At 55.5% G+C, this 110,839-nt stretch carries 118 protein-coding genes, 2 tRNA genes and 1 other RNA gene (2 of these 121 only partly in view); 58 read left to right on the top strand and 63 right to left on the bottom strand.

Features of this window, described 5'->3' with window-relative positions; genetic code table 11:
• Positions 1 to 524 carry the 5' end (the start) of a phosphoribosylamine--glycine ligase gene (gene purD, locus CLV88_RS03900; RefSeq protein WP_106607014.1) on the bottom strand. The gene continues 739 nt to the left of window position 1, outside the view, so only the first 524 of its 1,263 coding nucleotides appear in the window; the start codon lies at positions 522 to 524; its stop codon lies off the left edge, out of view.
• 75 nt (positions 525 to 599) lie between these two features.
• Here purD and xseA point away from each other — a divergent pair, with 75 nt between their 5' ends.
• The gene (gene xseA / locus CLV88_RS03895; protein WP_106607013.1) at positions 600 to 2,096 is read left to right on the top strand and encodes an exodeoxyribonuclease VII large subunit; all 1,497 of its coding nucleotides are present in this window, start codon (positions 600 to 602) and stop codon (positions 2,094 to 2,096) included.
• Here the strand turns inward: xseA and CLV88_RS03890 are convergent.
• Complete coding sequence (locus CLV88_RS03890) at positions 2,093 to 2,485, bottom strand: hypothetical protein (protein ID WP_106607098.1); 393 nt, start codon at positions 2,483 to 2,485, stop codon at positions 2,093 to 2,095. The genes xseA and CLV88_RS03890 overlap by 4 nt on opposite strands.
• Before the next feature lie 38 nt (positions 2,486 to 2,523).
• The gene (locus tag CLV88_RS03885) at positions 2,524 to 3,432 is read right to left on the bottom strand and encodes an alkane 1-monooxygenase (RefSeq protein WP_243403557.1); all 909 of its coding nucleotides are present in this window, start codon (positions 3,430 to 3,432) and stop codon (positions 2,524 to 2,526) included.
• A gap of 335 nt (positions 3,433 to 3,767) precedes the next feature.
• Here CLV88_RS03885 and rpmG point away from each other — a divergent pair, with 335 nt between their 5' ends.
• Positions 3,768 to 3,935 (top strand): 50S ribosomal protein L33, encoded by a 168-nt coding sequence (gene rpmG / locus CLV88_RS03880; protein ID WP_106607011.1) that lies wholly within the window; start codon positions 3,768 to 3,770, stop codon positions 3,933 to 3,935.
• A 106-nt stretch (positions 3,936 to 4,041) separates the two neighbouring features.
• A complete protein-coding gene (locus tag CLV88_RS03875) occupies positions 4,042 to 4,554 on the top strand; it encodes a GNAT family N-acetyltransferase (RefSeq protein ID WP_106607010.1) in 513 nt (170 codons plus the stop codon).
• On the opposite strand, the gene CLV88_RS03870 is transcribed toward CLV88_RS03875, so the two are convergent.
• From CLV88_RS03870 to CLV88_RS03860, 3 genes are all read right to left on the bottom strand, one after another.
• Entirely contained in the window at positions 4,555 to 4,941 is a 387-nt protein-coding gene (locus tag CLV88_RS03870) for a hypothetical protein (RefSeq protein ID WP_106607009.1), read from the bottom strand.
• Positions 4,942 to 5,109: 168 nt separating this feature from the next.
• Entirely contained in the window at positions 5,110 to 5,847 is a 738-nt protein-coding gene (locus CLV88_RS03865; protein WP_106607008.1) for a Bax inhibitor-1/YccA family protein, read from the bottom strand.
• 143 nt (positions 5,848 to 5,990) lie between these two features.
• On the bottom strand, positions 5,991 to 6,212 hold the full coding sequence (locus CLV88_RS03860; RefSeq protein WP_106607007.1) for a DUF1127 domain-containing protein: 222 nt from the start codon (positions 6,210 to 6,212) through the stop codon (positions 5,991 to 5,993).
• A gap of 126 nt (positions 6,213 to 6,338) precedes the next feature.
• Between CLV88_RS03860 and CLV88_RS03855 the strand changes: the two genes are divergently transcribed.
• Positions 6,339 to 7,232: a LysR family transcriptional regulator gene (locus CLV88_RS03855; RefSeq protein ID WP_106607097.1), complete on the top strand. Its 894-nt coding sequence runs from the start codon at positions 6,339 to 6,341 to the stop codon at positions 7,230 to 7,232.
• A 19-nt stretch (positions 7,233 to 7,251) separates the two neighbouring features.
• On the opposite strand, the gene CLV88_RS03850 is transcribed toward CLV88_RS03855, so the two are convergent.
• Positions 7,252 to 8,214, bottom strand: coding sequence for an NADPH:quinone oxidoreductase family protein (locus CLV88_RS03850; RefSeq protein WP_106607006.1), 963 nt, complete (start codon positions 8,212 to 8,214; stop codon positions 7,252 to 7,254).
• A 294-nt stretch (positions 8,215 to 8,508) separates the two neighbouring features.
• Between CLV88_RS03850 and CLV88_RS03845 the strand changes: the two genes are divergently transcribed.
• The 3 genes from CLV88_RS03845 to CLV88_RS03835 all read left to right on the top strand — a co-directional run bounded on the left by CLV88_RS03845 (position 8,509) and on the right by CLV88_RS03835 (position 11,178).
• Positions 8,509 to 8,874 carry a helix-turn-helix domain-containing protein gene (locus CLV88_RS03845; protein ID WP_106607005.1) on the top strand — a complete coding sequence of 122 codons (366 nt, stop codon included), beginning with the start codon at positions 8,509 to 8,511 and terminating at the stop codon, positions 8,872 to 8,874.
• Positions 8,875 to 8,931: 57 nt separating this feature from the next.
• On the top strand, positions 8,932 to 9,726 hold the full coding sequence (gene hisN / locus CLV88_RS03840; RefSeq protein WP_279338344.1) for a histidinol-phosphatase: 795 nt from the start codon (positions 8,932 to 8,934) through the stop codon (positions 9,724 to 9,726).
• Between the two features lie 111 nt (positions 9,727 to 9,837).
• Positions 9,838 to 11,178 carry an 8-oxoguanine deaminase gene (locus CLV88_RS03835; protein ID WP_423827721.1) on the top strand — a complete coding sequence of 447 codons (1,341 nt, stop codon included), beginning with the start codon at positions 9,838 to 9,840 and terminating at the stop codon, positions 11,176 to 11,178.
• A 46-nt stretch (positions 11,179 to 11,224) separates the two neighbouring features.
• Here CLV88_RS03835 and CLV88_RS03830 read toward each other — a convergent pair.
• Both CLV88_RS03830 and CLV88_RS03825 read right to left on the bottom strand, forming a co-directional pair.
• A tRNA-Gly gene (locus CLV88_RS03830) sits at positions 11,225 to 11,299 on the bottom strand.
• Positions 11,300 to 11,460: 161 nt separating this feature from the next.
• Positions 11,461 to 11,535, bottom strand: a tRNA-Gly gene (locus tag CLV88_RS03825).
• Positions 11,536 to 11,951: 416 nt separating this feature from the next.
• On the opposite strand from CLV88_RS03825, the gene CLV88_RS03820 reads away from it, so the two are divergent.
• Together CLV88_RS03820 and CLV88_RS22825 are read left to right on the top strand one after the other, a co-directional pair.
• Positions 11,952 to 12,812 (top strand): glycosyltransferase family A protein, encoded by an 861-nt coding sequence (locus tag CLV88_RS03820; RefSeq protein WP_106607004.1) that lies wholly within the window; start codon positions 11,952 to 11,954, stop codon positions 12,810 to 12,812.
• A gap of 104 nt (positions 12,813 to 12,916) precedes the next feature.
• On the top strand, positions 12,917 to 13,684 hold the full coding sequence (locus tag CLV88_RS22825) for a hypothetical protein (RefSeq protein ID WP_133169906.1): 768 nt from the start codon (positions 12,917 to 12,919) through the stop codon (positions 13,682 to 13,684).
• Positions 13,685 to 13,715: 31 nt separating this feature from the next.
• Here the strand turns inward: CLV88_RS22825 and CLV88_RS03810 are convergent, their stop codons facing one another.
• A complete protein-coding gene (locus CLV88_RS03810; RefSeq protein WP_106607002.1) occupies positions 13,716 to 17,156 on the bottom strand; it encodes a pyruvate carboxylase in 3,441 nt (1,146 codons plus the stop codon).
• A gap of 312 nt (positions 17,157 to 17,468) precedes the next feature.
• Between CLV88_RS03810 and CLV88_RS03805 the strand changes: the two genes are divergently transcribed.
• Positions 17,469 to 17,852, top strand: a complete 384-nt coding sequence (locus tag CLV88_RS03805; RefSeq protein WP_165798796.1) for a rhodanese-like domain-containing protein — start codon at positions 17,469 to 17,471, stop codon at positions 17,850 to 17,852.
• Here CLV88_RS03805 and CLV88_RS03800 read toward each other — a convergent pair.
• Together CLV88_RS03800 and CLV88_RS03795 are read right to left on the bottom strand one after the other, a co-directional pair.
• Complete coding sequence (locus CLV88_RS03800) at positions 17,849 to 18,982, bottom strand: alpha-hydroxy acid oxidase (RefSeq protein WP_106607000.1); 1,134 nt, start codon at positions 18,980 to 18,982, stop codon at positions 17,849 to 17,851. The two genes, CLV88_RS03805 and CLV88_RS03800, sit on opposite strands and share 4 nt — an antisense overlap.
• A 109-nt stretch (positions 18,983 to 19,091) precedes the next feature.
• Positions 19,092 to 20,924: a sensor domain-containing diguanylate cyclase gene (locus tag CLV88_RS03795; protein WP_106606999.1), complete on the bottom strand. Its 1,833-nt coding sequence runs from the start codon at positions 20,922 to 20,924 to the stop codon at positions 19,092 to 19,094.
• 222 nt (positions 20,925 to 21,146) lie between these two features.
• On the opposite strand from CLV88_RS03795, the gene CLV88_RS03790 reads away from it, so the two are divergent.
• Entirely contained in the window at positions 21,147 to 23,585 is a 2,439-nt protein-coding gene (locus CLV88_RS03790; RefSeq protein WP_106606998.1) for an ATP-dependent helicase, read from the top strand.
• Between the two features lie 59 nt (positions 23,586 to 23,644).
• Complete coding sequence (locus CLV88_RS03785) at positions 23,645 to 24,271, top strand: glutathione S-transferase family protein (protein WP_106606997.1); 627 nt, start codon at positions 23,645 to 23,647, stop codon at positions 24,269 to 24,271.
• A 537-nt stretch (positions 24,272 to 24,808) separates the two neighbouring features.
• Here the strand turns inward: CLV88_RS03785 and CLV88_RS03780 are convergent.
• On the bottom strand, positions 24,809 to 25,024 hold the full coding sequence (locus CLV88_RS03780) for a DUF1127 domain-containing protein (RefSeq protein ID WP_106606996.1): 216 nt from the start codon (positions 25,022 to 25,024) through the stop codon (positions 24,809 to 24,811).
• Between the two features lie 241 nt (positions 25,025 to 25,265).
• On the opposite strand from CLV88_RS03780, the gene CLV88_RS03775 reads away from it, so the two are divergent.
• Positions 25,266 to 26,339 (top strand): Mrp/NBP35 family ATP-binding protein, encoded by a 1,074-nt coding sequence (locus CLV88_RS03775; protein WP_106607094.1) that lies wholly within the window; start codon positions 25,266 to 25,268, stop codon positions 26,337 to 26,339.
• Between the two features lie 60 nt (positions 26,340 to 26,399).
• On the opposite strand, the gene CLV88_RS03770 is transcribed toward CLV88_RS03775, so the two are convergent.
• From CLV88_RS03770 to CLV88_RS03760, 3 genes are all read right to left on the bottom strand, one after another.
• Positions 26,400 to 26,708, bottom strand: a complete 309-nt coding sequence (locus tag CLV88_RS03770; RefSeq protein WP_106606995.1) for an EthD family reductase — start codon at positions 26,706 to 26,708, stop codon at positions 26,400 to 26,402.
• A gap of 307 nt (positions 26,709 to 27,015) precedes the next feature.
• On the bottom strand, positions 27,016 to 27,696 hold the full coding sequence (locus CLV88_RS03765; RefSeq protein ID WP_279338343.1) for an NYN domain-containing protein: 681 nt from the start codon (positions 27,694 to 27,696) through the stop codon (positions 27,016 to 27,018).
• Positions 27,697 to 27,810: 114 nt separating this feature from the next.
• Positions 27,811 to 28,947, bottom strand: a complete 1,137-nt coding sequence (locus CLV88_RS03760) for an S-(hydroxymethyl)glutathione dehydrogenase/class III alcohol dehydrogenase (protein ID WP_106606993.1) — start codon at positions 28,945 to 28,947, stop codon at positions 27,811 to 27,813.
• A 140-nt stretch (positions 28,948 to 29,087) separates the two neighbouring features.
• On the opposite strand from CLV88_RS03760, the gene CLV88_RS03755 reads away from it, so the two are divergent.
• The gene (locus CLV88_RS03755) at positions 29,088 to 29,390 is read left to right on the top strand and encodes an I78 family peptidase inhibitor (RefSeq protein ID WP_165798795.1); all 303 of its coding nucleotides are present in this window, start codon (positions 29,088 to 29,090) and stop codon (positions 29,388 to 29,390) included.
• A gap of 32 nt (positions 29,391 to 29,422) precedes the next feature.
• Here the strand turns inward: CLV88_RS03755 and CLV88_RS03750 are convergent, their stop codons facing one another.
• The gene (locus CLV88_RS03750) at positions 29,423 to 29,863 is read right to left on the bottom strand and encodes a c-type cytochrome (protein WP_106606991.1); all 441 of its coding nucleotides are present in this window, start codon (positions 29,861 to 29,863) and stop codon (positions 29,423 to 29,425) included.
• Between the two features lie 111 nt (positions 29,864 to 29,974).
• Complete coding sequence (locus CLV88_RS03745) at positions 29,975 to 30,484, bottom strand: fasciclin domain-containing protein (RefSeq protein WP_106606990.1); 510 nt, start codon at positions 30,482 to 30,484, stop codon at positions 29,975 to 29,977.
• A gap of 282 nt (positions 30,485 to 30,766) precedes the next feature.
• Here CLV88_RS03745 and CLV88_RS03740 point away from each other — a divergent pair, with 282 nt between their 5' ends.
• Complete coding sequence (locus CLV88_RS03740; protein ID WP_106606989.1) at positions 30,767 to 32,431, top strand: Y-family DNA polymerase; 1,665 nt, start codon at positions 30,767 to 30,769, stop codon at positions 32,429 to 32,431.
• A gap of 274 nt (positions 32,432 to 32,705) precedes the next feature.
• Positions 32,706 to 33,053, top strand: a complete 348-nt coding sequence (locus CLV88_RS03735) for a DUF2794 domain-containing protein (RefSeq protein ID WP_106606988.1) — start codon at positions 32,706 to 32,708, stop codon at positions 33,051 to 33,053.
• A 125-nt stretch (positions 33,054 to 33,178) separates the two neighbouring features.
• On the opposite strand, the gene speB is transcribed toward CLV88_RS03735, so the two are convergent.
• The 4 genes from speB to CLV88_RS03715 form a co-directional block, all read right to left on the bottom strand.
• The gene (gene speB / locus CLV88_RS03730; protein ID WP_106606987.1) at positions 33,179 to 34,144 is read right to left on the bottom strand and encodes an agmatinase; all 966 of its coding nucleotides are present in this window, start codon (positions 34,142 to 34,144) and stop codon (positions 33,179 to 33,181) included.
• Entirely contained in the window at positions 34,141 to 35,019 is an 879-nt protein-coding gene (locus tag CLV88_RS03725) for a C40 family peptidase (protein WP_106606986.1), read from the bottom strand. The genes speB and CLV88_RS03725 overlap by 4 nt, the downstream gene beginning before the upstream one ends.
• Positions 35,019 to 36,407, bottom strand: a complete 1,389-nt coding sequence (locus tag CLV88_RS03720; RefSeq protein WP_106606985.1) for a leucyl aminopeptidase family protein — start codon at positions 36,405 to 36,407, stop codon at positions 35,019 to 35,021. Before CLV88_RS03720 ends, CLV88_RS03725 begins: the two co-directional genes overlap by 1 nt.
• A 70-nt stretch (positions 36,408 to 36,477) precedes the next feature.
• Entirely contained in the window at positions 36,478 to 36,852 is a 375-nt protein-coding gene (locus CLV88_RS03715; RefSeq protein ID WP_106606984.1) for a hypothetical protein, read from the bottom strand.
• A 149-nt stretch (positions 36,853 to 37,001) separates the two neighbouring features.
• Here CLV88_RS03715 and CLV88_RS03710 point away from each other — a divergent pair, with 149 nt between their 5' ends.
• Complete coding sequence (locus CLV88_RS03710) at positions 37,002 to 37,652, top strand: carbonic anhydrase (protein WP_106606983.1); 651 nt, start codon at positions 37,002 to 37,004, stop codon at positions 37,650 to 37,652.
• A gap of 75 nt (positions 37,653 to 37,727) precedes the next feature.
• On the opposite strand, the gene CLV88_RS22935 is transcribed toward CLV88_RS03710, so the two are convergent.
• Positions 37,728 to 37,865, bottom strand: coding sequence for a hypothetical protein (locus CLV88_RS22935; protein ID WP_165798794.1), 138 nt, complete (start codon positions 37,863 to 37,865; stop codon positions 37,728 to 37,730).
• A 505-nt stretch (positions 37,866 to 38,370) separates the two neighbouring features.
• Here CLV88_RS22935 and CLV88_RS03705 point away from each other — a divergent pair.
• Complete coding sequence (locus CLV88_RS03705) at positions 38,371 to 38,745, top strand: relaxase family protein (RefSeq protein ID WP_243403555.1); 375 nt, start codon at positions 38,371 to 38,373, stop codon at positions 38,743 to 38,745.
• Positions 38,746 to 38,794: 49 nt separating this feature from the next.
• Here the strand turns inward: CLV88_RS03705 and CLV88_RS03700 are convergent, their stop codons facing one another.
• Both CLV88_RS03700 and CLV88_RS03695 read right to left on the bottom strand, forming a co-directional pair.
• Complete coding sequence (locus CLV88_RS03700) at positions 38,795 to 39,817, bottom strand: aspartate-semialdehyde dehydrogenase (protein WP_106606982.1); 1,023 nt, start codon at positions 39,815 to 39,817, stop codon at positions 38,795 to 38,797.
• A gap of 152 nt (positions 39,818 to 39,969) precedes the next feature.
• Positions 39,970 to 41,142, bottom strand: coding sequence for an MFS transporter (locus CLV88_RS03695; protein ID WP_106606981.1), 1,173 nt, complete (start codon positions 41,140 to 41,142; stop codon positions 39,970 to 39,972).
• 192 nt (positions 41,143 to 41,334) lie between these two features.
• On the opposite strand from CLV88_RS03695, the gene CLV88_RS03690 reads away from it, so the two are divergent.
• A complete protein-coding gene (locus CLV88_RS03690; RefSeq protein WP_106606980.1) occupies positions 41,335 to 42,486 on the top strand; it encodes a DUF3095 domain-containing protein in 1,152 nt (383 codons plus the stop codon).
• A 17-nt stretch (positions 42,487 to 42,503) separates the two neighbouring features.
• On the opposite strand, the gene CLV88_RS03685 is transcribed toward CLV88_RS03690, so the two are convergent.
• Positions 42,504 to 43,916 (bottom strand): pyridoxal phosphate-dependent decarboxylase family protein, encoded by a 1,413-nt coding sequence (locus CLV88_RS03685; protein WP_106606979.1) that lies wholly within the window; start codon positions 43,914 to 43,916, stop codon positions 42,504 to 42,506.
• Positions 43,917 to 44,014: 98 nt separating this feature from the next.
• Here CLV88_RS03685 and hpaR point away from each other — a divergent pair, with 98 nt between their 5' ends.
• The gene (gene hpaR, locus CLV88_RS03680) at positions 44,015 to 44,455 is read left to right on the top strand and encodes a homoprotocatechuate degradation operon regulator HpaR (RefSeq protein WP_106606978.1); all 441 of its coding nucleotides are present in this window, start codon (positions 44,015 to 44,017) and stop codon (positions 44,453 to 44,455) included.
• Positions 44,456 to 44,458: 3 nt separating this feature from the next.
• Here the strand turns inward: hpaR and maiA are convergent, their stop codons facing one another.
• The 7 genes from maiA to hmgA form a co-directional block, all read right to left on the bottom strand.
• Positions 44,459 to 45,097: a maleylacetoacetate isomerase gene (maiA, locus tag CLV88_RS03675; protein WP_106606977.1), complete on the bottom strand. Its 639-nt coding sequence runs from the start codon at positions 45,095 to 45,097 to the stop codon at positions 44,459 to 44,461.
• Positions 45,098 to 45,206: 109 nt separating this feature from the next.
• Positions 45,207 to 45,752 (bottom strand): VOC family protein, encoded by a 546-nt coding sequence (locus CLV88_RS03670; RefSeq protein WP_106606976.1) that lies wholly within the window; start codon positions 45,750 to 45,752, stop codon positions 45,207 to 45,209.
• 5 nt (positions 45,753 to 45,757) lie between these two features.
• Positions 45,758 to 45,958, bottom strand: a complete 201-nt coding sequence (locus CLV88_RS03665; protein ID WP_106606975.1) for a DUF2783 domain-containing protein — start codon at positions 45,956 to 45,958, stop codon at positions 45,758 to 45,760.
• A 4-nt stretch (positions 45,959 to 45,962) separates the two neighbouring features.
• A complete protein-coding gene (locus tag CLV88_RS03660) occupies positions 45,963 to 47,573 on the bottom strand; it encodes an FAD-dependent oxidoreductase (RefSeq protein ID WP_106606974.1) in 1,611 nt (536 codons plus the stop codon).
• A 201-nt stretch (positions 47,574 to 47,774) separates the two neighbouring features.
• Positions 47,775 to 48,725 carry an MBL fold metallo-hydrolase gene (locus CLV88_RS03655; protein ID WP_106606973.1) on the bottom strand — a complete coding sequence of 317 codons (951 nt, stop codon included), beginning with the start codon at positions 48,723 to 48,725 and terminating at the stop codon, positions 47,775 to 47,777.
• Positions 48,726 to 48,802: 77 nt separating this feature from the next.
• Positions 48,803 to 50,059, bottom strand: coding sequence for a fumarylacetoacetase (gene fahA / locus CLV88_RS03650; RefSeq protein ID WP_106606972.1), 1,257 nt, complete (start codon positions 50,057 to 50,059; stop codon positions 48,803 to 48,805).
• Between the two features lie 74 nt (positions 50,060 to 50,133).
• Positions 50,134 to 51,489, bottom strand: coding sequence for a homogentisate 1,2-dioxygenase (hmgA, locus tag CLV88_RS03645; RefSeq protein ID WP_106606971.1), 1,356 nt, complete (start codon positions 51,487 to 51,489; stop codon positions 50,134 to 50,136).
• 78 nt (positions 51,490 to 51,567) lie between these two features.
• On the opposite strand from hmgA, the gene CLV88_RS03640 reads away from it, so the two are divergent.
• Entirely contained in the window at positions 51,568 to 52,008 is a 441-nt protein-coding gene (locus CLV88_RS03640) for a MarR family winged helix-turn-helix transcriptional regulator (RefSeq protein WP_106606970.1), read from the top strand.
• Between the two features lie 45 nt (positions 52,009 to 52,053).
• Positions 52,054 to 53,277, top strand: coding sequence for an adenylate/guanylate cyclase domain-containing protein (locus tag CLV88_RS03635; protein WP_106606969.1), 1,224 nt, complete (start codon positions 52,054 to 52,056; stop codon positions 53,275 to 53,277).
• Positions 53,278 to 53,306: 29 nt separating this feature from the next.
• Here the strand turns inward: CLV88_RS03635 and CLV88_RS03630 are convergent, their stop codons facing one another.
• Positions 53,307 to 54,116: a division plane positioning ATPase MipZ gene (locus tag CLV88_RS03630; RefSeq protein ID WP_106607093.1), complete on the bottom strand. Its 810-nt coding sequence runs from the start codon at positions 54,114 to 54,116 to the stop codon at positions 53,307 to 53,309.
• Positions 54,117 to 54,258: 142 nt separating this feature from the next.
• Complete coding sequence (locus CLV88_RS03625) at positions 54,259 to 54,807, bottom strand: pseudouridine synthase (RefSeq protein WP_106606968.1); 549 nt, start codon at positions 54,805 to 54,807, stop codon at positions 54,259 to 54,261.
• Positions 54,808 to 54,906: 99 nt separating this feature from the next.
• Between CLV88_RS03625 and CLV88_RS03620 the strand changes: the two genes are divergently transcribed.
• From CLV88_RS03620 to CLV88_RS03610, 3 genes are all read left to right on the top strand, one after another.
• A complete protein-coding gene (locus CLV88_RS03620) occupies positions 54,907 to 56,049 on the top strand; it encodes a trans-sulfuration enzyme family protein (RefSeq protein ID WP_106606967.1) in 1,143 nt (380 codons plus the stop codon).
• Between the two features lie 86 nt (positions 56,050 to 56,135).
• The gene (locus tag CLV88_RS03615) at positions 56,136 to 57,368 is read left to right on the top strand and encodes an MFS transporter (RefSeq protein WP_106606966.1); all 1,233 of its coding nucleotides are present in this window, start codon (positions 56,136 to 56,138) and stop codon (positions 57,366 to 57,368) included.
• Positions 57,369 to 57,482: 114 nt separating this feature from the next.
• Positions 57,483 to 58,232, top strand: a complete 750-nt coding sequence (locus CLV88_RS03610) for a hypothetical protein (RefSeq protein ID WP_106606965.1) — start codon at positions 57,483 to 57,485, stop codon at positions 58,230 to 58,232.
• Between the two features lie 107 nt (positions 58,233 to 58,339).
• Here the strand turns inward: CLV88_RS03610 and rpmE are convergent, their stop codons facing one another.
• Together rpmE and rplS are read right to left on the bottom strand one after the other, a co-directional pair.
• Complete coding sequence (gene rpmE, locus CLV88_RS03605) at positions 58,340 to 58,561, bottom strand: 50S ribosomal protein L31 (RefSeq protein WP_106606964.1); 222 nt, start codon at positions 58,559 to 58,561, stop codon at positions 58,340 to 58,342.
• An 11-nt stretch (positions 58,562 to 58,572) separates the two neighbouring features.
• On the bottom strand, positions 58,573 to 58,947 hold the full coding sequence (gene rplS, locus CLV88_RS03600) for a 50S ribosomal protein L19 (protein WP_106606963.1): 375 nt from the start codon (positions 58,945 to 58,947) through the stop codon (positions 58,573 to 58,575).
• A gap of 418 nt (positions 58,948 to 59,365) precedes the next feature.
• Here rplS and CLV88_RS03595 point away from each other — a divergent pair, with 418 nt between their 5' ends.
• Together CLV88_RS03595 and CLV88_RS03590 are read left to right on the top strand one after the other, a co-directional pair.
• Positions 59,366 to 60,178, top strand: a complete 813-nt coding sequence (locus tag CLV88_RS03595) for a glycoside hydrolase family 25 protein (protein WP_106606962.1) — start codon at positions 59,366 to 59,368, stop codon at positions 60,176 to 60,178.
• Between the two features lie 68 nt (positions 60,179 to 60,246).
• Positions 60,247 to 61,542 (top strand): FAD-dependent oxidoreductase, encoded by a 1,296-nt coding sequence (locus CLV88_RS03590; protein WP_106606961.1) that lies wholly within the window; start codon positions 60,247 to 60,249, stop codon positions 61,540 to 61,542.
• A 24-nt stretch (positions 61,543 to 61,566) separates the two neighbouring features.
• Here the strand turns inward: CLV88_RS03590 and CLV88_RS03585 are convergent, their stop codons facing one another.
• The 14 genes from CLV88_RS03585 to CLV88_RS03520 all read right to left on the bottom strand — a co-directional run bounded on the left by CLV88_RS03585 (position 61,567) and on the right by CLV88_RS03520 (position 72,004).
• Complete coding sequence (locus CLV88_RS03585; RefSeq protein ID WP_106606960.1) at positions 61,567 to 62,322, bottom strand: TylF/MycF/NovP-related O-methyltransferase; 756 nt, start codon at positions 62,320 to 62,322, stop codon at positions 61,567 to 61,569.
• An 85-nt stretch (positions 62,323 to 62,407) separates the two neighbouring features.
• Positions 62,408 to 63,208 (bottom strand): tRNA (guanosine(37)-N1)-methyltransferase TrmD, encoded by an 801-nt coding sequence (trmD, locus tag CLV88_RS03580; protein ID WP_106606959.1) that lies wholly within the window; start codon positions 63,206 to 63,208, stop codon positions 62,408 to 62,410.
• 40 nt (positions 63,209 to 63,248) lie between these two features.
• Entirely contained in the window at positions 63,249 to 63,980 is a 732-nt protein-coding gene (locus tag CLV88_RS03575; protein WP_165798793.1) for a hypothetical protein, read from the bottom strand.
• A 263-nt stretch (positions 63,981 to 64,243) separates the two neighbouring features.
• Entirely contained in the window at positions 64,244 to 64,774 is a 531-nt protein-coding gene (gene rimM, locus CLV88_RS03570) for a ribosome maturation factor RimM (protein WP_106606957.1), read from the bottom strand.
• A gap of 106 nt (positions 64,775 to 64,880) precedes the next feature.
• A complete protein-coding gene (bluB, locus tag CLV88_RS03565) occupies positions 64,881 to 65,510 on the bottom strand; it encodes a 5,6-dimethylbenzimidazole synthase (protein ID WP_106606956.1) in 630 nt (209 codons plus the stop codon).
• 17 nt (positions 65,511 to 65,527) lie between these two features.
• Positions 65,528 to 65,893 (bottom strand): 30S ribosomal protein S16, encoded by a 366-nt coding sequence (gene rpsP, locus CLV88_RS03560; RefSeq protein WP_106606955.1) that lies wholly within the window; start codon positions 65,891 to 65,893, stop codon positions 65,528 to 65,530.
• A gap of 61 nt (positions 65,894 to 65,954) precedes the next feature.
• A complete protein-coding gene (locus tag CLV88_RS03555; RefSeq protein WP_106606954.1) occupies positions 65,955 to 66,251 on the bottom strand; it encodes a chorismate mutase in 297 nt (98 codons plus the stop codon).
• A complete protein-coding gene (locus tag CLV88_RS03550) occupies positions 66,244 to 66,849 on the bottom strand; it encodes a GNAT family N-acetyltransferase (RefSeq protein WP_106606953.1) in 606 nt (201 codons plus the stop codon). Before CLV88_RS03550 ends, CLV88_RS03555 begins: the two co-directional genes overlap by 8 nt.
• Positions 66,849 to 67,397, bottom strand: coding sequence for a GNAT family N-acetyltransferase (locus CLV88_RS03545; protein ID WP_106606952.1), 549 nt, complete (start codon positions 67,395 to 67,397; stop codon positions 66,849 to 66,851). The genes CLV88_RS03550 and CLV88_RS03545 overlap by 1 nt, the downstream gene beginning before the upstream one ends.
• On the bottom strand, positions 67,394 to 67,924 hold the full coding sequence (locus CLV88_RS03540) for a GNAT family N-acetyltransferase (protein ID WP_106606951.1): 531 nt from the start codon (positions 67,922 to 67,924) through the stop codon (positions 67,394 to 67,396). Before CLV88_RS03540 ends, CLV88_RS03545 begins: the two co-directional genes overlap by 4 nt.
• Positions 67,921 to 68,460: a GNAT family N-acetyltransferase gene (locus CLV88_RS03535; protein WP_106606950.1), complete on the bottom strand. Its 540-nt coding sequence runs from the start codon at positions 68,458 to 68,460 to the stop codon at positions 67,921 to 67,923. The genes CLV88_RS03540 and CLV88_RS03535 overlap by 4 nt, the downstream gene beginning before the upstream one ends.
• Positions 68,457 to 68,981, bottom strand: coding sequence for a GNAT family N-acetyltransferase (locus CLV88_RS03530; RefSeq protein ID WP_106606949.1), 525 nt, complete (start codon positions 68,979 to 68,981; stop codon positions 68,457 to 68,459). Before CLV88_RS03530 ends, CLV88_RS03535 begins: the two co-directional genes overlap by 4 nt.
• Entirely contained in the window at positions 68,982 to 70,514 is a 1,533-nt protein-coding gene (gene ffh / locus CLV88_RS03525) for a signal recognition particle protein (RefSeq protein WP_106606948.1), read from the bottom strand.
• A gap of 185 nt (positions 70,515 to 70,699) precedes the next feature.
• Positions 70,700 to 72,004 carry an NADH:flavin oxidoreductase/NADH oxidase family protein gene (locus tag CLV88_RS03520; protein WP_106606947.1) on the bottom strand — a complete coding sequence of 435 codons (1,305 nt, stop codon included), beginning with the start codon at positions 72,002 to 72,004 and terminating at the stop codon, positions 70,700 to 70,702.
• Between the two features lie 113 nt (positions 72,005 to 72,117).
• Here CLV88_RS03520 and CLV88_RS03515 point away from each other — a divergent pair, with 113 nt between their 5' ends.
• A complete protein-coding gene (locus CLV88_RS03515; RefSeq protein ID WP_106606946.1) occupies positions 72,118 to 72,654 on the top strand; it encodes a prolyl-tRNA synthetase associated domain-containing protein in 537 nt (178 codons plus the stop codon).
• Positions 72,644 to 73,435, top strand: coding sequence for a phytanoyl-CoA dioxygenase family protein (locus CLV88_RS03510; RefSeq protein ID WP_279338342.1), 792 nt, complete (start codon positions 72,644 to 72,646; stop codon positions 73,433 to 73,435). The genes CLV88_RS03515 and CLV88_RS03510 overlap by 11 nt, the downstream gene beginning before the upstream one ends.
• A gap of 37 nt (positions 73,436 to 73,472) precedes the next feature.
• Here CLV88_RS03510 and CLV88_RS03505 read toward each other — a convergent pair whose 3' ends face one another.
• On the bottom strand, positions 73,473 to 73,820 hold the full coding sequence (locus tag CLV88_RS03505; RefSeq protein ID WP_106606944.1) for a DoxX family protein: 348 nt from the start codon (positions 73,818 to 73,820) through the stop codon (positions 73,473 to 73,475).
• Between the two features lie 21 nt (positions 73,821 to 73,841).
• Positions 73,842 to 74,381, bottom strand: coding sequence for an FMN-dependent NADH-azoreductase (locus CLV88_RS03500; protein WP_106606943.1), 540 nt, complete (start codon positions 74,379 to 74,381; stop codon positions 73,842 to 73,844).
• Positions 74,382 to 74,495: 114 nt separating this feature from the next.
• Between CLV88_RS03500 and CLV88_RS03495 the strand changes: the two genes are divergently transcribed.
• Positions 74,496 to 75,377: a LysR family transcriptional regulator gene (locus CLV88_RS03495; RefSeq protein ID WP_106606942.1), complete on the top strand. Its 882-nt coding sequence runs from the start codon at positions 74,496 to 74,498 to the stop codon at positions 75,375 to 75,377.
• Positions 75,374 to 76,255, top strand: a complete 882-nt coding sequence (locus CLV88_RS03490) for a DMT family transporter (RefSeq protein ID WP_106606941.1) — start codon at positions 75,374 to 75,376, stop codon at positions 76,253 to 76,255. Before CLV88_RS03495 ends, CLV88_RS03490 begins: the two co-directional genes overlap by 4 nt.
• Before the next feature lie 52 nt (positions 76,256 to 76,307).
• Here CLV88_RS03490 and CLV88_RS03485 read toward each other — a convergent pair whose 3' ends face one another.
• Positions 76,308 to 76,643: an ArsR/SmtB family transcription factor gene (locus tag CLV88_RS03485; protein WP_106606940.1), complete on the bottom strand. Its 336-nt coding sequence runs from the start codon at positions 76,641 to 76,643 to the stop codon at positions 76,308 to 76,310.
• A gap of 388 nt (positions 76,644 to 77,031) precedes the next feature.
• Between CLV88_RS03485 and CLV88_RS03480 the strand changes: the two genes are divergently transcribed.
• The 7 genes from CLV88_RS03480 to CLV88_RS03450 all read left to right on the top strand — a co-directional run bounded on the left by CLV88_RS03480 (position 77,032) and on the right by CLV88_RS03450 (position 81,249).
• Positions 77,032 to 77,952, top strand: coding sequence for a LysR family transcriptional regulator (locus CLV88_RS03480; RefSeq protein ID WP_106606939.1), 921 nt, complete (start codon positions 77,032 to 77,034; stop codon positions 77,950 to 77,952).
• Positions 77,953 to 78,137: 185 nt separating this feature from the next.
• Positions 78,138 to 78,467, top strand: a complete 330-nt coding sequence (locus CLV88_RS03475) for an AtpZ/AtpI family protein (RefSeq protein WP_106606938.1) — start codon at positions 78,138 to 78,140, stop codon at positions 78,465 to 78,467.
• A 2-nt stretch (positions 78,468 to 78,469) separates the two neighbouring features.
• A complete protein-coding gene (locus tag CLV88_RS03470) occupies positions 78,470 to 79,228 on the top strand; it encodes a F0F1 ATP synthase subunit A (RefSeq protein ID WP_106607092.1) in 759 nt (252 codons plus the stop codon).
• A gap of 52 nt (positions 79,229 to 79,280) precedes the next feature.
• Positions 79,281 to 79,505 (top strand): F0F1 ATP synthase subunit C, encoded by a 225-nt coding sequence (locus CLV88_RS03465; RefSeq protein WP_022572950.1) that lies wholly within the window; start codon positions 79,281 to 79,283, stop codon positions 79,503 to 79,505.
• A gap of 82 nt (positions 79,506 to 79,587) precedes the next feature.
• Positions 79,588 to 80,115 carry a F0F1 ATP synthase subunit B' gene (locus tag CLV88_RS03460; protein ID WP_106606937.1) on the top strand — a complete coding sequence of 176 codons (528 nt, stop codon included), beginning with the start codon at positions 79,588 to 79,590 and terminating at the stop codon, positions 80,113 to 80,115.
• A gap of 4 nt (positions 80,116 to 80,119) precedes the next feature.
• The gene (locus tag CLV88_RS03455) at positions 80,120 to 80,677 is read left to right on the top strand and encodes a F0F1 ATP synthase subunit B (RefSeq protein ID WP_106606936.1); all 558 of its coding nucleotides are present in this window, start codon (positions 80,120 to 80,122) and stop codon (positions 80,675 to 80,677) included.
• Between the two features lie 188 nt (positions 80,678 to 80,865).
• A complete protein-coding gene (locus CLV88_RS03450) occupies positions 80,866 to 81,249 on the top strand; it encodes a hypothetical protein (RefSeq protein ID WP_106606935.1) in 384 nt (127 codons plus the stop codon).
• On the opposite strand, the gene CLV88_RS03445 is transcribed toward CLV88_RS03450, so the two are convergent.
• Positions 81,246 to 81,884, bottom strand: coding sequence for a ribonuclease T2 family protein (locus CLV88_RS03445; RefSeq protein ID WP_106606934.1), 639 nt, complete (start codon positions 81,882 to 81,884; stop codon positions 81,246 to 81,248). The genes CLV88_RS03450 and CLV88_RS03445 overlap by 4 nt on opposite strands.
• 134 nt (positions 81,885 to 82,018) lie before the next feature.
• On the opposite strand from CLV88_RS03445, the gene CLV88_RS03440 reads away from it, so the two are divergent.
• Positions 82,019 to 82,765, top strand: coding sequence for a DUF1013 domain-containing protein (locus tag CLV88_RS03440; protein WP_106606933.1), 747 nt, complete (start codon positions 82,019 to 82,021; stop codon positions 82,763 to 82,765).
• A gap of 210 nt (positions 82,766 to 82,975) precedes the next feature.
• On the opposite strand, the gene recR is transcribed toward CLV88_RS03440, so the two are convergent.
• Complete coding sequence (recR, locus tag CLV88_RS03435) at positions 82,976 to 83,566, bottom strand: recombination mediator RecR (RefSeq protein WP_106606932.1); 591 nt, start codon at positions 83,564 to 83,566, stop codon at positions 82,976 to 82,978.
• A gap of 111 nt (positions 83,567 to 83,677) precedes the next feature.
• Positions 83,678 to 84,022: a YbaB/EbfC family nucleoid-associated protein gene (locus tag CLV88_RS03430; RefSeq protein WP_106606931.1), complete on the bottom strand. Its 345-nt coding sequence runs from the start codon at positions 84,020 to 84,022 to the stop codon at positions 83,678 to 83,680.
• 148 nt (positions 84,023 to 84,170) lie between these two features.
• Here CLV88_RS03430 and CLV88_RS03425 point away from each other — a divergent pair, with 148 nt between their 5' ends.
• The gene (locus CLV88_RS03425) at positions 84,171 to 85,292 is read left to right on the top strand and encodes an aminotransferase (RefSeq protein ID WP_106607091.1); all 1,122 of its coding nucleotides are present in this window, start codon (positions 84,171 to 84,173) and stop codon (positions 85,290 to 85,292) included.
• On the opposite strand, the gene CLV88_RS03420 is transcribed toward CLV88_RS03425, so the two are convergent.
• Positions 85,289 to 87,040 (bottom strand): DNA polymerase III subunit gamma/tau, encoded by a 1,752-nt coding sequence (locus tag CLV88_RS03420; RefSeq protein ID WP_106606930.1) that lies wholly within the window; start codon positions 87,038 to 87,040, stop codon positions 85,289 to 85,291. The genes CLV88_RS03425 and CLV88_RS03420 overlap by 4 nt on opposite strands.
• Positions 87,041 to 87,139: 99 nt before the next feature.
• On the opposite strand from CLV88_RS03420, the gene CLV88_RS03415 reads away from it, so the two are divergent.
• Entirely contained in the window at positions 87,140 to 87,622 is a 483-nt protein-coding gene (locus CLV88_RS03415) for a protein-tyrosine phosphatase family protein (RefSeq protein WP_243403553.1), read from the top strand.
• A 55-nt stretch (positions 87,623 to 87,677) separates the two neighbouring features.
• On the opposite strand, the gene CLV88_RS03410 is transcribed toward CLV88_RS03415, so the two are convergent.
• The gene (locus CLV88_RS03410) at positions 87,678 to 88,211 is read right to left on the bottom strand and encodes a c-type cytochrome (protein ID WP_106606929.1); all 534 of its coding nucleotides are present in this window, start codon (positions 88,209 to 88,211) and stop codon (positions 87,678 to 87,680) included.
• Positions 88,212 to 88,330: 119 nt separating this feature from the next.
• On the opposite strand from CLV88_RS03410, the gene CLV88_RS03405 reads away from it, so the two are divergent.
• A complete protein-coding gene (locus tag CLV88_RS03405) occupies positions 88,331 to 89,170 on the top strand; it encodes a prephenate dehydratase (RefSeq protein ID WP_106606928.1) in 840 nt (279 codons plus the stop codon).
• Positions 89,171 to 89,250: 80 nt separating this feature from the next.
• On the opposite strand, the gene CLV88_RS03400 is transcribed toward CLV88_RS03405, so the two are convergent.
• Both CLV88_RS03400 and nudC read right to left on the bottom strand, forming a co-directional pair.
• The gene (locus tag CLV88_RS03400; protein ID WP_106606927.1) at positions 89,251 to 89,718 is read right to left on the bottom strand and encodes an SRPBCC family protein; all 468 of its coding nucleotides are present in this window, start codon (positions 89,716 to 89,718) and stop codon (positions 89,251 to 89,253) included.
• Between the two features lie 49 nt (positions 89,719 to 89,767).
• Positions 89,768 to 90,736 carry an NAD(+) diphosphatase gene (gene nudC / locus CLV88_RS03395; protein WP_106606926.1) on the bottom strand — a complete coding sequence of 323 codons (969 nt, stop codon included), beginning with the start codon at positions 90,734 to 90,736 and terminating at the stop codon, positions 89,768 to 89,770.
• A 350-nt stretch (positions 90,737 to 91,086) separates the two neighbouring features.
• Here nudC and CLV88_RS03390 point away from each other — a divergent pair, with 350 nt between their 5' ends.
• The 6 genes from CLV88_RS03390 (at position 91,087) to CLV88_RS03365 (ending at position 99,001) form a co-directional block, all read left to right on the top strand.
• Positions 91,087 to 92,946: a 5'-nucleotidase C-terminal domain-containing protein gene (locus CLV88_RS03390; RefSeq protein ID WP_106606925.1), complete on the top strand. Its 1,860-nt coding sequence runs from the start codon at positions 91,087 to 91,089 to the stop codon at positions 92,944 to 92,946.
• Between the two features lie 44 nt (positions 92,947 to 92,990).
• Positions 92,991 to 93,089: signal recognition particle sRNA small type (gene ffs / locus CLV88_RS03385), an RNA gene on the top strand.
• A gap of 177 nt (positions 93,090 to 93,266) precedes the next feature.
• Positions 93,267 to 95,204: an extracellular solute-binding protein gene (locus CLV88_RS03380; RefSeq protein WP_243403552.1), complete on the top strand. Its 1,938-nt coding sequence runs from the start codon at positions 93,267 to 93,269 to the stop codon at positions 95,202 to 95,204.
• A gap of 7 nt (positions 95,205 to 95,211) precedes the next feature.
• Entirely contained in the window at positions 95,212 to 96,300 is a 1,089-nt protein-coding gene (locus CLV88_RS03375; protein ID WP_106606924.1) for a microcin C ABC transporter permease YejB, read from the top strand.
• On the top strand, positions 96,300 to 97,406 hold the full coding sequence (locus CLV88_RS03370; protein ID WP_106606923.1) for an ABC transporter permease: 1,107 nt from the start codon (positions 96,300 to 96,302) through the stop codon (positions 97,404 to 97,406). The genes CLV88_RS03375 and CLV88_RS03370 overlap by 1 nt, the downstream gene beginning before the upstream one ends.
• Positions 97,403 to 99,001 carry an ABC transporter ATP-binding protein gene (locus CLV88_RS03365; RefSeq protein WP_106606922.1) on the top strand — a complete coding sequence of 533 codons (1,599 nt, stop codon included), beginning with the start codon at positions 97,403 to 97,405 and terminating at the stop codon, positions 98,999 to 99,001. The genes CLV88_RS03370 and CLV88_RS03365 overlap by 4 nt, the downstream gene beginning before the upstream one ends.
• A 112-nt stretch (positions 99,002 to 99,113) precedes the next feature.
• Here the strand turns inward: CLV88_RS03365 and hemN are convergent, their stop codons facing one another.
• Complete coding sequence (gene hemN / locus CLV88_RS03360; protein ID WP_106607088.1) at positions 99,114 to 100,469, bottom strand: oxygen-independent coproporphyrinogen III oxidase; 1,356 nt, start codon at positions 100,467 to 100,469, stop codon at positions 99,114 to 99,116.
• A 58-nt stretch (positions 100,470 to 100,527) separates the two neighbouring features.
• Here hemN and fnrL point away from each other — a divergent pair, with 58 nt between their 5' ends.
• Positions 100,528 to 101,280, top strand: coding sequence for a transcriptional regulator FnrL (gene fnrL, locus CLV88_RS03355; protein ID WP_106606921.1), 753 nt, complete (start codon positions 100,528 to 100,530; stop codon positions 101,278 to 101,280).
• 26 nt (positions 101,281 to 101,306) lie between these two features.
• Here the strand turns inward: fnrL and CLV88_RS03350 are convergent, their stop codons facing one another.
• Complete coding sequence (locus CLV88_RS03350) at positions 101,307 to 102,146, bottom strand: universal stress protein (RefSeq protein WP_106606920.1); 840 nt, start codon at positions 102,144 to 102,146, stop codon at positions 101,307 to 101,309.
• 219 nt (positions 102,147 to 102,365) lie between these two features.
• Here CLV88_RS03350 and ccoN point away from each other — a divergent pair, with 219 nt between their 5' ends.
• The 9 genes from ccoN to CLV88_RS03305 form a co-directional block, all read left to right on the top strand.
• The gene (gene ccoN, locus CLV88_RS03345; RefSeq protein ID WP_106607087.1) at positions 102,366 to 103,967 is read left to right on the top strand and encodes a cytochrome-c oxidase, cbb3-type subunit I; all 1,602 of its coding nucleotides are present in this window, start codon (positions 102,366 to 102,368) and stop codon (positions 103,965 to 103,967) included.
• A gap of 15 nt (positions 103,968 to 103,982) precedes the next feature.
• Positions 103,983 to 104,711, top strand: a complete 729-nt coding sequence (gene ccoO, locus CLV88_RS03340; RefSeq protein WP_106606919.1) for a cytochrome-c oxidase, cbb3-type subunit II — start codon at positions 103,983 to 103,985, stop codon at positions 104,709 to 104,711.
• A gap of 12 nt (positions 104,712 to 104,723) precedes the next feature.
• Complete coding sequence (locus tag CLV88_RS03335; RefSeq protein WP_106606918.1) at positions 104,724 to 104,909, top strand: cbb3-type cytochrome c oxidase subunit 3; 186 nt, start codon at positions 104,724 to 104,726, stop codon at positions 104,907 to 104,909.
• Complete coding sequence (ccoP, locus tag CLV88_RS03330) at positions 104,906 to 105,778, top strand: cytochrome-c oxidase, cbb3-type subunit III (protein WP_106606917.1); 873 nt, start codon at positions 104,906 to 104,908, stop codon at positions 105,776 to 105,778. The genes CLV88_RS03335 and ccoP overlap by 4 nt, the downstream gene beginning before the upstream one ends.
• A 332-nt stretch (positions 105,779 to 106,110) precedes the next feature.
• Positions 106,111 to 106,986 carry a LysR family transcriptional regulator gene (locus CLV88_RS03325; protein ID WP_106606916.1) on the top strand — a complete coding sequence of 292 codons (876 nt, stop codon included), beginning with the start codon at positions 106,111 to 106,113 and terminating at the stop codon, positions 106,984 to 106,986.
• A 362-nt stretch (positions 106,987 to 107,348) separates the two neighbouring features.
• Complete coding sequence (locus CLV88_RS03320; RefSeq protein ID WP_106606915.1) at positions 107,349 to 108,341, top strand: AraC family transcriptional regulator; 993 nt, start codon at positions 107,349 to 107,351, stop codon at positions 108,339 to 108,341.
• A gap of 98 nt (positions 108,342 to 108,439) precedes the next feature.
• Positions 108,440 to 109,894 carry a cytochrome c oxidase accessory protein CcoG gene (ccoG, locus tag CLV88_RS03315; RefSeq protein ID WP_106607086.1) on the top strand — a complete coding sequence of 485 codons (1,455 nt, stop codon included), beginning with the start codon at positions 108,440 to 108,442 and terminating at the stop codon, positions 109,892 to 109,894.
• Positions 109,894 to 110,355, top strand: a complete 462-nt coding sequence (locus CLV88_RS03310) for a FixH family protein (protein ID WP_106606914.1) — start codon at positions 109,894 to 109,896, stop codon at positions 110,353 to 110,355. The genes ccoG and CLV88_RS03310 overlap by 1 nt, the downstream gene beginning before the upstream one ends.
• Positions 110,356 to 110,358: 3 nt before the next feature.
• On the top strand, positions 110,359 to 110,839 hold the start of the coding sequence (locus CLV88_RS03305; RefSeq protein WP_106606913.1) for a heavy metal translocating P-type ATPase. It continues 1,706 nt past the right edge of the window; only the first 481 of its 2,187 coding nucleotides appear in the window; the start codon lies at positions 110,359 to 110,361; the stop codon falls past the right edge of the window.

Below are 110,839 nucleotides of genomic sequence, written 5' to 3'. Positions count from 1 at the left end.
CCAAAGGCGCCGCCAAACATGTCGTCGATTGCATCAAGTGCAGTTTGCTCATCCATAGCAACGATCACGCCCTTGCCAGCGGCCAATCCATCGGCCTTGACGACAATTGGCGCGCCTTGCTCGCGGATGTATGCCTTGGCGGCGCCCGCATCGGTGAAATGCCCATAGGCTGCGGTTGGCGCATTGGCAGCGTCGCAGATTTCCTTAGTGAAGCTTTTTGATGCCTCGAGCTTTGCTGCTGCTGCTGAAGGGCCAAAAACGAGAATGCCCGCTTCGCGCAGGCGATCAGCGACACCAACGGCCAACGGTGCTTCCGGGCCGACGATCACAAAATCAATCGCGTTTTCTCCGGCAAAACTGACCACGGAACCACCGTCTTCGATGTCGATGCTCGCGCAATCGGCAATTTGGGCGATTCCTGCATTGCCCGGCGCCACAATCAGCTTGTCACATTTTGGGTTTTGCAACACAGCCCAAGCCAACGCGTGTTCGCGTCCACCGCTGCCGAGAATGAGAATGTTCATGGGGGTCGCCCTTCTGCTTGGCCTTAGTTGCTGCGCGTTCTAAGCTGTGGGGCGACGTCTGACAAGCGAGGCCTCATGTCCGATCTTATTGATTCCCCTGCCGAGGGCGAAAACGCCCCGGAATTCAGCGTGTCCGAAATTTCGGGCGCACTAAAACGCACGATCGAAGGGGCGTTTGGCCGGGTGCGGGTGCGTGGTGAGGTCGGACGCGTGATGCTGGCGCGATCCGGGCATTTGTATTTCGACGTCAAGGATGACCGGTCGGTCATTGCCGCCGTGAGTTGGAAAGGGCAGGTGAGCCGCCTTTCGATGATGCCCGAGGAAGGCATGGAGGTAGTGGTGACGGGCAAACTAACGACCTTTGGCAGCCAATCCAAGTATCAGATCAACGTCGATGATGTGTCGGTAGCCGGCGAAGGCGCGCTGATGGCGATGTTAGAGAAACGCAAAAAGTTGCTTGCCGCTGAGGGGTTGTTTGCAGAAGAGCGCAAAAAAGCACTGCCATACCTGCCTGAAGTCATCGGGGTTGTGACCTCTCTTTCGGGTGCAGTCATTCGCGATATTCTACATCGATTGCGGGATCGGTTCCCGCGAAAGGTGCTAATCTGGCCTGTCGCAGTGCAACGTGAGCAGTGTGCGCCGCAAGTGGCGCGGGCGATAGAAGGTTTCAACCAGATGACGCCCGGAGGAGCTATGCCGAGGCCCGATCTGCTGATTGTTGCCCGCGGCGGAGGAAGTGTTGAGGATTTGTGGGGGTTCAACGAGGAGGTTGTGGCGCGCGCAGCGGCGGCTTCCGAGATAGCGTTGATATCTGCTGTCGGTCACGAGACGGACACAACCTTGATCGACTTTGTCTCGGACAAGCGCGCGCCGACGCCAACCGCCGCAGCTGAATTGGCGGTGCCAGTGCGGTTGGAGTTGTTGGTGTGGGTAGACGAGCAAGACGCACGACTGACACGCGCCGTGGGCAATTCGGTGGGTCAGCGCGGACAACGGCTGCGCGATCTGTCACGGGCATTGCCACGAGCAGAGACATTGCTGCAATCCCCCCGCCAGCGACTGGACGAAGCATCAGACCGATTGCCTCGTGCGCTGGAGGCGGGCGTACAGCGGCGTCGGGTTAAACTTTCTGAGGCAAGTGGGTCATTGCGTGCCAGCACTCTGATGAGGATGATCGATACCAAACGGCAGGCTTTGGGGCGAAGGGCGGACCGGTTGCGCCCGGATGTTCTTTTGCGTGAAACCGCACGTCGCAGTGAGCGCTTGGAAGGGTTGGCGCGTCGACTGGAAGACGCCGGACAACGACGGATCGACAACTCCCGAGAGCGAGTGGACACGTTGGAAAGGATGCGTCAGACGCTTGGATACACTGAAACCCTGGCGCGCGGATACGCTGTTGTGCGTGGGGACGGTGATTTGATCACAACGGTAAAGGGCGCCAAAAAGGCGGGTCAAATCGAGATTGAGTTTGCTGATGGCAAGGTCGATGTCGGTGTTGGGAATGAAGCCAAAAAGACGGTGAAGCCTGCTGTGATATCGAAAGACATTCCGGACCAAGGCAGCTTGTTCTAAACGCCAATTTCAGGGCCAAGACACATCATGTCTTCGCCTCCTGATTCGACTTCGTACAAAACACGACCATCTGTTTCGTTCTCAAACTTGGCGCTCAAACCCTGTGAGGTTTGGGAAAATGTCCAACACTGAGGTGATGGGTTGTCTTCGTATATGAAACAAATCTGGTTGGCCTCTTCGTACCAATAGCCATCCTTGCACTGTCCATCCAGAAATGACCATTGGACCCGGCGATTTGATAGGTATTTCTCCACGCCATATCGCCGTCCATCTGCTGCAAAATAGAGAGTCTTTCCCTCAACATATGATTCAAATTCGGAGCCGGACATCGGCGATTGTGCTGCGGCGGTCGTTGCCGCCAAGCATGCAGTCAACAGAACGTGTTTCATGACCGTATGCTGCCAAATTAAGCGAACGCGATCCAGTATCATTCTCGTGATGGGCAATGCGCCGCAACCCTTCCATCCATGAGGCGTCGCCATAAGGGGGGAACAAGTGCGTAAACCCCCATTACGGGAAGTGAACGAGGCAGAATCGGCATGAAACTGCGATCAAGCTGAAGTGCCGGATAGGGCCTCCTTGGATTCATATGGTGATCTGAGTGGCGGGGCGCGTTCATCATCATGGCAGAGGTGCAGAATTGTGAAGAGTTCCAACTGTGTGCTTGAGATACTGGCTCGAACTTGCCGTTCGCGGATGTCGTGCGCCGAAGCCCATAATGTTGAACATAATCCGAAACCAACAATTGCATTTGGGCATAGATCGCTAACAAAGAACAGGCCAGCACACCTGGCCATCCAAATGCAAGGGCTACCACCGCGAGACAGAGCACTGCGCCTATAACATATGCAAAATACGGGTGTTTTATGAACGGATCGGGTGAATTAGATCGTTCACGCAACGCGTTTTCAGCATGCCATCCTGCCACAAAAGACCCCCCCCACGCTCTGGGCCAGAAATTATAGAAACTCTGTCCAAGTTTTGCGCTGTTTGGGTCTCTCTCCGTTGCGACCCAGACGTGGTGAACGAGTTTGTGCGCGGACGCATGATGACCAAAAAGCAGGCTAATATATATCATCGTGCCCAGTCTGCGAGGCCAACGAGCGGTGCTGTGTATCAGTTCGTGTGCATTGGCATTGCTAATCTGGCCAAAGAATACCCCTGCCGCGAGAAATGCCAAAGCGCGCTCTAGCACCGTATGATCACCGGCGCCCGAGACAGTGTAGACTGCTCCGACAAGGAGCGGGAAATGAGCCAAGCCGAGGATATGTGCCAGTGTATCACCTGCCGGAAATTCCCCACTTTTGCCAACGCGAACTGCTGCGGTCTGAAACATTCGGTCAAGCGAATAAGCCAGCGCGGTCAGATAAAAAACCGCAAGCCAAGACCACAATCCGCCAAAGGCGAAAGTGCCCAGCAGCAGCCCAACGGGCGTGAGTGTGGCAAGTGTGAACCAAAGCATTCAAAAACCGGTATCTGGCCAAGTTTGTTGATAATAGCTCATAAGAACTTTGACGAAACTATACCATGGCGCATTTTCTGTCGGTAAATGCACGATCCGACAAAGTTTCTCTGGGATTCCCATTGACTCGAGAGCGGGCATCATTAAAAGGCAGGCTTCATGAGAATTTCACGAGGCGCGACTATGCGCCTTGGCGCAGGAGAAGACAAATGGCGAAGCCGACGACAATCAAGATCCGTCTGAACTCGACCGCGGGCACGGGCCATTTTTACGTGACCAAGAAAAACGCACGCACCATGACCGAAAAAATGGTCGTACGAAAGTACGACCCGGTGCTGCGTAAGCATGTCGAATATAAAGAAGGCAAGATCAAGTAAGATCCCCCTCTTAGACACATGCAAGAGCCGCGCCACACCTTGGCGCGGCTTTTGCTATTTTGACATATGCCGCGCCTGAATCTCTCAAGACTTTCAGGATGTTATTATGTCTCGTTTTTACTCCATACGCCCAGCAGTTTCACAAGATGAACTGCCGCTGACCCAGCTCTTTAGGCGGTCTTACCCAGCGTTATTGCGCGCAGATTACGAGGCGCATTTATTGGACAGAGTGTTACCGATGTTTACCGTCGCCCAAGCGGCTTTGCTAAACTGTGGGACGTACTTTGTGGCCGAATGTAAGGATACTGGCAGGCTGGTTGGGGCTGGGGGCTGGACCGACGTTAGCCCTGCTCGCGGTGTATTCCAGCAGGGACAAGGGCACGTGCGCCACGTGGCGACAGACCCGGATTGGTTGCGTTTGGGAATCGCGCGCGCCTTGATGGGGCGCAGCTTTGAGACTGCGCGCGACTATGGAATAAATAGTTTTAACTGCATGAGCACACGCACTGCGCGCAGTTTCTATGAGGCCATAGGTTTCTGCGAGCGTGGCGAGATTGAGCTGGAGATTACACCAGGACTCTATTTTCCCGTTATACAGATGGTTAACAGCGACGTCTGATTACTGAATAATCTTGCCGCGTGCTTCTCGCCCTTCAAGGTTTATCAGACGCGCACCACCGGTTCCTGTGTCAAACAGAAGCTCAGCTTTGCCGGATCTAAACTTGCGCTGGTTACCGTTCCAATTAACGCGCGGTAGGATCAATGCCCCCGCCGCTTCAATATTCCACGAAGGTAAGGTGTTCAGCCACGCGTAGCAGCCGACACCGCCTCTGTTCGAGCCAAAACGGAATGCCAAAACAGGGCGGTTTTTATTGTCGACCCAGACACCCTCGAGCGTTTCTTCGAAACCGGTGCACAACTGGTCTGTGCCCGCATCAGGCTTGATCTCTGCAAAAGCGGGACTGGTTAGGAAAAGGACTGAAATGACAAAATAAAGGTTTCGCATGAAAATCTCCCGCGGGACGAATAGTGGCTACGCGCAGTTGCAGGATAACACGTCGCGCTGTGTATGCGAGCGCTAAAGACCTGCTTTTGGGTTCTGCCTTTAGAGCGACATAAAACGAAAAAGGCCCACCGAAATGGCGGGCCTTTGAACTGTGTGCTTTCTGATGAACTACTCGCGATTGCCCAAAATGCTGAGCAGGAACATGAACATGTTGATAAAGTCGAGATAGAGGTTCAATGCCCCCATGATTGCTGCTTTGCCCAACCATTCGCTGTCGCCAGCGTGTGCATATTGCAAATAAGTGTTTTTGATTTTCTGGGTATCATAAGCCGTTAGGCCCGCAAAAATCAGGACGCCGAGGATGGAGATCGCAAAATGGATCGCTGGGCTACCCAAAAAGATGTTGATGATCGACGCCACCAAAATGCCGATCACACCCATGATCAGGAACGAGCCCCAGCCAGAGATATCTTTCTTGGTTGTATAACCCCACAGAGAAAGACCCGCAAACGCGATCGACGTCACTAGGAAAACCTGTGCGATTGAGAAGCCGGTAAAGGCCACAAAGATCCAAGAGAGCGACAAGCCCATGACAGCTGCGAACGCATAAAAGAACAATTGCGCGCCAGCAGCAGATAGGCGGTTGATTGCTGCACCGAACGCAAAAACCATGCCAAGTGGTGCAAACATGACGATCCACCCGAGGATATTAGGGCTCAAAGTCACTGGATCGCGGAACATCCCAAGCAGAGATGGTGAAGTTCCGATTGCCCACGCCACAGCAAAGGTGATCAACATACCTACGGACATCGTGCCGTAGACTTTATTCATATGGGCACGTAGCCCTGCGTCAATCTCGGACGCGCGTGCGCCGACGCCGCTCCGGATTGTGTCAAATTCAGCCATTCAAGCCTCCGATATTGAACTATTGGGCTGCCGGAATACTCCGGCAGCCGTCATGTTAGAATATCGGTGAGATGGTCGCCTTTTTCAAGGATTTCGCGTCAATTGTGCGCGAAATTCGACAAGGTCTGAAAATGGCTGATTTCTTAACCGCGCCAGTTGCTCGGAACATCCCAAACAGGGCGCTTTAGCTCGGCGTTCACATCCGCACGTGTCAAACCCATGTCCAACAGTGCAGCATCGTCCAATTTGGCAAGTGCGCGCCGCTGGCGGCTGACAGCTGCAAATTTCGCGATCGCAGATAGTCCAATCGCCGAGGCGCCGTGTGTGGCCGGAAAGATTCGGGTGAAGGTGCTAAAGAGTGTCATGGTCTATCCTTTCTAATTTGGTGATGGATGTCAGTTTTTTCATCAATTCTCTTGATACATATGTCAGTTCGTGGTCTATTTGAAAAACGAATTGTTGTGACGTTGTGCATCAAGGAATGTGATGAAATGCGAAATCTCGATGTAACGACCCTTCGAAGCTTTGTGGCTGTGGCCGATCTAGGTGGCGTCACTAAGGCCGCGGGCTTTTTGCATTTGACGCAATCCGCTGTCTCGATGCAGCTCAAGCGGCTTGAGGAACTCATTGGAGTTCCTCTCTTGGATAGGACAGGGCGCGGCGTGGCGCTTACCCCTTCAGGCGAACAGATGCTTGGTTACGCGCGACGCATGGTTACTTTGAATGACGAGGTGATGCGGCGTTTGACCGATGACGCGTTTGAAGGGGAGGTGTCTCTGGGGGTTCCTCATGACATTGTTTACCCCGCAATTCCTAGAGTGCTTCAGCAATTCAATGCCGCGTTTCCGCGCGTCAAGGTGCATCTTGTGTCTTCGTTCACACGCGGACTGAAAGAACAATTTGAGAAAGGAAAAATCGATCTCATTTTGACAACAGAGGCTGAAAAACCTGAGAATGCCGAAGGGTTGTGTCGCCTGCCTTTGGTCTGGATTGGCGCACCTGGTGGTGCGAGTTGGCGGCGTCGGCCGCTGCAATTTGCTTCCGGGCGTCAATGTGTTTTCAGGGCTCGTGCCATTTCGGAGCTGAACAGCGACGGCATTGAGTGGGAATCTGCGTTGGAAACAGAGTCAGATCGCACCGTCGAAGCGACAATTGCAGCGGACCTAGGGGTTGGGGCTATGATTGAAGGAACGGAGCCATCTCAACTCGAAGTGATCGAGCACGGCGGAGCACTGCCGGACCTCGGCGAACAGCATATTAACATGTACGGCGCCGATCCTTCGAAAGGCGATGTAATCGCACACTTGGCGGAATTAGTAAGAAAGGGGTTTCGCCCAATGCACAGCCGGCGAAACGCGTCAGTGCGTTTAGGGGTCGTGGTTTAGCTTGGTAGGTGCTCAAGAATTAATCGATGGTTACGACCACTTTTCCTGTTGATTTTCTCGTGCGCAACAGTTCGCAAGCTTCATCCGCGCGGTCCAACGGTAGCGTGTTGCTCACATGCGGCTTTAGCTTGCCGTGATCGTACCAAGAAAACAATGTTTGCATACTGTTAGTGGTTACTGTCGGGGCGAAGGCCAAGTATCCGCCCCAATAGAGCCCCATTACAGTTAGGTTTTTTACTAACAGATGGTTGGCCGGGATTGAAGGAATGTCACCTGAAGCGAATCCAATTGGTAGAATGCGAGCCTCGGGTCGACAGGCTCTAAATGCAGCTTTGAATTGCTCGCCGCCAACTGGATCATAGACTACGTCAGCTCCACCTAAGTTTTTGACAGCAATGCGAATATCTTCTTCTTGGGCATCAATTAGGTGATCAGCCCCCGCCCTTCTCGCAACTTCAAGTTTCTCCTTGCCGCGCGCGCAGGCGATAACGTTCGCTCCCATGAGTTTTCCTATCTCAACGGCTGTCAATCCCACGCCTCCTGCTGCGCCTAGGACCAGTAGATTTTCACCTTCACGCAAAGCAGCGCGGTAATCGAGAGCGACGTGACTGGTTCCGTAAGCCACCGGAAAAGCCGCGGCGTGTTCAAAACTCATTGATGCAGGCAATGCTACCGCGCGTTCGGCTGGAAAGCACCCAAACTCTGCTAGCCCCCCTTGACCTCCAAAGACAACGACACGTGTGCCGATTGCAGGTCCGGTTGTGTTTGGGCCTAGCGCTTCCACATAGCCGGCGATTTCCATTCCGAGAACAAATGGCAGCGCCGGTGTGTCTTGATACGTGCCCTTCATCATCAGCAAGTCGGCAAAGTTGAGAGCACATGCCTTGATCGCAATCAGTACTTCACCCTCTGTTGGAACCGGTTTTGCTATATCTGAAATGGTTGGCGATGAGTCGTGTGATGTAACGAGGAAGGCGCGCATTTTTGAATGTCTCACGTTGCTGATTCAAGTTGGATACACGCGAACTAGTGAAGGTGTCAAAACGACACCCAAATCGTTAACCAATGTGAATACAGTAACGATTCTGAAACAAGTTTTGATTGTATGCACTCGCAATTGGTTAACCGCTAGCTTGTATCATATTTCTTGATTGTAAGGTCAAAGCTGTTAAAGTGAAGCATCGCTGTAGGGATGCGCGGCGACGGAAAAACATATGCTATGCGCCGGGTCGGGAGCTGGCGCGAGCCTGTCTTGAAAATGAAGAGGAGTCGTGTAATGACGCACCCTGTGGACGTACACGTAGGAAAACGTATTCGCCAGCGTCGCTGGCTGACCGGAATGACGCAACAACAACTTGCCGGGCAGGTCGGCATAAAGTTTCAGCAGATCCAAAAATATGAAACAGGTGCGAACCGCGTAAGTGCTTCTAGGCTTTGGGATATCGCAGATGCGCTTGATGTGCCCGTCAGTTTCTTTTTTGAAGGCCTTGAGGCTGAAGAAGGTGAGTTGGCGGCTAAAGTTCCTGCGGATTTGATGGGGGACAAGGAAGCGCTGGATCTGATTCGATCTTATTATGCGATCCCTGAAAACCAGCGTCGCCGCCTGTTTGAACTTGCACGGGTTTTAAGCGACGTAGCTTGAGTTTTTTGCCTCCTTGGGCTAGCGCTGGAAAAGCACCAGGAGGCGAGAGAAATTCAAGTGAAACGTTCGGACGCTGACACAATTATTCGGGTGGCGCATGCAATGGCAGACGCCGCCAGAGCTGCTATTCTGCCTCATTTTCGTATGAATGACCTTGCTGCTGAAAATAAGCTGATCGATGGGTTCGATCCGGTAACCATAGCGGACCGCGCAGCAGAGCTGGCAATGCGAGACATATTGGCCAAAGAACGCCCCTACGATGGAATATTGGGTGAAGAATTTGGAGCTACTCAAGGATCCAGCGGCTTGACATGGGTTCTAGATCCGATTGATGGAACTCGAGGGTTTATTAGTGGAACACCGACTTGGGGAGTGTTGATCGCAGTGTCGGATGAAAACGGTCCCATTTTCGGCATCGTGGACCAACCCTATGTTGGTGAACGATTTGTGGGTGGTCTTGGTGTTGCACAAATGGTCAGTCGCCATGGAGAGCGCCAACTAACTTCGCGGAAGAACAAAAGTCTAAAAGAAGCGGTGCTATTTACGACATTCCCAGAGGTGGGCAGTGCTGAAGAGCGCAGTTCATTTGAGAGAGTTGCGGCCGAAGTCAAGTTAACGCGTTATGGCATGGATTGTTACGCCTACGCCTTGATTGCTTGCGGGCAAGTTGATCTAGTAATTGAAGCAGGTTTGAACTCTTATGACATTCAAGCTCCGATTGCAGTTGTTGAGGCAGCGGGTGGAATGGTTACCGATTGGTCAGGTGATCGTGCCCATGAAGGGGGGCGCGTTTTGGCCGCTTCAAATCAGAGGATTCACCAAGCTGCTCTGGAACTGCTCCAGAATGCTTGATTCTGCGCACTAAAGTTAGTTAAGGTCACTTAGCGTCGAGTCCTTTGCCTTTCTTCTGTCGGCGCGATTACACACTTCAACCGAAATGGGCCAAGCATGGAGTGTGATCGTATGGCTTTGCCCGATTTTCTTATCAAATCTTGTGACACTATCCTGACGATGGATGACGGTCGCCGCGAGTTGAGCAACTGCGACATTCGTATTTCGAATGGCATAATTGTCGAGTTGGGTCAGGACCTAGAGAGCGGCGGTGATATCCTTTCGGCTAAAGGCTGCGTAGTGACGCCCGGTCTCGTTAATACGCACCATCACCTCTACCAATCGTTGACCAAGGCAGTCCCCGGTGGTCAAAATGCGCTTCTCTTTGGGTGGCTAAAGACGCTGTATCCAATTTGGTCCCGCTTTGGCCCGGAAGAAATGTTCGTTTCCGCACAAATTGGGTTGGCAGAGTTGGCGTTGTCAGGCTGCACGCTGACATCGGACCATCTGTATCTCTTTCCAAATGGCGCCAGATTAGACGACACGATTGCGGCTGCTTGTGAAGTCGGGTTGCGGTTTCATCCAACACGCGGCGCGATGAGTATCGGTGAAAGTTCCGGTGGTTTACCACCGGATAGTCTCGTTGAGACTGAGAGTGCAATATTAGAGGATTGTATTCGGGTCATCGATACACATCACGATGCGACCGAGGGGGCGATGTTACGTGTGGGTGTTGCGCCATGCTCGCCGTTTTCGGTCAGCCGAGAGCTGATGCGAGATGCCGCACTTTTAGCGCGCGACAAGGGTGTCATGTTGCATACGCACTTGGCCGAGAACGAAGAGGATATCGCGTACTCAATAGCGAACTTCGGATGTCGTCCGGGGCAATATGCTGAGGAGCTCGGATGGACAGGGGAGGACGTATGGCATGCACATTGCGTTAAGCTAGATACGACTGAGATTGACCTGTTTAAGCGAACGGGCACTGGAGTAGCTCATTGCCCGTGCTCCAATTGTCGTCTGGGGAGCGGTATTGCCCCCGTTCGTTCTATGCGTGATCAGGGTTTACGGGTTGGTCTTGGTGTTGACGGATCAGCCAGCAATGATTCGGGAAACCTGATATTAGAGGCCCGCACTGCAATGTTGCTACAACGTGTGGCGAACGGCGCGGATGCAATGAGCGCGCGCGAAGCGCTGGAGATTGCGACGCGTGGCGGCGCGGATGTCCTTGGGCGACCTGATTGCGGTCGAATCGCGGTCGGCAAACGTGCAGATATTGCAATTTGGGATGTTAGTGGCATTGAAAGTGCCGGTAGCTGGGATCCCGCCGCATTGCTACTGGCTGGACCAAACAGGGTACGTGATTTGTTCGTAGATGGGAGACAAATCGTGCGCGACAGCAATGTTGCAACTATCGATCTGCCACGTGTGATTGAGCATCAGAATATACTAGCGCGTAACTTGGCGAGTTGAATGCGAAAGGGCGCAAGCCGAAACTTGCGCCCTTTTCGAAACCACCTGGAGCGGGCGATGAGATTCGAACTCACGACCCTAACCTTGGCAAGGTTATGCTCTACCCCTGAGCTACGCCCGCATCCGTCTGGTGAGGCGTGGGATAGCCCCGTCAGAGGCTAACTGCAAGAGCAATATCGCAAAATATTCGAGGTTTTTGTTGCTGATTTCGAGATGCGAAAAGTGAAAAGGCGCACGAGAAATCGTGCGCCTTTTTCATTTTTTTCTGCATACACAGAATTTTGGAGCGGGCGAGGCGATTCGAACGCCCGACCCTAACCTTGGCAAGGTTATGCTCTACCCCTGAGCTACGCCCGCTTCCTTGGGTGAGGCGTGGAATATAAAGAGTCGGACAGCACTGCAAGAGGAAAATGTGGTTCACTTAAAAAAACAACTCGATGCGGGACGGAAAAAGTGCTGTCCAGCGTATTACTCCTTGCAAGCAAGGTGCGAAGGCGCGCCTGAACGATAAAATGTAAGGAGCGATGCCCGTGAGGCACAACCAACAAGATCTCAAGATAATTACATTGTTGTTTGCAATAGTTTTGGGGTTTGCGAGCAAAAGTACCGCGTTAGCCAGTACTGAGTGCCTAAGTGTCCAAATTGAGTTTTCGCGAGACCTAACGCCGTTCGAATAAATAATTTTTTTGCCAAATTTCAATTCCGTCGGGTTTGCCCCGTTCCAGACACATGTTAATCATCGCGCGATATCAATTTGCCTGGACCAATGACGCGTGCAACAAAATTACATTATCTCGCTGACATCCACACCTGCGCGATTTGAATTTATCGAGCCAGCTTTGAAAAGCTTGCTTGCGCAAACAATCAAACCGGAACGGGTCATTCTTTACATCAATCGACACTATGCGCGCTATCCCGATTGGGATGGGACATTGCCGGATGTGCCGGAAGGTGTCGAGGTAAAGATAGTTGATGAGGACTACGGGCCCGCGACCAAGCTGCTGCCGGCCTTGAAGGAGTATTGGGGGCAGGATAAAGAAATTTTGTTTTTGGACGATGATCAGGTTTACAAACCCTTCTTGGCTGAGCGTTTTTTTCGCGCACGTGAAAAGCACCCCGATGCGTGTATCAGTACAAGCGGTATGGATGATTATGATACACCGGATAATGCTCCACGGGCATTTTATCCCAGGCCTCGTAGTCTAAGAAATTGGCGTATCACAGACGTAGGTTTCCAGATCAAAATGCTTTGGCGGGACGTAAAGTCCATATTTGCCGACAAAGCGATTCCAGAGCCCACGCGGCGGCTTGTTCTTAGGCCCGGTTATGCAGATGGTTTTGAAGGGTTCGGTGGCGTTCTGGTGCGACCAACATTCTTTGCCGAAGAAGTGTTTGACATTCCAGAGTTTGCGAAGCCCGTCGACGATGTCTGGCTTTCGGGGCATGCAATGCGAAAAGGGCATCCAGCCTGGATCATAGGTGGGTACCTTGAGCCAGTATTGGAAGCGCAAATGCTAGAAACACATAAGAACGAAAATGCTTTGCATAGGTCTGTTTTCAACAACAAAGACCGTGATGTTTCAAATTCCGAAGTGGTTCGGTATTTTCAAGAGAAATATCAGATCTGGCTCTGAAGCAATTTGTTTGTGCCCCCAAGGAGGGGAGGATGCAACCTTACGTAATTTCTCTGTCCTCTATTCCCAGCCGATTTGATTTGCTGTGTCAAACACTCGAACGGTTGGCGCGCCAGTCGGTTCAAGCTGAAAAAATTTCTGTCTATATTCCAAAATCATACAAAAGATTCCCAGATTGGGACGGAACCTTGCCGTCAGTGCGCGGAGGTGTTGATATTGTCAGGTGCGACGAAGATTTTGGCCCGGCCACCAAGCTTTTACCTGCGCTGATAGACCATTCAGGCCAGGACATTGATATATTGTTTTGCGATGATGACATGGATTATCCAAAAAACTGGGCTAGTTGGTTTCTACGTCAGCGGTCGCGTCAACCACAGGCTTGTATCGCTTTGGTAGGTGAAAATGCTATTGGAGTGCCTGGTCAGCAAAGGCAGAGACCTCCAATGCCCAGGCCGCTTTTGCTTTGGGCTTCAACAAACCCTGAATATTGGGGGCGCCGTTGGGGTGAGGCTCTTAGATGCCGATGGTTAGGAGCGCCACGCCGATACTTGGGACGGAGGTGTTACCTCACTGGTGGGTTTCAGGACATGTTTCAGGGGTTCGGTGGTGTATTGGTCAAGCCAAGCTTTTTTGACGACACTGTTTTTGATATTCCTGCAGACCTATGGTCGGTTGATGACTACTGGTTATCGGGGTGCGCGGTCAAAAATGGGCACGCTGTTTGGGTTATTCCAATGCGGCGCGAGCCCGATTCCTTTCCGTTTGCGGCTCAAGACGCGTTGACCGATGCAGTTATCGGCGGCTTTGACCGCGATGCTGCAAATACTCATGCAGAGCGGTATCTGCGCGAGCGCTTTGACATCTGGAACTAGTAGGCCCTGCAAGTGCAGGGCCTACTTAGCTTTATTCGAACTCGACCAACAGGTCTTTGGCGTCGATTTGACCGCCGGCCTGAATGTGTACGACCTTGACGACCGCATCGCGCTCGGCGTGGATGCCCGTTTCCATCTTCATGGCCTCAATCGTCAAAAGCAGATCGCCCTCTTTGACTTCTTGACCAGCTTGCACTCCGATGCTGGCAACCACACCCGGCATTGGCGCGCCAATATGGTTGGGATCGCCTTCTACAGCTTTGGCGCGAACCTGAGTAGATGAGGCAACCAAACGGTTGGGAACGCGGATCGTACGTGGCTGGCCGTTGAGTTCAAAGAACACTTTGACTTCGCCGTTTTCGTCCGTGTCCCCTAATGCTTGCAAACGGATTTCCAAGATTTTTCCGGGATCGATTTCGGCCGTGATCTCTTCGCCAGGCTCCATGCCGTAGAAGAACGTCAGTGTGGGCAGGGTGCGAACCGGTCCGTACTGTTTGTGGCGCGCAGAATAGTCGCTAAAGACCTTGGGGTACATCAAGTAGCCATTTAGGTCTTCATTGTCCAACTCTATTCCAAGCTCTTCTTTGGCTTTGCTACGAACGCCCTCTAGATCGACTGGGGGCAGATGCTTACCTGGACGTTCGATGTTAGGTGCGTCACCCTTGAGAACCTTTTTGACGATGCTCTCAGGGAACCCACCCGGAGGCTGGCCCAAGTTTCCACGCATCATGTCGATCACGCTGTCGGGGAATGCCACATCAATCTTGGGGTCTTCTACTTGCCCACGTGTCAAGTTTTGACTGACCATCATGAGCGCCATGTCACCAACAACTTTGGATGACGGTGTTACTTTGACGATATCACCAAACATCATATTAACATCAGAATACGCTTGGGCAACTTCATGCCAGCGCTCTTCCAATCCCAGCGAACGGGCCTGCGCCTTAAGGTTAGTAAACTGCCCGCCAGGCATCTCGTGCAGGTAGACTTCGGATGCAGGTGCTTGAAGCCCGCTTTCGAATGCAGCGTACTGGCCGCGTACGGCTTCCCAGTAGTTGGATACTTCACGGACGGCGCCGATATCGAGCCCGCTTTCGCGGTCTGTATAGCGCAATGCTTCGAGGACCGAACCAATTGTTGGCTGGGAAGTATTGCCCGAGAAGGCGTCCATGGCCGCATCAACACAATCTACACCTGCTCGCGCAGCGGCCAGAACGGTTGCGATTGCCGCGCCTGACGTGTCGTGCGTGTGGAAGTGCACGGGAATGTCGACCGCATCTTTGAGAGCTGGGAATAGCACCTCCGCGGTTGGCACCTTCATCAGACCGGCCATGTCTTTGATTCCAAGAACGTGGGCGCCTGCCGCCTCCATCTGCTTGGCCATTTCGACGTAGTATTTAATGTCATACTTCGAACGGTTAGGATCGAGCGCGTCGCCGGTATAGCAAACAGTCCCTTCGCATATTTTGCCATTCTCTTGCACCGCGTCCATAGCTACGCGCATGTTTTCCACCCAATTGAGGCTGTCAAATACGCGGAACACGTCAACACCGGTATCTGCTGCCTGCCGCACAAACTCCTGAACCACGTTGTCAGGGTAATTGGTGTAGCCGACGCCGTTCGACGCACGCAGAAGCATCTGAGTAAGAACGTTAGGCATCGCAGCACGGATGTCACGCAGACGCTGCCATGGGCATTCCTGCAAGAAACGATAGGCGACATCAAAAGTTGCGCCGCCCCAGCATTCAACCGAGAACAATTGGCTCAAGTTGGCGGCATAGGCTGGTGCCACCTTGATCATGTCAACCGAGCGCATCCGAGTTGCCAATAGTGATTGGTGTCCGTCACGCATGGTCGTATCGGTGAACAAAAGTTGATCTTGCGCCTTCATCCAGTCGGCAACAGCCTTTGGTCCTTTAGTATCAAGCAGTGTGCGTGTGCCTGCAGGTGGAGTGATCTCACGCAGCTTTGGGCAACGCGCCGGCTTGAGGTCATCAGAGGGCATTGGGCGCCCTTGTACCTCTGGGTGGCCGTTGACCGTGATGTCGGCAATGTAAGTCAGAACCTTAGTGCCGCGATCCCGGCGTTTTGTGAATTCAAATAGTTCAGGCGTCTCATCGATGAATTTGGTAGAATACTGGTTCGTCGTAAACGTCGGGTGTTTGAGCAGGTTCTCGACGAAAGCGATGTTCGTGCTGACTCCGCGTATACGAAACTCCCTCAGAGCGCGATCCATACGGGCAATGGCTTTTTCTGGTGTCTGGGCCCAAGCAGTCACTTTGGTCAGCAAAGAATCATAGTAGCGTGTAATCACGCCACCAGCATATGCTGTGCCGCCATCAAGCCGGATGCCCATGCCGGTCGCTGACCTATAAGCCGTAATACGGCCATAGTCGGGAATAAAATTATTCTGTGGATCTTCGGTTGTTACGCGCGTTTGCAAGGCATGGCCGTTCAAACGGATATCATATTGGCTTGCTTTGCCCGTAGCCTCGGATAGCGATTTGCCTTCGGCAATCAGGATTTGCGCCTGTACGATGTCTATGCCGGTGACCTCTTCCGTCACAGTGTGTTCCACCTGCACACGCGGGTTTACTTCAATGAAGTAAAACTTGCCGGTTTCCATATCCATCAGGAATTCGACTGTACCGGCGCATTCATAATTCACATGTGCACAGATTTTGCGGCCGAGTTCGCAGATCTCTTCGCGTTGTGCCTCGCTAAGATAGGGTGCGGGCGCGCGTTCGACCACCTTTTGGTTGCGGCGTTGGACCGAACAATCTCGCTCGTAAAGGTGGTAAATGTTGCCGTGGGTGTCCCCAAGGATCTGTACTTCAACGTGGCGGGCACGGGTAATCATCTTTTCAAGATACCCTTCGCCATTCCCAAAGGCGGCTTCGGCTTCGCGGCGTCCTTCGAGAACTTTTTCTTCTACTTCTTCAGGACCAAAGATTGGTCGCATTCCACGTCCGCCGCCACCCCAAGAGGCTTTGAGCATGAGTGGGTAACCGACCTCGGCCGCTTCGGCCTTGATCGCTTCCATATCGTCGCCTAATACTTCGGTTGCCGGTATTACCGGGACGCCAGCTTCGACCGCAACTTTTCGAGCGCTGGCTTTGTCGCCCAGAGCGCGCATGGTTTCTGCCTTTGGGCCGATAAAAGTGATGCCATTGGCGGCGCAGGCGTCGACAAAATCGGGGTTCTCGGATAAGAGCCCGTATCCCGGGTGAATAGCGTCGGCACCGCAATCGCGGGCAACGCGGATGATTTCGTCGATCGAAAGGTAGGCCGCGACAGGTCCCATGCCTTCGCCAATACGATAAGCTTCGTCTGCTTTGAAACGGTGTAGCGACAGTTTGTCTTCTTCGGCAAAGACGGCAACTGTCTTCTTGCCCATTTCGTTGGCGGCGCGCATTACTCGAATGGCAATCTCGCCACGATTGGCAATCAGGATCTTTTGAAAGTCGGGCATGGGCAGGCTTTCTTGATTATTGGTGTCTGTCCGGGTTGATGGTGCGCGAACCTAAGGGCATGCCGCAGTGCAGAGCAATACCCTGAAATACGCAGTGTGTAGCATTTCCGTAACTTTTTGTTCTGTTTCTGGTCCGATATACGATACCACTCACAACTTTGTGCATTATAGTGCGTTGCGAACATGCGTAGCCAATGTAGGGTGTCTTCACCTATTCAAAAAGAATGTGCGTGAACAATGAACAGACGGGCGATTCTCTCAGGGTTTCTAGCTTTCTTAGCTGTGTCCAAGCCGGTTTTCGCAGAAGGGGGCGTGCTGACCGCAAAGGAGGCGGCACAAGCCATTGACGCAGGGGATTTGATATTGATCGACATCCGCACGCCGCAAGAGTGGCAGGAAACCGGGGTAGCAACGGGTGCGTGGCCCTTGGACATGCGCGATCAGAAGTTTGGTCAACGGTTAATGGCAACCTTGCAGCGCAATCCGGACAAGCAGGTTGCCGTAATCTGCCGTACGGGTCGTCGTTCGGCCTACATAGTCGATGTGTTGGCTCAAAACGGTGTGCGCAAGGTGTACGACGTAAGTGAGGGTATGGTTGGAGGTCGAAATGGTGAGGGTTGGATTGCTGCCGGTTTGCCGACAATCACAGCCAAATCAGCAATGAGTAATCTGCCCTCGGATTTGCGGAAGCCTTAGACGATCAGCTTTTCGGACAAGTCATCGAAATTGCGCGCGCCCAGTTGTCCCATGTTGGCGATCAGGTCCATTCGCAATATCTCGACAAGATGATCTGGCCCTGCGCCACCTAATGCTGCGACCGCATAGTGAAAGGCGCGTCCCAGCATAACCAAATCTGCGCCCAAGGCGAGGGCGCGCAAAATGTCCAAACCAGTTTCGAAACCGCTATCTATAATTATTGGCAAATTAGTTTGTGCACGAATGAGAGGAAGTACTTCAATCGAAGCTGCCGCTGCATCAAACTGTCGGCCCGCGTGATTGGACACCCAAATAGCATCAACCCCCGCCTTCTCCAGGGCGCTTACATCCAATGGGTTCATGATCCCTTTCACAACCAATGGGCCTTTCCAATGCTCGCGCAACCAATGCAAGTAAGCCAAGTCGGGAGATGTCCTAAGCGAATATCCCGCGTGCGAAACAGAGGATTTGCTAGTTTTGTCCTCGGCGTATTCCTCGATGAGGCGCATCCGGGGGATGCCTCTATACGCGGTGCCCAAGGCCCACGCTGGCCTAGACGCTATCTGCGCCATCAGGCGTGGTGTTAGGCGAGGTGGCATGGTGACACCTGACCGAACCTGACGTTCCCGGCGACTGGCAACTGGAACATCTGCTGTAAGTACCAACGTGGAAAATCCCGCGTCTCTTGCTCTTTTTAGAGTGTCCAGACGAACTTCGACGACGCGGGGAGGATACAATTGGAACCACCCCATTTCCCCCACAGATGGCTCGATCATTTCGGGAGTCTGCGACGCAACAGTCGAGAGAGCATAGGGAATAGCCCAGCGCTCGGCTGTCCGCGCCAGAAGTGATTCCGCATTTGGCCAGATCAGTCCAGACATTCCAACGGGAGCGATTCCTATAGGAAGGGCAAACTTTTGATTTAAGAGAGTGACTGACAACTTCGGCGAAAATTCACCGTGCAGGATGGAAGGTGTAAACAGAATCTTGTCAAGCTCGGCGCGATTCCGTGCTTTGGTTTTTTCTTCACCCGTTGCGCTGTCTAGGTATTCCCAAACAAATTTGGGCAATCGCCGCCGCGCCCGCGCGCGCAAATCCGCCAGCGCAGGATATGTATCGTGCAAACTCATACTCTCTTTGTTGGCGCGCGCTGTTCAGATGTCCAGAGTTTCTCAAATTTTTGGTCTCACTGGCGCACTACTCAATAATGTTACTCTCGATCACTGATCCTTCAATATGTTACGCAGCTTGTGAGGGAGAAACAGAAGAAGGCTTACTTTCGCCTGGTCGCTTGGTCTCAGCTCCGTTGCTTTGCTCTGGTTGCGGACCCAACCTACGAGCACCGTCGTCCATTGGTGCGTTATCGGCTTCGCAGACCTGATTGCGACCCTTCGCTTTCGCATCATACAAGGCATCATCTGCGGCTCTCATTAGGTCTTGCGGCATTGTTCCATGTGCCGGATAGAACGCAATTCCGAGCGAAATTGTAACACTCGGCAAAGTCTTTTCACCGTATCGTACCGAAATAGCTTCGACGGCTTGGCGAAGGTGTTCCGCGCGCATCAGCGTGTCTTCTTGGCTAGTCTCTGGCAATATAATTGTAAATTCCTCGCCCCCTGGGCGGCAAGCGATTTCGTCACGGTCGCAAGTTTGCTGAAGAACAGAGCCGACTGCGCGCAGCACCATGTCGCCAGCATCATGTCCATAATTGTCATTGAATTTCTTGAAGTGATCGACGTCGATTGCAATCAAGCTCAGTGTGGTACCGGTGTTCTGGCAGCGTGTGATGCTTTTGCGGAGATAATCCGTCATGTGGCGTCGATTGAACAAGCCGGTCAGCGAATCTCGGACAGATTGCTCATGCAACTGGTCACGCATGCGCACATTTGCAATCGCCATGCTGATTTGTTCGGCGCACATCTGGGCCAGTTTTTTGCTCTTGTGAAACCCTTCACAGTTTTCGTTGATTGCGCGCAAATGCATCAACCCAACGGTTTCGCCATGGGCCAAAATAGGAAAACAGAAATATGCGCGCCCGTCATGCGGTTCAGCGTGCTCGCAGACAAAGTCGATTTCAGATGATCCAAACTCGTAGGTTCGCCCGCGCCTCAATCCCCAGCACCCATCTGGATAAATGTGGTCCTTGTGTTCACCGCCGTTCCAGCTAGCCGAGCCGTCCAGCACGTCCCGGCTGTTTGAGTACACATACACACTCCCTTCTGCCTCCGGCAGAATATGGGTCATGAAACGGGCAACCATGTCGAACAACTCGTCTAATGAACGGCTTGATTGCAGCCATTCGTTGAGCTCGCCAAGCAACTGAACTTCGCGCGCGAGGCGTAGTTGATCATCAAGAATCTTGCGCTCTTGATCCGTGCGCCCGCGTAATGCTTCATACTGGGCACGATTGGCGCGCATAAGCAAAATATTGATAAGCAGCATCGTGATTACTGCCAATGCACACAGCACCGCCAACGTCGTCTGCACACGGGCAATCATCGTGTCTCGGATATCGGTTAAGTCGGTGTAGAACTCGATCGCTCCCAGAAAACGCCCATTTTCCATGATTGGACGATAAACTTCCGCCACCTCGTGAATGGCTTCCTGAGACGTATTACTGGCATGCAGTGCCAGTCCGTCAATCTCTGACGCGGGCTTGGCTTCTTGTACATAAAACGCTTCCCCGCGCGCGATTTTGGTCCGAAAATATGGATCGGAGTTCACGGAGCCAATGTCGTTCGGCCGGGTTGACCAAAATACGGTTCCGTCGGAACTGAAGAGCTTGAACCGATAAACATCTGATGCCTCTGGCAAAAGTTGGAGGTAGGCAATGTCCGCCTCAGTTACGGTCCCATTCCTGAAGGTCCCATGAGCGTTTTCCAGATGCATAACAACGCGACGCTTCCAGAGTTCGGATTGTGCAATGCTATCCTGCTTTAGAATAGTGTCGACCACGGGCGCTGGCGCTTTGATGACACCCCAAACTGCTAAGGCTAACGTCATCAAAATGGCGCAAGGCCAAAGCACAACATTCCACCCGTATTTTTGGATTAGATCTCTATGTGTTTTCATTGTCCACACCGCTCCAGTCGCAAAGTCTCCCAGAGTGACAATGCACGACAGACGGTTGCCGGGCCGTTAAAATGGTCAGTCTGAAGGCGCTGTTCTCAGAGATATGTGAATTGAATTCGAAGCGAATTGCACCAAGCGAGGTCGACTATTCTGTGTCCGGTATCTCGGAACAAGACGGGAACATGACTTTCCCTTGGATCGAAATTGTCATAAGCTGCGCGCATGAGCAGTTTTGACGAATTCGACGCCTTTGAAGGTGCCTCGTTGTCGGCGCGGGCCATGGCGGCGCGCCCGGCACCCTATCTTGATGAGCTGAACCCTGCGCAGCGCGAAGCGGTGGAGCAGTTGGACGGCCCTGTGCTAATGCTTGCGGGGGCCGGAACGGGCAAAACCAAGGCGTTGACCGCGCGGATCGTGCATTTGTTGAACACGGGGCGGGCCCAGTCGAATGAAATTCTGGCGGTAACATTCACCAACAAAGCCGCCCGAGAGATGAAGAACCGTGTCGGCAATATGCTTGGCCACTCGATCGAAGGTATGCCGTGGTTAGGAACCTTCCACTCGGTTTGTGTTAAACTGCTGCGGCGGCATGCTGAACTTGTAGGTCTTAAATCGAATTTCACCATCCTTGATACGGATGACCAACTTCGTTTGCTCAAGCAATTGGTGCAGGCGGCAAATATTGACGACAAACGGTGGCCCGCTCGGCAATTGGCGCACCTGATCGACGGATGGAAAAACCGCGCGTTGACGCCGGACAATTTGCCCGCGGCGGATCATGGGGCCTACAATAACCGGGGCGGCGAGCTGTACGCGCAATATCAGATCCGCCTAAAAGAACTGAATGCCGTGGACTTTGGCGATCTGCTGCTGCATGTCGTGACCATTTTTCAGAAGCATTCGGATATTCTGGCGCAATATCAACGATGGTTCCGGTATGTGCTGGTGGACGAATACCAGGACACAAACATCGCTCAATACCTTTGGCTTCGACTGTTGGCCGGCGGGCACAAGAATATCTGTTGTGTCGGAGATGATGATCAGTCGATTTACGGCTGGCGCGGGGCTGAGGTAGGCAACATCCTGAGGTTTGAAAAAGACTTTCCTGGCGCGCATGTTGTACGGTTGGAGCAAAACTATCGCTCTACACCGCATATTCTGGCGGCGGCCTCGAATGTGATCAAAGGCAACGAATGTCGGTTGGGCAAGACGCTCTGGACCGATGCGGAAGGCGGCGAAAAGGTTCGTTTAATCGGCCATTGGGACGGCGAAGAAGAGGCGCGCTGGATAGGGGAAGAAATCGAATCGCTGCAGAAAGGCACGCGCGGGATGCGCGCTGTTGGGTTGGACGAAGTGGCCATTCTGGTGCGCGCCAGCCACCAAATGCGTGCGTTCGAAGATCGCTTTCTGACCATCGGTATGCCTTACCGTGTGATTGGTGGACCGCGGTTTTACGAACGCATGGAGGTTCGCGACGCCATGGCCTATTTTCGGCTGGTTGTAAGCCTGGACGATGATTTGGCATTTGAGCGTATCGTGAACACACCAAAGCGAGGCTTGGGAAATGTGGCTCAGCAAAAGATCCAGACCTGCGCACGCGACAACGGCGTAAGCCTTGTCGAAGGCGCACGGTTGCTACTTGAAGAAAAGGGCCTTGGTGGCAAGGGCGCCAAAGAACTGGCGATTTTGCTTGGTGGGCTGGATCGTTGGCGGCGACAGGGTATGGTGCGCCAGATCGAAGTGCCGCTTGATGATGATGCTGTCATTGATGATGCTGCAAATGCTCGGGTGACACGTTTTCAAGACAGCCCGCCGGAACTGTCCCATGTCGAACTTGCGCAGGTCATTCTGGACGAAAGCGGCTATACCGCGATGTGGCAGAACGACAAGACGCCGGAGGCGCCGGGAAGGCTCGAAAACCTCAAGGAGCTGGTCAAAGCCTTGGAGCAGTTTGAAAATTTCCAAGGGTTTCTCGAACATATCAGCCTTATCATGGACAACGAGAGTGATGAGGGCGAACAGAAAGTCAGCATTATGACCCTGCACGCCGCCAAAGGTCTGGAGTTCCCGGCGGTGTTCCTGCCAGGGTGGGAAGATGGCTTGTTTCCATCGCAAAGATCCATGGATGAGAGCGGGCTGAAAGGCCTCGAAGAGGAGCGGCGGCTGGCTTATGTCGGTATCACGCGGGCCGAAGAAATCTGTACCATTTCCTTTGCGGGTAACCGTTTGGTGTTTGGGCAGTGGCAATCACAAATGCCGTCACGGTTTATCGACGAGCTGCCGGAAAACCACGTAGAGGTTTTAACTCCACCGGGGCTGTATGGCGGTGGGTTTGGCGCGGCCAGTGCAGCGCGACCGGTAAAGTCAAACCTGGAGGAGCGCGCGTCGCGGGCGGACGGGTATAATTCACCCGGTTGGAAACGCATGCAAGCTCGTGCCGGGCAATACGGCACAAGTCAACCACGCGAGAGCAAAAACACAATCATCGACCTTGAAGCGGTATCCAGCTTTTCGATCGGCGACCGTGTATTTCACCAGAAATTTGGCTATGGCACTATATCTGAAATCGAGGGTGACAAGCTGAGCGTAGTTTTTGAAAAGGCGGGCGAAAAGAAGGTTGTTGCACGATTCGTAACGGCCTCGGATGATATCCCTTTCTGAACCAGTGGCATGATTGACATCATTGGTGCTCCGGTTTTTGTTTATACCAAGGAGGACGCATGAAATTCTATGATTGCAACACTGCGCCCAGCCCGCGCCGGGCACGGATGTTCATTGCCGAAAAAGGAATCGAAATTGAGACTCAGAACGTTGATCTGAGCAAGGGAGAGCAGCTGAAGCCTGCGTTCCTAGCTGTCAATCCACGCGCGACGGTACCGACACTGGTGACGGATGGCGGACAGGTGTTAATTGAAAATATTGCGATCGCAGCGTATTTGGATGAAATGTTCCCTGAGAACCCTTTGATGGGGGAGGGGGCCGAAGAAAAGGCATCAGTCCTGATGTGGAATGCCTTGAGCGAATCTCATGGACAATCTGTTGCAGAGGCGTTGCGAAATGCGCACCCGGCGATGAAGGGGCGCGTGCTTCCTGGGCCGGAAAACTACAAACAAATTCCAGAGCTTGCAGAGCGCGGACACGCGAGAGTTGGCGTATTTTTTGAGCTCTTGGATCAACGGTTGCAGGAAAGCCCATACCTCGCTTCGGGACGGTTTTCGTTCGCAGATATCACAGCATTTGTTCTGTGCGATTTCGCTCGGGTGATCCGACGCAAAATACCGGATGAGTGCGAAGCAGCACGCGATTGGTTTGAGAAAGTCGGTGAGCGGCCAAGTGCCAAGCTGTAAAGCGAAACCGTAGTGAGAAAAAGAAGCGGCGATGCCAGGGAGGGGGCATCGCCGTTCGTTTTTTCAAGACGCCCCAGGGAGGAAGAGAGGGTCATCTTGATCCCGTTTGGGACCGTTTGGCCCGATGTTCTGGAGGGAGGAGGAGAGGTGCCGCCGCTCTAGTCTCAAGACGCCCCAGGGGGGAGGAGAGGGTCGTCTTGATCCCGTTTGGACCGTTTGGCCCGAAGTTCTGGTGCGGCGACACCAGGGAGGAGGAGAGGTGCCGCCGCTCTAGTCTCAAGACGCCCCAGGGAGGAGGAGAGGGTCGTCTTGATCCCGTTTAGGCCGTCTGGCCCGATGTTCTGGTGCGACGACACCAGGGAGGAGGAGAGGTGCCGCCGCTCTAGTCTCAAGACGCCCCAGGGAGGAGGAGAGGGTCGTCTTGATCCCGTTTGGACCGTTTGGTCCGATGTTCGGCTGCGACAACACCAGGGAGGAGGAAAGGTGTCGCCGCAGAATGGAAAGCCCGAGGGAGGATTGGGCTTTCCGAGAAACGTTTTAGTGCTCGTACGCGGCCTCGTAGGCGACGCGACGGATCATCGAGCGATTTAGGCCGAGATCTGTAAGAGCCGCATCGTTTAGCGCGTTTAGTTCGCCAAGGGTCTGGCGGAATTTACGGTAGCGCTGGAGCCTTGCCGAAAATTCGTTCAAAAGAGTCGAAAGGCGGTTTGCAGATGTAGGTGCCACCGCGCCGTGATGTGCTGTATATGCCATTTCAAAACCTCGTTAAGAGCGTGTCTGTTCGTCGTTGTTGAACAACATATAGGAGGGATGCTGCGTGTGCACAATGGAAGCCATCGCAAAGCTGGTATGCGTTTTTCGAATGGGAACGTAACGTTAAGCTTTGGACTGAGTTGCCTTATTAAGTGGCGGAAAATTAAAAGTTATTACCAAAGTGCGCCTGGATGAACGTCGGAAACCGATCATTTTGCAGGTGCAGAAAAAGGAGAAGATTGTGGGCGCTAACATATCGGACATTCGAGACACGTTGAGTCGGATAAACTTGCCAGATGGAGGGGACATGATTTCGCGTGACATGATCCGTGCCCTCACCGTAGAGGGTGAAGCTGTACGTTTTGTTATTGAAGCGCCCTCTCCGGAGATTGCGCAACACATGGAGCCCTTGCGGCGGGCCGCTGAGGCCGCTGTCATGACGATGGACGGGGTTGCGTCAGTCAGGGCAATACTTACAGCACACGAGGCAAAACCAGCTCCAAAACCGGCACCAAGTTTGAAAATTGGGGGACATCCCAAGCCCCAGCAGGGGCCGATGAAGGTGGCCGGAGTGGATCGCATTCTGGCGGTGGGCTCGGGCAAGGGCGGTGTGGGCAAGTCGACTGTGTCCTCGAATTTGGCGGTCGCGCTGGCCAAGCAGGGGCGCAAGGTGGGTTTGTTGGATGCAGATATCTATGGCCCGTCGCAGCCGCGGATGATGGGAGTGAACAAGCGCCCCGCTTCGCCTGATGGCAAAACGATCCTGCCGCTGCACGCCCATGGCGTAACCATCATGTCGCTGGGCTTTATGCTAGAAGAGGACAAACCGGTTGTGTGGCGCGGCCCAATGCTCATGGGGGCCTTGCAGCAAATGTTGACGCAGGTTCAGTGGGGCGATCTGGATGTGCTGATTGTGGACTTACCACCGGGGACGGGTGACGTGCAGTTGACGCTTTGTCAGAAGACGGAACTGACGGGAGCGATTGTTGTTTCGACACCGCAGGATGTGGCTCTTTTGGATGCGCGCAAGGCGCTGGGCATGTTCGATCAACTCAAGACGCCTGTGCTGGGACTCATTGAAAACATGAGTGTTTTCCATTGCCCAAACTGCGGCCACGAGGCTCATATCTTTGGTCAAGGGGGCGTCGCGGCAGAAGCCAAAAAGTTGAATATGCCTCTGCTTGGCGCTTTGCCGATTGACCTTGAAACCCGGTTGGCAGGCGATGGAGGTACTCCGATCGCAACAGGGGACAGCGATATGGCCAAAGCCTATGCGCGGATCGCTGAAGGGTTGATCAAGGGCGGGATGGCCTGACGAAAGAACCCGAGAGTCGCGTGGCGGCTCTCGGGCGAAAAATCGTTTAACGGCAGTAGGCTAGGCAATGACCTCGCCAACTAGGATGTCGGGTTGAACATTGGTGAAATTCGGGATGTCTCCAAGCACTGGACCTGCGGCACCCATCGCAGCATCAAAGGCCGCCTGATCTGCAAATGTCATGGTGGCGATAGCGTGGTACCCAGGGGGTGTATCGGGCCCTCCTGCATGCCCGCGAGTGACCAGGGAGCTCGCGATATGGGGGCCCATATGCTCTCCAACTAGCTCAAAATGTTTGCCAAGATAATAGTCGTGGTCAAAGGTCGATCCGTCCTTAACAGGGTAAATCACTTGCAGAGAAACAGCCATTATGCGTGCCTTTGTTTAAGGTGAAGAAGGTGCGAGTGTAGCAACCTGTTCGGATTTGGGGTGATTCTTTTCGAACAGGTTAATGTGAACTTTGGCGCAAACGGCGACGTCGGTTTTGCATCGGTATTGCGTCGGTGTGGTTTTGCAGGGCAGGCGGATTAACGCAGCGCGCGCTTTGGCGTGGATTTGGGCAACTCTGACATCCCTTGCGGGCCGTTGTCGTATTGGGAACCGGTTCGAATGTTACAGCGGTGAGCCACAGGGTGAGGGTATATTAGGAAGCCAGATGCTTCGGTTTTGATCAGCTTTAGCCAACGCAGCGAACCTGAAGAGTCTCACCCAAACGGAGTGTCTGAAAATTGGGCAGGCTTTTGATCAGTGTGCTCAATTTGGCATGACCATAGGTGCGCGTGTCAAAACCCAAGTTGGCCTTGGCGAGGTTTTGCCCCAGTTGCCCCGTGGAGAGCCATTGTTGTGTTTGTGCGCCTTTTCCGATCGCCGCTCGGAGAAGCGGCACCGGGTCTCGTGACAGGTCTTTGGAAGACGGTGGTGTTTTACATGGTATGGTCACCGGGATTGCGGGCAAAGTTTCGAGCAGCACGAAGCGATTGCAGGCTGCGCGCAGGCTTGGTGGGGATTTGCTTTCGCTTACGCCAATCACGTCGCAGCCATGTTCGCGCAACCGGCTGGCCAGTGCGGTAAAATCGCTGTCTGAAGTTACCGGTACAAAGCCATGAAAATGACCGGAATGTAGGAGATCCATTGCATCGATGGCGAGGCCGATGTCAGCTGCGTTTTTGCCAGCGATATTCGCGCTATGTTGCCGAGCAACAAAGCCAAGTTCACCCGCCATCGCAAACCAGTTGCCAAGCGCCTGATTGCTCCAGTCGCCGTAAACCCGGCGCATGGTTGGATTCGCGAAAGTTTCGACGTGATTGAGAATTGCTGCCGCTGCTTTCGCGGGCACATTCTCCGCACCAATGAGCACGGCATAGAGTGGTCCGGAATTTGAAGGTATAATGGAATCAATGACAAAAAATAACGGGCACCCAATGGGTACCCGTTTGTTTTTATTGATTCTTGTGGCGCCAATATGGCGAAATTAGAATTCCACAACCGCGCGGATGGATTTGCCTTCGTGCATCAGGTCAAAGCCTTCGTTGATCTGATCCAGCGTAAGCTTGTGCGTGATCATCGAGTCAATTTCGATTTTACCGTCCATGTACCAATCAACAATGCCGGGCACGTCGGTGCGGCCCTTGGCGCCACCAAAGGCAGTGCCTTTCCAGACGCGACCTGTCACTAGCTGGAAGGGGCGGGTGGAGATTTCGGCACCTGCCGGGGCGACACCGATGATCACCGATACACCCCAGCCACGGTGCGAGCATTCCAGCGCATCACGCATAACCTGAACATTGCCAGTAGCGTCAAAGGAATAGTCGACGCCGCCAAACGGGTCTTTTTCGGTTTTAGTCATCTCTACAATAGCGTCTGTGACAGACTGGCCTTCGGCTAGTTTGGAGGGGTTCACGAAATCCGTCATGCCGAATTTCTTGGCCATCTCGGCTTTGCCATCGTTGAGATCGACACCGATGATTTTGTCAGCCCCGGCAAGGCGCAGGCCCTGGATCACGTTGAGACCAATGCCACCCAAGCCGAACACGGCGGCAGTGGAGCCAATTTCAACACCGGCGGTGTTGATCACTGCACCAATCCCGGTGGTGACGCCGCAGCCGATATAACAGATCTTGTCGAAAGGGGCGTCGTCGCGCACTTTGGCCAGAGCGATTTCAGGCAAAACCGTGTGGTTGGCGAAAGTCGAGCAGCCCATGTAGTGATAGATTGGCGTGCCATCGAGCATGGAGAAACGGGTGGTGCCATCGGGCATGAGGCCCTGACCCTGAGTGCCGCGAATCGCGGTGCAGAGGTTGGTTTTGCCAGACAGGCAAGAGTGACACTCGCGGCATTCGGGGGTGTAGAGTGGGATCACATGGTCGCCCGGCTTTAGCGTGGTTACACCTTCGCCCACTTCCATGACGATGCCAGCGCCTTCGTGCCCGAGTATCGAGGGGAAAAGCCCCTCTGGATCCGCTCCGGACCGGGTGAATTCGTCTGTGTGACAGATACCGGTGGCTTTGATTTCAACCAGAACTTCGCCAGCCTTGGGGCCTTCGAGGTTCACTTCCATGATTTCAAGGGGTTTGCCGGCTTCGAGCGCGACAGCAGCACGAGTGCGCATGATCTTTTTCCTCCAAGGGTTTTGCGCAGATCGTGATCGAAATGGGGCTCATTTTCAATAGGCCGTGCGACATGAGGTTGCGTGGAACCGACAGCGCGTTACAAACTATGTGTGATACTTATTTTTTTTCAGGAGCCGCTATGCGCCCGATCTATATTTTTGCCCTCTCAATGGGACTTGTTGCTGGATGCGGCTCGCCAGAGCCAGAAGCCGAGGCGGTGGCCACGGCAAGCGATGCGCCTTTGGTAGGCGCGTCCAGTTGCAATGAAGACGTTTTTGCGCCGCTGGTTGGACGTTCGCTGGACGTATTGGATACGATTGAAATACCGGAAAAAACGCGCGTGATTGCGCCAGGCGCGATTGTCACAACCGAGTACTTGCCGCAGCGTTTGAATGTTGAGCACAACGACAGGGGTGCCATCACCAAGGCGTGGTGTGGATAGCTATTAAGTGATGTTCAGGGAGAGTTCTGTCGTTATTTTTCAATGCGGTAATCTTTGTGGCACGCACTACAAGATGCTCCGAGATCTCGGATTGTGACGCGCAATGCCGCACGGTCGGTGAAGTCTAGCGCAAGTGCGGCTTTTTTCATCTGGTCCGCCTTTGCCGTGAAATCTGTCCAGTCGTCCCAAATGGCTGGTGCGGCCTCGGATTTTGGGTCGGTTGCCTGATTCTCGAACAGCGCGGGTACTTTGGCTGCTTGCAGGCTGATTGTGTCGCGAGCCATGCGCGCCTTGGCCTGATGCAGTGGGGTCTTGCCACGTGCCATATCGCTGAGCGTGCCGGTAGCCTTGGCAATTGCGCTCATCGCATTCATGCGCGCCATGACATCCGGATCTTTGACGCCATTATGGGCAAAGGCAGCGGTGGCGGCGCAGAATGAGGTGAATGCTAGGGCGTGGGTCAATCGAGGCATCTGTTTCTCCTTGCTTGCGAAAAGCTTAGGCGGAGTTTGGGATGTCGCCAAGGTTCAAACGCAAGGTGCACCCAAATGTGAGCGCACCTTGGTTTTTGTCTACCTGTGGCGTCAGGAGGCCGGGATCAGGACCGTGTCGATAACGTGGATTACGCCGTTCTTTGCGATGATGTCGGGCATGACGACGGTGGCGTCATTGATCATGACGCCGCTTGTGGCGTCTACGGCGATGTTGGAGCCCTGGACGGTTGCCACGTCTGCTTGCGCACCGGCGATGTCAGCGGACATCACTTTGGAGGGGACGACGTGGTAAGTCAGGATCGCGACGAGCTGGTCTTTGTTCTCGGGCTTGAGCAGGTCTTCGACGGTGCCGGCGGGCAGGGCGGCAAAGGCCTCATCCGTGGGGGCGAAGACGGTGAACGGGCCTTTGGATTTCAGTACATCGACCAGCCCGGCGGCTGAGACGGCGGCAACCAGAGTGTTGAAGGCACCGGCGTTCACCGCAGTGTCGACAATGTCCATTTTCGCCTTGGCACCGTGGTGCTCGGCAAGCGCGGCGGTGCCTGCTGTCAGGGTCAGCGCGAGGCCGCTTACGGCGGCGATAAAGGTGCGTCTTAGCATGATGGTGTTCCTCTCCATGTTTGATGCAGAGGCTACGGCGCGATTTTTTGAGTGGATGATTTTCGGGTTTGAACTTCTCTGGGATTCTGTTCGTAATTCGTTGAAATTAATTGGTTATACGATTTCGTGATAATTGTGTCAGCGTGTGATCTGCCGGGTTCTGATCGTGTGTCTCGTGTGATTTGGCTCGACTCGAGGGATGGAATCAGGGTAATCAAAAATAGAACAAAGTAAGAACATTTAAGTCTGCTCAAGTCTGCCTGCCATTTGGTGTGAGGGGTCATGCCGCATCGTCGTATTCTGTCCTTGTGGTTCCCGAGGCTGGGGGCCGAGCGTTTGATCCGTATGGAACGGGGCACGTTTGACGCGCCCTTGGCGGTGCTGCGCGATACGGGTCAGATGCAGGTGATCTCGTCGTTGAACGTACAGGCCGAGGCCGAGGGGCTGGAGCTGGGGCAGCCGTTGCGGGATGCGCAGGCGGTGTGTCCGGGGCTGATCACGCGGTTGCAGAATGTGCAGGCCGAGGCGGGATTTCTGGCGGTGCTGCGGCGCTGGGCGGGAAAGTTCAGCCCGTGGGTGGCCGAAGAAGAGCCTAGTGCGCTGGTGATTGATCTGACCGGATGTGCGCATCTGTTTGGCGGTGAAGCGGGGCTGTTGACACAGGTCGAACAGGATTGCGGGGATCTGGGGCTGACGGTGCGATTGGGGATTGCCGACACATTGGGCGCGGCCTGGGCGCTGGCGCGGTTTGCCGAGCAACCTGCGGGTGAGATGCTGCATCGCAGTGGCGATGACATCGCACAGGAGGCCCGCGCCACGCGCAGCCGGGCAGTAAAGCGGCGACATTGGACACGCGGAGGCACACCGCCACAAAAGGCCACAGCGGAGGCGCGCGCGGGGCGGATTGCACCGGTGGGCAAGACCCGCAGCGCGCTGGCAGAGCTGCCGGTGGCGGGGTTGCGGCTTGATGCGGCGACACAAGGAGAGCTGGCGCGGCTGGGGCTGCGCAAGATTGGCGATCTGACTGGTCAGCCGCGCGCGGGATTGACGCGGCGGTTTGGCAAGGGGCTGGTGCTACGGCTGGATCAGGCGCTGGGCAGCCAACCGGAGCCGGTCAGCCCGGCCGCAGATCGCCCGGTGTTTGCAGTGCGCATGACATTGCCGGAACCGATCGGGTTGGAGGCGGATGTGCTGGCGGGGGTGGAACGGTTGTTACCACCTTTGTGCGAGCGGTTGAAAGAGCGTGGGCAGGGCGCGCGGGTTGTGCGATTACAAGTGTTTCGCGCGGATCAGACCATGCAATGGGTGGATGTGGGGTTGGCGCGGGCCAGCGATGACCCGGAACGCATTCGCCCGCTGATGCGCATGAAGCTGGAGGAGATTGATGCCGGGTTTGGCATAGATATGCTGCGTATCGAGGCGGTGCGGGTTGAGCCGGTGCACACCCGTCGCGTGACGGGACATCTGGATGCGGGGCGCGCGGTGGCAGAGCGGCTGGCCGCAGGCCATGCGCTGGACGATCTGGTGGGGCGGATCGGGGCGAGAATCGGCCTTGAGCAGATCACCCGCCGCCACCCCGCATCGAGCCATATCCCGGAGAAAGGTGCGCAAACGCTGCATGCGGCATGGTCGGAGCCGTTCCGCGAGGCGTGGCCACAGGTGTCTATCCCGCGCCCGATCCTGTTGTGGCGTCCGGAAGTGGTTCAGGCCCCGGATGTGCCCCGCCTGACGGGCCCGTTTCGCTGGCGCGGGCGCGATATGGAGACGCAGGACGCGGTAGGTCCGGAGCGAATCGCGCCGGAGTGGTGGCTGGACGAGCCGGAGTGGCGCAGCGGGGTGCGCGACTATTGGCGTGTCACCTGCACCAATGGCGAGCGGCTGTGGCTTTATTATGCCCATGGCGGCGCGATGTCGTCGGGGTGGTTTTGTCAGGGGAGTTTTGCGTGACGGCCCGATTGTACGGAAAAATAGAAGCAATAACAGCATCTTGACGATGTGTGTTGGGTATGACTGGTTGTCTGGAAAGAAAAGCCCTCGGCGGCGCAGACTGGGTGGGGGCAATAACGCCGCGCCGCCGAAGGTAGCGTTCAAGTTTCGCTATGAAGACTTTTTGCCCCACGGCTTTGTCAGAAAAAGGAACGCTCGGAGGCCATTTACAGATGAATTTGCGGCAAAAGAGAGGCAGGCTTGATTTATTGCAAAAACAGCGCAACGGTGGGGTATGAATGCGCAACCTCCAATTTCGATGCGCCCGGGTGCACAGCCCCCCGAGCAAGTGGCTTTTCATCGCAGAGAGTTAAACGTGATCCTGTCGCTTTATGGGCGCATGGTGGCCGCTGGCGAATGGCGTGACTATGGCATTTCGCATCTCAGAGATGTGGCCGTGTTCTCGGTATTCCGGCGCACGGCGGAAAATCCGCTGTACCGGATCGAGAAGCGGCCCAAGCTGCGCAATAAGCAAGGGCTTTATGCGGTGATCGGCATGGACGGGCAGGTTTTGAAGCGCGGGCACGAGTTGAAAACCGTGCTGCGCGTATTGGAACGCAAGCTGATCCGGTCGGTGGAGTAGGTCGTTCCATGGAGCGCCCCGGAGGGGCACGCCGTTTGTGCCCTGCGGGCGGAATGGGGCGCTGCCCCGTTGCAGGCTAGCTGCAACCCCCCGGGGATTTTTGTGAACATTGAGAAGGTGCAGGGTCAGTAAGTGGGCTGAGTTTGTGCCATGATGCAGAGCATTTCGAACATGATCGATACGCCGAGGAAGGCGGTGGCGCCGGAGGCATCGAAGGGGGGCGAGACCTCGACCAGATCAGCACCGACGATATTGAGCCCGTCCAACGCGCGCACCACTTGCAGGGCCTGGAAGGCATTTGGGCCGCCAACTTCGGGTGTGCCGGTTCCGGGGGCAAAGGTGGGGTCCACAAAGTCGATGTCATAGGACAGGTATGTGGGCGCGGTGCCGACGATGGATCGGGCTTCGGCCATGACGTCGGGGATGCCGCGGGTGAAGAATTCTTCGATGCGGATGATACGGACGCCAACAGCGCGGGCAAAATCGGTATCTTCGTTATCGTAAGTGGTACCACGGATGCCAATTTGCACCACACGATTGGGATCGAGCAGACCTTCTTCTATGGCGCGGCGGAAGGGGGTGCCGTGGGTGTACATCGTGCCACCAAAGTAGCTGTGATAGAGATCTGTGTGGCTGTCGAAATGCACCATGCCAAGGGGCGTGTCAGCCGCGAGAGCGCGCAGGATGGGCAGTGAGGTGAGGTGATCGCCACCCGCTGTCAGGGGTGTGATATTTTGCGATTTCAATACGTTATAGAAGTTTGTGATCCGGGTCATGCTGTCGGGGATATCCGCCGGATTGGGGCCGACATCGCCCAGATCGGCGCAGTTTACATGCTCAAACGGGCGAATGCCTGTGGCGCCGTTCTGGGCGCGGATCATGGTGGAGGCGTCACGCAGCTGGCGAGGTCCGTGGCGCGGGCCGGGACGGTTGGTGGTGCCGCTGTCCCAAGGTACGCCGACGAGGCCGATATCGACTTCGGCGCGGCGTGGGTCGCCGGGTGTGATTACGGGCAGGCGCATGAAGCTGGGTACGCCGGCGAAGCGTGGCAGGTCCATCCCAGAGACGGGCTGAAAGAAGGAATCGCTCATGATTGAACCTCGTAAATTGGGCGTTTGTGACCGGTGAGATGGCCGTCGGTGGCGGCGATGCGTGTGAGGGCCTTGTCGATATTCTCAATGGCGACCGCCATGTGGTGAGCATTGGCGTGGATCATTGTTTGAGCATCTACTGCCATCGCGACGTGGCCTTTCCAGAACAAAAGATCGCCGGGTTCATAATGGCCAGTGGCATCAGGGAAGGAGGTTTGTTGTTGGTCGCTGTCACCGGGGCAGGGGATGTTGCAGGCGAGCAGGGCGGCTTGGATCAGGCCTGAGCAGTCGATACCAAAACCGGAGTTTCCAGCCCAGAGGTAAGGGGTGTTGAGGTAGCGTTCAGCTTCGGTCACGGGGTTGGTGGCAGCGAAAGAGAGGGGTGCGAGATGGAGCGCGGGCACGTAAAGCGTGGAGCCTGAAGTGTCCGAATCGGTCGCGGGCCAGTCGATCTCAGCCCAATCGCAATGATCGTGATGGATGGCGCAGACGGGCACGCGGGCACCGATGGGCAGGGGGGTGGATTCGCCGCGTGATTTAAGGCGGGGCTCAGAGCTGGCGTATGTGGGCGCGATGACGCGGTGTGTGGGGAGAAGGGCTGTGGCGGAAAGGGCGTTGGCCGCGATATAGCCGACATAGCCGTCGCGCGTGGCGCAGCCAAAAGCCCACCTGTTGTGGGTATCGAGCACGTCGAAACCTTCTCCGAAAGCCAGTTCGCGGTCACGCGCTGCGCCAGCGTTTGGCGCGGCATAGAGGGCCGTGACCGGAGTGGTGACATGGTGCAAGGTGGGCGATGCGTAACGTGGGGCACTGACCCGTCCCTTTAGTGATACATGGGCGACGCGGGTGTTAACCGGTGTGGCGCGCCGATCCATCAGAGATCAAGCAGCTTGGGAAGCGCATTCAGGATGGCACGCGCGCCCATAGCGACGCCACCCTTGGGTCGTGCGGGCGCCGGCGAAGGATTCCAGCCGTATATGTCGAAATGGGCATACCGTTGATCGGATGCAAAGCGACGCAAGAAAAGTGCGGCAGTGATAGACCCCGCCATGCCGCCGGAGGGGGCGTTGTCGAGATCAGCAATGCCGGGTTCGATCATTTTTTCATAAGGTTCCCAGAAAGGCAGGCGCCAGACCGGATCCGAGGTTTCCGTCGCAGAGGATTCAAGTGCGGCGGCAAACGCTGCGTCGTCGGTGAAATATGGTGCAAGGTCAGGGCCGACGGCGACGCGGGCGGCACCGGTCAGGGTGGCCATGGAAATCAACAGGTCAGGGGTGTCTTCAGAGGCAAGCGCAAGGGCGTCTGCAAGGACAAGGCGGCCTTCGGCGTCGGTATTGTTGATTTCGACCGTGAGACCCTTGCGCGACGTGAGGATATCGCCGGGCCGGAACGAGTCGGCGGACACTGCGTTTTCAACAGCCGGGATCAAGACGCGCAGACGCAGGGGTAGGTTCAAGGACATGATCATATGGGCGAGGCCGAGCACCGTGGCGGCACCGCCCATGTCCTTTTTCATGAGTGCCATGGAATTGCCGGGCTTGAGGTTCAGCCCGCCCGTATCAAAGCACACACCTTTGCCAACAAGAGTCAGGGCGGGGCCGGTGTTGCCCCAGCGTATATCGATCAGACGTGGTGCGCGGTGTTGGGCGGCGGCACGACCCACGGCGTGGATCATGGGGAAATTCTGTGCCAGCAAATCCTCACCGGTGGCGACCTTGATAGCTGCATCAAAGGTCTGTGCCAGCAAGCGGGCGCTTTCTTCGAGGGCGGCGGGGCCCATGTCGGAGGCCGGTGTGTTGATCAGGTCACGGGTAAGAGCCTCACCTGCGGCAAGAGATTCGATACGGATCGCGTCAACGCCTTTCGGGCAAATCAGGCGCGCGGAGCCAACTGTGCGCTTTGTGTAGCGGTCAAAAGTATAGGCCGACAAAAGCCAGCCTAGTAGTTCAGTGTCCAAGTCACCATCAGGCAACTCATTTGCTAGGGTGTAGGTGCCCTTTGGCAAGTTGGCCGCAATTGCGGCGAGTGGGAAGCGCGCGCGGGCACGGGATGCCGCGCTGCCGTATCCCCCCAAAGCCATGATTGGCGCGCCTGTGGAATCTGGCACCAGCAACGATTTGCCCGTTGTTGGCTGAAAGCCCGAAGCGGTAATCCAAGTGCGCGCGGTGGGCGGTTGGGCCCTCAACCACTCGTCAAACCCCTCCATATCCAGGACATGGAGGGGCAAGGCGTTGGCCGCAGCCGAAGCAAAAGTGAGGGACATTGTAGCCTCTTTGATAGGGATAAGTGCTTTGGCTGTAGCGTAGCCGCTGAGCCGTCACCTGCAAGCCCGATCAGATCGGCAATTGCTGAAGCTCCCAGATTTCGTGCAGAGAGCATTCTCCAATGCGGACCAGACGCGACAATGTTGCGGCGAGTGCGGCCACATCACCTGAGACACAACATGTCGAAACGTCCTGCGCAACCCGAGACAGAGTGGTCATGCCAATCGACGCGGAAATTTTGGAGATTATGCTGTTGCATGTCTGCAGATCGTCCAGATTGCCATCGGCAAAGAGATCCATCGCGCTGGGTAAACAGCGCGCCAGATCTTGAATATGTTTGGCTACGATTTCATCGGCGCTTTCCATCTGAATATAGATTCGCGCAAGTTCGTCCTGATCGACGGATACATCCTCGACCGGTTGCAGTACGGCGACTTGTGTCAATGTCTCACCCCATAGTTCCCAACTGTTCCCACACCCGTGTGCCAGACTGCGTGCAACTTCCTTCCAAAAAGTTGACGCGCCGGATCGTTTACGCTCGAATTTTTGTTAAACTATCGCTATCCCAAGCCGAAAGAATAAGGGGACAAGATATGGAACACGCGAAACCTCTGCCGTCTTATCTGGTGCAACGCTATCAGGGGTGGAAGGCCACGTCTTATGCCCAGAACGAAAGTTGGTATCGGCATTTGGGGTCCGAAGGGCAGCATCCCCGGGCGATGATTATCTCTTGTTGCGACAGCCGGGTGCATGTGACGTCGATCTTTGGCGCGGATCAGGGCGAATTTTTCATTCACCGCAATATCGCGAATTTGGTGCCACCCTACAAACCGGACGGGAATCAGCACGGTACGTCAGCGGCAGTTGAATACGCGGTGACGGCATTGAAGGTGGCGCATTTGGTGGTACTTGGGCATTCGCAATGTGGCGGGGTGCAAGGGTGCATCGACATGTGCAAGGGCAATGCGCCTGCGCTGGAGAGCAAGGATAGCTTTGTTGGCCGGTGGATGGATGTGCTGCGTCCCGGATTTGAAGCTGTGGCGGATGTGCCCGAAGGCGAAGAACAGGCGCGCGCTTTGGAAAAGAAATCAGTTTTGGTGTCTCTGGAAAACCTGATGAGCTTTCCTTTTGTGCGCGAACGCGTGGAGAGCGGCGATCTCAGCCTGCATGGGCTTTGGCACAATATCGCGGAAGGCGGGCTGGAGGCATATGACAAGACCAAGGACAGTTTTGTTCAAGTCTGAGCCCCCCTGAAACAGAGGCAGCCCGCCATGGGGCGGGCTGTATCCTGATGATGTCGTTCGTTTGGAGGCGTGTCTTCAGAGGAAGATATTTGAGTCATTCCGGTTGCTGGCCATCAGTGCACGAAGGCGGCGTTCCCGTGCTTTTTCTGCAAGCGATTTGAACTCGATGTTAGCATTTTCCATGGTGTTGTCCTTGTAGATACGCTTTGGCATGTGAGCCTCCAGATTTTCGTTATTGCCCTAGTCTTTCCGATGAATTCAATCTGCGCTTTGAATGCGGCGGAAGTGGCGCGAAATGTGGCGGAAAGGCGGTAAGTCAGGCCTTTTTGGGAAACACAGTGTTTCGGGCCCGGCAGTCGGGGACTGCAAGCCTGTGGCCTTTATTTCAATTGTCGCAGGACCACCCGAATGGCGCAGACGGATCGTCGGCGGCGTTCGGACAGGAACTGCCCCACTGCCCAGCGGAAATGGCTGGACCCTGCCTGATGCGGCGCATCCTGTGGATAAGTCGCAAAAGGCGTGGGAACGGTGATAGGGGCTGTTCATGTCTCGAATGTGGCGGCAGGCGGACAATTCGAGGGAGTGATTCGGCGGGAATTAAGGCGGTGTTAACCGTGTTCCGGGAAATTTGACGCATGGAGATGCATGATGTTCATCTGAAATTGCCTGACCCGATGCTGAGGCCGCACGGGATGCGGCGCGGCGCGAAGACATAACGGTGGGGCAGGTGGTGCGCCGTGCGCTGGATGCGGAGTTGGCGCGGCTGGGGCGACCGGCGAAGACGGCCAATCGGGCGGATGAGCAGCTCCTCGCCTCCTTGCGGAGGCTCCTCGCGGGAGATCTGGCGGCAGCAACGGGCTGGGAAGACCTCGGAGAGCGACTGGCAGGCAAAGGGTACGCTTTGCGCGAGGCGGGCGGTGGGCTGGCGCTTTTTGCTTTGAGTGACGAGCGCCGGATGTGCAAGGCATCGGAGCTGGGTTGTTCTTATGGGAGTTTGATGAAGCGGTTTGGCACACCGTTTCCGGGGCATCGGCACCAGTATCTGGTGCAGCGCCTGTTGGGGCGCGATGAGGGATGTGGGGTATTGGAATGAAAAAGGGCGCCGCAATTGGCGCCCTTTCTAGAAGTCAGTGATGTCCAGATCAGCCTTTTTTCAGCACTTCGCGACCTAGAGTTTCGGCGATCTGCACGGCGTTCAGAGCGGCACCTTTGCGCAGGTTGTCCGATACGCACCACAGGTTGAGGCCATTCTCGATAGTACTGTCCTGACGGATGCGCGAGATGAAAGTGGCAAAATCGCCGACACATTCCTTGGGCGTGACGTAGCCACCGGCCTCACGCTTGTCGATTACCATGATGCCCGGCGCTTCGCGCAGGATGTCGCGCGCTTCGTCTTCGTCGAGGAACTCTTCGAACTCGATATTGATCGCCTCTGAGTGGCCAACAAAAACGGGGACCCGCACGCAGGTGGCTGTAACCTTGATCGATGGGTCGACGATTTTCTTGGTTTCGACCACCATCTTCCACTCTTCCTTGGTCGTGCCGTCTTCCATGAAGACGTCGATCTGAGGAATGACGTTGAAGGCGATTTCCTTTTGGAACTTGTTGGGCGGCACGTCGGATGTGGGATTATAGATCGATTTGGTCTGATCCCACAATTCGTCCATGCCGTCTTTACCCGCGCCGGAAACCGACTGGTAAGTCGAGACAACAACACGTTTGATCTTGGCCCGGTCATGCAGGGGTTTCAGCGCCACAACCATCTGCGCGGTCGAGCAGTTGGGGTTGGCGATAATATTTTTCTTAGAGTAACCGTGGATCGCCTCTGCATTGCATTCGGGCACGATCAGCGGCACGTCCGGATCGTAGCGATAGAGAGAGGAGTTGTCGATCACGACACAGCCCGCCGCCGCCGCGATGGGTGCGTATTTCTTGGTGGCTTCAGAGCCGATGGCAAAAAGCGCGATATCCCAACCGGAGAAATCGAACTGGTCGATATCCTTGGTGGTCAGGGTGGTCTCGCCGAATGTCACCTCGGTTCCGAGCGAACGACGGCTGGCCAGCGCGGCAAGCTCATCCACTGGGAACTGGCGCTCGGCCAGGATGTTCAACATTTCGCGGCCCACATTGCCCGTGGCGCCTGCGATGACGACGCGATACCCCATTTCAGGTCTCCTTGGTTGGAGCGCCCCGGAAAAAGACCGGGACACTATAGGACGCGCCCTATTAGCCCCGATTCGGGCGGGACAAAAGGGGGGGAGTGTCGCAATTCTGTGAAGCGGTGTATTTTGGAACCCGATGGGTGCGCGTCCAGAGCTTAATCGGTCCTATCTTCGGAAAACAGATAGATTGCCAGCCCAGCCACAAGCAGCGCGCCAAACACGGCGAACAATGTTTGGTAAGCCAGGACCGGGTCAGAAGGTGCGATGGCGCCGTGCAGGCGGCCAGAGCCGAATTGCATGACGCCCACACCGCCAATCCCGAAGAGGTTCATCAGGGTCACGCCCCGCCCGGTGAGGTGGGGCGGAAAGAAGCTGCGTGAGTGGGCGATCACCACTGGAAAACTGGCGCCAAAGAAACCGACGGCCGACATCAGCGCGATGGATTGCCAGCCATTAGTGTCGACGCGCAGCGCAAGGGCGAGAAGTGCCAGCGCGCCAATGAGATTGCCCAGAAGGATGACCCATTTACGTGTGCCAAGTATGCGATCCGCAGGGCCATAGGCAAAAGTGCCAAATATCATGGCAACACCCATGACAAGGCTGGCGGTTCCAATACCAGAGGTGTCAAACGCAAAGACGTCTGACAGGTAGGGGCCGATCCATAGGCCACGGATGCCTGCCGCTGGCATATAGCAGACAAACATCAGCGGGATCAGGAACCACAGCGCGCGGATTTTGAGAAGGTCCAGTGCGGACCCTTTTTCAGTGTGGGCCACGCGTTCCGGATCCTGCACCTTGGCCCAGAGGCCAAAGGCGATCAGGCCGCTGATTGCCGAGAGTGCCCAGAGTGAGGCACGCCAGCCAATGGTTTCTGCTGCCCAAGCCATTGGGAAGGCGGCCACGAGATTGCCGACCGAGCCGATCCCCAGCATGAGAGCGGCCAGCGTTGCAAATTGTGCGGCAGGATAGCTGCGCGCAAAAATGTAGTAGCTGGCCATCAAAACCGGGGAACAGCCGACTCCGATCAGAGTCATCGCCGCCCAGACATGCACGGGCGTTGTGGCGACGGCAAAGAGCGCGGCACCGCCTGACCCGCCGATCAAGAGCAACAGCGCAGAGGTTCGACGCGGCCCAAAGCGGTCAAGCGCCGCACCAACGGGGATTTGCATAGCTGCAAAGACCAGGAACCAGAGACCGGAGGCAAAAGCGAGGTCTTCGGGTGTGGTGCCGATATCGGTGTTGAGCACTTTGGTCAGTACCGCGAGGAAGGCGCGGAAAAACTGGCTGAGGACATAGGCCAGACAGAGCAGGATCAGATCGACACGCATGGAGGCTCCTCGGGGTGGTTGCGGGAGACTTGATCCGAAAGGGACGGGATTGGCAAGCGGTTGACCCGACGAAGGCGCGGCACTTTGGTCGCAGTAGGTGCCTCGCGCCAGCGTCACGTTGATGTGCGTTGTAGTGATCCGGGAATGCTCTAAATCCGTAACAACACCATAAGCTTGCAAGAGGCACGTGCAATGTACCTTACTCAGTCGACCCAAGCGTTCTACGAAAACCTTCCCGTGTCGGCAGACTTTGATGTGATGGCCGATCCGGCGCGCTATATTCCGCTGCCGGATGATTGGTACGTGGGGGTGGCCGATATCGTGGGATCGACCCACGAGATCGCCCGGGGCCGCTACAAAGCGGTAAATATGGTGGGAGCGGCAGTGATCTCGGCCCAGTTGAACGCCGCGAAACAGGCGCGTTTGCCCTATGTTTTTGGCGGAGATGGTGCCGGGTTCGCGGTTTGGCCTGCGCAAAAAGGGGCTGCGGAAAAAGCATTGGACGCGGTGCGGCGCTGGGCCCGCAGCGAATTTGCAATTGAGCTTCGTGTGGCAATGGTTCCGGTGAGAGACATTCGAGCGGCGGGCCGTGATGTGCGCGTGGCGCGTTATGCCCCCACTGAAAGCGTGGATTTCGCCATGTTTTCGGGCGGTGGACTGGCATGGGCCGAGACGCTGATGAAAACGGGCAGGTTGGGTTTGCGTGAGGATGTGCATGGCGAGGAGGCGCCGGATCTGTCGGGGCTGTCGTGTCGTTGGTCGAACATGCAGGCGCGCAACGGCGCCATTCTGTCTGTTGTGCTGAAGCCATCGAACGGTGTGTCAGAAAATGATTTTGCGATCGTTGCCAGAGACGTGATTGGCGCAGCAGAGAAGACCGAGAGAGAGGGGCACCCGGTGCCGCGAAATGGTCCAGAGATTCGCTATCCGCCAGTAGGATTGGCGCTGGAGGCGCAGGCTCAGCATGGGGCGCGGCCTGTTTGGCTGCAAAAGCTGGTGCTTTTGGCGCAGAATTTGATGATCTGGGGATTGTTCCGGTCGAATACGCGGGTGGGTCGGTTTAAGCCGTCGCAGTATCGCAGCTCGATTGCGCCACATGCGGATTTTCGTAAGTTTGATGATGGGCTGAAGATGACGCTGGATTGTGATACTGCCACGCAGGGGCGCATTGAGGCTGTGTTGCGTGATGCGGCGGATAAGGGGATCATCCGGTATGGGCTGCATGCGCAGGATGAGGCGATGATGACGTGCTTTGTACCGTCGGCGGTTGATGAGGCACATATGCATTTTGTGGATGGCGCGGCGGGTGGTTATGCCCGCGCCGCGGCCAAGTTGCAGGGGTAGATTGGCGCGAGGATCTGTTAGCGTAGATCGCCGGTCAGTTGCTTGAGTACGTCCAGCGTCAGGAGAACGTCCTCGCGGGTGGCGCTGACCTGTCCCGCGGTGAAACGGATCACCAGGTCGCCGTTGACGCGGGTTTGCGTGAGGTAGATGCGCCCGTCATCGTTAATCCGGTCGACGAGCGATTGATTGAGCTTGTCGAGGTCGCCATGGCCAGCCGGGGCATAGCGGAAGGTGAACAGCGACAGTACGGGTTCGGTGATAATCTCGAAATCAGGCGTGGTGCGGATGCGTTCGCACAGCTCATGTGACCATGTGACGTGGTTTCGGATCATCCGTTGCAGGCCCTCAAGGCCGTAGATCCGCAGGACAAACCAGATTTTGAGGGCGCGAAACCGGCGACCAAGGGGCACGGACCATTCGGAATAGTTTATGATGCCGTCTTGTCCGTGGGTCTTGAGGAATTCTGGTTTGATGGCAAGCGTTCGCACCAGATCGTCGGGGTTTTTGACAAAATGCGCAGAGCAGTCGAACTGAACCCCGAGCCATTTATGCGGGTTAAAGACAATCGAGTCGGCGCGGTCGATGCCGGTCCACAGGTCGCGGTATTCCGGGCAGATCATGGCAGCACCTGCCCAAGCAGCATCGACATGTACGTAAAGGTCGTGTTTTGCGGCCACGTCGCAGACAGCGTTGATGTCATCGCATGCACCTGTACCGGTGCCGCCAGTGCAAGCGATGATGCCGGCAGGTTTAAGGCCCGCGGCGATATCGGCGGCAATGGCTGCGTCAAGAGAGGCTGGGTCCATGGCGCGGGTGGCACCTTGTGTGGGAATGCGCACGAGGTTGTCTTGACCGATACCGGCGACCCAGATGGCGCGATCTACTGAGGTGTGTACTTCGTTCGAGCAGTAAATCCGCAGTGTTGCCAGTTGAGACAGGCCCTGTTGATTGCCCTGCCAGTCCAGCGCCTTTTCGCGCATGGTCAGTGTGGCCGCGAGGGTGGCAGACGAAGCGCTGTCCTGAATGACGCCTGAAAATGTGTCGTTCAGCCCTATCGATTGGCGTAACCAGTCGATCATGCGGGTTTCCATTTCTGTGGCAGCTGGAGAGGTCTGCCAGAGCATGCATTGTGGCGCGATTACCGTCGCAAGAAACTCCGCCAACATTGAAGGTGGCGTGGCGTTGGACGGGAAATAGGCAAAGAAGCGCGGATGTTGCCAGTGGGTTATGCCAGGCATGACCGTGGTTTCAAAATCGGCAAAAACTGCTTCCATGTCGGTGCCAACAGTTGGTGGGGCGACGGGAAGCGCATTGATAATTTCGCCCGGTGCGGTTTGCGCGCGAACGGGGCGTGCGCGAATGGTCTCGTGATATGTGCGACCCCAGTCAGCGATCCGCGCGCCCCAGCGGGCAAAGTCTTGCCAATCCATGTTCAAATCTCCATGTTCATTAACAGGTTAAGTTAATCAAGGCTGATTTACAAGATAATGAATTTGCCTTTTTGTGGTGTCTTGTGCATGAAGACCACATGACACGCGACACGACTATTCCGGCCACTTCTCAATCTTTGCCTATTGCCTTGCTACGCGCGAGAGAAAAGGTGATGGGACCGATACGGTCAATGCTGGCCAATGCGGGTGTCACCGAACAACAATGGCGTGTGTTGCGTGTGTTGATGGAAGAGGGTCCATTGGACCCGACCACAATCGCGGAACGAGCAGTGTTATTATTGCCCAGCCTGACGCGCATATTGCAGAAGCTGGAAGAAAAGGGGCTGGTCACGCGGTCAAAAGACGACGCAGATCGTCGCCGTCAGGTGATCACTGTGACACAGGCTGGACATGCGCTGATTGCTGAAAACATTTCAGAAAGCCAGCGCCATGCGCAGCAGCTGCGCGATGAGCTGGGTGAAGACCGGTTCAACACTCTTTTACGGTTGTTGGGCGAATTGCACGAGCTCGAAATATAATCATCACTGTGGTTTGACCTGATCCGGGTGCGCGGCGGCGAACGCAGGGTGGTCTGCGCAGGCAGCCTCGATCGCCTGAATTTTTACACATTCTGAAAAATCAGCATTCCACCTACGTGCATTGTAGAGCTGTGGCATGAGACAGATGTCGGCAAGGCCCGGTTCATCGCCGGCACAAAATGGGGCTTGGCCGAAGTCGTTTAGCATCATTTCAAATGCGGCAAGACCCGGTGTAATGAAATGTATCATCCAATCCGGGCGCGCCGTTTCTGAGCCGGGCATGAGCGAAGCGACGTGCGCGACCACCTTGAGATTACATACCGGGTGAACGTCGACTGCAACCGAATGGGCCAGAGCGCGTACCTTTGCAGCTTGGGCCGGATCGGTGGGAAGGAGCCCGAGAGAACGCGTTTCATTGAGGTAATCGAGTATGGCAAGAGATTGCGTAAAGCGGTGTCCGTCGATATCTAATACGGGAACAAAACCTTGCGGATTGCGAGACAGGTGCTCATTGGAACACTGATCACCCGTCACCAGATCGACGGAAACAGACTGATAATCGATCCCTGCTAGGTTGAGCGCGATGCGCACGCGGTAGCTGGCTGATGAACGCCAGTAGTCAAACAAAGTGGTTTTGGTCATTTGGCATGCCTTGTTGTAGCCCGGCCCAATAGGGCCAGGTCTGCCAAGGGTAGCGCATTTTAGTTGCTGTGTTAAGAACGCAGTGAGAGGTGCGCTCTTGCCATTTTGGTCAGGCGTCCTTTTGTAATTCCTTGGCATGCAGCCAAGCGGCGTGTTGAGGTGCCTTTTTGGTCACGGACCATTCATTGAGCATGTCCCATTTGACCGCGTCCATGCGCTTGAGCAGCGCCTCTTCCTTGGGATCTGGGCAGGCCAACTCGATGCGGTGACCATTGGGGTCAAAGAAATAGATGGAGTGGAAAATGGAGTGATCAGTAACACCGAGCACTTCGACGCCGTTGGTCTCCAAATGTTCTTTGAATGCGATCAATTGTTCGCGGTCTTTGACTTTGAACGCGATGTGCTGAACCCAGATTGGTGTATTGGGGTCGCGTCCCATTTCCGGTTTGGTTGGCAATTCAAAGAAGGCCAGAACATTGCCATTCCCGGCATCTAAGAAGAGATGCATGTAGGGATCGGGTTCGTGAGTAGATGGAACGTGATCTTCGGCGATGGCGAGGATGAAATCCATGTTGAGCATCTTGCCATACCACTCGACGGTCTCTTTAGCGTCCTTGCAGCGGTAGGCGACGTGGTGAATTTGTTCGATTTTCATTATGGTTACTCCGGTTTCATGGCAGCAGCCGCGAGGGCCTGCGACAGCACGGCGCGCGTACCGATGTGGTTTGCGAGTACCAGCACGAGACGGGCGTTGAACGCGTCACTTTCTGCTTTGTTCAGGCCTTCATGGGCGGTGAGCAGGTCAGCATAAAAATCATCGGCGTCGGTGATATTCGGGGTGAGGGTTAGCGTATCGTTCATAGTGTTACTCCTTGCCCGTTGCGCGGCGCAGGGCTGCGCGGAAGTGGTGTTCGTCAAAAGCAGGACGGCGGGCGGCGACGTGCTGATCCGGGCGGATCAGATAGACGGCGCCGTCGGCCTCACCTAGGTAGCGTCGTTTGAGGTCGAGGGTGGGATCGTCCTTGACCGAAAGGGCAAGGCGGGTGACTTCAATTCCGTCTTCGTTGAAGCTGTCGGGGGCGTCCGCATCGATTGTAAGAAGGACAAACCTGTCACCCAGTTGATCGAGCAGATAGCCATCACCCAGTGTCGCATCCGGGCAGGATGAGCCGGGACGTGTGCGTTCGGGACCATCGAGCGCGTCTGCCGAGTTGAGCGAGGAACCGTCGTAAGTGCACGGCACAGAAAGGCGGCCAGAATTCACCAATGGACGCGCAAACTCGTAATGCTCCGACAGGTCAAGTACAGCGTCGCGCAGGGTGCGCGACATTTCCGATTTGGGCGTAATGAAATCTGTAGACCGAGACGAATTCAGAATGTTTTCATCCGCGCCATAGATGCGCTCTTGGTTATAGCTGTCAAGCAGGGTTTCGGGGGCGGTGCCGTCAAGAACCAGTTTGAGTTTCCATGCGAGGTTATCGGTGTCCTGCAGCCCGGAGTTGGCGCCACGTGCACCAAAGGGAGAGACCTGATGAGCAGCGTCGCCTGCGAACAGGACGCGACCATGACGGAAATCTTCCATGCGGCGGCATTGGAACGTGTAGATCGACACCCATTCGAGCTCAAATTCGACCTCGTTGCCGAGCATCTCTCTGAGGCGGGGAATGACATTTTCAGGGCGTTTTTCGCGTTCCTTGTCGATGTCCCAACCCAGTTGCAAATCAATGCGCCAGACATTGTCGGGCTGTTTGTGCAAGAGAGCGGATTGCCCTTTGTTGAAGGGCGGGTCGAACCAGAACCAACGTTCTGTGGGGAAGTCGGCTTCCATGATCACATCAGCGATAAGGAAATTGTCTTCGAACACTCGTCCCACGAAGTCGAGCCCTAACATGCGACGAGTTGGAGAGTTTGCGCCGTCACAAGCGATGAGCCAGTCCGCTTCCAGCGTGTAGGCGCCTTCGGGAGTGTCGACCTCTAGCGCAACGTGATCGGGGTGGGTACCGATAGCCTCGACTTTGTTGCGGCCCCGGATTTCAATGGGGGCACCTTCGGCCTGAAGCTCGAACACGCGACGGACGAGGTATTCTTCGAAGTAATATTGCTGAAGATTGATAAAGGCGGGGCGTTTGTGGCCATCTTCGGGAAGTAGATTGAAGTCATACACCTGGCGGTCGTCAAAGAAAACTTTGCCGACGTTCCATTGCACGCCTTTGTCGACAAACGGATCGCCGCAGCCTAGCCGGTCGAGGATTTCGAGGGGGCGTTTAGCAAAACAGATGGCGCGGCTGCCGAAGCTGACCTTGTCGTTTTCATCAAGAATGACGGCCTCGATGCCCTGTTGGGCGAGGTCGATGGCTGCGGCGAGGCCAACGGGGCCAGCGCCGATGATCACCACCTTGCGGCGGACTGGTGTAGCGGCGTCCTGATCAGGGCTGCGCGTGTAGGGATAGAGGGGGGTTTCAAAGATTTTGTTCATGGTCTTCCTCCCGTAGGTGCCCAGATGCGGGCAAAGCATATCCAAGCCCCGGCGCGGACGCTGGGGCGGTCGTATCAGTGTCTCATGGCTCCCGTCTTCGCGACACGATCTGGATCAAGTTGCGACTTTTCGGGGCGTGCTCCTTTGCCGGATTGGGCGTCTTCGCAGGGAAAGCCCGGAATGGAAGGAGGAACAGTTGAGTCAGCCTTGCAATTGCGCCCACATTTCCAGATCGCGCTTGTCAGTCCAAATCCTTGGGTGGGCGATGCCGCGTGCCTCGTCATAGGCGCGCGCGACGTTGAAGGGCAGACAGTGTTCGTAGATCGCGTAGTCAGCGAACTTGGGGTCGCATTCGGCGCGTACTGCGTCCCATGTTTCTTTGAGCGTCCCATTGCGGGCAGCGACGCGGGCGGCAGGGCGGTAGGTACTCTCGACAAAGTCCCGAGTGTTTTCGATGGCGGCGTTTACCATCTCTTTGCCCACGAGCGCATCGCCGCGCCCCGGCGCGATGGCGTCGACATCGTATGCCTTAATCGCGTCGAGTGTGTTGCCCCAATCGGCGAAGTGCCCATCGCCGCAATAGCAGGCCGAGTGGTATTCAACGATGTCGCCGGTGAACATGACGTTCTGATCGGGCACGTGAATGACGGCGTCACCAGCGGTGTGGGCGCGTCCAATCTGTTTGATGTCGACGCGGCGGTTGCCAAGAAAGACAGTCATTTGATCGCTGAATGTTGTGGTTGGCATGGTGAGGCCTGGGATGCTTTCATGTCCTTCGAACAGGCGCGGGAAGCGCTGGAATTCGCTGTCCCAGTCTTCCTGACCGCGTTCGAGCACCATGTTATAGGCGGCGCTGGACATAATCACCTGCTGTGCGTTGAAGGCGGAAGCCCCCAGCACACGCACGGCGTGGTAGTGGGTCAGCACCACATGGGTGATCGGTTTGTCGGTCACAGAGCGCACGCAGTCGATGACTTTTTGAGCGAGGCGGGGGGTGGCCTGTGCCTCGACGATCATGACGCTGTCGTCACCGATGATGACACCCGAGTTTGGATCACCTTCGGCGGTGAAGGCATAGAGACCATTGCCGATTTCATCAAAGGTGATTTTCTTTTCGATCATGTCCCCTTGGGATGCGAATGCTTTGGCCATTTTGTATTTCCTTTTGGTGGTCCACTGGTGGCGCGTTCGAGGTGCCTCTGCCGGGTGAATTTGGGAACAATAAAAAGTTAACGGGCGTATGGGTCAGTTAGGGCGGGCAGAACCGTGCCCGTGCAGTCGCCAAAGCCGATGGTATAGCCGTCACCGTGTGCGGCCCCGGTGAGGGTGAGCGTGTCGCCGTCTTCGATAAAGGTGCGTTCCTCGCCGGTGTCCAGCGTGAAGGGCTCTTTGCCGCCCCAGCTGAGTTCGAGCAACGAGCCGCGTTCGGGTTTAGAGGGGCCGGAAATGGTGCCAGAGCCCAGTAGGTCGCCGACATTCATTGGGCAGCCAGAGGTGGAATGGTGGGCGAGCTGCTGGGCGGCAGAATAGTACATTTGGTCGTAGTTGGTGCGCGCAATGGTTGTTGCGTCTTTGCCATCGGGAGCCATGGTGACGGCCAGATTTATGTCGTAGAGCATCGGGCCGACATCTTTGAGGTGGTCAAGTAAATCGAATTCACGAGCTGGTGTTTCTGTGCGGAAGGGTTCCAGCGCGGCCTTTGTCACGATCCAAGGGGAAATCGATGTTGCGGTTGCCTTGGCCTGAAATGGGCCGAGGGGCTGATACTCCCACGCTTGAATATCGCGCGCCGACCAGTCGTTCAGAAGCACGTAGCCAAAGATGTTGTCGTCAGCTTCTTGCACCGAGATCGGACCATCAGAGGCAGTGCCAACGATCGCGCCCATTTCCAGTTCGATGTCAAAGCGGCGACAGGGCAGGAAGGCCGGTACGTCGTGATCTGGGGACTTGAGTTGACCCCATGGGCGGCGGATGTCGGTGCCAGAGAGCACAACAGAAGAGGCGCGACCGTTATAGCCAATGGGGATGTGCAGCCAGTTAGGGGGCAGCGCATTTTCCGCGCCACGGAACATGGTGCCGACATTGGTGGCGTGATGGCGACCGGCATAGAAGTCGGTATATTCGCTGACCACGAGCGGCATGTGCAGTGTGGCGTCGGCCATGGGGACGAGGTGCGGCTCGGTGGCGGGTTTTTCGTCGCTGTCGTCGGACAGCAAGGAAGTGAGGCGCGCACGCAGAGCCTCCCAAGCATCGGGGCCGAGGTCCATGACGTCGTTCCAATAGGGAACATCAAAGACAGGGTCTTCGGCGAGAGTGATGAGACCGGCCTCCTCCGCGGCGGCTATGTCGAGGATCATGTCGCCAATGGCCACGCCGCAGCGTTCCTCGGTGCCGACCGTTGAGAAGACGCCGTAAGGCAGGTTATTGAGGGGGAAGGGATGGCTCGCATCGTTGGCCGACGTGACCCAGGATTTCAGTAGAGGCATGGTGTCTCCGAAGTGTTGGTTCTGCGGTGGCCGGGGGTATGAGCGCCCCGGTGACAAGGATAGTTCAAGGCAGCTTATTTCTTACCTGGTGTGCCGTCGAACTTCTTTTCGATGTCGCTCCAGCAGTCGATGTAGTCGTCCTGTAACGGCGCTTCGTTTGCGGCAAAGGAGGTGAGGTGCTGTGGGAAGCGGGTTTCGAACATAAAGGACATGGTGTTGTCGAGCTTGTCCGGGCCGAGGTTGGCGTTGGACGCGCCCTCAAAGGCATTTTTGTCGGGGCCGTGTGGTAGCATCATATTGTGCAGCGACATGCCGCCGGGGATGAAGCCCTGGGGCTTGGCATCATACTGGCCATAGATGTTGCCCATCAGCTCGGACATGATGTTTTTGTGGTACCAAGGCGGGCGGAACGTGTCTTCGGCCACCATCCAGCGTTCGCGGAAAAGCACGAAGTCGATGTTTGCGGTTCCAGGCTGGCCTGAGGGGGCAGTGAGCACGGTGAAGATCGACGGGTCGGGGTGATCAAACAGGATTGCGCCGACGGGGCAATATGTGCGCAGGTCATACTTCACCGGTGCATAATTGCCGTGCCATGCCACCACGTCCAACGGAGATTGGCCAATCTCAGTCTTGTGGAACTGTCCACACCATTTGACGGTGACGGTGGAGGGCACTTCGCGGTCCTCAAAGGCGGCGACGGGGGCCTTGAAGTCGCGAGGATTGGCCATGCAGTTGGCCCCGATGGGACCGCGACCGGGCAGTTCGAATTTCTGGCCATAATTCTCGCAGACAAAGCCGCGCGCCGGCCCTTCGAGCACTTCGACGCGATAAAGCAGCCCGCGTGGAAGGATGGCAATTTCCTTGGGTTCCAAGTCGATAATGCCCAGCTCGGTCGAAAATCTCAGGATGCCCTCTTGCGGGACAACAAGCAGTTCGGAATCGGCGGAAAAGAAATATTCGTCCACCATGGAGTCGGTCACGAGATAGATGTGAGAGGCCATGCCGACCTGAGTATTTACATCACCCGCAGTGGTCATGGTGCGCATGCCCGTGACCCATGTCAGAGGCGCGTCGCTGTGGGGCACCGGATCCCAGCGGTATTGGCCGAGCGACGTGACATCAGGATCGACATGCGGCGCGGATTTCCAATGGGGCACGTCGATCTTTTGGTAGCGGTGGGAGTGCTTCACCGAGGGGCGAATGCGATAGCACCAAGTCCTCTCGACTGATTCGGCCGTAAAGGCGGTACCTGAAAGCTGTTCGCCGTAGAGGCCATAATTGCACTTCTGCGGGGAGTTCATGCCTTGGGGCAAGGCACCTGGCAAGGCCTCGGTTTCATAGTCGTTGCCAAAGCCAGGCATGTATCCGGCGTGCGGGCCTTCCAGAGATGGGGCCATCTGCATACGGGTTGGAACAGAATGTTTTGTCATGTCGCGCGCTCCTGTTACGGAATTTGGTTGCGTTGGTAATGGTTGATTTTGTAACTAACAAGCGTTCGGAGGGCTCATATGACCAAAAAAGATGATTTTTCGCTGCAGGATTTCCTACCATACCTGCTGAATCAGGCCGCAGAGGAGAGCAGCCTGTCGTTTCAGCAGGTGTATAAGGGGCGATACGGCATGTTGCGCACAGAATGGCGCGTGCTGTTTCATCTTGGGATATATGGCGAGTTGACGGCGACTGAGATCGTTACACGTGCTCGGATCCACAAGACCAAAGTCAGCCGTGCGGTTCAAAAGCTCGTGGAACGGCGATTTGTAACGCGTGAGCGTGATGGAGACGACAGGCGGCAAGAGCGGCTAACGCTGACCCATTCGGGCAAGGTGGCGTACCGAGATTTGCAAGAGATTGGGGAGCGCTATCAGGCTCAGCTGACAGAGCGTCTGACCCAGGACGAAGTTGCGCAGTTAAAGCGGATGCTAAGGGTGCTGGCAGGTTTGGACAAGTAGCGGCATAGTGGTGCCGGTGGGCTTGGATTTTGAAGGTTAATTGGTATGGCGTCGCAAAGTGACCGGGAAACGCTGATAGCGTGGTTGGTTGAAGCAGGGTTGCGCGGGTCGACGCGTGAGGCGTTGATCGAGGGGTATTGTGCGCGGCTGGTCAGTTCGGGCATTCCATTGATGCGGTTGCACATCGCACAGGGTGCGTTTCATCCGCGCTATGGCGGTGTTGGCTTTGATTGGGTCAAGGGCGAATCTATTACCCGTCATCGTTACGAGTATTCTCAGGTTCCAACGGAAGCTTGGCAGCAAAGCCCCTTGGTCACGATGCTGGTTTCGGGGCAGGAAGAGTTGCGTGAAGACCTGCGAAATCCACAGTCGCGCGCCAAGTTCGAATTATTCCAGGAGTTGCACGAGATGGGGGGCAAAGACTATTTTGCCACGTCATTGCTGATGGAAGATACCGAGCTTTCTCTGCCGGTTGATCCAAATTTCCTGCCAGAAGGGTTCATGATCTCGTGGACAAGTGATGCGCCGGAGGGGTTTTCAGAGGCGCAGCTTGAGATGCTCCGGGCGGCGCAGCCCCATCTGGGGTTGGCGTTGAAATCAGCCTCAAACCGGCAGGTTGGGCAGGAGCTTTTGTCGGTCTATCTGGGGGCGGATGCCGGGGACCGGGTGTTTTCGGGCGAGTTGCAGCGTGGGTCATTGCAAGAGATCGACGCGGTGATCGGGTTTTTTGATCTCAGCGGGTTTACCAGCATGTCAGAGCGGCTGGATCCGCAGGTTATGATCGACATGCTGAACGACTATTTTGAGATCGCGGCGCGCGCGATACATGAACGCGGTGGGCATATCCTCAAGTTCATGGGGGATGGCATACTGCTCATGTTTGACACACCCAAAGCGCACGACGAGGCTGATGCGGCGCTGGATTGTGTGGCAGAGCTGCGACAGGCAATCCAGTTGCGCAATGTGGCGCGTGTCGAAGCTGGGCTGCCTGTGAGCGAGTTCAACTACGCGCTGAATGCAGGGCGGTTGCTGTATGGCAACATCGGTGCGGACAGCCGGTTGGATTTCACAGCAATTGGGCCCTCGGTAAACCACACTGCGCGGCTATCGGGGATGCATGGGAGCCTTGGGCGGGACGTGATCGTGGCTAAGCCCGTGGCGGATGCGGCAACGCGCGGGCGGCACGATTTGGTGTCGCTTGGGCGATACATGCTGCGCGGTGTGGCTGAGCCCATGGAGCTGTTTACGTTATATGCGGGCAAACCCTAGCTGGCGTCTGCTGTCGCGCACGACCTGCCCTAGAAATCGACTGAGACGCCTGGCAGATTCAACTCTTTGATCAAGTCACGCAGTTCCTGACGGGCGGCGATGTTAGATATGTTGAGCTGTTTGACGCCGATATCGCGTAGATCGAGCAAGGTCAGGCCGCGCGGGAACAGTTCGCGGAAGACCACTCGTTCGTTAAAGCCCGGTGCGACACGGAATCCGATGCGTTTGGCGAGGCGGTCCAGTGCCTTGCCCATCTTCTCTTTGTTCACCATCTGCTGAGCGCCCATGCGGTTGCGCATGACGATCCAGTCGATGGGCTTGAGGCCCGCCTGCGCGCGCAACTGACGGGCGTTCCAGACCATTTCAGAATAGACCGACGGCCCTAGGATTTTTTCGCCGTCGCCGTCAATTTTTGCAAGCAGGTCAAAATCCACAAAGCTGTCGTTCAATGGTGTGACGAGAGTGTCGGCAAGCGAATGGGCGACTTGGGAAAGGCGTGTGTGAGAGCCGGGGCAGTCAATCAGGATGAAATCATTGCCTGGCTCAAGCGCGGCCACGGCGGCGGACAGGCGATGATCATAGATATTCTCGCCTGTCTTGAGGCTCTCTGGGTCAATCTCGGGCAAATCGATGTAGCTGGGCGAAGGGAGTTCAATATCAGCCTGTTTCAGAAAGGCTTTGCGGTTCTCGGTGTAGCGGCCAAAAGTCTTTTGGCGCAGGTCGAGGTCAAGCCCGCCAACGCGGTGCCCCATACGCACCAAAGCGGTGGCGATGTGCATCGACAAGGTCGATTTACCTGCGCCGCCCTTTTCGTTGCCGACCACAATGATATGTGCCATGTGTTGCCGCCCTTGCCCGTTTGTTTTTTTGCCGGGATACGGTGCGATTGCGGTGCTGTCCACAATATGTTGTGTTTTTCCACAGGAAAATTGACGTTTGTGGCGGATAGGTCAGTGGGATGCGCTGAGATCTGGGGCGTGGCTAGGTGTCACGCCATTGGCCAGATGACAGGCCATCAAGTGTCCAGTCGCCAATGCGGTAGCGGATCAGTCGCAGTGTGGGGTGGCCGATTGCGGCGGTCATGCGGCGCACTTGACGGTTGCGTCCTTCGCAGATCGTGAGTTCGATCCAACAGTCGGGGACGGATTTGCGAAATCTGACTGGTGGGGTGCGGGGCCAAAGAGATGTGGGAGGATCAATACGGCGCGCTTGGGCTGGTTTGGTCGGGCCGTCCTTGAGAGTGAGGCCTTTGCGCATCTGCGCAATCGCATCGTCGGAGGGCAGGCCCTCGACTTGGGCCCAGTAGGTTTTGGCCATCTTGTGACGTGGATCTGAGATTCGCGCTTGCAGCTTGCCATCATCCGTCAGGACCATCAGCCCTTCGCTGTCGCGATCAAGCCGCCCGGCCGGATAAACTGCCGGTACGTCGATGAAATTCGACAAGGTTTGACGTGGGCTACCTTGGGTGCCGCGATCAGTGAATTGCGACAGAACATCGAAGGGTTTGTTGAAAAGGATCGTGCGGGCCATGAGCGCTGCGTAGCAGGTTGAACTGGTCGTGGCGAGGGGGCTTGCAAGTGGACCTGAAACCATCCCACATATGCGGGACATTCAGAGTGGAGCGGCGACATGGATCCCAAGCAGATGCACCCCGAGACGTTGCTGGCACAAGCCGGAGGTGGAATTGACCCCCAAAGCGGGGGAGTGGTGCCACCGATTCAGCCATCGACCACTTTTGCACGGGATGCGGGGTATATGCCGCTCAATCCCGAGAATACCTATGCCCGCGATCACAATGATGCCGTACGGCAGGCTGAACAAGTTCTATGCCAATTGGAAGGCGGGGCGGCGGCGTTGTTGTTTCCGACCGGTATGGCAGCGATTGCCGCGCTGTTTCGCACGGTGCCAACGGGTGGGCGCGTTGTGGTGCAGTCTGGGATTTACTGGGGCACGACCAAGTGGATACGGGAGTTTTGCGAGCGACGTCAGATCGTGATGGACGAAGTTGATGCCAGCGATGTGACAGCATTGCGAGACATCTGCGCAAGGGCTCCGGCGCATCTGGTTTGGGTGGAGTCACCGTCAAACCCTTGGTTGAAAATCGTGGACATTGCGGCGGCGGCGGAGGCAGCCAAGACGTGTGGCGCACTTTTGGCGGTGGACAGCACCGCAGCCTCGCCGGTTTTGGCGCAGCCATTGGCGTTGGGGGCGGATGTGGTTATGCATTCGACAACCAAGGTGATCAACGGGCATTCGGATGTGTTGGGCGGTGTGCTGATCACCCGCAAACTTGCACCGTTCTGGAACGAGATTGCAAATGATCGCGCGAGCGCGGGGGCAGTGATGGGACCGTTTGAGGCATGGTTGTTGTTGCGCGGTATGCGTACCTTGCCACTTCGGGTAGAGCGGATGTGCCAGAACGCGATGGCGATTGCGGCGTATCTGCAAGATCATCCACGTGTGGAAGCGGTTTGGTATCCGGGGTTGTCGTCGCATCACGGCCATGCGTTGGCGACGCGACAGATGTCGGGCGGGTACGGATTTTTGATGTCAGTTTTGGTCAAAGGCGGCCGGGAAGAGGCGTTGTGTGTCGCGGGGCGGCTTGGGCTTTTTCATCGGGCGACGAGTTTGGGTGGGGTTGAGAGTTTGGTAGAGCATCGCCACACCATTGAGCCGCACACAGGCATTCCGGAGAACTTGTTAAGGCTGGCCATAGGAACTGAGAATAGCGGTGATCTGATTGCCGACCTGGGGCAGGCTTTGGGACACTAGGGCTGCGCATCCGTCCGGGCGCGCGTCATCGGAGGAGCGGGTATTCTTTACTTGTGAAGTTTATGCATCAGCCCTAGCGTCGCGGGATGATAGATCACGATATTACCGACAGCCGTTATAGCTGGATACGGCTTGGGATCACGCTGGCGATTGCACTGGTGGGGAATGTCGGCATGTGGGCGGTAATCGTTGTAATGCCCGCCGTTCAGGCCGAATTTGGCATTGATCGCGCGGATGCGGCGTTGCCCTATACGCTGACCATGGTTGGTTTTGCCACGGGAAACTTTGCAATTGGTCGGGCGGTGGATCGCTGGGGGATCACGGTATCGTTGATCGGCGCGGCGGTTTTGATCGCGCTAAGTTTCGGGGCAGCGGCGCTGAGCGGGTCGGTGGCTTTGTTGACGCTGGCGCATTTGTTTCTGGGATTTGGCACGGCGGCGAGTTTTGGGCCGCTGATCGCGGATATCTCGCTTTGGTTTCAGAAGCGGCGTGGCATTGCCGTGGCTATCACGGCGAGCGGGAATTACCTCTCGGGTGCAATCTGGCCAATTTTGTTGAGTGGCGTTTTGAGCGGCTACGGCTGGCGCGCTGTGTTTTTGGTGCTGCCGGTCATCTCGTTGGCGGTTATGGTACCGTTGTCGCTGTTGCTGCGCCGACGAGTTCCGATGGAGACGTTGGCGGCGCAAGATATGACGACGCAGGCGCGCCACGGCAAAGCGCCGTTTCGCCCGGTAGTGCTGCAATGGATGTTGGGGATTGCCGGGATCGGCTGTTGCGTGGCGATGTCGATGCCGCAGGTGCATATCGTGTCGTTCTGCGTAGACCTTGGATACGGGCCAGCCGTAGGGGCAGAGATGCTTTCGCTGATGCTGCTGGGCGGAGTTGTGTCGCGGCTGGTGTCGGGGATGGTGGCCGACCGGCTGGGCGGCGTGGTAACGCTCTTGATCGGGTCGGCGCTTCAATGTCTGGCGTTGTTTCTGTTCCTACCGTTTGACGGGTTGGCACCTCTATACCTTGTAAGCCTGGTGTTCGGGTTGAGCCAAGGCGGAATTGTTCCCGCTTATGCGCTGGTTGTAAGAGAGTATATGCCTGCCCGCGAAGCTGGGCGTCGCGTGGGGTTTGTGCTGATGGCGACCATTATGGGTATGGCGCTGGGTGGGTGGATTTCGGGTGTGATCTATGACGTGAGTGGTTCGTATGACTGGGCGTTCCTGAACGGGGTTGCGTGGAACTTAATGAACGTCGCGATTATGATCGTCATTCTGTTTCGGACAAGGCGCGGCCACGATCAAACGCAGTCTGTAACAGCCCGAATCTGAGGTTCGCGGTGGCGCCGAATATTTATTTGTAGTCGAAGTTTTTTGTGCCAAGCTGCGAAAGGATTGTTTCGGCAGAACACTATAGCGTCTGCTAACGGCAAACATAGGTAAGAAATGTTCAAAACCAATTTTGCATACGGATGTGTTTCAGCAATGGTTGCCTGTTCTTTTGCGATAACAGCTCAAGCGGATGGGAATGCCTCAAATCCATTGGCTGCGGTGAGCAATACTGACATTCGCTATCAATACATCGATCTGGGTTCCAACACTAGCAGTAGCGATGCGTTCATCGACGGAGCGGTCATGTTGAACCCAGATCTGAAACTAAAATACGAAGCGCATTACATTTCCACAGATGTTTCCGGCAGCAGGCAGAACGCATTTCAAAAATTGAATCTCAAGGGTATCTATTTCCCTTCGCAGAAACAGCTGAATGAAACCTGGGGAATTAAAACTGCGATTGGTCTGGAGTGGATCCTGGACTTTGGGAATCCAACAGATGGCACTGGTACTGGATCGGATCAATTGGCGCCTTTGGCAGGCGTCGCATTTGCCAATTCCAAAACCGGGCTAACGCTTATTCCATTGGTCCAACATTTTACCTCGTACAACGGGTCCACTGATGTGAACCAAACAGCAATGCGTTTGATTGCATTGCAGCCGTTCGCCGAGGGGTATTGGGCAAAAGCTGACCTTAAATTGCCTTACGACTGGGAAGGTGAGGCCTGGCCTGTGTCGGCTGAATTGCAGATCGGAAAAAATATCTCATCTTCGCTGGCGATTTACGGCGACTTCCTGGTTGGTATCGGTGGAGACCGGAGTTTTGAAAAGGGAGTGGGTTTGGGAATTCGGTTCAACTATTGAGCGCGTTGTGACAGCGCACGCGTTTTTCCTTTGACCACGCAAACAAAGAAACGCCACTTCCTCGAAGGAAGTGGCGTTTCTTTTTCTGCATCTGAAGGGTTCTAAACTTAGAAGCCGAGACCTTCGTATTTCTTTTTGAACTTGGAAACGCGACCACCGGCATCCATCAGGCGAGTGGTTCCGCCATTCCATGCTGGGTGCACGGTTGGGTCCACGTCAAGTGCCAGAGTGTCGCCTTCTTTGCCCCAAGTGGAGCGCATCTTGAGGATGGTGCCATCGGTCATCTTGACGTCGATGAAGTGGTATTCGGGATGAGTATCTTTTTTCATGAATCCGACCCTTACGCTTTCTTGAGCTTGTAGGTGCTGTCTTCGGCGATACGTGCGGATTTGCCGCGACGCGAACGCAGGTAGTACAGCTTGGCGCGACGAACACGGCCACGACGCACAACAGTGATGCTGTCGATGTTGGTCGAAAAGAGTGGGAATACACGTTCCACGCCTTCGCCAAACGAAATCTTGCGAACGGTGAACGAACCGGCAATGCCCGAACCGTTTTTACGGCTGATGCAAACACCTTCGTAGTTCTGCACACGTGTGCGCGAACCTTCGGTCACTTTGAAGCCGACGCGAACTGTGTCGCCAGCTTTGAAGTCGGGAATGTCTTTCCCCAGAGCGGAAATCTGTTCCGCCTCGATTTGTGCGATCAGGTCCATTTGACCATCTCCTAATCTGCTCGTGGTTTTTCCACGAAGGTTACTGTCGTCCAAGAGCTCCGTGTCTTCATCGGGTCCGCTGGTGCGCCCGCGGGAGGTAAGCCGTCGTTTCTTTGCTGTGCTGATGCCTTGAGGGATGCATGGAAGGACATGCGCAAAACAAAAGCGGTCCATGCGACTCGGGTAAGAGTTGCCAGACGCGCGGGGTATAGTCGTTATGGCGGTTTGTGGCAAGCGACATTGTGGTGGTGCAGTTTGCGCAGGTGTGATGCCTGCATATGGCGTAAAATCGCCGGAAAGTCATTGGACCGAGCCAAAGAATTTCGACATTTTTGCAAGGCGGTTGCCAAATCAGTTAGTGACGCGCTGTACTTGGCGCAAGCTGCGTGGTCGGCTAGGGATTTTGAGAGAGTTATTAATGCGTTTATTCTATCTGCTTTGCGCGGTTGTATTGTTGGTGTCGGCATGCGGTCGGCAAGCGCCGCAAGTGGCGCCACACAAGTATACCGAGCCAGTCCAGCCGGTCGCGCAACCGATTTCACAGTTTTTGACCTATCCCAAGTTTGGCGATGCTGATCCGCATGAATGGGCAGGCCGCGCACCGGGTAGCTATCCGATCCATGGAATTGACGTGTCTCGCTGGCAGGGCGCGATTGACTGGAATATAGCGCGACGCAGCGGTGTGAGTTTTGCGTTTATCAAGGCAACCGAGGGTGGGGATGTGGCCGACCCGAAATTTGATCTGCACCGTCGCGGCGCACAAGCTGCAGGTGTGCCGTGGGGTGCGTATCACTACTATTATTTTTGTCGCAGCCCCGAGGAGCAGGCGCGCTGGTTTATCAAGAATGTTCCGCGCGGAAGCACGCTTCCACATGTTCTGGACATGGAATGGAACCCGCGTTCGCGCACCTGTCAGCGCCGACCAAATAGCCGCGAAGTACTGAGCGAGGCGCGCAGATTTCTGAACATTATTGAGGCGCATTATGGGCGACGACCAATTGTCTACACGACCGTCGATTTTTATCGCGATACCGGGATTGGGCGGCTAGGTGGGACGCAGATGTGGTTGCGTTCGGTCTCAGGGCACCCAAGTCAGGTCTATCCCGGTGCCAGTTGGACATTCTGGCAGTATACCGGCACCGGATTGGTGCCGGGTATTGAAGGTGAAGTCGACATCAACGTCTTTCGCGGAACGCCAGAGGGTTGGGCGCGTTGGATCGTTGGGGGGTAATGCGCGAATTGTCTGGATTTCCGGCGACATTACGAGAGAGAGTGAACCCCAAGCTATGGGAGGCGTGAATGTCTGAGGTTTGGGCGGCGGATGTGGTCGTGATCGGGGGCGGTACAGCTGGGTTCGGTGCGGCGGTGGCGGCTGGTCGGTTGGGGCTTGATGTCATTCTGGTAGAAGGATCCGCCAAGGTTGGCGGCGTGATGGCGTTTTGTCCTGGTATGCCGTGGGGGGCAGCCTATCCCAATGACGCGATCATTGGCGGACTGATGGAGGAATTGACGGAGCGTTTAGGCGCGATGGACCCTCCTGCCGCAGAAAAACGCCCCTGCACGCTGGCAAATTTTGGGCCGGAAATTCAATACGATCACGACTTGGCCACGGTCGCAATGTTTCAGATGCTCGAAGAAGCCGGGGTTCGGGTGCATGTGAACACCACGGCTGTGGCGCCGGTTATGCAAGGCAACAGGATTATCGCCGTTGACGTATTTGACCGGCATGGCCGTCATCAAATTGAGGCAAAGTTTGTGCTCGATTGTTCCGGTGATGGCGACATTTCCGCCAAGGCGGGCGTGCCTTATTCGGTGGGAGACGCCGAAGGAAACGTGATGGGCGTAACTTTGAGTTTTCAGATGGTCGGAGCCGAATGGGAGCAAGTGTTTGCGGAAGACGATCCGTATTTCACGCGGTTTGCAGCCAAAGGGATTGATGAGGGGCGGTTACATCCTGATCTGGCCCAGCTTTATCTTATGCGCGGGTTCCATAAGGACACGGTGTTTTGCAATTCCGTGGTGATCCGCAATGTCGACGGGACTGACTCTCGGGCCGTGGCGGCGGCCACGCAAGAAGGGCGGAGACGTTGCATGGAACTGGCTGCGTTTCTGCGCGCTGACGTGCCGGGGTTTGAGGCGGCGCGAATGGTGTATCTGGGACCTACGGTCGGTGTACGTGAGACGCGCAAGTTGGAAGGTGTTTATCAGGTAACGGGTGACGATTTGAGGGCAGGAAGAAAATTTGCCGATGGGATTGTGTGCTGTGACAATCCGATTGATGACGTGATGCGTGGCGAAGAAATGACCCATGACGCGATTGTTGGACAGGGGGATTATTATCGCATACCGTTCCGTTCGCTGGTGCCGCGCGAGGTCGAAAATTTGATGTTTGCGGGTCGGATCATCTGCGCGGATCCAGAGGCGTTTGCCTCGGTCCGAGGGATGCCGCAATGCATGGCAATGGGGCAAGCAGTGGGGACCGCTGCGGCGATGGCCTTTGCCGAAGAGATCGACGTGCAAGACATAAGCACAAGCGCGCTGGTCGCGCTGTTGCAGGCACAAGGAGTGAATGGCCTTGGAGAGGACGCTTTGTGACCGGCTTAGTCTAGAATCAGAAACTTAGTGTTTGATCACGAGGCCCTGACCGGTGGGCAGTTCGAGTATCTGATGTCCACGTGCTGCCATGAAGGCGTTTTCGGCGTGGCGCTGCGCGGCATAGCCGGTCCAGCCATAGTCATCAAACAGGATCATGGCCCCGGGCACAACCTTGTCAAACAATGCCTCAAGTGCAGCAATTTCCGATGCAGCCGAATTCATATCGATATGAAGGAGCGAGATCATTTCGGGGCATGCATCTGCAAAGCTGTCAGGGACCTTGCCGGGTACAATGCGTGTGTTGGGCACATTTTCGAAGCGTTTTTTTACGATGTTCAAGATAGCATCTTGGTCACTGGCTGTTTCTTTTGCATATACCTCGTTTGAGCGAATTTCCGAGTTCATTTCCTCGGGAATACCCAGAAAAGTATCATAAAGATAAAGCGTTTTGTCGATCTTTGAAAAGTCGAGGTAATCGGTCAAAAACGCAAAGCAAAACCCCTTCCAAACGCCGCATTCCACGAAATCTCCGGGGTGATTAAGCGCATTCTGCGCCGCCCACAAAAGCGTATGAAGGCGCCATGCTATGGAGAGTTCCTGCTCTGTTTCGGCGTTGCGTTTCAGAGCATCAACGAAGCGGGCGTCTTCGCGAAAACCGCCAGCACGTTGTAAGCCGATGAGGTTGTCAGAAGCATAGACTGAACCAAACACTTCGCGCAGTGTCTTTAAGGCCGCCTGAAATTTTTCACCTCTGCCGTCACTGAAATTTCCGTAAAACACTGTGAATTTCCGAACATGTAGCCATCAAATTGTACAAAAAATATTTCGACAGGTTGCGTGTGGCTTGTCAATTGTTGAACCGCTTTCACCTCTTCTTTTGCTTTGCCTCATAGGTCGACCACATGTCGGGGCGCCGGTCGCGGGTGAGGGCGCGGGCCATGTCATGGCGCCATTTTTCAACATTGCCGTGGTGGCCGGACATCAGGACATCTGGTATAGTGCGACCGTTCCATTCGGCGGGTCGGGTGTATTGCGGATGCTCCAAAAGACCTTTTGAGTGACTTTCGTCCTCGATGCTAGCGGCGTTTCCTAGTACGGATGGCAAAAGTCGCACGGTCGCGTCGATCATTGCCTGCGCCGCGATTTCGCCACCTGTCAGGACAAAATCACCCAAAGACACTTCCATTATGCCGTAATGATCCAGTACGCGCTGGTCGACCCCTTCGAAACGACCGCAGAGCATGGTGACACCATCAGCAGCGCTCCAGGCGCGGGCCATATTCTGGTCAAATCGACGTCCTCGCGGCGAGAGGTAAACAAGCGGCCACGTGCCGCGCGCGCCACGCATCGCATGTTCAATCGCGTTTCCCAGCACGTCGGGGCGCAGTACCATTCCAGCACCACCGCCGGCCGGTGTGTCATCGACATTGCGATGTTTGCCAACGCCAAAATGGCGCAAGTCAGTTGTTTCAAGCTGCCATTTTCCGTCCTTGAGCGCTTTGCCGGTCAGGCTTTCGCCAAGCACACCGGGGAATGCATCGGGAAAGAGCGAAATGATACGTGCCGTCCAAACCCCTGCTAGGCGCGGGTTCTGTGTCATCAGCTCTCGCGGCTTCAATGATGCAGTGATGGACTTGCGCCCGTGAGATTTTGGAGTGTCGGTCAACTTGGCATTCCTGATTAGAGCGCGGTCTTTGGGTGTGGCATCATGGCGAGCCGGTCAGCCAGATTTGGCGCGCTTCGAATTTGGCTTTTTTGACCGTGTCATCATCAAGGTCGGAACGGTTTGCCAGCAAGAATTCGTCTAATAGTTCTTGTGGCAAAGAGACATTTGACGGCGGCAACGCCTTGACGCGTGATCGAATTTTGCTTGGTACTTCGAGCGCATCAAAAAGCCCACCCAGAGGGCCTAGGCGGCGTTTCGAGAGGCTTTCGAGTGGTGTTGCGACTACAGATGATGCACCAACTGCCAGACGGACCCCGTCAACGATGCGATCAAGATCCGCCGATGACCGATACTTTTCGCAATACTCCGAAAGCGTCGCGGACATGCGTGTTGCGCGCAGATGTTGCGCGTAACAAGACCGCAGCCATTCGTCGGATTGGCGCGTCGAAAAATAGTAGGTTAGCTTATATTCGGCGTTGAAAGCCCGCGCTGCAGTCTCGCTCATCGCCTTCATTAAAATTGGGGCGGCCCTGTAATCAGTTAGGCCACGCCGTCCGGGCATACAGCCTGAAAGGTCTTCGGAACTAATGATCACAGGGCGCCGCTCAGTTGGGTCGATTTGCTCAACTAGCGCAGCAAATTCAGCGCTGAATGCCAGCAGGTCGCTCATTTCCCGCGAGACAGAGTAAGCCCGCGCAGCTTCGCACAGCTCAATCATGTGTTTGCGGGTGAAAACTTGAAGGTTGCGCCGCAAACAATTGGAATTGTGCATCAACGTTTGCTGCACGCTTGAGGTGCCTGTTTTATGAAAGCCTGCGTGTATCAGAATACGTTTCATGGATCAGGCGGTCTCGGATTGATTAGTGGTTCGACGTGCGGCAGTGCGTAAGGTTTTCATTTCTTGAGCATTATATGCGCCAGAGCTGTGATCATGAAGGTGTAACACTATGGCTGCGACATCGGGTTTCAGACCGGTGCAATGTTGAGCTGTGATCGAGCGGATCCAGAAGGAGCTGAAGGGCGCGTGCGCCATGATCAGAACAGGCCCTCCGGTGGGTCAGCGACGATGCGTCCGGTGCTCATATCGACGGTTGGAACCACTGCATGTGTGAATGGCAATAGAACCGTGGTGCTCAAGCCGGGGCTTTGGATTTCCAGCAAGTCTGTCGCGCCGTGATTCTGCACTGATTTGACCGTGCCCAGTACGGTTCCGCCTGTGTCACGCACCTCAAGCCCGACGAGATCGCTGTAGTAATATTCATCATCGGGAAGCTCTGGGAGACGATCACGGGGTACGAAGAGTTTTACCCCCTTGAGGGCGTCGGCTTGTTCTTTTGTGGATACTCCAGATAAGCGTGCGGCCAGACCGTTTTTTATAATCCTAGTTAGGGTCATGTCGAATTCCATTGCGCCGTCACCTGTTGTGAGCGGGGCATACTCAGCGATGGCTTCGGCCTCGGCTGTGAAACTCTTGAGGCGCACTTCTCCGCGCACGCCATACGCGCCGCCGATGGCACCAACGCAGATCATTTCTGACGTCGTGGATTCCGATGGATTTTGAGACATGGTTCGCTTTCGACTGCCGTGATCCGAGGATACCTGTTTGTCCTAAATCGACGGTTCGGGTGCAAGGGGAGAGGTGGAAAATCAGCGATTGAAGTGCGCTGGCAGGTTAGCGAGAGAGAATCGAGAGCGTTTTTGCCCGTTGTTCCCAGCCCTTTTGCATCAATTCTGGTGTGTCTGATTGCGCTTGGGGCCAACCGATGCACAGATAGGCCACGAGGGTCCAGTCGGACGGAATGTCGAGATCTCGGTCAAGTTGGTCGGGATCAAGGATCGACACCCAGCCAACGCCAAGGCCAAGTGTGCGCGCGGCAAGCCAGAAATGTGTAATGGCCCCAACGACTGAGTACCGACGGGTGATAGGCATGGTTGCGGCGCCAAGGCCGTGGCCTTGTTGCGTGGCATCATCGCAATAGATTGCGAGATGAACAGGTGCCTCAGTCATTCCAGATAGCTTAAGCGAGGCATAAGTGGCCGCGCGATTGCCTTCATAACCCTCAAGGGCGCGGGCGTTTGCGGCGCGATAGTTATCTTCGGCCGCAATACGTGCGGCGTCTGAAGTGACGCGAATGATGCGCCAAGGCTCAGACAGGCCGACAGATGGGGCCAGTTGAAATGCAGAGAGGCAGTGTGACAACACTGCCTCGTCCACAGGATCTGTGCGGAAGCGGCGCACGTCCCGCCGCCACTGCATCAGTCGGGTCAGATCGTCCCGGAATGTCTGTGTGAACTCGGTCATTCCGGGCGTGCCCTGACTTAGTCTTCTGCCGGAGCTTCGGCAGCTTCAGCTGCTTTGGCGGCTTTTTCTTCGGCGCGGTCTTTGGCTTTTTGACCGGGCTCACCCTTTTTAGGGTTGGCGCGTTCTTGCTTGGCGATCGTGCCGGAAGCTTCGAGGAAGCGTGCAACACGGTCGGTTGGCTGTGCGCCCTGATCGAGCCAGTACTGAACGCGTTCCATGTCGAGTTTCACACGCTCTTCGCTGTCTTTCGGCAGAAGTGGATTGTAGGTGCCCAGCTTCTCGATGAAACGGCCATCGCGTGGCATGCGGCTGTCGGCAGCAACAACACGATAGAAGGGACGTTTTTTCGAGCCGCCGCGCGCGAGACGAATTTTCATAGCCATGGGGTTTCTCCTTTGAATGGCGTTTCGTAGGTCGGACATTTTTGTCCGACTTACGGGATTGTCATGATTGGTGTTTCTTATGATGCTGAATGACTTCAGCGATGACGAAGTTCAGGAACTTCTTGGCGAATTCCGGGTCGAGATCGGCCCGTTTTGCCAGATCTTCTAACCGCGCGATCTGTTTCGCTTCACGATTTGGATCGGACGGGGGAAGGTCGTGTTCAGCTTTCAGTTTCCCGACAGCCTGCGTGTGTTTAAACCGCTCGCCTAAGGTGTAGACAAGGATGGCATCGAGTCTGTCGATGCTGTCGCGATGGTCTTTCAGCACCTCAGCGGCGCGGGTCACGGCATCAGTCAAGGGCGTATCCTTTCGGTTTGAACATCGGGTCGGCGTAGTGGCTGATTTCCATCTCAATGCCGTCGTTGATCTGACTGTTGGCCAGCTGTGCGGCGCTTGGGTGGCGATAAACCACATCATTTCCATCCACTGAGGCTGCGGATTTGTCTTTGTCGGCACCAAGGCGTTCAGCAAGGCGGATTGAATCGAGGTTTTTCGGGTCGAGATAGGATACGGCACCGTCCCAGCCCAATTGGGTGTAAAAATATGTGCGCGCGGCGTGAGTGGCCTCGAGAGCATAGCCGTGTCCGGCCATTTCGGGCCAGATAATCCAGGCGATTTCCCGCTCTGGCCAACCGGCGGGCATCCAGCCGCCAGCCATGCCATAGGTTTCGTCTGTTGCCTTATCGTGGATCATCCACATGCCATAGCCGCGAATGTTCCAATGGCCGATTTCGGCGGCATAGAGCATCCAGGATTCATAAGGGCTCAACGGCCCGCCCATAAAGCGCGAACGATAGGATGCGAATGTAGCTTTGAAGTTCGGGTAATCCTCAGGCTCAGGGCCGCGTAGTATCAAACGGCGCGTTTCGAGCTGAGGGATGTTGTGCGTTGCCATTATACACCCTTTCCCGTCGACGAGTTGCGCGCGTCTGGGCCTGGGTGGCGCCAGATTTCGATGGTACCATATTCTGGGTCTTCAAAATGCTGTTCGAATATCGCGCCGAGGCGCCTCGCGACAGCCTTGGACGCGTCATTCATTGGGTCAATCTGAGAGACTGCCGTGTCCCAGCCAAGCGTTTCATAGGCGTGAGCGCGAGCGGCAAAACCAGCCTCTGTGGCATAGCCTTTGCCGGTGGCGTGTGGCATGAGGGTCCAGCCGATTTCGCGTTCGAACCAGCCATCAGGGAACCACAGGCCAACGCGGCCCATGTAGGTGCCGGTCGCTTTTTCTTCCAACGCCCAGAATCCAAAGCCGCGCAGAGCCCAGTGACCAATCACCATGGCTATCGATCGCCATGCGCGGTGCGGGGGCAACGGGCCGCCAACAAACTTAGAAGCGTCGCTCGCAAAGAAATCTTTTTCGGTCGCGATGTCATCTTCGCAATGTGCGCGTAGGATCAGGCGATCGGTTTCGAGCGTGGGGATGGCGAAGGTCGTGCTCATGCGTAGGCCTCCATCCCGCCGTCGCGATCGCCTGCTATATGGCGATAGACGAGGTCATCAGGCTCGGGGCGCTCGGCAATGTCGTCGCGGAGCGCGCCAAGGCGCTCGGCAAGTGCGATGGACGCGGCATTGTCGGCGTCGATATAGCTGACAAGCGTAGAATGCCCCGCGACATCAAAAGCCCAGTCGCGCACGGCGGTTGCGGCTTCAAATGCGTAGCCTTTTTGCTGGGCCTCAGGGAATACGCACCAGCCTAGCTCGATTTCCGGGAACCTTGGGGGTTTGTTGATGCCAACCTGTCCGATCAGCGCGCCCGTCGCAGTAAGGTCAACCGCCCAGCTGCCAAAGCCAAGCCAATCCCAAGAGACCACTTCGGCACCAAGCCAGCGCCAGAGTTCGTCATCAGAAATGGGCCCGCCCATATATTTCGCCCAGTCAGATGCAAAATGCTTGGTCATCGGCTCGAAATCCTCGAGGCGATGGTGACGCAAGGTCAGGCGCGATGTGGTAAGGGTGGGCGCGGTCATGCCGTGGTCCTCACATCAGTAGCGGGGACCGGGTGGCGATAAATTAGGCACGGCTTTTCTGGCTTGGGTTGACGTGCAGTGGCATCCAGTGTTGCCCCCAAGCGTTCCGCCAATGCGATGGACGCTGTGTTTTCCGCGTCGATATAGCTGACAACAGTGGGTTGCCGCAGGTCTGTAAACGCGTGACCTAGTGCGGCGCGCGCAGCTTCAAAAGCGAAGCCCTGACCCTGATTGGCCGCATCAAAGATCAACCAACCGATTTCAAACTCAGGCCAGTCAGCTGGATACCATGCTCCAACGAGGCCAATGGCGGTGGCGTCAGGTGTAGATTTGCGGACAACAGCCCAAAGCCCGTAGCCGCGAATGTCCCAATGGCCAATTTCAGACGCGAAGTGACGCCACGCCCCGCCCAACGAAAACGGCCCGCCGACATAGCACGCTCGCTCAGACTGAAAGAAGGTCACGGCGGCGTCCGTATCACGCGCGTCAGGCTTGCGCAGGATCAGGCGATCGGTGGTCAGGGTCTGGACGGTCATGCGGAAGCTCCCGCAAAACAGGCCGTGGTCAAATCATAGGTCAAGCAGCCGGAATACCAATCGGGCGCCGGTTTTTCCGTGAGTGCCGCGCCAAGTTTCTCGGCTACGCGCACAGAGGCGAAATTGGCAGGCTGGACGAGGATTTCCAAAAGCGGCCAGTTTTGGTCTTTCAGTAGGTGGTCGCGCATCGCAAGGGCGGCTTCGGTGGCGTATCCATTGCCTTCTTGGGTGCCATCCCACAGCGTCCATGTAAGCTCTGGGGCTTTGGTAGCATCAATGCAGAGTGGGCCGACATGGCCGATGGGTTTGTCGCCCAGTTGGATGACGTAACGGCCAAAGCCACGGATCAACCAATGGCCAAGCAACACGGCTAGTTTTTCGAAACACTGGTTCTCGGTATAAGGGCCGCCAACAAACTCACTGCGCGGGCCCATGTAGAAGGCCGTGAGCACAGGGAGGTCCGAAGGATCGGGCCTGCGCAGCGTGAGACGCTGCGTGGATATGACCGAGGCAAGGGTCACTTACTTTTTCTTTCCAAATCCGCTGAGGCCGGGAGGCAAAGCTGCACCGCCGCCCATACCGGAGAGTCCGCCAGGGAGATTTCCTCCGGGAAGACCGCCCTTCATGCCCATGGCCTTGGCCGCCTTTTGCAGCTCTTTTGGGTCCATACCCGCGGCCATTTCTTCGGGCGAGGGGCCACCTTTGCCGAACATCCCGCCAAGCGCCTGTTTCAACATACCGCCTTTGCCCATCTTGCCCATTTTCTTCATCATGTCAGACATCTGGCGCTGCATTTTCAGAAGTTTGTTAAGGTCGGAAACCTCCATCCCGGAGCCTTTGGCGATACGTTTTTTGCGCGATGCCTGGAGTAGCTGCGGGTTGGCGCGTTCTTTCTTTGTCATGGATTGGATCATGGCGATCTGGCGGACGATCATCTTGTCGTCAAAGCCCGCGTCTTGAACGCCTTTGGCCATCTTGGCCATACCGGGCATCATGCCCATCACGCCTTCCATGCCGCCCATTTTCTGCATCTGTTCAAGCTGCATCTTCATGTCGTTCATGTTGAAGCGGCCTTTGATAAAGCGCTTCATCATGCGTTCGGCCTGTTCGGCCTCGATGGTTTCCTGAGCCTTTTCAACAAGCGCGACAATATCGCCCATGCCAAGGATGCGGCCCGCGATCCGGTCTGGCTCAAAGGTTTCGAGCGCGTCCATCTTTTCGCCAAGGCCGACAAATTTGATTGGTTTGCCGGTGACGGCGCGCATCGACAGGGCGGCACCACCCCGCCCGTCGCCATCCATCCGGGTGAGGACCACACCTGAAATGCCAATTTTGCCGTCAAATTCTTCGGCCACTTCGACCGCAACCTGACCGGTCAGGCCGTCAACAACCAGCAGTGTTTCGCGCGGGTTGACCGCGTCGCGCACATCTTCGACCTCTTGCATGAGGGTTTCGTCGATCTGAAGGCGACCGGCGGTGTCGAGCATATAGACGTCATAACCGCCTAGTGTGGCCTGTTGCTTGGCGCGCTTGGCGATCTGCACCGCGCTTTCACCCGCCACGATGGGCAGCGTATCGACTCCGATCTGGGTCCCGAGCACGGCGAGCTGTTGCATCGCGGCGGGGCGGTAGATGTCGAGCGAGGCCATCAGCACACGTTTGCCGTTCTTCTCGGTCAGGCGCTTGGCGAGCTTACCGGTGGTTGTGGTTTTACCAGAGCCCTGAAGGCCAACCATCAGGATCGGCGCAGGAGCGTTGTCGATTCTGAGTTCGCCGGGTTCTTCGTTGTCGCCTTCCAGAACGTTTTGCAGCTCGTCATGGACAATCTTGACGACCTGCTGACCGGGAGTAACCGATTTGGTCACGGCCTGACCGGTTGCTTTTTCCTGAACCGCTTTGACAAAGTCTCGGGCAACTGGCAGCGAGACATCGGCCTCGAGCAGGGCAACGCGCACTTCGCGCAGGGCTGTTTTTACATCGTCTTCTGAGAGCGCGCCTTGCTTGGTCAGGCGGTCAAAGACCCCAGAGAGGCGTTCGCTAAGATTTTCAAACATCGCTACCGGCTCCTTTATCGCCCGTTACATATCTGGCCCAAACATATGAGCGGACCGCCCAAACGCCAATGTCCCCCGTGGGCGAAACTCGCTAACGGGGGTCGATCCCGGCCAAAGGCCATGGGACCGGAAGCTTGACGGACTTCCGGAATGTGAGGGGCGGATAGACCCAATGGGGCTTGGAGTCAAGCGGTGTTGGTCTTTGAGCGCCTTGCAAACGGCTTGCGGATCATTGCGCGAAACATGCTTTTGCCCAAATACCCCAGCATCAGCCCGAGCGCATTTTTGGTTTCCCGCTTAGAGGGTTCGCGGGCGGCGGCCATGCGATCCATTTGCCAGACGTAATATTCAACGCGCGCAACGGTATTGGTGAGGTTGATCAGCCAGTTTTGAGCGTTCACACCCCATGTTCCCGTGCCGAGTGTCAGTCCGTCTTCTGATATACCAATACGGTCGGTTCCGCCGTTAATAAGGTCAGCGGCGCCATCAGGATGCACGCAGAGGGGGCGGGCGAGGCCGATCATGTCGATACCGTCTTCTATCAGTGCTTGTTGCATCGCGGCGCGGCTGCGAAAGCCGCCAGTGACCATGATTGGGATTGTCACTTCTGCGCGAATCTCGCGGGCGTAGTCGAGAAAGAACGCTTCGCGTGCTTTGGTGCTGTCGCGTTGGGGGGCATCCGGGGTGGCGGTTGCAAAGCTCATTTCCTCGTAAGTGCCGCCAGATATTTCCAGCAGATCGATGCTGTCTTCCTGGAGCCAGCGAGCAACTTGTTTGCAGTCTTCCAACGTGAAACCGCCCTTTTGGAAGTCAGCAGAATTCAATTTGACACCTACGGGAAATGAAGGCCCGACGGCTCTACGAACCGCCGCAACGACGCGGCGCAGAAAACGCGCTCGGTTTTCAAGAGAGCCGCCCCAGTAATCCGTACGATGATTGGTGATGGGAGAGAGAAACTGGCTGATGAGATAACCATGCGCGCCGTGGATTTGCACGCCATCAAACCCGGCCTTTTGCAGAATACGCGCGGTTTCCGCGTATCGCCGGATCGCATCGTTTATATCGGTGTCACGCATTGCACGCGGTTTGCCGAACAAACCAAGCATTTTGAGCTTTTCGTTAGATGGTGACAGCGGGCGGGCGTTCACCACCATCGGGCATTGTCTGCCGGGGTGGCTGATTTGGACCCAAGCCTGCGTGCGTTCGGATTTTGCGGCCTCAGCCCATTTTGAAAGGGCGGTGATGTCGCGTTCATCTTCGACAACCACGTTACCCGGGCGCTCAAGAAATCGACGATCGATCATCACATTGCCTGTCACCTGCACCGCAAGGCCACCTTTTGCCCATCGGCGGTAAAGGTTGATGTGCTTTTCTGTCGGGGCGTCATGCTTGTTGGCCATCGCCTCTGTCATAGCACTTTTGCTGAGGCGATTAGAAAGCGTGACGCCACAAGGCAGCGTGAGAGGCTGAGACAGGGAAGTGTTTGACATAAATGCGACCCTAACAGCGGTCTTGAAGCGCGGGTAGCGTTTTGTATCAGGCGGTCTTGCAGCGAATTGAACAAGGGGGCAGAAGTGAACCGCCTAGCCAATGGAGAGCAGATATGGATGCATCAGTAGACAGACAGGAAAGCCTACCAATCAGTTCCGACACGCTGCTTGCCCGGTTGGACGAATGGGGGCTGCGGTATGAGTTGTATGACCACGTGCCCTTGCGCACGGTTGAAGATGCCAAGTCGGTCGAAACGATGATGTTTGTGCCGGGGGAAAAGGCGCTGAGGGTCAAGAATTTGTATCTGCGCGACAAAAAGAAGCGCAACTATCTGGTCACGCTGGAGCAGGATCGCGAAATTGATCTCAAGGCGTTGGGAACGCAGTTGGGGATTGGAAATCTCAGCTTTGGGTCTGCGGATCGCTTGTTTGAGCATCTTGGCGTCCGACCTGGCGCGGTGACGCCCTTGGCGATGATCAACGGTTCGAGCAAGGGTGTTCGGTTCTTTATGGACAGCGCATTTGACAACGCGGATCGAGTCTATATGCATCCGCTGGTCAATGATCGCACTGTTGCGATGAAGCGCGAAGATATGTTGGTGTTTTTTGAGCGGATTGGCGTGACACCTGAGTGGATCGGTGAAAGCTGACGACGCGAATGCGAGGAGATTGAGTTTGCAGGGATACTTGAGTTCACACCAGGTTGAGGCGTTTCGCCAGACTGGGTTTGTTCACGTTCCGAGCGTGTTTTCGCCAAGAGAAATGGACGAAGTCACTGCCTGGGTGCAGGAGATGGAAGATCGAGCCGACCGAGCCGGAGATATCTGGAAGTATTTCGAGGCGCTTGAAGATGGCGGGCGATTGCTGAACCGGATCGAGAATTTTGAGCCGCATCATGCTGGGATGGCACAGATCATGGCGGATGATCGCCTGTTGGGTGCCTGTGGGCAGCTGTTCGACGAAGAGGCGGTTTTGTTCAAGGACAAGATCAACTTTAAGAAACCCGGCGCAAGCGGATTTGAAGCGCATCAGGACATGCAGGCGGGCTGGGATCGCTATGGATCCTTGCATATTTCTGTGCTGGTCGCAGTGGACGCGCAAACTGAAGCGAACGGCGCACTAGAGGTAATGGCTGGTTTTCATGACAAGGGACTGCTGGGCGAGATGTGGGCCCCTTTGTCTGACGAAAATGTGGCGGGTGGCAAATGGGAGACTTGCTTTTGCCAACCGGGGGACGCGCTGTTTTTTGACAGTTTTGCGCCGCACCGCTCAGCCCCCAATCGCAGTGATGCAGCGCGGCGGGCGATGTACCTGACATATGGTCGACTGTCAGAAGGTGATCAGCGGGCGCAATACTATGCCGACAAACACGCCAATTTCCCGCCGGATATCGAACGCGACCCGGATGCGGACTATGCGTATAAAGTTTGACGAAAAGGGCGCCTAGGTTGGGAGGCGCCCTTTTTTCTTAAGCCATCGGGCTTTGATCTCGGTACGAATAGAGCGTGTAGGCTGCGAGTAAACCGAGGACGAGTGCTGGAAGAAATGAGCCACCAATCAGCACGATATGGGTGAGAATCGCGCCAACCATGGTGACGACCAGCGTGCCAGCGGCAAAGAACTGTTTGCCGGGAACCCAAAGGGCGATGGCCGCGCCGACTTCGATCAGGCCGGTGACATAGCGGAACCATTGGCCCACACCGACGCCCTCGAACGCGGCGACCATCATTTCGTGGCCGGTCAATTTGAAGAAACCAGCTGCGGCGAAGGCCAGTGTGAGCAGGGCCTTGACAACGATGAGCAGGTATTTCTGCATGATCTCTCTCCGAATTTGTGATTATGCGGCCAGCGTTTCGACTGAATTACCGTCTTTGTCCGGGATGGTCACGTCGGTAATGCCGACAAACCCCAGAACAAAGCGGATGTAGTTTGAGGCGAAATCCATATCGGACCCGAGCTGTGTGCCCCCGGATGCAATTGTCACAATCGCCTTTTTGCCGGTCAGGAGGCCTTTGGGGCCGTTTTCCGTATAGGTAAATGTCACGCCGGCGCGGGCGATCTGGTCGATCCATGCTTTGAGTACGGCGGGCAGACCAAAATTATACATGGCCGTGCCGATGACAATTGTGTCGGCGGCTTGTAATTCGCCAACCAATGTGTCCGACATTGCGAGCGATGCGTTTTGATCGTCGGTGCGGCTTTCTGGGGGAGTGAAAGTGGCTGCGACGAAAGTTTCGTCTAAAAAGGGAAGGCCCGATGTCAGATCGCGGCGAATGACGGTGTCTGCGTTTTGATCGGCCACAATTTTGGCTGAGGCCTGACGAGATGCGCTATCGGCAAAGCGAGCAGATGCGTCGATGTGAAGAACGGTGGTCATGGTCTTTTGTCCTTTTTTGAGTTGTTGTCTGAAACACAGATGGGGCATTGCAAATTCACACACAATTGAGATAATCGCGCATATTGTGTTGGAAAATGCACATGAGGGGACGTCATGGAAGATTGGGACGAAGTGCGCACCGCGTTTCAGGTGGCGCGGATGGGGACGGTGAGTGGTGCTGCGGATATACTGGGCGTGCATCATGCGACTGTGATCCGGCATATTGATGCGCTTGAGGCGCGGTTGGGTGTGAAACTGTTTCAGCGTCACGCGCGTGGGTATACGGCCACCGAAGCAGGGCAGGACCTGATGCGGGTTGCACAGGCAACGGATGATCAGTTTGGGCAGTTAGAGGGGCGCATCAAGGGGCGGGGGGCTGATGTCTCTGGCGAGCTTGTAATTACGTCGCTGGGAGGATTTGCCAATATTATCACGCCGGTTCTGGCTGAGTTTCAGCAGCTACATCCGGATCTAATGGTACGTTTTTTGACGGATGATCGTGTGTTTCGCCTTGAGTATGGCGAGGCCCATGTCGCAATCCGCGCGGGCCGCCACACAGAAATGCCTGACAATGTGGAGCAGGATCTTGCGGTGCTAAAGATCGGGCTGTTTGGAAGCAAGGCATATCTGGATCAAAATGGCGGTCCCAAGAGCGAAGATGATTTGGAGAACCACCGGTTCGTCGGACATGACGATGAAAACAATCGCGCGCCATTTAATAAATGGCTTGGCGAGCGCGTTCCGCGCGAGCGAGTAGTTTTTCGTTCGACGTCAGATCGGGCGATCTTGTCTGCCATCAGAGGCGGTATTGGGTTGGGTTTTGTTGCGCTTCACACGGCAGAAAACGACTCAGATTTGCAGATGGTTCTTGAACCTCGCGACGAATGGGCGGCGCGTATGCGTATTGTGACCCATGTTGATTTGCATCGCACAGCCAAGGTGCAGGCGTTTCTCAAGTTTCTAAGGAAAAAAGCGAAAGATTGGCCGGGCATATGACTGAAACATCACGTGGCCATCTGGCGATGTTGGCGTTTTCGGCGCTGGTGGCGGGATCGTTTTCGCTGGGTTCACTTTCGGCAAATGAAATTGATCCGGCGGCGTTTAATGCGGTGCGGTTTCTTTTGGCTGCCGTCCTTATCGGGTTTGCTGCCTGGTTTGGCAAAGGTGTGCCGCGCAGTACATTGACGGCGCCGTGGCGTTATTTGATTCTGGGTGGGCTGTTTGCGACGTATTTTGTGCTGATGTTTGAGGGGCTCAAGACGGCCGCGCCGGTCAGTACGGCCGCAGTATTTACCTTGACACCATTGATGTCGGCCGGGTTTGGCTTTGCGCTGCTGCGCCAGATTACCACGCGGCGCATGTGGTTGGCATTGGCGATTGGTGCAATTGGCGCGTTGTGGGTGATTTTTCGCGCGGACTTTGAGGCCTTTTTGCAGTTCCGCGTTGGCCAAGGTGAGATTTACTATTTTTTCGGCTGTATCGCACATGCGCTGTATACGCCGATGGTGCGAAAACTGAACCGGGGCGAGACGCCATTGGTGTTTACACTGGGCACGTTGATAGCAGGGTTTGTGTTGTTGACTGGCTATGCATGGAGCGATTTGCGCGCGGTGGACTGGGTCGCGCTGCCGTCGATTGTGTGGATTGCCCTAGTGTATGTGGCGGTGTTTGCCACCGCCGGGTCATTTGTTTTGTTGCAATCCGCCGCGTTGAGGCTGCCTAGTGCAAAAGTGATGGCGTATACTTATTTGGTGCCCAGCTGGGTCGCGGTTTGGGAAATTGCATTGGGCAATGGCGTGCCAAATGTGTTGGTTTTGGGGGGTGTTGCGCTAACGATTGTTGCGTTGTTGCTGTTGTTGCGGGATGAGCACTAAGTTGCCCACTCAGGCGATGCACGCCCACTCGACCCGCAGCGCCCTGGCGAGCTTAGCGCTGCGGGGCCTCGGGCAGCTCGGTTTTGAGAAAACGTTCAAAGGCGTCGAGGTTGACCGGTTCGAACTGTCCAAAACCCTGCATCCAGACGGAGGCCACCCGCATGGCATCCGGTTCCAGTTTGCACCATTTCACCCGCCCGCGTTTCTCCTGAGAGATCAGCCCGGCCCGTGTCAGGATGACGAGATGCTTTGAAATGGCCGCCAGCGAGATGTCAAAAGGTTCGGCCACATCGGTCACCGCCATGTCGTCTTCGAGGAGCATGGCCAGAATTTCCCTGCGGGTGGGGTCGGCAAGCGCGGCAAAGACGATATCGAGGGACTGGGCCATGGCGCAATGTGTAACCGGGTCCGCGCGCGGGGGGAAGAGGGCTCAGAGTCTGGGGTGGTGGGTGTGCCGGGATGGCAGACGCAGACGGCGCACTTCAAGATCAGCGGAAGAAAGACCCACATCGCGGGCCTGTCGGTCGGAGAGGTGAGGGTAGAACTGTCTTGGATCGGTCAGGCGACTCGTGAAAAATTGCCAGATCAACCTGAGGGATTGGGTTGGCCTTGGCAGAATTTGAGCAAAACTGTACCGGGCGCGCCGAGGCGCGGTGAGTGTGTCAGGCATGGCCGACCTCCGTAAAATTCTGTGTGACCTGACTATTTCAGAGACGTGAATTGGCCACAAACAGCAAATATTGACAAGTTACGTGCCTAAAAGGCACAAATGGAGCATGGCGAGAAATCTACCTCCCTTAAATGCCCTGCGTGCCTTTGAGGTGGCGGGGCGGCATGAGAGCTTTAGCCGGGCGGCAGAAGAGCTGAACGTGGCGCATTCGGCGGTCAGCCGCCATGTGCGCGGCCTTGAGGCGCGGCTGGGGGTTAAGTTGTTTCGGGACTTACCACGTGGCGTTGAACTGACGCCGGAGGGGCGCGGATATCTGGCACGGGTGTTGCCGGCGCTGGACATGATCGCAGAGGCGACCGAAGATTTGGCACAAACGCCGCGCGGGGTGGTAACGGTGAACAGTGAGCCATTGTTCGCGGAGCGCTTCATCCTGCCAAGGTTGGCTAAGTTTCAGGAGGCATACCCGGATATAGAGGTGCGACTGGAGGCGTCGCCCTTGTTGGCAGATGTCGAACGCTATGAGGCGGACCTGGCGGTACGCTTCACGCAATCAGGCGGTCTGGACGTGCCTTGTGAGTTGCTGACAGCCACACCAATTTACCCACATGCCACCTCAGAATACATGGACAGGCATATTCGCGAGCCTGCGGACCTGTTGACGGTGCCTCGGTTTCGCGATCGGGGCAATAATATCTGGATCCAGTGGTTTGCCGCCGCTGGGGTGCAGGCCGCGGGGCTCACGGATGGCGGGTGGAGATTGAAATCACCTCTTGCTTACGAGGCGGGGCTAAATGGGCTGGGCGTCTATTTGGGGTCTTCGGAATGTGTTTCGTTTGATCGGGAACGCGGGCGGCTTGTCCGGTGTTTTGATATCGGAATCTGGGATGGCGCGTTTTATCTGGTGCATGGCAGTCGGGGAATCCGGCGGTCTGCGGTGAAACAGTTCCGCAATTGGCTCCTGGATGTGACAGCGGAGTTTCGCGGAGAGCTCGGAGGGGAAAGCTGGCAAGATCAACCGAAAGGTTGAATATAAGAAATCCGACGAAACAGGGTCGTTTGGCATGTGCAGGGCGGTGAGATGGAGTTTCATTACTGTTGAAGTTTGATAAAAAACAGATGCTTAGGGTGCGACGAGCTGCCGCCTGAAGCGCATTGACTCGGAGCGCGCCGCGCCGTAGCAATGCGCCAACGTCAGCGAGGGGAAATTTGCGCGTGACCGACCCGGACCAAAAGGACAGCATGAAGCGTCTTGAGGAGCGGATCGAGGCGGCCCGAAGGGCCCAGGACCCAAAGCCCCGCGCAGACGAGCACTATTCGGCGGCCAATCAGGCATGGCGCATGGTGATTGAATTGGTGGCCGGTCTTGGGATCGGCTTTGGCATCGGATACGGGCTGGATATCCTCTTTGGGACCCTGCCCATTTTCATGGTGCTGTTTACATTGTTGGGTCTCGCGGCCGGTATCAAGACGATGCTGCGCAGCGCCAAGGAGATCCAGGCGGAACAAATGGCTGCAGGGCCAGAGAAAGACGAGAGGGATTGAACGTGGCAAGCGAAGCACACGGCGCCGAAGAGGGCGGTCTGGTATTCCACCCGATGGATCAGTTCATCATTAAGCCACTGTTTGGTGGCGATACGATCAGCTGGTACACCCCAACCAACGCGACATTGTGGATGGCGCTGGCTGTTGTTGCCGTGATCGCAATGATGGTGATCGGCACACGTAGCCGCGCGATTGTTCCAAGTCGCAGCCAGTCGATTGGTGAGTTGGCGTATGGTTTCGTATATAAAATGGTCGAAGATGTGGCCGGCAAAGATGCGGTCAAATTCTTTCCTTATATCATGACGTTGTTCATGTTCATCGTGTTTGCAAACTTCCTCGGCTTGATCCCGATGTCGTTCACGCCCACTTCGCATTTTGCGGTGACTGTGGTTCTGGCGATGCTCGTGTTCCTGACGGTCACAATCGTTGGTTTTGTCAAAAACGGCGCGGCATTTCTTGGTCTGTTTTGGGTATCAAGCGCGCCTTTGGCTTTGCGCCCCATTCTGGCGATCATTGAGGTGATCTCTTATTTCGTACGCCCTGTCAGCCACAGCATTCGTCTTGCTGGTAACGTTATGGCGGGTCACGCGGTGATCAAAGTGTTTGCAGGCTTTGCCGCGATTGCAGTGGTTAGCCCTGTTTCCGTGGTGGCCATCACTGCGATGTACGGTCTTGAGGTTCTGGTGTCCTTTATTCAGGCCTACGTCTTTACCATTCTGACCTGTGTTTATCTGAAAGATGCGCTGCATCCTTCGCACTAAGGTCTGAACCCTCACACTACCTATTAACTTCCAATCGTAAGGAGATACACTCATGGAAGGTCAACTCGCACACATCGGCGCAGGTCTCGCAGCAATCGGTTCCGGCGCAGCCGCTATCGGTGTTGGTAACGTTGCAGGCAACTACCTTGCAGGCGCACTGCGCAACCCTTCGGCGGCTGCTTCGCAGACAGCCACATTGTTCATCGGTATTGCATTCGCAGAAGCACTGGGCATCTTCTCGTTCCTGGTTGCGCTGCTGCTGATGTTCGCCGTCTAATCCGAACGGAACCATCCTTACGTACGGGTGGGCGCGTCTAACGCCCCACCCGTGTTTTTACGGAAGTTCCCAGGAGGACGTTATGGCGACCGAAACACACGCCGCAGAGGCAGCCTCTGCACCCGGCATGCCACAGCTCGATTTTTCGAACTGGGGTAACCAGATTTTCTGGCTGGTGCTGACCCTGCTGGCGATCTACTTCGTCCTGTCGCGCATCGCGCTACCGCGGATTGCTGCGGTTCTGGCCGAGCGCCAGGGGACAATTACGAATGACATTGCCGCAGCTGAAGAGCTGAAGGCAAAGGCTGTGGAAGCGGAAGAGGCTTACAACAAGGCGCTGGCGGATGCCCGTGCCGAGGCGCAGCGCATCGTTGCTGAGGCCAAAGCCGAAATCCAGGCGGAACTGGACACCGCGACCGACAAGGCCGACGCTGAAATCGCCGCCAAGGCCGCTGAATCGGAAAAGGCTATTGCCGAAATCCGTGCCGGTGCGCTGGAAGGTATCAAGGACGTGGCCAACGCCACCGCTGTTGAACTGGTCGCTGCCCTGGGCGGCGCGGCTGAGGACGCGGACGTGACTGAGGCAGTTGATGCCCGGATGAAAGGGTAAGCTGATGCGTAAACTAACGACACTTGCCGCCCTGCTCGTAGCAAGCCCCGCGTTTGCCGCCAGCGGACCCTTCTTCTCGCTGGGCAACACTGACTTTATCGTCACGCTGGCGTTTTTGCTATTCATTGCTGTCCTGTTCTATTTCAAGGTGCCCAGCCTGCTGGCTGGCATGTTGGACAAGCGGGCAGAAGGAATTCAGTCTGATCTGGACGAGGCTCGTTCGTTGCGCGAAGAGGCGCAGACTGTTTTGGCAACTTATGAGCGCAAGCAAAAAGAAGTTCAGGAACAGGCGGATCGCATTGTTGAGCATGCCAAAGCCGAAGCTTCTGCTGCTGCTGATCAGGCCAAGGAAGATTTGAAAGCCTCTATTGCGCGCCGTTTGGCTGCGGCTGAGGATCAAATTGCCTCTGCCGAAGCGGGCGCTGTCAAGGAAGTACGGGATCAGGCGATTGTAGTTGCCATTGGTGCCGCACGCGATGTGGTTGCAAAGCAGATGACAGCGGCAGAGGCCAACAAGCTGATTGATGCGGGCATTTCTGAAGTTGAAGCCAAGCTTCACTAAGACCTGCTCAAACCAAGATTAAGGAAGCCCGGTGCACACGCACCGGGTTTTTTTTGGACGTAACGCCACGTTACATAGGTCTCCGGCCCTGTTGGAATTTCGCAGAGGTTTTCAGCAAGCAAGCCGTTTTCTTGCCAAACTTTAATGTTTGTGTGTGCCGATCTGGAATGGTCGTGAGGTGCTTGCATATGCAAAAGGTCTATGTTTTGGCAGGCGTGGTCGCACTTGTTGCGTGTTCAAACGGCATGTCGACGGTCTCGGCAACACCGGTAACTGTTGAGCCGGGAGAGTTGTTTTGGGCAAAGAATACTATGGCGGAACGCACCGGGCGACCGGGTGGTGCGCAATTCCGCAACATGTTTGTTGCAGATTTGAGCAACGGGGATCGCGTGTATTGTGGCGAGATGAAAGTGTCAGACGGGCAGAACAGTTTTCAAGGCTATGTTCCGTTCTACATGCGCCATAGCCGGAGTGTGGTCAAAGCGGTGAATTGGTCACCAGAGAGCGCAGATTTTTCTGAACGAAAATGTGGCGAAGCGAGGTCGGGCCAGTTGCGGATCAACGAACTCTAGCGGATCGGTTCAAGAATAGCGTCCCGCAGGTTGCAGTCGTGGATCACATCTCGTCCGCAAGGTACAGGTGCCAGATATTTTGACAAACACACTCGGGCCTCCTGAATGTAGTCGTTGCGGCATGTAATAGTGAGCATATCCGGTTCAAGTTTAGGGTTTTCCTTGAGAAACGCCTGCTCGATAACAGAGGCTGGCACGGTGATGGTGGTGGTCAATCGGCGCAGAACGTCGGGGCGCATGATGCTTTCATAGGCGCGCCGTGCGGTGGCGAAATAGTCATCAGCCGAGAGCCCGGAGCAGCGCCCGTGTTTTTTCCATTGGTACCAGGCCAGTCCAGAAGTACCCATGATATCAGACATTTGATTGGTCAGGCTGCGCGGCGGGTTTCGGTGATTGGTGCGGCAATAAGACGGCCAGCCACGATGATATTGTGGCCACAGACCGTGCATGACCCAGCCATGCCCCTGATCCTCGGCACACTGAGGAGAGCCCTTTTGGTCCCCTTCAATTGTGCACCAGTTTGGCGACCAGCTGAGCGCCAGGACATAGTAATCGAACTCTCCGGCCTTTTCGCCATCCGCATGGGTGTTTGTGCCCATCAGCAGTGCGATAAGCAGCAATATTGTAGCGCGCATTCGCTCTTCCCTTATCCAACAGATGCTACTATATAGGCGCGAAGTTCCCCGACAACGGAAACCGTCCCGGACCAAGTCCCGGACAGCCTGCACCGCCAGGCAACGGGGAGGATATGTGTTAAGGAGACCTGCAAATGTCAAAACTGCTGCACCCAAAAGCGACCGCCGTTTGGCTAGTGGACAACACGACGATCAGCTTCAAGCAAATCGCCGATCTGGTGGGTATGCATGAGCTTGAGATTCAGGGCATCGCCGATGGCGATGTAGCGACTGGCGTTAAAGGGTTTGATCCGGTTGCAAATAATCAGCTGACGCAGGAAGAAATCAATAACGCGCAATCCAATCCATTGTACAAGATCAAGGTCAAGTTCAATGCTGCCGCGCAAGGCGAAGAAAAACGTCGCGGGCCACGTTATACGCCATTGTCCAAACGTCAGGATCGCCCCGCATCGATCTTGTGGTTGGTCAAGTTCCACCCTGAACTGAGCGATGGTCAAGTCGGAAAACTAGTTGGGACAACCAAACCAACGATTCAGGCGATCCGTGAACGGACACATTGGAACATCGGAAATATTCAACCGATTGATCCGGTTGCGTTGGGCCTGTGCAAGCAGTCAGAGCTTGACGCTGCAGTTCAGAAAGCCGCTGCGAAGCTGGCCGCAGAAGGCGAGGTCATGAACGATGACGAACGCCGCAAGCTGGTCTCGACCGAGCAATCGCTGGAAATGGATGCTGAACCCAAGATCCCGTCGGCCATTGAAGGTTTGGAGACGTTCAGCCTGTCGAATGATGAAGACGAAAAAGACAATAGCGATTACTCAGACGCGGACAGCTTCTTCAATCTGCCAGGTGGCGACGACGAAGAGGAGCAACCTCGCTGAACTTTCGATTTTTGGGAAATTGTATCGGGCCGCCTCACAAGAGCGCGGCCCTTTTTCTATTGTGAGAAGCCTTAACGGTTCGCACACGGTCTGATTTTGTTCATGCTCAGATACAGGCGCCAACAGGCTCAGCGCAAGCTGAGCCACGCCCAACGCTTTTGAATGCAGCTTGCTGCGCGAAAAAGCGGCGGGAGCTTGCCTGTCTACGAGCTAAAGCTGTTTGCGTGCGTTGAGTGCGGCACTGATCGTGCCTTCGTCCAGATAATCCAGCTCGCCACCAACCGGGACGCCCTGCGCCAGCGAGCTCAACTTGACCTGCCCTTCGAGCTGGTCGGCAATGTAATGCGCTGTTGTCTGCCCATCGACGGTTGCGTTCAACGCGAGAATGACTTCTGAAATCGCCTCACTAGCGACGCGGTCCACCAGACGTGGAATTGAGAGATCTTCTGGGCCAACACCATCCAAGGCCGACAATGTGCCGCCCAATACGTGGTAACGCCCGGCAAACACCCCAGCGCGTTCCATCGCCCAGAGGTCGGAGACATCTTCGACCACACAAAGTTCGCCAGTCGCGCGTTTTTCAGATGCACAGATGTCGCAAATTTCGGTGGTGCCCACGTTCCCACAATTGAGGCACTCGCGGGCAGTGATCGCAACCTGCTGCATGACATCCGCCAATGGGGTCAGCAAAAGCGCGCGCTTGCGGATCAGATGCAGCACCGCGCGGCGCGCCGAACGCGGGCCGAGACCCGGCAGGCGCGCCATCAGATCGATCAGCGCATCTATGTCATTGTCGCTCATGAACGGTTTTCCAAACTGTAGCTAGCCTCGGCGGATGCAAAAGTGCCGGCTCGACCAGCATATCAGCTACGCTGGCACCGAAAAGGGAGGTGGGAAAACCAATGCGCAAGATCAGAATGGCAGCTGGATGTCCTTGGGAAGGCCGAGGCTCTCGGCAATCTTGTTCAATTCTTCCTGTGACCGGTCTGCGGCCTTTGTCTGGGCGTCTTTGATGGCTGCGAGGATCAGGTCTTCGACCACTTCCTTGTCGTCGCCGTTGAAGATCGAAGGATCGATATCGAGTGCCTTGAGCTCACCTTTAGCAGAAGCCGTCGCCTTGACCAGCCCGGCGCCACTTTCGCCAGTGACCATGATGTTTTGCAGCTCGTCTTTCATCTCAGTCATCTTGGTCTGCATGTCTTGAGCTTGCTTCATCATCTTGGCCATATCGCCAATATTGCCGAGTCCTTTGAGCATGGGAGTTCTCCTGATCGAATTTGCGTGAGTTGCAAAGTAGATAAGCTGCCTGAGCGGTCTCGGCAAGGTGAAAGGGGGTGGCCAATTGATGGTGCTGAACCTACCGTCGGAAGCAGAATTTGACCTCGATAGACCGGGATGCGAGCTGATGCACATTGAACCCTTTGGTGTTGAGATATGGATGAATGAATGGGAAACCCGCTGTGAACTGAACCTCGCGGAAACCTGCGTCGAGAGCCTGACCATCGCTGAGTTGCTTACGCTGGCCGGGCGAAATTCGGACGAATTGAGTGAACTGTTGTCGATGAAGCTAACTTATGGCGCGATAGAAGGTTCGGACAGGTTGCGCGCGGCCATTTGTGCGCTGTATGAGCAGCAGACGCGTGAAAACGTGATTGTGACACATGGCACAATCGGTGCGAATATGTTGGTGCACAAGACACTGGTTTCGCGCGGAGATCGCGTGGTCGCCGTGGTACCAACCTATCAACAACACTTTTCGATCCCGGAAAGCATCGGCGCGGATGTGCAGCAGTTGCGCTTGCGCGAAGAAGATAATTGGTTGCCGGACCTGGATGCGCTGCGTGCTTTGGTGCAGCAGGGGACCAAGCTGATTGCGATCAACAACCCGAACAATCCGACCGGTGCGCTGATGGGGCGCGACATGTTGGAGGGCATTGCAGAGATTGCCAGAGGTGCCGACGCTTGGGTGCTTTGTGACGAGGTCTATCGCGGCACCAATCAAGAAGGGGCAGGCACGGGCCCGTCGATGGCGGATATCTACGAAAAGGGGATTAGCACAGCGTCAACATCCAAGGCATTTTCGTTGGCTGGCTTGAGATTGGGGTGGATTGCTGGGCCGAAGGCCGTGATTGAGGCCGTGTCCATCCATCGGGATTATGACACAATTTCAGTCGGGATGATCGATGACCACTTTGCGACAATGGCGCTGGAGCATGCAGAGCGGGTTTTGCAGCGCAGTCGAGAAATCACGCGGGAGAATCTGGCGGCGCTTTCGGAATGGGTTGCGCGTGAGCCGCTGATCAGCTGGGTGAAACCTTCGGCGGGTACGACTGCATTGCTGAAGTATGAATTACCAATGTCATCGCGAGAATTTTGTGTGGATTTGCTCAAAGAAACCGGTGTCATGTTCACGCCGGGGGCGGCTTTGAACATGGAAGGCTATGTGCGCATTGGGTTCGCCAATGGCCCTGACGTTCTAAAAGAAGGGTTGCGGCGCGTGTCGCATTTTCTACGCAATCGGGACTAGTCGTCTTCGAACGGGTCCCATTCGTCTTCGACTTCAGGCAATGCTTCGGCCATTGCCTTGGCTACGATTTCCTGTTGGGTCTTGATCTCTATGATCTGGGCCTTTGGGAAAGCGTCTAAGACGGCTTGGACCATAGGGTGCGCATTGGCTTCGGCTTCGCGTGCGTATTTTTCCGCGTTGCGCACTTCGTCGATGGTTTTTCCACCACCGTCGTTTACCACGATCACGGCCCAGCGGTTCCCCGTCCAGCGCTGTAGGGCGCTGCCAAGGCGTTGGGCGAGGTCACGGGGGGCGTTCTCGGCTGGTTCGAATTCAATCCGGCCGGGTCGGTATGCAGCGAGACGAAGAAAGCGCTCTACATCAATGCGCAAGACGCCATCCCGGCGCTTGCTGATCAGCTCGATCACGTGCTCAAACGTGGGAAAGCGGGCGAGCGCCTGTTCTGTATCAGTCGCCAATGCGGTGACAGCACCACTGGATCCGCCTCGCGCGGGGCTCGCACCCGTGCGTGCCATAGCGCCGTCACCACCACCGCTTGCTCCTTGAGGTGCCATACCACCACCCGAAGGGGCTGGTGGGCGAGGCGTGTCCTGCAACTTGCGCACCAACTCCTCGGGCGAGGGCAAATCAGCTACGTGGGTCAGGCGGATGATAGCCATTTCAGCGGCCATCATAGCGTTGGGCGCGCCAGCAACCTCGTCCAGAGCTTTGAGAAGCATTTGCCACATGCGGGTGAGCACACGCATAGGCAATTGTTCGGCCATAGATTGGCCGCGTGCGCGCTCATCTGGTGACACGGTTGGGTCATCGGCGGCCTCGGGCGTGATTTTGACAACGCTGACCCAGTGCGTGATCTCCGCCAGATCCCGCAACACAGCCATCGGGTCAGCACCGTCGGCATACTGAGCGGAAAGTTCGGTCAGCGCACCGCCCGCGTCACCGCGCAAGATCATGTCAAAGAGATCAAGAACGCGACCACGGTCGGCCAAGCCAAGCATGGCGCGGACCTGATCGGCGGTTGTTTCCCCCGCACCGTGCGAGATGGACTGATCGAGCAGCGACGTCGCATCGCGTGCGGACCCTTCTGCCGCTCGAGTGATCAGCGCGAGGGCGTCGTCTGCGATTTCGGACTTTTCGCTGTCGGCGATGCGGCGCAACATGCCGATCATGTCCTCGGGTTCGATCCGGCGCAGATCAAAACGTTGGCACCGCGAGAGTACCGTGACCGGAACTTTTCGAATCTCAGTGGTGGCAAAGATGAATTTGACGTGCGCGGGGGGCTCTTCCAGTGTTTTCAGAAGCGCGTTGAACGCGCTTGTCGAGAGCATGTGAACTTCGTCGATGATATAGATTTTGTAGCGCGCCGAGGCCGCACGGTAGTGAACCGAATCGATGATTTCGCGAATGTCACCAACACCTGTGCGCGATGCCGCATCCATTTCCATCACGTCGACGTGACGACCTTCCATAATGGCCGTGCAATGTTCGCACACGCCGCATGGTTCCGTCGTAGGCCCAGAGGTGCCATCCGGACCAATACAGTTCATGCCCTTGGCGATGATCCGTGCGGTTGTGGTTTTGCCGGTTCCACGAATCCCTGTCATAACAAATGCCTGCGCGATACGATCCGCTGCAAACGCGTTTTTGAGGGTGCGCACCATGGCGTCTTGTCCGACCAGGTCGGCAAAGGTCTCGGGGCGGTATTTGCGCGCAAGAACTTGATAACCTGAGTCGGGTGTGTCGTTCATGTGGGACGCCTTGTGGGATTCGGGTGTTTCGGGCAACAGGTTAAGCGCGTGGGTGCGGCGCGTCCACCGGAATGCGGCAGGGATTCGGAGTGGGCGATAGTGTTTTCAATTTATGCAGTTTCAGCAGCGCGCGGAGAGATCGCCTTGTGCCCTGCGCCCGGCGTGTTTGGCACGTACGCGGCGGATGTTGAATTGATCCGTGACTGGGCGCCGGCGATGGTGATCAGCATGACGCAAGTTGACGAGTTGCAATATTTTGGCGCCAGTGGCCTTGGCGCGGATGTACAGTCAATTGGTGCAGATTTCGAAGCCCTGCCTACATGCGACTACGGGGTTTTGAATGCCACAACTGAGACCCAATGGCCCCATGTGGCGCGGCGGGCATCTGAGTATTTGAGGGAAGGGCGGCGCGTGCTGGTGCATTGTCGGGGTGGGTGCGGGCGCTCGGGGATGGTAGTGCTGCGCCTTCTGATCGAGCTAGGCGAAGATCCCACAGCGGCTTTGGTGCGTTTACGGGCGGTTCGCCCATGTGCCGTTGAAACGGATGCCCAGCTGCAGTGGGCGTTTCACGGGCGCGCGTGAAAAAAAAGGCCGCTGAACTATCAGCGGCCTAACATTTTGTAAGGAAAGCGAAAGCTTACTGACCAATAGTTTCCAAATAGGCGATCAGGTTTGCGCGATCGGTGTCTTTCTTGAGACCACTGAATGCCATCTTGGTGCCTGGCGCGTAAGACTTGGGATTGGCCAGGAAACCATCAAGGTTTTCGGGCGACCATGTGTCAGCCACGGCAACCAAGCTGCCCGAGTAGCCAAATCCGGCAACCGAACCAACCGCGCGGTCCACAACATCATAGAGGTGCGGGCCGGTACCGTTCGCTCCATCTTCAAGCTTGTGACACGCTTTGCATTTGTTAAAGACGCGTTCGCCTTTGGCTGCATCTGCGGATGCAAGCAGTTCCTCGAGACTTGGGCCATCCTCTTCTGCGCCGCCGTGATCGTCACCACCTTCGACTTCGATGACATAGGCCTGTTGCGCATGCCCATCACCATCGCCGTGCCCTTTGGGGCCGGTGTGATAAATTTCCTCGGCCGCCCAAGCGCCGAGCAGGTAAACCAGCAGAGCGCCACAAAAAGCGCCCGTTACTTTTGTCAGTGTCATCGTGTCGAACATGCTACGTATCCGTTTCGTGGCGTTTGCACGGGTTCTAGCCGCTTCCCCTTGGCGAACGCAAGGTGTAGTTACCGCGACCAAACGCCCATCGGGCAAGAAATTTGAAAGAAGCTAAAGTCATGACCAATCGGATAGCGTTCCAGGGCGAGCCCGGTGCATACTCTCATCAGGCCTGTCGCGACGCGCGTCCCGATATGGAGGCGTTGCCGTGCCGCACCTTTGAGGACGTGATTGCCGCGGTTCGTTCGGGAGCGGCGGATCTGGGAATGTTGCCCGTGGAAAACTCGACCTATGGGCGGGTCGCGGACAATCACACGCTGCTGCCAAACTCTGATCTTCATATCATTGATGAAGCTTTTGTGCGGGTTCACATAAACCTTTTGTCAGTGCCCGGCACACCGTTGCAAGACATCAAAAAAGCCATGTCGCATACTGTTTTGCTGGGGCAGTGCCAGGAATTTTTGCGCGAGCATGATATTCACCGTGTCACCGGAGCGGACACGGCGGGATCCGCAAAACAGGTGGCCGAACTCGGTGACCCGGCGCTTGGCGCGCTCGCGTCGGAGCTGGCAGGGGAGATCTATGGTCTGGATGTAGTTGCGCGCCATATCGAAGATCAAAGCAACAATACGACACGGTTTCTAGTTATGTCGCGAGAGCCGGATCATTCCCGTCGCGCAGGATCAAACATGATGACCACTTTCGTGTTCGAGGTGCGCAATATTCCGGCGGCGCTCTACAAAGCGATGGGTGGCTTTGCGACCAACGGCGTGAACATGACCAAGCTGGAAAGCTACATGGTGGGTGGCAGCTTTACAGCGACTCAGTTTTACGCGGATATCGAGGGACATCCGGACGATCACAATGTGCAATTGGCGATGGAAGAGTTGGCTTACTTTACGACTAATGTGAACATTTTGGGCGTTTATCCAGCCGCCAGACGAAGAGAAGGGCGCTAACCGCCTTGATTCAATGGCCCGGACTGGGTGGAATGCGTTTGCTCGATGCCCAAGCGTACCGAGGCAAACCCAGAGCTACTTTAAGCTTGGCGCTTGTTTTGATCTTCCATTGAACGTGCGAGCTTTGTGACGCGTTTTTGCATGCGCTGTGTTAGGGTCGAACGCGCTAGTTTGAGGGATTTAAGCAAAAGGCGCGCCGACAGCGACGTCGATTTCAGGTGTGACCAGACGCTGAGGCGCGTGCGGGTGCGTGATAGGGCCACCAGTTCGATTTTGATGTCACTAGTGATGCCCTGAACAACAGCGGTGAGCCGCATGTCCGTTGGCCGTTCGAATTCCACAATTTTAAGATCAAGTTGGCGGTACTTCCCACGAAACGCAAAGCGGGCCTTCCATTTGGCGCCAACTCCTGGGCGCTGCAGGTCATCCTCGCGTGATACTTCGGCGCCACGGCGCAGTGCTGCGCGCTCGAACTGTTCAAAATCACAGAGGATTTCAAAAGCCTGTTCGATGGGAATGTCGATGTCTTCTCTGGCCGCCAATTCCATTGCTGCTCCGCCTTGTAATGCTCATTGCCAAACTGTCGTCAGTGTCGCCTTATTCAAGCCTGTCCGCAAGCCAGTTGCGCAAGATGAAATGCGCAATAGAACCTGGGCGTGCTGGCTTGAGAAAAGGGTGAGCGCCAGCGAAAGCTTGCATAATGTCTTCTCTCGAAACCCAGATAGCATCGTCTATTTCCTCGGGGTCGATTGTGATGTCTTCGTTAAGTGCTGCGCCACGGCAGCCGAACATCATAGAAGATGGAAATGCCCAAGGTTGGCTCGCCAAATAGTCGACCTGCCCAACGGAAATATTTGCCTCTTCCAGTACTTCGCGCCGCACAGCGGCTTCTAGAGTTTCGCCGGGTTCGACGAAACCGGCGAGCAACGAATACATGCCGTCAGGCCAACCAGGGGAACGCCCCATTAGCACCTTGTTGCCATGTGTGATCAGCATGATCACCACTGGATCGGTTCGCGGAAAGTGGGATGTGCCGCAATCTGGACAATTGCGTTGCCATCCAGCCATGGCCATCCGGCTTTCATGGCCACAGGCGGCGCAAAAACGGTGCGATTTGTGCCAGCCAAAGATAGCGCGTGCAGTTGCACTCAATTCGGCGTCGCGGGGCGACAGACGTGCCATGACACCTCGCAATTCCGCGAACTGGTGATCTTGAGGCAGGCAAGGGTGGTGCTGAAGCGACGCGTCAAAGAATTGCGCAAGCATTTCAGTGTCTATCTCAGCGGGCTCCCATGCAGAGATATCATATGCGAAAATTGCTCCGTCGGATTCACGTCCGAGGAAAATTGGGGGGACTTGAGTTTCATTGAACAGTTTGTGGTCCAGTGGCAGGCGAACAACATGTTCTTGATCTGAGCCGCTGCATAAAGGTTTGCCACGCCAAAGTGCTATGGAGCGACTAGTCGATTCAGCACGCAGCGCTGCCAACTTGTATTTATCTCCTCGCAGCTCTGCTGCGCGGTCCAGCGATGATCCACCAAATGTAACGGTTTCTGCAAGTTGCATGGCGTTCCCCTTTCAAGAAGGCTTGCCAGTTTGAAGCGACAAGGGCAATCGGATGCACAAAGATTACGACCAAATTTTTGGAGCAGCGAGCGGGCGAAACGGCAACGGGATCCGCTTTGTTGGCACTCGACTTTCTCGCCGAAGTCGCATTCTCTTTTTGGTGAGCTGTCTGGCTGTGTGACAAGTTCATCACAGTTTGTGTGATTATGTTGAAATTCGGTGACGTAAAACACTTTAAGGTTGAGGAAAACTCTACCACCAATGCCTGGAAACTTGCGACGTCACAAAGGTGTCTACACTGTATTCGCTTGGCTCATAGCGAGAATAACTGTCAGATTTAAGGGTGTTCCGTGAGTGAAGCTGTCAATCCCCCGAATTCTCAAGAGAGCTGGGATTTAACCATTCTCGCGACAAGCGATTTGCATTCTGCCATGTTGGATTTCGACTATTTCTCTGATCGCGTTGCGTCGGCTGGGTCGTTGGCGCGAATCGCAACACTGATCAAGTTTGCGCGAGAAAGATCGCCTGACTGCCTTTTGGTCGACAACGGAGATTTTTTGTTGGGAACTCCGCTTGCAGATGCACATTTACCAGCGCGCCATAGTCCTGTGAACCCTGTCGTACTGGCGATGAACCATCTCAAATATGATGCTGTAGGGTTAGGAAACCATGAATTCAATTTGCGGCATGAAGATCTGCGCACGATTTTGGAGCAGATTGACTGCCCTGTTTTGTGTTCCAATCTGGACGCTCTTCCTTTTGCAGAACAACCTTATGCGGGTCTTTGGCGGCGCAGCGTCATAATAAACGCGCGGTTGGTGTCAGACGAAAAGCGCACAAAGACAGTCAAAGTCGGTTTATTCAGCGTGTTGCCGCCGCAAGTTATTAAATGGGATGCCAAACGCATAGGTGCCTATCTGGCAGCTCAAGACATTGTTGCGGTATCTGAACAGGCAGCTCGCGAGCTGAAGGAAGAGGGAGCAGATATCGTCCTTGCGCTAGCGCATTCTGGTTTCTCGAGCGTAAATCACGTGCGGGGGTCAGAGAATGCTGCGTTGTCCGTTGCGAGGTTGAGCACCGTTGACGCCGTTGTCGCCGGGCATGTCCACAAAGTTTTTCCTTTGCCCGATTGTAACCAGTCGAGCATTTCAAGCGAGATTTTGTGTCTAGCGGAAACCCCGATCGTCATGCCGGGTGCATTTGGATCTCATTTGGGCTTTCTGAGGTTGTCTTTGAGACAAATTGAAAATCAGTGGCAGGTGACAGGCAAACATAGCAAAGTAATTCCGAGCGAACGCGTTAAGGAAGATCCAAGTCTGGTCGCTTTGCTATCTAAGGCTCATAAACACACTTTGGCAGCGGCCAACGTCATTGTCGGCGATCTGGAGGACGCAGTACACAGCTATTTCTCGGTTGTGCTTGACGACCGAGCCGTTCGGTTGGTTGCCGAGGCCAAGCTTGATCATCTTGAGCGGGAGTTTGCAGGTACAGAGTTAGCGTCTCTGCCTCTTCTTGCGTCTGTCGCGCCAATGAAGTGCGGTGGACGCGGCGGGCCGGGGCATTACACCGACATCGCAGCAGGTCCGATGCCCGCTCGCGCAATTGCAGATCTTCAGTTATTCGCAAATGAGTTAAGTGTACTTCGGCTGACCGGGGCGGAAATTCTGGAATGGTTGGAGATGTCTTCAAGCCTCTATAACCAGCTTATACCGGGAACACAGGATCAAATCCTGATTGACCAAGACACGGCAGCGTATAATCGCGAAGCCATTTACGGGCTAGCTTATGAAATCAATCTTTCCGCACCGGCACGTTATGGTCGCGACGGACTTCTTTTGGACAACACTGCGCGGCGAGTCGAAAGTGTAACTTATCGCGGGTTGGATATTGATCTGAACCAAGAATTTCTGTTGGCAACTAACGAATATAGGGCAGGTGGCGGTGGCGGATATCCTGGAGCGGACAGTAGTCGATCGATAGATATTCGTCCTGCTGGTGTTCGCGAAATACTGTGTGAGTATTTAGCAAGTTCACAGGGCAAATCGAATGGGGCCATACCCAGTTGGAGGTTTAAGGAATTGCCGTCGACAAGTGCAATTTTTGACACAGGTACGCGCGCCGAGTTGTTGCAGTCGCCGGATTGTGTCGATCTGAAACTGCTGGAAAAGCGATCCGATGGGTTTTGTCGTTTTCGATTGAAATGGCACTAGGAACGTCTCTTGCATTGGGGTGCGGTCGCGGCTATATCCCCCAATGAGAGGTTGGCGCGGGCAGGCGCCTCGCCAACCCGGTCAGATCCGGAAGGAAGCAGCCGTAACGAGCCCCGCTTGGGTCGTTGTCCAGCCTCTCACCTTACTTCTCTATGTTTGTTTTGAACCAATGTAGCAGGTTGTTGCGTAGGCATTGAAACAGTGCGCGCGCTTTTCACGCCTTGTTTACGCAATACGAACTTGAATGTCGTGCGCCTGCACCATTAGCTTACGTTAACGAAAACAGCGCGTTTAGATGCGTAGCCGCAGGGGAGGCAAGAATGACCGAAGAGACCATTAGAATCCCAGGACCTATGTTTGATCGCCGAGGCGCTTTGCGGCTGATGGGGGCTAGCGCGCTGTCAATTGGGTCGGGTTTGGGGGGCGGTTTTGCCTTTGCGCAAGAAGACGAAATGATCCGAGCACACGGGTATTCATTCTTTGGCGATCTAAAGTATCCGCCAGACTATCCGCATTTTGACTATGTCAATCCTAACGCACCAAAAGGTGGAGAAATCACAATCAGCTCGCGCGGCTCGTTTGATGGTTTCAATCGATGGGCATGGCGGGGTAACCCGGAAACAAGCTCTGGCGTTGTGGCAGAGGCCTTGTTTGGTGAAATGCCTTGGGGTGGCGGGTTGCCGGCGGACTCAATCACGGATTCCTACTGCCTGATTGCGAAAGAGGTTGAGTACCCCAAGTCCAAGGAATGGTGCGTGTTCCACATGCGTGACGACGTTGTGTTCCGCGATGGCTCTCCCCTTCGGGCGCAGGATGCTGCGTTTACACACAACCTCTTCCTCGAGCAGGGAATCAGGTCTTATGCGCGGTCCGTGAAGGAGCGGATCGAGGCGGTTGAGGTTATTGATGATCATACTCTGCGCTATAAATTCGCTGATGGAATCTCGCGCCGTTCGCTGATTAGCCAGGTGGGCGGAACGCCAATTTTTTCTGAAGAATGGTACAAGCAAACCGGTGAGCGTTTGGATGAACCATCGGTACTGTCCCCGATGGCGTCTGGGCCGTACCAAGTCGGCGACTACGAATTCAACCGCTATGTCGTCTATGAACGGAACCCAAATTATTGGGGATGGGATCATCCTGCGAACGTAGGACGCTTCAACTTCGATCGGGTTCGGATCGAGTATTTCACCGATGCGACAGCCGAGTTTGAGGCGTTTAAAGCAGGTGTTTACACATTCCGTTCGGAAGGTTCGACCAAACGCTGGGCAACAGGGTATGATTTTCCGGGTATCCAGCGCGGTGACGTCAAGAAAGAAGCAATTCCCGATGGCACGGCGCCAAACAATAGCGGGGTAATTTTCAACACGTTGCGTGCGCCGCTCGATAATCGGGATGTGCGACACGCGCTGAGCCTTGCCTTTAACTTTGAATGGACACGCGAGTCGCTGCAATATGATCTGACAACACAGCGTAATTCATTTGTTGAGGGTCAAGATTGGGAAGCCAAAGACATCCCCCAAGGCGCAGAGTTGGCGTTGCTGCAATCTCTGGGCGACATTGTTCCGCCTGAGATGCTGACGGAACCGGCTGTTATGGCGCATACGTCGAATGCGAAAAACCCTATCGACAGGCGCAACAAACGCGCGGCGCTAAAGCTTTTTGAAAATGCCGGATGGTCTGTCAACGACGCTGGCGAGATGGTCGACGCCAGCGGCGCACAGATGTCGCTCGATTTCCTAGTGATCTCGTCTTGGGACGACACGCGGCTCGCAACGATCGAAACATTTGTCAAAACCCTTGAGAATTGGGGTATTGCAGTGAAGGCCGACAAGGTCGATAGCGCGCAAGGCCAGCAAAGGTTCTTGGATAAGGATTATGACCTGATCCATACACGTATGCTGACATTTGCCGCGGCTGGTACAGGGCTGCGACAATTGTTTGGATCTAAAACGGCAGAGGTTTCATCATACAACCCTTCAGCGCTACGCAGCCAGATGGTGGATGCCATCATTGATGCGGCCTTGGCGACGCAGTCGCGCGAAGATGAGGAAGTGGCCCTTATGGCGCTTGACAGAGCGCTGCGGTATGAGCGTGTGATTGCGCATGCGGGCTATGTGCCGGAAGATTGGGTCGCTTATTTTGACATGTATGAGCGCCCAGAAAACCTGCCGCCTTACTCTGTGGGTGTGCTTGATTTCTGGTGGTTCAATCAAGAGAAATACGAGGCGCTCAAAGCTTCGGGCGCGCTGAGGTAACGATCACTTGGGCGCATATATTTTAAGACGACTGCTTTTGGTGATCCCAACGTTGCTTGGGGTCATGATCATCAACTTTGCGCTAGTGCAATTTGTGCCCGGTGGGCCCGTTGAGCAGGTCATCGCCCAAATGCAGGGCGAAGGAAATGTGTTTGAGGGGTTTGCTGGCGGCGACGAGGACGTCGGTGGCGAGGAGACCTTTGGGTCAGACAGTGAATATTTGGGCGCGCGCGGACTGCCCAAGGAGTTCATCGAAGAACTGGAAAAGGAGTTCGGCTTCGACAAACCTCCTTTGCAACGTTTCCTGATCATGATGGGGAACTATATGCGACTGGACTTTGGCGAGAGTTATTTCCGCAAGATTTCGGTGATTGATCTGGTGCTGGAAAAGATGCCGGTCAGCATCACTCTTGGTCTTTGGTCAACCTTGATCGCGTATCTGGTTTCGATCCCACTAGGCATTCGCAAAGCCGTTAAAGACGGAACTCCGTTTGATACATGGACGTCCGGATTGATCATCGTGGGTTACGCGATCCCCGGGTTTCTGTTTGCGATTATGCTATTGGTTTTGTTCGCCGGCGGCTCGTACTGGCAGATATTCCCGTTGAGGGGCCTGACTTCTGACAATTTCGAGGAACTGACCGTTTTGGGCAAGATGCTCGACTATGCATGGCACATTGCGTTGCCAGTTTTGGCGTCGACAATTTCGGCCTTCGCGACGCTGACGCTTCTTACAAAAAACTCGTTCCTTGACGAGATCAAGAAACACTATGTGATGACAGCAAGGGCAAAGGGGCTTACGGAACGCAAGGTCTTGTATGGCCACGTTTTCCGCAATGCGATGCTGATTGTGATCGCTGGGTTTCCGGCGGTGTTTATTGGGGTGTTTTTTGGCGGCTCGGTCCTGATCGAGACTATTTTCTCGCTCGATGGTTTGGGGCGTCTTGGATTTGAAGCAGCTGTGGCACGCGACTATCCAGTTATTTTTGGCACCCTTTTCATCTTTGGCTTGATCGGATTGGTGGTCGGCATTTTGTCAGATCTGATGTATGTTGTAGTCGACCCGCGCATCGATTTTGAGCGGAGGGAAGGCTGATGGCATTATCCCCGCTTAATCAACGTCGTTGGCGCAATTTTCGGCGTAATCGTCGCGCCTTCTGGTCGTTGATCATTTTTTGCGTGGCTTTTGGACTGTCACTATTTGCCGAGTTTCTGGCAAATGACCGGCCCATTGTGGTGAATTACCGCGGCGAACTTTTCACACCCATTTTCAACTTCTATCCCGAAACCACCTTTGGTGGGGATTTCAAAACCGAGGCGGATTACACCGACCCGGTGGTACAATGCCTAATCGTGACCGGCGGGGTCGAGTACTGTTTTGATGAGCCTGACGAGATAATCGAACAGATCGATGCGGGCACTTATAGTGAGGAGGGATTCGAGAAGGGTTGGACCCTGTGGCCGCTGATCCGCTATAGCTTTGACACGCCAGTTGATCGCGCCGGAGCCGCGCCGTTGCCGCCCAATGATCAGAACTGGTTGGGCACGGATGACCGAAAACGCGACGTGCTTGCCCGTGTGATTTACGGCTTCCGTTTGTCGATCTTTTTCACACTGATTGTTACGACGCTGGCCAGCGTGGTTGGGATCATTGCAGGCGCGGTTCAGGGTTTTTTCGGTGGCAAAGTCGATCTAATCTTCCAGCGGGTGATCGAGGTTTGGGGCGCTACGCCGAGCCTATATATCATCATCATCCTGTTTGCGATTTTGGGGCGCAGCTTCTGGCTGCTTGTGTTCCTGACGGTGCTGTTCGGCTGGACCGCGCTTGTCGGCGTAGTGCGGGCCGAATTCCTGCGGGCGCGCAACCTTGAATATGTGCGTGCCGCGCGGGCGCTGGGTGTCAGCAATCGGGTGATCATGTTCCGCCATATGTTGCCCAATGCGATGGTGGCGACGGTGACGATGTTGCCCTTTATCGTGACGGGTACAATCAGTACGCTGGCCGGGCTTGATTTCCTTGGGTTTGGTCTGCCTTCTTCAGCGCCCAGCCTTGGGGAGCTGACGCTACAGGCGAAACAGAACCTTCAGGCGCCGTGGCTAGGTTTTACCGCTTTTTTCACGTTTGCCATTATGCTGTCGCTGCTGGTCTTCATTTTTGAAGGTGTGCGTGATGCGTTTGATCCCAGAAAGACCTTTTCATGAGCATTCTGAACGTCAAGGATTTGCGGGTTGGGTTTCGCCAAGACGGCCGTGTGATCGAGGCCGTCAAGGGCGTGTCGTTCAGCGTTGATCGCGGAGAGACTGTTGCGCTGGTGGGTGAGTCCGGCTCTGGTAAATCGGTTACGGCACTCAGTACGGTGTCGTTGCTGCCGGGGAGCTCTGAGGTGTCCGGTTCGGTCACCTATGATGGGCAGGAGATGATTGGTGCCGATGAGGCCAAGCTTCGCGAAATTCGCGGCAACGATATCTCGTTCATCTTTCAAGAGCCAATGACTTCACTGAACCCGCTGCATACGTTGCAAAAGCAGCTGGAAGAGAGCCTTGCCTTGCATCAAGGCATCGTTGGGCAAGCTGCACGGCAACGCATCATTGAGTTGCTGGAAAAGGTCGGCATTCGCGATGCAGAAAGCCGGTTGGGTGCCTATCCACACCAGTTGAGCGGTGGCCAGAGGCAACGGGTCATGATCGCCATGGCGCTGGCGAATAAGCCGGATATCCTGATCGCGGATGAGCCGACAACGGCACTGGACGTGACAATTCAGGCGCAAATACTGGAGCTGTTGGCGGATCTGAAAAAATCCGAAGGTATGGGGCTTTTGTTCATCACACATGATCTGGGCATTGTGCGCCGGATCGCGGACAAAGTGTGTGTGATGAAGGATGGCGAGGTGGTCGAGGCAGGTCTCGTCTCTGAGATATTTGCCAATCCACGTCATGAATACACCCGCAAACTGTTGAGCGCTCGCGCCGTTGGTGCGCCTGATCCGGTGGATGCGCACGCACCAATTGTTGCGGAAACCACAAACCTGAAAGTCTGGTTCCCGATCCAGCGCGGATTTTTCAAGCGCACGGTTGGGCATGTGAAGGCGGTGAATGACGCCACATTGGATGTGCGCGCCGGTGAGACACTTGGCATTGTTGGCGAAAGCGGGTCGGGCAAGACCACGCTGGCGCTTGCCATTATGCGGCTGATTGGCTCGGACGGTGGGATTACATTTGACGGGCAGGATGTGCGCAAATGGTCGACCAAGGAATTGCGCGCGCTGCGCAAGGACATGCAGATCGTGTTTCAGGACCCGTTTGGGTCATTGTCACCTCGGATGACGTGTGAACAGATCATTGCTGAAGGGTTGGGGGTGCATGGCAACCCGGACGGGCGCGATACGCGCACTTTGGTTGGCGAGGTCATGCAGGAGGTCGGGTTGGAACCGGCTATGATGGATCGGTATCCGCATGAATTTTCCGGTGGTCAACGCCAACGGATCGCTATCGCGCGTGCGATGATATTGCGGCCCAAGCTGTTGGTTTTGGACGAGCCGACGTCGGCGCTTGATATGACCGTACAAGTGCAGATCGTGGACCTGTTGCGCAATTTGCAACGAAAATATGGGCTGGCCTATTTGTTCATCAGCCACGACCTGCATGTCGTGCGGGCCATGAGCCACAAGATCATGGTGATGAAAGCTGGGGATGTAGTTGAGCAAGGCGAGGCGCAATCCGTGTTCGCCGCGCCTCAGACCGATTATACCCGCGAATTGCTTGCCGCAGCACCGGATCTACAGACGCACGGGATCTGAACAGATATCAACGTGGCATTTGGGAATGCCGTTTGAATTTGTGTATTTTGGTACATTTAGAAATCAGACCTTTCAGCCCGACAGGGGAGGTTGGCGTCGGGCTGAAAGAGGGTCAAATGGCAGAGCTGTGCCCGGCCTTTGACAGATCATATGCGTCCAATGCGCGGGCAACCATGCGCGTGAGCGGGCGCGCTTCGAGCGGCACATAGAGTCCGTCCTGATTCAGGGTCAAAACATCCGGGAACTGGGCGGCCACATTGGAAAGGAGCGCGTTGAGTACGTTTGGTTTGATGTCAAATCGGTCAAGCATCTCTGCCGTGTCTATGCGGAAATCGCACATCAATGCCTCGATCATGCGACCGCGCAGACGGTCCTCGTTCGAAAATATGTGGCCGCGTGACGTAGAAAAGCGACCGTCACGGATGGCACCGGTATGGGCCGATGTTGCGGGAGCATTCTGGGCGTAACCTTGCGGAAAGCGCGCAATCGAAGAAGCGCCAACTGCGAGCAGAACATGCGCCGTGTCGTCGGTGTAGCCTTGGAAGTTTCGCCGTAACTTGCCGCTTTTCAGCGCGATAGACAGACCATCCTCCTTGGTGGCAAAATGGTCGATGCCGATTTCATCATAATTATCCCACAGAAAGAGTTTGCGCGCGGTTTCAAACAGGGCAAGTCGCTCCTGAGGTGTTGGCAATGCGTCGGAGGGGATCATCTGTTGGCGTTTGGCCATCCATGGAACGTGGGCATAGCCATAGAGCGCCACCCGATCAGGCGAGAGAGATAGCAGTTTTTGCACGCTCTCGGTGATGCGCGCCTGAGTTTGGTGCGGCAGACCAAAAAGGATATCTGCATTCAGGCTTTGGACCCCATGCGCGCGGATCGCGACGACTGCGTCGCGGGTGATGTCAAAGCTTTGAATGCGACCAATGGTTTTTTGGATGTCGTCATCAAAGTCTTGCACCCCAATCGAAGCGCGGTTCATACCCGCAGCCGAAAGGACGCTCAAACGTGTGTCGTCGATCTCGTTAGGGTCGATCTCAACCGAGAATTCTCCACCCGGTGCCATTGGTGCTACGTCAAAGATCGCGCCGGCCAAATCCTCCATCATGCCAGGTTCTAAAAGTGTAGGCGTACCACCACCCCAATGCAGTCGAGACAGCGTCACGTTTTGGGGGAGAGTTGCCTTCAGAAGCTTAAGCTCGGTTTTTAGAGTTTCGACATATGCTGCAACGGGGGAGGCGCTAGCGGTGCCTTGGGTGCGACAGGCGCAAAACCAGCAAAGCCTGCGGCAGAAAGGCACGTGCACATAGAGTGAAACCTGCGAACCTACAGGAATCGCGCGTATCCATGATGCGTAAGTGTCTGGCGTCACGTCATTTTTGAAATGCGGCGACGTGGGGTAGCTTGTGTAGCGAGGGACCTTTGCGTCAAACAGTCCGAGCTTTGCCAATTGTGTTTTCGTTTCCATAGGGCTACGATTAATAGGACCAAGCCAGATATATCTTTGACCCAGATCAAGCGCGAACATGAACAAGCTGAAAGACGACATTCTTCATCTGTCACAGGATTGCGGTAATTGCCCAATCCGGCATCGTGCGGTGTGTGCGCGATGCGATTCAGATGAATTGGAGCGGCTTGACCAGATTAAGTATTATCGGAGTTTTGAAGCGGGCCAAACCGTGATCTGGTCCGGTGATCGCATGGAATTTGTCGGGTCTGTTGTCTCTGGTATCGCGTCGTTGACGCAAACGATGGAAGACGGACGCACGCAAATGGTGGGCCTATTGCTACCCAGTGACTTTGTCGGTCGGCCGGGGCGCGAGTCGGCCGCTTATGATGTTGTCGCGACCACAGATCTGGTCATGTGCTGTTTCCGCAAAAAGCCATTTGAACAATTAATGGTCGACACACCTCATGTGGCGCAGCGGTTGTTGGAAATGACACTCGATGAGTTAGACGCAGCGCGCGAGTGGATGCTGGTATTGGGGCGGAAAACGGCGCGCGAAAAGATCGCGAGCCTGCTGTCGATTATTGCACGTCGCGACGCATCACTGAAATTGCAGGGTATGCAGGGGCAGCTTGTATTTGATCTGCCACTGACACGTGAGGCGATGGCGGATTATTTGGGGCTGACGCTGGAAACTGTCAGTCGTCAGGTTTCAGCCCTAAAGCGTGACGGGGTGATCCAGTTGGAAGGAAAGCGCCACATCACCATCCCAGATTTTGCCCGCCTTTTGGAAGAAGCGGGTGATGATGGTGACGGCGGCATAATGGTCTGAGGCTTTGCGCAGGCGGTTTTGTCCCGTTAATGTGCCAGAAAGACCGGAACTTCGGATTGCTCCAGCATATTACGGGTGGCCCCGCCCAAAATGGCTTCTCTAAATCGAGAATGCCCATATGCGCCCATGACAATCATGTCGACGTGTGTGTCGCGTGCATGACGCATCAGAACATCAGATATACGCGGCATTGTTTTGGACAAGACGTCCACTTCGACGCGCACACCTTGCCGCGACAACATCTGAGAGAGCTGCCCACCGGGATCAGAACGGTTTGGCCCATGGGTTGGCGGGTCGATCACAACCACGCGCACCAGATCGGCCGTTTGCAGAAAGGGCAGGGCAGCACGGACAGCTACCAGAGCTTCGGCGCTTTCATTCCAGCCAACTGAAACTGTGCGAGGGTGTGTGATCGACGCTGCGCCATCGGGCATCATCAATACGGGGGCCTGACCTTCAAACAATGCGGCCTCCAATGTGGGTTCTAGCTCGGCTCCTCGATTGTCGCCGTATGGTTTGGGATGGATCACAAGGTCAGCAAAGCGCGCGCGTGCTGCGACATGCCGACTGAGGTCAGCGATTTGTGCCACTCCTGTGTCGGTGGACCATCGGACTCCGGATCCTGTCAGTGTTCGCTTAGCTTGTTCTTCAATTGCGACCGCTTCGTCTTGCGCGTGCGTCAAAGTCTCTTGAAGCACCATCGCATTCGCGCCAGCATAGTAATATCCAATTTGACTGCGATCTACGCCAAGGCAAAATACGTCTAAATGCGCGTCCAATTCACGCGCCAATAACGCACCTTGCTCAAGCGGTGCCTCGGCAAGGTTGCAATCCGTCAGAACGGTAAGCAAAGATTTGTAGGCCATCATGGGTCTCCCATGCTACATAAAACATGTATTTGATTCATATGTTTAAGGAAGGAAGGCAAATTGATGCTCCCAACTTAAATTCGATTGGGGCGCATTTCTGGAATACTTGCTTTGATGCAGATCAAGGCAACAACTTCGCTGCAACTGCACAAAACGATCAGTCTAAATCCGCTAGGGTCGCAACGAATCGTACCCAGCAAGACGAAGGGACGCAAAATGATTAACTACTTCAAGCTGATCGCGCTTGGTTTCATCACGCTTTTTGCGATGATGGGGGCCAATTATGCGCGCGATCTAGCTTATCTGGTACATGCCTTGATTATCGTGGCAGTGTCGGGTGGGCTATTTGTCTGGACCCTGCGGAGGGTGGGCACCACGGTGACTATTCCGCAGGATGAATATTTCGATGGTGTGGTCCGGGCCGGGGTCATCGCCACTGCCTTTTGGGGTGTGGTTGGATTCTTGGTCGGCGTGTTCATTGCCTTTCAGCTAGCCTTTCCGGTGCTCAACTTTGAGTGGGCTCAAGGCTTTGCCAATTTCGGCCGGCTACGCCCGCTGCACACGTCAGCGGTGATTTTTGCCTTTGGTGGCAACGCGTTGATCGCAACATCCTTTTTTATCGTGCAGCGCACAAGTGCTGCACGCTTGTGGGGCGGAAATCTTGGTTGGTTTGTCTTTTGGGGCTACCAGCTGTTTATCGTTCTCGCAGCAACCGGGTACTTGTTGGGCGGCACACAATCAAAAGAATATGCCGAGCCTGAATGGTATGTCGATCTCTGGCTGACTGTTGTCTGGGTGGCCTATCTGGCTGTGTATCTCGGAACGATTATCAAACGCAAAGAGCCCCACATTTATGTGGCGAACTGGTTCTTTTTATCGTTCATCGTCACCGTCGCCATGTTGCACGTGGTCAACAACCTGACCATTCCTGTCAGCATCTGGGGGTCCAAGTCGGTCATCGTCTGGCCGGGTGTACAAGATGCGATGGTACAATGGTGGTACGGCCACAACGCCGTGGGCTTTTTCCTTACAGCGGGTTTCTTGGGTATGATGTATTACTTCATCCCCAAACAAGCCGAGCGTCCGGTCTTTTCCTACAAGTTGTCGATCATCCACTTCTGGGCACTGATCTTCATCTACATCTGGGCTGGTCCGCACCACCTGCACTATACCGCGTTGCCTGATTGGGCGTCGACGCTGGGCATGGTGTTCTCGGTAGTGCTGTGGATGCCGTCTTGGGGCGGTATGATCAACGGTTTGATGACGCTTTCCGGCGCATGGGACAAGCTGCGAACTGACCCGGTGATCCGCATGATGGTGATCTCGGTTGGGTTCTACGGTATGTCGACCTTTGAAGGGCCGATGATGTCGATCCGCGCGGTGAATAGCCTGAGCCACTACACAGACTGGACCATCGGTCACGTCCACTCTGGTGCATTGGGCTGGAACGGTATGATCACCTTTGGCGCGCTCTACTATCTGGTGCCCGTGCTGTGGAAACGCGAGCGTCTCTATTCGCTCAGCCTTGTTTCCTGGCACTTCTGGCTCGCCACGATCGGTATCGTTCTTTATGCCGCGTCGATGTGGGTTACCGGTATCATGGAAGGTCTGATGTGGCGCGAAGTCGACGCCAACGGGTTCCTTGTCTGGAGCTTTGCCGACACCGTTGCCGCCAAATTCCCGATGTATGTGGTGCGCGGGCTGGGTGGGGTCATGTTCCTCGCTGGTGCTGTGGTCATGTGCTACAACCTATGGATGACTGTACGGAAAGCGCCAGCCAAAGAGGCCAGCCTATCCGTCGCAGTCCCGGCTGAATAAGGAGGGCCGGCAGTTATGGCTATTCTCGACAAACATAAGATCCTCGAGACCAACGCGACCCTCCTGCTGATCTTCAGCTTTCTGGTCGTAACCATCGGCGGCATTGTGCAGATTGCACCTTTGTTCTGGCTGGAAAACACCATCGAAGAGGTGGAGGGTATGCGTCCCTACACCCCTCTCGAAATGGCCGGGCGCGACATTTACATTCGCGAAGGGTGCTATGTTTGCCACAGCCAGATGATCCGCCCCATGCGGGACGAGGTTGAGCGCTACGGTCACTATTCACTGGCGGCAGAGTCGATGTATGACCATCCGTTCCAATGGGGTTCCAAGCGCACCGGGCCAGATCTGGCCCGCGTGGGTGGGCGTTATTCGGATGACTGGCACATTGATCACATGCGTGACCCGCAGTCTGTGGTGCCTGAATCCGTGATGCCAAAATATGGCTTCCTCGAGAACAAGCGGATCGATGGGCGGTATATCGGTGACGTTATGGCGGCAAATGCAATCGTGGGCGTCCCATATACGGACGAGATGATCGCAAACGCCCAAGCGGACTTTGTGGCTCAGTCAGACCCCGACAGTGATTATGACGGTCTGCTTGAGCGCTATGGTGAAAACGTCAACATTCGCAATTTTGACGGTCAGCCAGGTGTGTCCGAATTGGACGCGATGATCGCATACTTACAGATGCTGGGTACGTTGGTTGATTTCTCGACCTTCACGCCTGATGCGTCGCGCTAAGGAGGGACGATTATGGAAACCTATTCCCTGCTACGCGAATTCGCTGACAGCTGGATGCTTTTGTTCCTGTTTGCCTTCTTCGTCGGAATTGTCTTTTGGGTGTTCCGACCGGGATCGACCAAGGAATACCGTGACACGGCAAGCATCCCGTTCCGGCATGACGATAAACCCGCCGCGGATGAGGAGGCGAGGACATGAGTGACAAGACACCAGAAAAGAAAAACGAACACGGGCATGGCACGACGGGCCATTCCTGGGACGGTATCGAAGAATGGGACAACCCAATGCCACGGTGGTGGGTCTACGTGTTCTATGCCTGTATCGTCTGGGCCATCGGTTATTCCATTGCATATCCTGCTTGGCCGGGTGTCAAAAGCGCGACAGCTGGCGTTTTGGGGTGGTCAACACGGGCAAATGTTGCCAACGACATCAATGAAGCTGCGGCAAAGCTGGCTCCGATTAATGCCAAACTGGAGGCGGCTGAGTTGACCGCAATTCCGGGTGATCAAGAGCTTGCGGGCTATTCCGCGTCGGCTGGTAGCGCAGTTTTCAAGACGTGGTGCGCACAATGTCACGGCTCGGGAGCTGCGGGTGCTGTCGGGTATCCTAACCTACTGGACAATGACTGGCTTTGGGGCGGTGACATCGAAAACATCTACCTGACGATCAAGCATGGTATTCGCAACACTGAGGATGACGATGCGCGTTACTCCGAGATGCCCGCCTTTGGTGTGGATTATCTGGAAGATGACAAAATCGACGCGGTAGTAAACTTTGTGATGTCATTGTCCGGTGAACCTCAGGACGCGTCTGTTGTAGCCGTGGGTGGCGAGGTCTTTGCTGAAGAGTGCAGCGCTTGCCATGCCGAAGACGGTACAGGCGACCGTGAACAAGGCGCGCCAAACTTGGCGGATGCAATCTGGCTCTACGGTGGGGACTACGATTCGATCCACACAACAGTGTCCTATAGTCGCTATGGTGTGATGCCTGCGTGGCAAAACCGTCTGGACGAATGGCAGGTCCGCGCGGTTTCCGCCTATGTCCACCAGTTGGGTGGTGGCGAATAAACTGGGGCTAATTTGAAAGTAAAAGGGCCGCTCGCGCGGCCCTTTTTCATTTCTTGAGCCCTTTTCCGGGCGCGGGAATGCCTCGGGGCGGCTGCGGGTATTGATACACAATTGGGTCGATCATTTGCGGGAACTTTCTGTGTTTTGTGGGCGATCTCTGCCGCGCCACCAACGGTGTGGAGGTTTCTGATACGTCGCTGTGTGAAGCATGTCTGAAAGTATGAAGAACATTATTTCATCCTTCTTGTTTGGTATTGATCATTGAAAGATGAGGGTTTCACGCACAATGTACCACTCAGGAAAATTCATCATATGTAAGGCAGGCTTTCATAATGGATTGGTCAAACCTCCCACCGCTGAGCGCGATGCGCGCTTTTGCGGCTTATGCGGACAAAGGGTCCGTTCAGGCGGCCGGGACTGCTCTGAATGTTAGCCATTCGGCCATCAGTCAGCAGATCCGTGGTTTGGAACAACATCTTGGCTTGGCACTGCTGGATCGAACGGGGCGGGCTGCTGTCTTGACGCGAGAAGGGCAATTGCTTGCCGAGGCGTTGCTCGGTGGGTTTGCGACAATGGTCGAACGGGTCTCTGCTCTCACTGAACAGGAAAATGAACGACCGCTTCACCTCACGACGACGCCCACTTTTGCCGCCAATTGGTTGATGCCACGGCTTTCCACCTTTCGCGCGGCTCATCCAGAGATCGACATGATGATCGATCCGACACCCAACCTTGCCGATCCGTCACCCGGTGCCATCGATTTGGCGATCCGCTACGGCGACGGAAACTGGCCCGGGTTAGCGAGCGAACTGCTCTTACAGACGTCGATTGCCGTAGTTGCTGCCCCGTCGTTGATCGGTACGCGTAACGCTGGATTGCCCAGCGATCTGCTGCAGTTTCCCTGGTTGCAGGAACTTGGCACATCGGAAAGTTCCATTTGGCTTGAGCAGCATGGCGTAATAGAGGGGGAGTTGGCTGGCATTATTCATCTTCCCGGTAACTTGATGTTGGACGCCGCACGCAGCGGTCAGGGAATTGCCGTTACGGCCCGTGCTTGGATCGAAGAGGATCTGCGCAGCGGTCGGTTGCGTCTGCTTTTCGAAGACGACAAGCACAAAGGGTATCACATTGTCTCCCACCTGAGCGTGGTGCGCCTGGCCACACGCCACTTTCGGTCGTGGTTGCGCAAGTGCGTGATGCCAATTTAATAGGCCTTGTCGGCAGGGTTCGAGGCGTATCAAAATTTTCCGTCAACTTGACCAAGATCAAATCCGAACCATCTGGAATGCGGCATACTCATACGCAACGAGGGCAAGGAAAAATATTCACGCTCTTCGTAATACCCCTGTTGCTGGTGCAGATGGGGTTATAGGTGCCGGTCTTCCCGTCCTGTTCGCGCGTTTCCTGGGAAGCCCGGCACCTTTTTACATCCACATTTGACAACCGTACTAATTATGCCTTGCATGTTGCGCCAAATCACTTGCATATCGCGCCAAACTTCCGGGGAGCTATTCCGACGGTCCAGTCGGGGGGACATATATTCAGGAAAGCTCTCGTACGAGGTACACCCATGCAGAAACAACCACGCTATTCTGTTGCCAAGATGGCTGGGCCGGCTTGCGAAGCGTTAGGTGTTGATCCATTGCGCGTATTGCGGCGTGCCGAATTGCCCGAAGACTTGTTAGCGAACGAAGGGCGTGGCCTGACTGGTGCGCAGTTTTTTGCTCTGTGGGATGCGTTGGGCGAAGAATGCGACAAGCCGGGGCTCCCGCTGCATATGGCACGCACCTTTGCGCGTGGGCCATTTGTGCCAGCCCTGTTTGCCTTTTCCTGTAGCCCGAACATTGTGACGGGTTTCGAACGGCTCGCGGTTTTCAAACCACTTGTTGCACCGGTCAAGCTGACTGTGCGTGAAACCGAACATGCCGTATCGCTGGAAATCCGATCTATTGAGCCGGATTTGCATATGTCGGATGCGATGTCAGCCTTTGAAGCGGCATACTTCGTCGAGGTCTGCCGTAACTTCACCGGTGTCGACATAGTACCAATAATGGTCGGAATGCCGTTGATGTCGGATCAGGAGACATATGACGACTTTTTTGGACGACGTGCAATTCACTCCGAACATGCGACAGTAACGCTTTCTCGGGCTGACGCGTACCGCCCGCTGATATCAGCCAATCCCGAACTGTGGGTGGGGTTTGAACGGGATTTGACGCGCCAATTGGCCCGACAGCGGCGCAACACGGCAGTTGCTATCCGGGTCAGAGACGCGCTGTTGGAGCTTTTGCCATCGGGGCAGGCGTCAGTGGATGCGGTTTGTGGCAAGCTACTGATGAGTAGGCGCAGCTTGCAAAGATACCTTAAAGCGGAGGGCGAGACATTTCAGAGTGTGCTGGATGCGACGCGTGAACATTTGTCGCGCCACTATCTCAAATCCGACGACCTGAGCATCGAAGAGATCTCATTTTTACTCGCCTATCGCGATCCGAACTCGTTTTACAGAGCATTTCACGCGTGGACCGGGCAAACGCCATCTGAGATGCGGGCGCATTTGAGCTGACACGATAGCCGGCAGGGTGCGGCAAAAGCTACATCAAAGATGTTGGATTTGACACAGGTCAATGTCTTGATCTGTTATGATTGGGACAAGTCCCCAATATTCCCTGCGCGAGTGATTCCGTGAGTACCAATCAAGAGCCAGCCCTTTATGCGGCGCGCGAACCAATTTTCCCTAAACGTGTGAAGGGAAAGTTTAGAAATCTCAAATGGATAATCATGGCGGTAACGCTGGGGATTTACTACCTCACGCCCTGGATTCGCTGGGATAGAGGGCCAAACCTTCCGGATCAGGCGGTCCTGTTGGATCTGGCCGATCGCCGATTTTTCTTTTTCATGATCGAGATCTGGCCGCACGAGTTTTACTTTGTCGCCGGGTTGCTGATCATGGCGGGATTAGGTCTGTTTCTTTTCACCTCTGCGCTGGGGCGTGTTTGGTGTGGCTATGCCTGTCCGCAGACGGTTTGGACCGATCTGTTTATCCTTGTTGAGCGTTGGATCGAAGGTGATCGAAACGCGCGTCTGCGCCTGCATCGCCAAAAGAAATGGGATCTTCGCAAGTTACGGCTACGGATGACTAAACTGGTTGTCTGGATTCTGATCGGCCTGGCGACCGGTGGTGCGTGGGTTTTTTACTTCACAGATGCCCCCACACTCGCCATGGATTTGGTCAACGGTACGGCGCATTCGATTGCGTATACCACCATGGCAGTCATGACATTTACCACTGTGTTCTTTGGGGCGTTCGCGCGCGAACAGATTTGTATCTACGCCTGTCCATGGCCGCGCATTCAGGCTGCGATGATGGACGAAGAAACGCTTACTGTGGGCTATCGCGAGTGGCGTGGCGAACCGCGCGGCAAAGGAAAGCGCACAGAAGATTCCAATACCGATCTGGGCGATTGCATTGATTGTATGGCGTGTGTGAACGTTTGTCCGGTGGGCATCGACATTCGCGATGGCCAGCAACTGGAGTGTATTACCTGCGCCCTTTGCATCGACGCGTGCGATGACATGATGACCAAGATCGGCAAGCCGCGCGGTTTGATTGACTATTTGGCTGTCGGTGACGAAGCGCATGAACGCGCAGGTAATCCGCCACGCAGCATCTGGAAACACCATTTTTTGCGCCCTCGTACAATTATGTATACTGCACTGTGGTCGCTGGTTGGCGTTGCGCTTGTGGTCGCGTTGTTCATGAGAACCGACATCGAAGTCACCGTTGCACCGGTGCGAAACCCGACTTTTGTGACCTTGTCGGATGGGTCCATCCGCAACACCTATGAGGTACGGTTGCTCAATAAACACGGCGAAAAGCGCCCCTTTAGCATTTCGGTCAAGGGCGATCCTTCGTTAATGGTCGAACTGGAGGGGGTAACTGGCGAAGTGGTTGACGTGCCTGCTGATGCGACAAAACTTCAGCGTGTCTATGTGATCGCCCCGAATGGCTCGAATCCTGCCGAAGGTGCACTGAGCGATGTTCGTGTGTGGGTCGAGGATGCAAGCAATGGTGATCGCGTATACAAAGATACGGTCTTTAACGGAAAGGGTAACTGATGGCTGAGCGGGAATTTACCGGGCGACATGCCCTCATGGTTTTTGTCGGCGCGTTTGGTGTGATCATCACGGTAAATCTGGCGCTGGCCTGGAACGCGGTCAAAACATTTCCGGGGCTGGAGGTTAAGAACTCTTATGTCGCCAGCCAGGAGTTTGACGAACGCCGTGCCGCGCAGGAGGGGCTTGGTTGGCAGGTGATGGCCAAGGCACAAGGCGGATTGCTGATCCTGATGATCACTGACGAAACCGGACAGGCCGTCGAAGTCGAGAATTTGCACGCCGTTTTGGGGCGGGCGACGCATGTCAAAGATGACATTGAACCAGATTTCTCCTTTGACGGAACCGCCTACATTGCGCCAGCCGAACTGGCTCCGGGCAACTGGAACATTCGAATGACGGCGACTGCTCAGGATGGCACTGCGTTTCAACAACGTGTCATTCTGCGCGTGATCAATGGGTAATACATGACCGCCGCGATGCGCCCAAACCTGTCAGCCTGTCCCGCCTGTGACGCCGCACCGGCTGCGCAGGCTCTGGCCGGGCGTGCGGCGCAAGACGACGCGCGGCTGGCATTGTCGGTGCCAACGGTGCATTGCGGTGCGTGTATTTCAACCGTAGAAGAAGCCCTTTTGGCGCATCCGGGGGTCGTGTCAGCTCGTGTCAATTTGACGTTAAAACGTGCCACGGTTGAGGCAGAGCCTGACCTGACGGCAGGTGATCTTATCAATGTGCTTGAGCGTGTTGGCTATGAGGCGCATGAGCTTGATGCGGGCACATTAAGTGCGACGCAATCGGATAAGGCAGGACGTGATTTGTTGATGCGGCTGGCGGTGGCTGGCTTCGCATCGATGAACGTTATGCTGCTATCCATTTCAGTCTGGTCCGGGGCCGAAGCCGCGACGCGTGACATGTTCCATTGGATCTCTGCGGCAATCGCATTGCCCA

The organism is Shimia abyssi, assembly GCF_003014475.1.
GTDB lineage: Bacteria > Pseudomonadota > Alphaproteobacteria > Rhodobacterales > Rhodobacteraceae > Shimia > Shimia abyssi.
Note: the sequence above shows the minus strand (reverse complement) of the source record. Positions and strands in the feature narration are given on the sequence as shown.

Excerpts from the sequence above, each read along its gene's own strand:
- CLV88_RS03620 (WP_106606967.1), top strand. The coding sequence starts at position 54,907 with ATGGATCCCAAGCAGATGCACCCCGAGACGTTGCTGGCACAAGCCGGA.
- CLV88_RS03450 (WP_106606935.1), top strand. The coding sequence starts at position 80,866 with ATGCAAAAGGTCTATGTTTTGGCAGGCGTGGTCGCACTTGTTGCGTGT.
- CLV88_RS03515 (WP_106606946.1), top strand. The coding sequence starts at position 72,118 with ATGGATGCATCAGTAGACAGACAGGAAAGCCTACCAATCAGTTCCGAC.
- CLV88_RS03810 (WP_106607002.1), bottom strand. The coding sequence starts at position 17,156 with ATGCCCGACTTTCAAAAGATCCTGATTGCCAATCGTGGCGAGATTGCC.
- CLV88_RS03660 (WP_106606974.1), bottom strand. The coding sequence starts at position 47,573 with ATGAACAAAATCTTTGAAACCCCCCTCTATCCCTACACGCGCAGCCCT.
- CLV88_RS03440 (WP_106606933.1), top strand. The coding sequence starts at position 82,019 with ATGTCAAAACTGCTGCACCCAAAAGCGACCGCCGTTTGGCTAGTGGAC.
- CLV88_RS03430 (WP_106606931.1), bottom strand. The coding sequence starts at position 84,022 with ATGCTCAAAGGACTCGGCAATATTGGCGATATGGCCAAGATGATGAAG.
- CLV88_RS03485 (WP_106606940.1), bottom strand. The coding sequence starts at position 76,643 with ATGGCCCAGTCCCTCGATATCGTCTTTGCCGCGCTTGCCGACCCCACC.
- CLV88_RS03865 (WP_106607008.1), bottom strand. The coding sequence starts at position 5,847 with ATGGCTGAATTTGACACAATCCGGAGCGGCGTCGGCGCACGCGCGTCC.
- CLV88_RS03785 (WP_106606997.1), top strand. The coding sequence starts at position 23,645 with ATGAAATTCTATGATTGCAACACTGCGCCCAGCCCGCGCCGGGCACGG.
- CLV88_RS03465 (WP_022572950.1), top strand. The coding sequence starts at position 79,281 with ATGGAAGGTCAACTCGCACACATCGGCGCAGGTCTCGCAGCAATCGGT.
- hemN (WP_106607088.1), bottom strand. The coding sequence starts at position 100,469 with ATGGAAACGAAAACACAATTGGCAAAGCTCGGACTGTTTGACGCAAAG.
- CLV88_RS03420 (WP_106606930.1), bottom strand. The coding sequence starts at position 87,040 with ATGAACGACACACCCGACTCAGGTTATCAAGTTCTTGCGCGCAAATAC.
- CLV88_RS03370 (WP_106606923.1), top strand. The coding sequence starts at position 96,300 with ATGGCATTATCCCCGCTTAATCAACGTCGTTGGCGCAATTTTCGGCGT.
- CLV88_RS03520 (WP_106606947.1), bottom strand. The coding sequence starts at position 72,004 with ATGTCAAACACTTCCCTGTCTCAGCCTCTCACGCTGCCTTGTGGCGTC.
- CLV88_RS03400 (WP_106606927.1), bottom strand. The coding sequence starts at position 89,718 with ATGGAATTGGCGGCCAGAGAAGACATCGACATTCCCATCGAACAGGCT.
- CLV88_RS03610 (WP_106606965.1), top strand. The coding sequence starts at position 57,483 with ATGTTCAAAACCAATTTTGCATACGGATGTGTTTCAGCAATGGTTGCC.
- CLV88_RS03615 (WP_106606966.1), top strand. The coding sequence starts at position 56,136 with ATGATAGATCACGATATTACCGACAGCCGTTATAGCTGGATACGGCTT.
- CLV88_RS03490 (WP_106606941.1), top strand. The coding sequence starts at position 75,374 with ATGACTGAAACATCACGTGGCCATCTGGCGATGTTGGCGTTTTCGGCG.
- CLV88_RS03640 (WP_106606970.1), top strand. The coding sequence starts at position 51,568 with ATGACCAAAAAAGATGATTTTTCGCTGCAGGATTTCCTACCATACCTG.
- CLV88_RS03365 (WP_106606922.1), top strand. The coding sequence starts at position 97,403 with ATGAGCATTCTGAACGTCAAGGATTTGCGGGTTGGGTTTCGCCAAGAC.
- CLV88_RS03720 (WP_106606985.1), bottom strand. The coding sequence starts at position 36,407 with ATGTCCCTCACTTTTGCTTCGGCTGCGGCCAACGCCTTGCCCCTCCAT.
- CLV88_RS03545 (WP_106606952.1), bottom strand. The coding sequence starts at position 67,397 with ATGAGCACGACCTTCGCCATCCCCACGCTCGAAACCGATCGCCTGATC.
- CLV88_RS03410 (WP_106606929.1), bottom strand. The coding sequence starts at position 88,211 with ATGTTCGACACGATGACACTGACAAAAGTAACGGGCGCTTTTTGTGGC.
- CLV88_RS03755 (WP_165798795.1), top strand. The coding sequence starts at position 29,088 with ATGCGCCCGATCTATATTTTTGCCCTCTCAATGGGACTTGTTGCTGGA.
- CLV88_RS03500 (WP_106606943.1), bottom strand. The coding sequence starts at position 74,381 with ATGACCACCGTTCTTCACATCGACGCATCTGCTCGCTTTGCCGATAGC.
- fnrL (WP_106606921.1), top strand. The coding sequence starts at position 100,528 with ATGAACAAGCTGAAAGACGACATTCTTCATCTGTCACAGGATTGCGGT.
- recR (WP_106606932.1), bottom strand. The coding sequence starts at position 83,566 with ATGAGCGACAATGACATAGATGCGCTGATCGATCTGATGGCGCGCCTG.
- CLV88_RS03735 (WP_106606988.1), top strand. The coding sequence starts at position 32,706 with ATGAATGCGCAACCTCCAATTTCGATGCGCCCGGGTGCACAGCCCCCC.
- fahA (WP_106606972.1), bottom strand. The coding sequence starts at position 50,059 with ATGCCTCTACTGAAATCCTGGGTCACGTCGGCCAACGATGCGAGCCAT.
- CLV88_RS03835 (WP_423827721.1), top strand. The coding sequence starts at position 9,838 with ATGGCTTTGCCCGATTTTCTTATCAAATCTTGTGACACTATCCTGACG.
- CLV88_RS03800 (WP_106607000.1), bottom strand. The coding sequence starts at position 18,982 with ATGAGTTTGCACGATACATATCCTGCGCTGGCGGATTTGCGCGCGCGG.
- CLV88_RS03595 (WP_106606962.1), top strand. The coding sequence starts at position 59,366 with ATGCGTTTATTCTATCTGCTTTGCGCGGTTGTATTGTTGGTGTCGGCA.
- rplS (WP_106606963.1), bottom strand. The coding sequence starts at position 58,947 with ATGGACCTGATCGCACAAATCGAGGCGGAACAGATTTCCGCTCTGGGG.
- CLV88_RS03870 (WP_106607009.1), bottom strand. The coding sequence starts at position 4,941 with ATGCGAAACCTTTATTTTGTCATTTCAGTCCTTTTCCTAACCAGTCCC.
- ccoO (WP_106606919.1), top strand. The coding sequence starts at position 103,983 with ATGGCTATTCTCGACAAACATAAGATCCTCGAGACCAACGCGACCCTC.
- CLV88_RS03460 (WP_106606937.1), top strand. The coding sequence starts at position 79,588 with ATGGCGACCGAAACACACGCCGCAGAGGCAGCCTCTGCACCCGGCATG.
- CLV88_RS03635 (WP_106606969.1), top strand. The coding sequence starts at position 52,054 with ATGGCGTCGCAAAGTGACCGGGAAACGCTGATAGCGTGGTTGGTTGAA.
- CLV88_RS03690 (WP_106606980.1), top strand. The coding sequence starts at position 41,335 with ATGTACCTTACTCAGTCGACCCAAGCGTTCTACGAAAACCTTCCCGTG.
- CLV88_RS03860 (WP_106607007.1), bottom strand. The coding sequence starts at position 6,212 with ATGACACTCTTTAGCACCTTCACCCGAATCTTTCCGGCCACACACGGC.
- speB (WP_106606987.1), bottom strand. The coding sequence starts at position 34,144 with ATGAGCGATTCCTTCTTTCAGCCCGTCTCTGGGATGGACCTGCCACGC.
- CLV88_RS03425 (WP_106607091.1), top strand. The coding sequence starts at position 84,171 with ATGCACATTGAACCCTTTGGTGTTGAGATATGGATGAATGAATGGGAA.
- CLV88_RS03350 (WP_106606920.1), bottom strand. The coding sequence starts at position 102,146 with ATGGCCTACAAATCTTTGCTTACCGTTCTGACGGATTGCAACCTTGCC.
- rpmG (WP_106607011.1), top strand. The coding sequence starts at position 3,768 with ATGGCGAAGCCGACGACAATCAAGATCCGTCTGAACTCGACCGCGGGC.
- CLV88_RS03750 (WP_106606991.1), bottom strand. The coding sequence starts at position 29,863 with ATGCCTCGATTGACCCACGCCCTAGCATTCACCTCATTCTGCGCCGCC.
- CLV88_RS03780 (WP_106606996.1), bottom strand. The coding sequence starts at position 25,024 with ATGGCATATACAGCACATCACGGCGCGGTGGCACCTACATCTGCAAAC.
- CLV88_RS03335 (WP_106606918.1), top strand. The coding sequence starts at position 104,724 with ATGGAAACCTATTCCCTGCTACGCGAATTCGCTGACAGCTGGATGCTT.
- CLV88_RS03445 (WP_106606934.1), bottom strand. The coding sequence starts at position 81,884 with ATGCGCGCTACAATATTGCTGCTTATCGCACTGCTGATGGGCACAAAC.
- ccoP (WP_106606917.1), top strand. The coding sequence starts at position 104,906 with ATGAGTGACAAGACACCAGAAAAGAAAAACGAACACGGGCATGGCACG.
- CLV88_RS03845 (WP_106607005.1), top strand. The coding sequence starts at position 8,509 with ATGACGCACCCTGTGGACGTACACGTAGGAAAACGTATTCGCCAGCGT.
- CLV88_RS03700 (WP_106606982.1), bottom strand. The coding sequence starts at position 39,817 with ATGGGGTATCGCGTCGTCATCGCAGGCGCCACGGGCAATGTGGGCCGC.
- CLV88_RS03790 (WP_106606998.1), top strand. The coding sequence starts at position 21,147 with ATGAGCAGTTTTGACGAATTCGACGCCTTTGAAGGTGCCTCGTTGTCG.
- CLV88_RS03760 (WP_106606993.1), bottom strand. The coding sequence starts at position 28,947 with ATGCGCACTCGTGCTGCTGTCGCGCTCGAAGCCGGCAAACCCCTTGAA.
- CLV88_RS03310 (WP_106606914.1), top strand. The coding sequence starts at position 109,894 with ATGGCTGAGCGGGAATTTACCGGGCGACATGCCCTCATGGTTTTTGTC.
- rpsP (WP_106606955.1), bottom strand. The coding sequence starts at position 65,893 with ATGGCTATGAAAATTCGTCTCGCGCGCGGCGGCTCGAAAAAACGTCCC.
- ccoN (WP_106607087.1), top strand. The coding sequence starts at position 102,366 with ATGATTAACTACTTCAAGCTGATCGCGCTTGGTTTCATCACGCTTTTT.
- CLV88_RS03850 (WP_106607006.1), bottom strand. The coding sequence starts at position 8,214 with ATGCGCGCCTTCCTCGTTACATCACACGACTCATCGCCAACCATTTCA.
- CLV88_RS03725 (WP_106606986.1), bottom strand. The coding sequence starts at position 35,019 with ATGGATCGGCGCGCCACACCGGTTAACACCCGCGTCGCCCATGTATCA.
- CLV88_RS03505 (WP_106606944.1), bottom strand. The coding sequence starts at position 73,820 with ATGCAGAAATACCTGCTCATCGTTGTCAAGGCCCTGCTCACACTGGCC.
- CLV88_RS03740 (WP_106606989.1), top strand. The coding sequence starts at position 30,767 with ATGCCGCATCGTCGTATTCTGTCCTTGTGGTTCCCGAGGCTGGGGGCC.
- CLV88_RS03405 (WP_106606928.1), top strand. The coding sequence starts at position 88,331 with ATGACCAATCGGATAGCGTTCCAGGGCGAGCCCGGTGCATACTCTCAT.
- CLV88_RS03655 (WP_106606973.1), bottom strand. The coding sequence starts at position 48,725 with ATGGCCAAAGCATTCGCATCCCAAGGGGACATGATCGAAAAGAAAATC.
- CLV88_RS03695 (WP_106606981.1), bottom strand. The coding sequence starts at position 41,142 with ATGCGTGTCGATCTGATCCTGCTCTGTCTGGCCTATGTCCTCAGCCAG.
- CLV88_RS22935 (WP_165798794.1), bottom strand. The coding sequence starts at position 37,865 with ATGCCAAAGCGTATCTACAAGGACAACACCATGGAAAATGCTAACATC.
- CLV88_RS03890 (WP_106607098.1), bottom strand. The coding sequence starts at position 2,485 with ATGAAACACGTTCTGTTGACTGCATGCTTGGCGGCAACGACCGCCGCA.
- CLV88_RS03685 (WP_106606979.1), bottom strand. The coding sequence starts at position 43,916 with ATGGATTGGCAAGACTTTGCCCGCTGGGGCGCGCGGATCGCTGACTGG.
- CLV88_RS03480 (WP_106606939.1), top strand. The coding sequence starts at position 77,032 with ATGGCGAGAAATCTACCTCCCTTAAATGCCCTGCGTGCCTTTGAGGTG.
- CLV88_RS03885 (WP_243403557.1), bottom strand. The coding sequence starts at position 3,432 with ATGTTTCAGACCGCAGCAGTTCGCGTTGGCAAAAGTGGGGAATTTCCG.
- CLV88_RS03625 (WP_106606968.1), bottom strand. The coding sequence starts at position 54,807 with ATGGCCCGCACGATCCTTTTCAACAAACCCTTCGATGTTCTGTCGCAA.
- nudC (WP_106606926.1), bottom strand. The coding sequence starts at position 90,736 with ATGCAACTTGCAGAAACCGTTACATTTGGTGGATCATCGCTGGACCGC.
- CLV88_RS03455 (WP_106606936.1), top strand. The coding sequence starts at position 80,120 with ATGCGTAAACTAACGACACTTGCCGCCCTGCTCGTAGCAAGCCCCGCG.
- CLV88_RS03550 (WP_106606953.1), bottom strand. The coding sequence starts at position 66,849 with ATGGCAACGCACAACATCCCTCAGCTCGAAACGCGCCGTTTGATACTA.
- CLV88_RS03495 (WP_106606942.1), top strand. The coding sequence starts at position 74,496 with ATGGAAGATTGGGACGAAGTGCGCACCGCGTTTCAGGTGGCGCGGATG.
- maiA (WP_106606977.1), bottom strand. The coding sequence starts at position 45,097 with ATGACCAAAACCACTTTGTTTGACTACTGGCGTTCATCAGCCAGCTAC.
- CLV88_RS03590 (WP_106606961.1), top strand. The coding sequence starts at position 60,247 with ATGTCTGAGGTTTGGGCGGCGGATGTGGTCGTGATCGGGGGCGGTACA.
- bluB (WP_106606956.1), bottom strand. The coding sequence starts at position 65,510 with ATGACCGAGTTCACACAGACATTCCGGGACGATCTGACCCGACTGATG.
- hpaR (WP_106606978.1), top strand. The coding sequence starts at position 44,015 with ATGACACGCGACACGACTATTCCGGCCACTTCTCAATCTTTGCCTATT.
- ffh (WP_106606948.1), bottom strand. The coding sequence starts at position 70,514 with ATGTTTGAAAATCTTAGCGAACGCCTCTCTGGGGTCTTTGACCGCCTG.
- xseA (WP_106607013.1), top strand. The coding sequence starts at position 600 with ATGTCCGATCTTATTGATTCCCCTGCCGAGGGCGAAAACGCCCCGGAA.
- CLV88_RS03875 (WP_106607010.1), top strand. The coding sequence starts at position 4,042 with ATGTCTCGTTTTTACTCCATACGCCCAGCAGTTTCACAAGATGAACTG.
- CLV88_RS03745 (WP_106606990.1), bottom strand. The coding sequence starts at position 30,484 with ATGCTAAGACGCACCTTTATCGCCGCCGTAAGCGGCCTCGCGCTGACC.
- CLV88_RS03710 (WP_106606983.1), top strand. The coding sequence starts at position 37,002 with ATGGAACACGCGAAACCTCTGCCGTCTTATCTGGTGCAACGCTATCAG.
- CLV88_RS03380 (WP_243403552.1), top strand. The coding sequence starts at position 93,267 with ATGACCGAAGAGACCATTAGAATCCCAGGACCTATGTTTGATCGCCGA.
- rimM (WP_106606957.1), bottom strand. The coding sequence starts at position 64,774 with ATGTCTCAAAATCCATCGGAATCCACGACGTCAGAAATGATCTGCGTT.
- CLV88_RS03795 (WP_106606999.1), bottom strand. The coding sequence starts at position 20,924 with ATGAAAACACATAGAGATCTAATCCAAAAATACGGGTGGAATGTTGTG.
- CLV88_RS03535 (WP_106606950.1), bottom strand. The coding sequence starts at position 68,460 with ATGACCGTCCAGACCCTGACCACCGATCGCCTGATCCTGCGCAAGCCT.
- CLV88_RS03770 (WP_106606995.1), bottom strand. The coding sequence starts at position 26,708 with ATGGCTGTTTCTCTGCAAGTGATTTACCCTGTTAAGGACGGATCGACC.
- CLV88_RS03540 (WP_106606951.1), bottom strand. The coding sequence starts at position 67,924 with ATGACCGCGCCCACCCTTACCACATCGCGCCTGACCTTGCGTCACCAT.
- CLV88_RS03320 (WP_106606915.1), top strand. The coding sequence starts at position 107,349 with ATGCAGAAACAACCACGCTATTCTGTTGCCAAGATGGCTGGGCCGGCT.
- CLV88_RS03630 (WP_106607093.1), bottom strand. The coding sequence starts at position 54,116 with ATGGCACATATCATTGTGGTCGGCAACGAAAAGGGCGGCGCAGGTAAA.
- hmgA (WP_106606971.1), bottom strand. The coding sequence starts at position 51,489 with ATGACAAAACATTCTGTTCCAACCCGTATGCAGATGGCCCCATCTCTG.
- CLV88_RS03575 (WP_165798793.1), bottom strand. The coding sequence starts at position 63,980 with ATGCACAATTCCAATTGTTTGCGGCGCAACCTTCAAGTTTTCACCCGC.
- CLV88_RS03670 (WP_106606976.1), bottom strand. The coding sequence starts at position 45,752 with ATGAAAATCGAACAAATTCACCACGTCGCCTACCGCTGCAAGGACGCT.
- CLV88_RS03665 (WP_106606975.1), bottom strand. The coding sequence starts at position 45,958 with ATGAACGATACGCTAACCCTCACCCCGAATATCACCGACGCCGATGAT.
- rpmE (WP_106606964.1), bottom strand. The coding sequence starts at position 58,561 with ATGAAAAAAGATACTCATCCCGAATACCACTTCATCGACGTCAAGATG.
- CLV88_RS03325 (WP_106606916.1), top strand. The coding sequence starts at position 106,111 with ATGGATTGGTCAAACCTCCCACCGCTGAGCGCGATGCGCGCTTTTGCG.
- CLV88_RS03855 (WP_106607097.1), top strand. The coding sequence starts at position 6,339 with ATGCGAAATCTCGATGTAACGACCCTTCGAAGCTTTGTGGCTGTGGCC.